We start from the raw sequence: 114,563 nt of genomic DNA, 5'->3' as shown, positions 1-114,563 counted from the left end.
CAGTTGGTGACGACGATCCGCGTGTTGCCGTAACCGACTTCCTTGACCATCGAATAGAAGGTCGCGGCGTTGGACGGATGCAGGCGCACGCAGCCATGCGAGGCCGGGCGCCCGAGATTTCTTACCGACCCGGTGCCGTGAATGGCGTATCCGCCATGGAAGAACACCGAATAGGGCATCGGCGAGTTGTCATACTTGCGCGAATACCACATCCGGGCGGTCCATTGCGGCCGGTAGCTGCCGCGCGGCGTGAAATAGCCCTTGCGCGCGGTCGACACGCTCCAGCGATAGACCACCTGGCCGTATTTGCTGACGGTCATAGTCTGTGACGAGACGTCGATATTGGCCACCAGCGCGGCCGCCCGGCTTGCGATGGACATGCCGAACAACGCGGTTGCCAGCACGGTTGCCGTAAGAACGAACTTTTTCATGCGATCAAACCCCTTTGATTGCCCCTGCCATTCGCACGGTTCTTCCATCTTTTTGCCGGCAGATGCGTTAAGTACCACACACTCCTTGACGAATCCGCCAATGCAATGCGGTGGATTTGAACGATTTTCGCGGTATAGTTGCTGCCGCACCACGCACCCTCTGAAGTTTAGGCGAGGCGTTGGTCCATGCTTCGGTCGTTGTGTGGCAATGAGCGACTGGTCGCTTGCAAAAGTGCTGCGTTCCTTCTTCAATCCGCCGGATGAATGAACGACTTCTCAAGGCGGTCGAGGATCGGGCCGACGACCTCGTTGCGCTGACCGCCGACCTGATCCGCTTTCCGACCGTAAACCCGCCGGGCGAAGCCTACCGGCCATGCGCCGAGTTTCTCGGCGCGCGCCTGAAGAAACTCGGCTTCGAGACCGAGTTTATTCGTGCCGAAGGCGCGCCAGGCGACAGCGACCGCTACCCGCGCGTCAACGTCATTGCCCGTTTCGAGGGCAGCTCGCCCGGCCCCTGCGTGCATTTCAACTCGCACATCGACGTGGTCGAGGCCGGCGACGGCTGGACCGTCAATCCCTTCGCCGGCGTGGTGAAGGACGGCAAGGTCTATGGGCGCGGTGCCTGCGACATGAAGGGGGGCCTGGCTGCCTCCGTCATCGCCGTCGAAGCCTTCGTGGAAGTCTATCCCGATTTCCCCGGCGCCATCGAGATATCAGGCACAGCGGACGAGGAATCGGGCGGTTTCGGCGGCGTCGCCCATCTGGCGAGGCTCGGCTATTTCTCGAAGCCGAAAGTCGACCACGTCATCATCCCCGAGCCGCTGAACAAGGATCGCATCTGCCTTGGCCATCGGGGCGTCTGGTGGGCCGAGATCGAGACCAAGGGCGAGATCGCGCATGGCTCGATGCCGTTCCTCGGCGACAATGCAGTACGCCACATGGGCGCCGTCCTGCGGGCCTTCGAGGAGGAATTGTTCCCGGCGCTCGACCGCAAGATGACGCGCATGCCGGTGGTTCCGGAAGGCGCCAGGCGCTCGACCATGAACATCAATTCCATTCATGGCGGCCAGACCGAGGATTTCCGGCCGGGGCTTCCCTCGCCCAACGTGCCCGATTGGTGCCGGCTCACCATCGACCGGCGTTTTCTGCTCGAAGAAGACATCGCCGCCGTCAAAGGCGAAGTCACCGGCATCCTCGAACGGCTGAAACGCGAGCGCGAGAAATTCGACTACGAGATCCGCGATCTGATGGAGGTGCTGCCGCTGATGACGGAGCGCGACGCGCCGGTGGTGAAGGCCGTCGCGAAGGGCATCATGGAGGTCTTCGACCGCGAACCGGATTATGTGATCTCGCCCGGCACCTACGACCAGAAGCATGTCGCGCGCATCGGCCACCTCTATGACTGCATCGCTTATGGCCCGGGCATTCTCGACCTCGCCCACCGGCCGGACGAATGGGTCGGCATCGCCGACATGTTGGAATCGGCCAAGGTGATGGCTATCGGCCTCAATGTGCTCTTGCGCGGTACAACCGGCTGATCCGCAAAAACATTCCGCCTGGCGCCGCCCGGCAGCACGAAACGCAATTTACTCGCAGGCCAAATCACGCTTCTATCCGCCAGCTTGAGCGCATTTTGAGCAAATGGGAGTTCAGCGATGAAATTGTGGAAGACCATCCTGGCCGCGGCTGTGCTGTCGCTTGCCGCCGCCACGTCGGGCTTTGCCGCACGCACCGACCTCACGCTCGGCATCGTGCTCGAGCCGCCGCATCTCGATCCGACCGCCGGCGCGGCCGCGGCCATCGGCGAAGTCACCTATGCCAATGTCTTTGAAGGGCTGACGCGCATTGGCGACAACGGCCAGGTTCAGCCCGGTCTCGCCGAGAGCTGGGCTGTCTCCGACGACGGCAAGGTCTACACGTTCAAGCTGCATTCGGGCGTGAAGTTCCACGATGGCTCGGCCTTCAGCGCCGACGACGTGAAATTCTCGCTGGACCGGGCGCGCGCCAAGGATTCGCTTAACCCGCAAAAGCCGCTCTTTGCGCATATCACCGATGTCACGGCGGTCGATCCGGCGACGGTGAAGGTCACGCTCGACGGTCAGCAGGGCGATTTCCTCTATGACATGGGCCAGGTTGCGGCGGTGATCGTGGCGAAGGGGTCGGCCGACGGCAACAAGGACAAGCCGATCGGTACCGGTCCGTTCAAGTTGGATCATTGGGCCAAGGGTTCCGAGATCACGCTGGTCAAGAATCCGGACTACTGGGGTACGCCCGCTGCGCTCGACAAGGCGACATTCCGTATCGTGCCGGACGCGGCCGCGGCTGTCCCCGCATTGCTCTCGGGCGACATCCAGGCTTTCGCCAACATGCCCGCACAAGACGCGCTCGAGCAACTCCAGTCCGATCCGCGCTTCAGCGTCGTGATCGGCTCGACCGAGGGCGAGACGATCCTGTCGATCAACAACAAGAAGCCGCCCTTCGACAAGCTTGCGGTGCGGCAGGCGCTAGCCTCCGCGATCGATCGCAGCGCCATCATCGCCGCGGCCTCGAACGGTCTTGGAAAGCCGATCGGCTCTCATTTTTCGCCAGGCGACGCGGGCTATGTCGATCTCACTGGCGTCTATCCGCACGACATCGCTAAGGCCAAGGAATATCTGAAGGAAGCGGGGCTGGAGAACGGCTTTTCGGCCACGATCAAGCTGCCGCCCGTCCCCTACGCACGCGACGGCGGCCAGGTGATTCAGTCCCAACTGAAGGAGATCGGGGTCAATCTGCAGATCATTCCGGTCGAATGGGCCGAGTGGCTGAGCCAGGTCTTCACCAATAAGGACTACGACCTCACGATTGTTTCCCATGTCGAGCCAAACGACATCGATATCTATTCGCGGCCCGGCTACTATTTCCAGTATGACAATCCGAAGTTCAACGATCTCATCAAAGAGCTCGGCACCACGGTCGACAAGGACAAGAGGTTGGAGCTGCTGGGCGAGGCGCAGAAGATTCTCGCGCACGACGTGCCCGCCGTCTACCTGTTCGAGCTGCCCAAGATTGGCGTCTGGGATGCCAAGCTGCAGGGCATGTGGACGAACTGGCCGATCGAGGCTGACGATCTGACCAAGGTGAAGTGGACGGATTGAGGCCGGCGCGATCGCCCGATCGCCTCCCATGACCGCCTATCTCCTGAAACGCATCATCATCGCCGCACTCACCCTGGTGCTGGCCTCGATCGTGGTGTTCGCGGTCATGGAGGTCCTGCCCGGCGACCCGGCGCGCCTGATGCTGGGCCTCAATGCCAGCGCCGATCAGGTCGAGGTGCTGCGCAACCAGATGGGGCTGAACGCGCCGCTGGTGCTGCGCTATCTCCACTGGGCGGCAGGCTTGCTCAGCCTCGATTTCGGCCGCTCCTACACCTATTCGGTGCCCGTCATCGACCTGGTGCGCGAACGCGTCGTCGTCTCCCTGCCGCTGGCGCTGATCGCGCTGGCGCTCTCGACCATCATCGCCATTCCGGTCGGCGTGTTCTCGGCCAGCCGTCAGGGCCGCGCGGGCGACACGCTCGTCATGGGCGCGGCCCAGATCGGGGTCGCGGTGCCGAATTTCTGGTTCGCGCTGATGCTGATCTACCTGTTTGCCGTCTGGCTCCGGCTGGTGCCGGCCGGCGGCTTTCCGGGCTGGGGGGCCGGTATCTGGCCGGCGCTGAAATCCCTGATTCTGCCGGCCATCGCTCTTGCGCTGCCGCAGGCGGCGATCCTGGCGCGCGTCGCCCGCTCCGCGCTGATCGAGGTGCTCAACGAGGACTATATCCGCACCGCGCGCGCCAAGGGCCTGCCCTACCGCGCCGTGCTCTGGCGCCACGCGCTGCGCAACGCCATGATCCCGGTGCTCACCATCCTCGGCCTGCAATTCGCCTTCCTGCTTGCCGGCACCATCATCATCGAGAATGTCTTCTACTTGCCAGGCCTCGGCCGGTTGATCTTCCAGGCGATCACCCAGCGCGACTTGATCGTGGTCGAGAGCATCGTCATGCTGCTGGTCGCCGCCGTGATCGTCATCAACCTCATTGTCGATTTCTCCTACGCCCTCGTCGACCCGCGGCTAAGAGCAATTCCAGGAAAAGTGCGTAGCGGTTTTCCGTCCGGAATTGCGCCAAAACAAATACTGAGAGCGGTTCAGCGGTTCCGCGAAACGCGGAACCGCTCGAGAGGCCGGCAATGACCCTGCGCGTCGACCTGCCCGAAGAAACGCTTGCCGGCGTGCTGGCCAAGGCCTTCGGCAACCGCTCCTTCCTGATCGGCTTGATCATCACGCTGCTGGTTGTGGCCGTCGCGCTCCTCTCCTTTGTCTGGACGCCTTACGACGTCACCAGGCTGGTGATCGCCGACAAGACGCAGGCGCCCTCCTGGGCGCACTGGTTCGGCACCGACCATTTCGGCCGCGACATCCTGTCGATGATCATGGTCGGCGCCCGCAACTCGATCGCCGTGGCGCTGGTCGCGGTCGGCATCGGCATGGGCATCGGCGTGCCGCTCGGCGCCGTCGCCGCGGCGCGCGGCGGATTGATCGACGAGGCGCTGATGCGCCTCAACGACCTAGTCTTTGCCTTTCCGGCGCTGCTTTCGGCAATCATGATCACCGCGATCTTCGGCCCGGGCGCCGTCAACGCCATCATCGCCATCGGCATCTTCAATATCCCTGTCTTCGCGCGTGTCGCCCGCGCGGGCGCGCTGGCCATCTGGCCCCGCGAATTCATCCTTGCCGCGCGCGCCGCCGGCAAGGGCATGACACAGATCACCGTCGAGCACATCCTGCCCAACATCGCGACGCTGCTGCTGGTCCAGGGCACGATCCAGTTCGCGCTGGGCATCCTCGCCGAAGCCGGGCTTTCCTATGTCGGCCTCGGCGCCCAGCCGCCGATGCCGAGCTGGGGCCGCATGCTGTTCGACGCGCAGACGCGCATGGTGACCGCGCCCTGGATGGCGATCTTCCCCGGCATGGCGATCGTGATCACCGTGCTTGGGCTGAACCTGCTCGGCGACGGCATTGCCGACATCCTCGATCCGAAATCGCGGCGGCGTAGATGAACCTGCTCGAGATAAAAAACCTGTCGCTTTCGATCGGCGATACGCCGATCCTGAAAGGCGTCGAGCTGACAATCGCACCGGGCGAGGTCGTGGGCCTCGTCGGCGAATCCGGCTCCGGCAAGTCGATGACGGCGCTGACAATCATGCGGCTGCTGCCGCATCTGGCCCGCGCCGAGGGCCGCGTCGCCTTCGACGGCATCGACATCCTCGGCGCGAGCGAGGACCAGATGTGCGCCTTGCGCGGCGACGATATCGGCATGGTCTTCCAGGAGCCGATGACGGCGCTCAACCCGGTCAAGACGATCGGCGAACAGGTCGCCGAAGGCATCCGCTGGCACACCAAAGCGAGCCGCGCCGAGGCCGAGGAGCGCGCGCGAAAAATCCTCGACCGCGTCGGCCTGCCCGAGGCCAAATTCCCGCTGTCGCGCTACCCGCACGAACTGTCCGGCGGCCAGCGCCAGCGCGTCGTCATCGCGATCGCCTGCGCGCTGAAACCGAAGCTGCTGATCGCCGACGAGCCGACGACGGCGCTCGACGTGGTGCTGCAGGCGCAGATTCTTGATCTTTTGCGCGACCTGGTCAGCGAGAACCGCATGGGGTTGCTGCTCATCTCGCACGACCTCGCCGTGGTGACCGAGATGGCCGATCGCCTGATCATCCTGCGCAACGGCGAAGTGATGGAAGCCGGCGACACCGCCCGGACCTTGTCGGAGCAACAGCATCCCTACACGCGCGAGCTGGCGCTGGCCTCCACGCACGTGCCGGCGCGCCCGAAACCGCACCTTGCCGGATCGGCAAAACCCTTGCTCGAAGTCCAGGGCGTCGGCCGGAACTATCCGGGGCGGCGCAAATCGCTATTCCGGCCGGCACAACCGATCCGCGCCGTCGACGATGTCTCGCTCACCATCGAGCCCGCGCAATCGGTGGCGCTCGTCGGCCGCTCGGGCTGCGGCAAGTCTACGCTTGCCCGCATGATCCTCGCCTTGGACAAGCCAACGGCGGGCACGATCCGCTTTCGCGGCGAGCCCATCACCGGCAAGCCGGAGTCGACACTAAAGCCGGCCCGGCGCGACATGCAGGTGGTGTTCCAGGATCCTTACGGCTCCTTCGACCCGCGCCAGAAGGTCGAGAAGCTGATGGCCGAGCCGCTGCATCTTCTGGAAAAGCAGCCGGCAAAGGCCGAGCGCCGCGAGATGGTCGCGCATGCGCTGCATGAAGTCGGCCTTAGCCAGCGCGACATGGACAAATACCCGCATGAATTCTCCGGCGGCCAGCGCCAGCGCCTGTCGATCGCCCGCGCCATCATCACCCGTCCGAAGCTGGTAGTGGCCGACGAGCCGGTATCGGCGCTGGACGTCTCGATCCGCGCCCAGATCCTCGACCTTTTCGCCGAGCTCAACCAGAAGCTCGGCATCGCCTATCTCTTCATCACCCATGACCTGACGGTCGCCCGCGCCATGGCGGACGAGGTGCTGGTCATGCATGAAGGCAAGATCGTCGAACGCGGCCGGGCGGCCGAGGTGCTCGACCATCCGCGCTCAGAGGCGGCGCAGGCGCTGGTCGCGGCGGCACCCGACCTTCACCGCGCTATCGCGCGCAAAATGCAGGAACAGGGGTGAGCCAACTTCCTTGCTTGAGGCAATTCCCGACGAAGGCTATGGCGAAGTCGCCGAGCCTAAACGCGCCACCCTTTTCCTGGAATTGCTTCAGCGCTCCGGCTTCACCAAATCGACGGGGCTGATGTCGAGCAGGTCGAGCGTGCGGCGCAGAAGCTTCACCTCGCTCTCCGCCAGCTTGGAATCGGCCTTGGCGATCTCAGCCATGTGGCGCGCAAGCAGCTTCCGGCGCTCGACATCGAGGTCGCGGAACAGCGCGATCGCCTGCGAGCCGTTGGTCTCGTAGCCATAATCGTTGAGATATTCGATGACACTGTCGATGCTGGCCTCCGGAATGCCGAAGGCTTCCTTGCAGATATGCCGGAAGACGACCATCTCGCTCTCCGAGACCGAGCCGTCGGCCAGGATCATGCGGAACAGCATCAGCAATTCCGCCGACAGCACAGGGTCGTCCGCCACCTTGCGCACACCCGGGTCACCGTCGAAGATCGAACGTATCTGGTCGAGCAGCGCCATCGCCACCAAGCTCCCTTTGCGAGTCTGATCTGATTGTTAGCGTGGAATCGCTCTTGCGCAAACGGGGCGAGCATGATGGAAGCTGCGGCTCCCTCCCTCGCCTCACTCCCTGCCCGATGATCGACCTTACCCTGCAGTCCGTCTTCATACTCACTGCCGCCGCTTTTGCGGCGGGTTTTGTCGACTCGATCGCCGGCGGCGGCGGGCTGATCACCATCCCGGCGCTGCTGCTCGCCGGTTATTCGCCGGTGGCAGCACTTGGCACGAACAAATTGCAGGGCATGTTCGGGTCCGGCTCGGCTACCATCCACTACGCCGCCAAGGGTCAGGTCGACCTGCGTCGCCAGCTGCCATCCGCCGCGCTGGCGCTTGCCGGCGGCGCGGTCGGGGCGCTTTTGGCGACCGTCGTGCCGGGCGATTTCCTGCGTGCCCTGCTGCCGCTGCTGCTGATCGCCATCGCGCTCTATTTCGCGCTGAAGCCGAACATGGGCGACGTCGACCGCGCCGAGCGGCTGTCGCCCTTCCTGTTCGGAATGAGCGTCCCGCCGCTGATCGGCTTCTATGACGGGCTCTTCGGTCCCGGCGCCGGCTCCTTCTACATGCTCGCCTTCGTCACCCTCGCCGGCTACGGCGTGCTGAAGGCGACGGCGCACACCAAGCTGCTCAACTTCGCCTCCAACATCGGCGGCTTCGTCGTCTTCGCCGCCGTCGGCGTCATCGACTGGAAGATCGGCCTGATGATGGGCGTGGCGCAGTTCATCGGCGCCCGCGTCGGCGCAAGCCTGGCCATCCGCATCGGCGCGAAGCTGATCAAGCCGCTGCTGGTGGTCGTGTGCATGGCGCTCGCGATCAAGCTATTGGCCGACCCCGCCAACCCGCTGCGCCAACTGTTTGGTGTGTGAGGGCTCCTGCTGGTAGAGTTCTGGTGTTGCGAATCATGTTGGAGGGACCAGACATGAATCTCAGTGCGCCCACCCAGATCGTGTTCATTATTTCGTTGGTTATTGCCGCCATCGGCCTTCTCGCCGCGCTTGGCGTTCTCGCATTCATTCCGCTTGCGTCCGTTTGGATCATGCTTATCGCCTACATCGTGCTCGCCGCCGGCTGTTTGATGCGCGGCACCTGAGCACAGCATTCTCAGGCAACTCGGAGCGCCCGGCCCTGCCGGGCGCTTTTGATTTTCGAGGGGGTGTTCTGCTAGGCTCGGATCATGTCCGACGAGCCAGAGCGCCATCGCCAGGATAACCGCTCTCCCGCCCTCCATTTCGAGATGGTGCGGCGCAAGCCTGCCACCTCGCTCGCGGGCATAGTCACGGATATCTGCGGCTATCGCGAGACCCGCCTCGGCCATGTCCGCATCGTCGAATATGCTTCGCTGACCGTGCCGCTGGTGATCAGCTTCGCCGAAGCCTTTGCCATTGGGCTCGGCCACAGCCCGGGCGACAATGACCGCTACGCCAGCTTCGCCGCCGGCCTCTATGCCGGGCCGGTCATGATCGAATCTTTTGGCGGCGCCTGCTGCGTTCAGGTCAATTTCACCCCGCTTGGCGCCAGGCAGTTCTTCGGCCTGCCGATGAGCGAGTTGCGCGATCGCATGGTCGGGTTGGACGATGCGCTGGGCTTTGACGGCATCGCATTGCGCGAACGGCTCGGCGAGGCATCGGATTGGAACGCGCGCTTCGACATTGCCGAGGGATTCATTACCAGCCGCCTTGTCGAGGCGAATGCGCTTTCACCGGAAATCGCCTGGGCCTACAGGGCGGTCATTGCGTCAGGCGGCCGCACCCGCATTTCGACGCTCGCCGGCGAGATCGGCTGGAGCCGCAAGCATCTGGCGGCGAGATTCACCGACGCGATCGGCATCGGCCCGAAGACATTGTCGCGCATCGTGCGCTTCAACCGGGCGCTCTCGCTGTCCAGGCGGCAGGACGATGACTGGGCCGGCATCGCCGCCGATTGCGGCTACGCCGACCAGGCGCATCTGGTGCGCGAGTTCCGTCAGTTGGCTGGCGAAACGCCGACCGGTCTCGCGGCGTCGATGTAGGCCTGACCCAGGTAACATTTCTTCAAGACGCCGAGACCGCCTTTGCGCAGACTGGCATTCATCAACCGACCAGGGAGATTGTCATGCCGACAGCAAACGAAGCACCCCGTCTCTACCCGGCTCTGCGCTACAGGAACGCCGCCAAAATGATCGACTGGCTATACGAGGCCTTCGGCTTCGAGGCGCGCGCCCGCTATGGCGAGGGCGACATCGTCCACCATGCCGAGCTCACTTTCGGGTCCTCGATGATCATGCTGGGTACGGCACGCGACGACGATTACGGCAAGATGGTCGGCGCGCCCGGCGGTGGCGGCGGCAAGTCGATCTACATCGCCGTCGATGACGCCGACGCCGCCTATGCGCGTGCCAAGAAGGCCGGCGCGAAAATCATCCAGGAAGTGGTCGACCGCGACTATGGCAGCCGCGAGTTCATCTGCCTCGACCCGGAAGGCAATGTCTGGTCCTTCGGCACCTATTGGCCGAAGGTGGAGGAGAAGGCGTGAACCTCAGCGCGCGATGGCAAAAATCGCGTCGCAGTCGAGATGCCTCTCCAGCTCGGCCGCGACCTCGTCCAGCGCCTTCTCGACATCCGCGCGATAGTCGATACCGCCTCCCCTGACGCCAAGGCTCTCCAGGTATGCGGCGCGAAAAGCGTCGGCGGAAAACAGTCCGTGCAGATAGGTGCCGATCACCTTGCCGTCCGCGGAGACCGCGCCGTCCTCGACGCCGTTGAGGATCGTCGAGGGCCGCGCCGTGTCCGGGCCGGTGGTGCGGCCGAGATGGATCTCATAGCCTTCGAGCGGCAGGCCGAACTGCACCGAATGCGCGCTTGAATTGCGTACAGTCTTCTCAGGTTCCATCACCGTTTCGATGTCGAGCAGGCCAAGGCCTTCGGCTTCTGTCACGCTCCCTTCGAGGCCATCGGGATCGCGCACCATGCGGCCGAGCATCTGGTAGCCGCCGCAGATGCCGACGACATGGCCGCCGCGCTTGCGATGGGCGAGGAGATCGCGATTCCAGCCGTTCTCGCGAAATTTCAGGAGATCGCCGATCGTCGATTTGGAGCCGGGGATAACCACCAGCCCGGCATCTTCCGGCAGCTTCTTGCCCGGCGGCACGAACACCACCTCGACCTGCGGCTCGGCTTTCAGCGGATCGAGATCGTCGAAATTGGCGATGCGCGCCAGCATCGGCACCGCCACCTTCAGCGCCCGCTTCTCGCCGGAAGCGAGGCGTTCGAGCACCACGGAATCCTCGGACGGCAGCCGCCCGGCCGCCTTCAGCCACGGCACGACGCCGAAGCAGCGCCAGCCGGTGAATTTTTCGATCGCGCTGATCCCGTCGTCGAACAACGAGACATCGCCGCGGAACTTGTTGATGAGATAGCCGGCGATCATGCGCCGGTCTTCCTCCTGCAGGATCAGGTGCGTGCCGGCCACGGACGCAATCACGCCGCCGCGGTCGATGTCGCCGACCAGGATCACCGGCACATTGGCGCGCGTGGCAAAGCCCATATTGGCGATGTCGCGGCTTCTGAGATTGATCTCGGCCGGCGAGCCCGCGCCCTCGACGATGACCAGGTCCGCGCCCGCGCCAACCTGCGCCCAGGAATCCAGCACAGCGTCCATCAGTCCGGCTTTCATCGCCTGGTAGTCGCGCGCCCGCGCCTCGCCATAGACCTTGCCCTGCACCACCACTTGCGAGCCGATATCGCTCTGCGGCTTGAGCAGCACCGGGTTCATATGGACGGTCGGCCTCACCCCGCAGGCCAGCGCCTGCAGCCATTGCCCGCGGCCGATCTCGCCTTCGCCGGCGTTGTCGCCCGGGATGTCGGCAACGGCGGCATTGTTCGACATGTTCTGCGGCTTGAACGGCCGCACCTTCAGCCCGCGATTCTTCGCAACGCGGCAAAGCCCCGCCACCAGCACGGTCTTGCCGACATCCGAGCCGGTGCCCTGCAGCATGATCGCTTTCGCCATCAGCCCCTGCCCCTCAAGTCGACCATCGGGCCGATCGTCGACTTCTGCGCCAGCGGCCCGCCGCGCCAGAGATAGAGCGCCATCAGCGGTTCCTTGCCCGTGCGCATGGCATGGCTGACATTGGAAGCGTGGTGAATGACCTCGCCGGCGTCGCGCGTATGAAAGTTCTCCTCGCCCATCCGCCACTCCGTGCCGCCGGTCAGCGGGATATAGATCTCCTCGGCGAGGTGATGATGGTCGGGATAGACGATGTCTGGCCCGAGGATCAGCAGGCCAGCCGCGACCGCTTCGTTGACGAAATACCCGCGGGTGCCGAACACTTCCAGCCAGCCGTAATTGTCGACAAAACTCTGCCCGAAATCGGCAGCGCTGTAGGTCTGCCCCCAGCGCAACTCGTCCCGATGGTCGGCAACAAATCGCGTCAATGGCCCGGCGTCGGCCGGAGCCAACTCGGCGATGCGATCGAGATGGCTAAGGCAGCCAAGCGCACGCGGCTCGAGAGAACGCGCAGGCATGTCCCAGCCGATGCGCGCGACTTCATCCGTCACCAGATCGTTGTCGGCGCCGGCGAGATAGGCGCGGAATCGCTCCAGCAACTCATCGAAAAGTGTCGGCACGCAAGAGCTCCGTTTGTCATTCCATGCACAGCCGGTTCTCAACGGCCCGGGTTGCGCGGCGGCATCATTGGTCTAGATTGAACGGCGCGCAAAGCCAAAAACGACAGGCCAGAAGGCCTGAACGACAGGGAGCACGCCATGGACGCGGCAGTCGATGCGGGCACTGGCCAATTCGAACTCAACGAGGAACAGCGCGCCATCCAGGAGATGGCCCGAGCCTTCGCGGCGGACCGCGTCGCGCCCAATGCACTCGACTGGGACAAGGCAAAGCACTTCCCCGCCGATGTGATCCGCGAGACCGGGCCGCTCGGCCTCGGCGGCATCTATGTGCGCGACGATGTCGGCGGCTCGGCGCTGGGGCGGCTGGATGCCGTGCTGATCTTCGAGGCGCTTGCCCACGCCGATCCGGCCTTCTCATCCTTCATTTCCATCCACAACATGGCGGCCTCGATGATCGACCGCTTCGGCTCAGACGAGCAGCGCCGGCGCTTCCTGCCGAGACTGACCTCTATGGAGTGGCTGGCGAGCTATTGCCTGACCGAGCCCGGCTCAGGCTCGGATGCGGCTGCACTGAAGACGCGTGCGGTGAAAAGCGGCGGCGATTATGTCTTGAACGGCGCCAAGCAGTTCATCTCCGGCGCCGGCGACAGCGACCTCTATGTTGTGATGGCGCGCACCGGTGGCGATGGCCCGAAAGGCATTTCGACCTTCGTCGTGCCCAAGGATGCGGCCGGCCTTTCGTTCGGCGCCAACGAGCACAAGATGGGCTGGCACATGCAGTCGACCCGCCAGGTCATCTTCGAGGATTGCAAGGTGCCGGCCGACAACCTGCTCGCCGCGGAAGGCGCCGGCTTCGGCATCGCCATGGCCGGGCTCGACGGCGGCCGGCTCAACATCGCCGCCTGTTCGCTTGGCGGCGCGCAGTCGGCGCTCGACAAGGCGCTAGCCTATACCGCCGAGCGCAAGGCCTTCGGCTCCAAGATCAACCAATTCCAGGCGCTGCAGTTCAGGTTGGCCGACATGGAAACGGAACTGCAGGCGGCCCGCATCTTTCTCTACGCCGCCGCTTCCAAGCTCGACCGCAAGGCGCCGGATGCCGGCAAATGGTCCGCGATGGCCAAGCGCTTCGTCACCGATATCGGCTTCGACATCGCCAACCAGGCGCTGCAATTGCACGGCGGCTACGGCTATCTGCACGATTACGGCATCGAGAAGCTGGTCCGCGACCTGCGCGTCCACCAGATCCTCGAAGGCACCAACGAGATCATGCGCGTCATCATCGCGCGCTCTTTGATTGGGCGCTGACGCAAAATCGGGAGAAAACGATGGCAACCATCGCCTTCATCGGCCTCGGTAATATGGGCAATCCCATGGCCGCCAACCTCGTAAAGGCGGGTCATACGGTGCTGGGCTTCGACCTCGTGCCCGAGAACCTAGCCACTGCCAAGGAACACGGCGTCACCGTCATGGCGAACGCCGTCGCGGCGGTGAAGGACGCTGACGTCGTCATCACCATGCTGCCGGCCGGCAAGCATGTGTTGTCGGTTTATGAGGACATCGCGCCCAAGGCAAAGGAAGGTGCGCTGTTCATCGATTCCTCGACCATCGATGTCGAATCGGCTCGCAAGGCGCATGCCATTGCCGCGAAGCATGGTCACCCGTCGATCGACGCACCCGTCTCCGGCGGCACGGGCGGCGCCGCTGCCGGCACACTCACATTCATGGCCGGTGGCTCGGATCAGGCGTTTGCCGCTGCCGAGCCGATCCTGAAGCCGATGGCCGGGCGCGTCGTTCATTGCGGCGGCGACGGCGCCGGACAGGCGGCCAAGATCTGCAACAACATGATTCTCGGCATCTCGATGATCGGCGTCGCCGAAGCGTTCGTGCTGGCCGAAAAGCTCGGCCTGTCGCACCAGGCGCTGTATGACGTCGCCTCCACTTCCTCAGGCCAGTGCTGGTCGCTGACCACCTATTGCCCGGTGCCCGGCCCTGTTCCGGCCTCGCCGGCCAACCGCGACTACAAGCCGGGCTTTGCCGCCGCGCTGATGCTGAAGGACCTGAAATTGTCGCAGGAAGCCGCGCAGAACGCAGGCGCCGCGACTCCGCTCGGCGCCGAAGCCACGCAGCTCTATGCCTTGTTCAATGCGCAAGGCCACGCCGGCGCCGATTTTTCCGGCATTATTAATTTCCTGCGCGGAAATCCGGCATAAGTCTCTGCTTTTGAAGAGTTATTTCCAAGATTTGCCGGTGCGAAGCCGGCAAATTTAGATTTGCTTAAGGTCTTGCTAACGCACCGGTAACGATGTGCCTTTAAAACGGACTGCGAGGCGGACATCGCGTCTGCCCGGCGCTCCGGATCAGGTCTCGCGTACCGGAGCCCGTAAATTTCGCAAGTATTCTCGTAGCGAAATGCCATGTGTATCTGGCAAAGCCGCGTTCCCGCAGGGACGCGGTTTTTGCGTTTCGGAGACGCCTCTGCGAGCCTTTCAGGAATGGACCGGGCGCTTAGAGCAATTCCAGGAAAAGTGTGAGCGGTTTTCCGCCTGGAATTGCGTCAAAACAAGGAGATAGGGCATTTCGCCGTTTCCGTGAAACGGTGAAATGCTCTAGCCAGGAGCGCCCGGAGAATATCCGCTTAGCGCTTGCGCAAATCGGCATCCGCGAGATCGAGCGCCCTGGCGATGCGCTCGCAGGCCATGTCGATCGTGTCGCGCGTCCAGATCAGCGGCGGCGAGAGAATCATCGTGTCGCCGGTGGCCCGCAGCATCATGCCCTGCGCGATCGCGTGGTCTCGCACGACGACCGCCGCACTTCCCGATGGCAAATAGCGTTCCTTGGTCGCCTTGTCCTTGACGATCTCGATCGCGCCCATCAGCCCGATCGAGCGCACCTCGCCGACCAGTCTGTGTCCAGCGATCCGCTCCTGCAGCGCCTGCGCGAAATAGGGACCGGTATCGTTCTTGACGCGCTCGACCAGGCCTTCCTTCTCGATGATGTCGAGGTTCTTGAGCGCGACCGCGCAAGCCACCGGGTGACCGGAATAGGTATAGCCGTGGTAGAACTCGCCGCCTTTCTCGACCAGCGTCTTGGCGATGCGGTCGCCGACCAGCAGCGCCGACAGCGGCTGGTAGCCCGAGGTCAGCGCCTTGGCGGTGGTGATGGTGTCGGGCTCGATTCCGAACGTCTGCGCCGCGAACCATTCGCCGGTGCGACCATAGCCGGTGATCACCTCGTCCAGCATCAAAAGCACGTCGTATTTGCGGCAGATGCGCTCCACTTCCGGCCAGTAGCTCATCGGCGGAATCTTCACACCGCCCGCGCCCATCACCGGCTCGCCGATGAAGGCGGCGACCTTGTCGGCGCCGGCTTCGAGGATCGCGTCCTCGACCGCTTTCGCCGCGCGGATGCCGAAATCATGGTCGCTTTCGCCGGGCAACGCGAGCTCATAGGCATAGGGCATCATCACATGGACGATGTTGGGCACGGCACCGCCGAGCTGCTTGTGCATCGGCTCCATGCCGCCCAGCGACGTGCCGGCGACGGTCGAGCCGTGATAGGCCGACTTGCGCGAGATGACGCGGTTCTTCTCGGGCTTGCCTTCAAGCGACCAATAGTGGCGCACGAGCCTGAGCGCCGTGTCGTTGGCCTCCGACCCGGACGAACCGTAGAAGACCTGGCTGACATGCGTCGGCGCCAGCTCCGCCAGCTTCTTCGACAACAGCACCGGCGTCGGCGTCGAGCATTTGAAGAAGGAGTTGTAGTAAGGCAGCTCCTTCATCTGCGCGTAGGCAGCCTCGGCCAGCTCATCGCGGCCATAGCCGACATTGACGCACCACAGGCCCGCCATGCCGTCGAGGATTTCGGTGCCGTCGGCATCGTAGATGAACGGGCCGTTGGCATGGGTAATGATGCGCGAGCCCGTCTCGCGCAGTTCCTTATGGTCGGTGAAGGGGTGCAGGTGATGCGCGGCATCGATCTGCTGAAGCTGCTTCAGCGAATAATTCTGATAGGTCATGGATTTGATCTTTCCTCTTGAATCAATCCGGCAGCGGCCGGGGCGGATTCGTCAGAGGAAGCGGGGCGGCGAATAGCCGATGCGGGCGCACAGCCGCAACAGCTCGGCGCGCAGCGTGCGCGGTGACGGCGTCACCGCGACCCCGAAGGCGCCTGATGTGCTGAAGCGGATCATGGCAGCAGCTTATGCCGCCTGAGGCCTAGAATTCAAGCCATGCCTATGAGGCAGGCTTACCCAGCGCCCGTTGCAGGAAAACATAGCGCATCGCCGTCTGTGCTGCCTGCGGCCGGCGATCGCCGCGCCCGCCATGGCCGCCTTCGGTCTCCTCGAAGAACAGCGTCCTGCCGTAACCTGCCTCCTGCAGCCGCGCCGCCATCTTGCGCGCATGTCCGGGATGGACGCGATCATCGGCGGTCGACGTCATCAGGAGCACCGGCGGATAGGCAGCGCCCGCCTTGATATGCTGGTAAGGCGAATAGGCGCCGAGCCAGGCCGCCTCCTCCGGCTTCGACGGATCGCCATATTCGGCGGTCCACGAGGCGCCGGGGGGCAGTTCGGTGTAGCGCAGCATGTCGAGCAGCGGCACGTCGATGATGACCGCGCCGAACAATTCCGGCCGCTGCGTCAGCGACGTGCCAGTGAGCAGGCCGCCATTGGAACCGCCCTGGATGCCAAGCTGCGCCGCCGTGGTGATGCCGCGCCGGCCCACGTCCTCGGCCACCGCCGCGAAATCGTCGAAAGCGTTCTGGCGCTTGCCCTTGAGCGCCGCCTGATGCCAGGCCGGACCGAACTCGCCGCCGCCGCGGATGTTGGCCTGGACATAGGCATTGCCCTTGTCCAACCAGAGCCTGCCGCGAATGCCGGCATAGCCGGGCAGCAGCGGCACTTCGAAGCCGCCATAGCCGTAGAGCAGTGTCGGCACCGGCCCTTTCTGGTCGCGCCGCCGCACCACGAAATACGGGATCATCGTGCCGTCCTTCGAGCGCGCCTCGAACTGCTCCGAGATATAAGGCGAGGCGTCGAAGCGGGCCGGCTGCGATTTCACGGTTTGGAGCGTCTCGCCATCGTCGTCCGACCAGATGATCGAGCTCGGCGTCAGGAAATCGGTGAAGGAGAAGGAGACGCTCGAGCCGAAATGCTCGACATGGCTGATGCCGACATTGCCATTGTCGGGCAGCGCTATCCGCTTCAGCGACCAGCCGTCGGCGGCGCGGTCGCAGGCGATGACCTTGCCGCGCACATTGTCCATGAGGTTGATGAACAGCCGGTCCTGCGTCCTGGCGAGGCCGGCGATCGAAACACGGTGCGCCGGCTCGAGCACGGTCTGGAACGGCCCGAAGGCACCGCTCTCGATCCAGCCATCGAAATCGACCGAATAGAGCCCGTCGGGCAGGCAGCGCGTGCCGTCCGGCGCCGTCCAGGGGCTGCGCACGCCGAAGATCAGTTGGCCCTTGAAGACCACGGTGTCGGTGGCGTCGTCGGGCAGCGGGATGCGCCGGTTCTCGCCCGAAGCCAGCCGCAGGAAACTCTGCGAAGTGAAGAAGTCGAGCGTCTTGCCGAGCAGCACGTGCCGCTTGTCGCCGTCATATTCGACGCCGCCGCCGACCGCGAGATGTTGTTTCTCGCCTTCGAGGATCGGCGTGGCGTCCTCGAGCTTGGCGCCGCGCCGCCACGGCTTGATCACGCGCGGGTAGCCGGACTGCGTCTTGTCGTCTTCCTCGAAAGCGGCGGAGACGATCACGGTATCTCCGTCCAGCCAGGAAAAGCCCGACTTGGAAGCGGGCGCCCGAAACCCGTCCTCGACGAAGGATTTCGTCACGATGTCGAATTCGCGCATCTCGCTGGCATCGCCGCCATCGGGCGACATGTAGAGCAGGCAGCGGTTGAAATCGGGATAGAGCCGGCTCGCCCCGCCGAACACCCACTTCACGCCTTCCTTCGCGGAAAGCTGATCGAAGTCGATGATCGTCTCCCAGTCGGGCTTGTCGGTCTTGTAGGACGCGACCGTCGTGCGCCGCCAGAGACCCAGCGCATTGGTCTTGTCCTGCCAGAAATTATAGACGTAGCCGGCAAGCGCGGTCCCGACCGGCATGTTGTCCTCGGCGGTCATCAGGTCGAGCGCGGTCTCGAACGCGGCCTGATAGGAAGGATCGCCCTGAAGTTCGGCGACCGTCAGCGCATTCTGGCGATGAACCCAGTCCAGCGCTTCCTTGCCGTTGCGGTCCTCAAGCCAGAGGTGGGGATCGTCGGCGGTCAATTCGAGCTGGGTTTTGGTCATCGTGCTGGTCATGCAGGTCTCCATCCGGCGGCCCCGCCTACATCGCGTTCGCTGCCTTGATATTCAAGAGCCATTCGGGGCCGATTACAAAACCCGCCTGCGCGCGATCGTCGCCGCCGCCAGCGCCGCGGAGATGGCGCCAAGCGTGACCGGCAGGCCGGCGGCGCCAATGACATCCATGACGCCGCCAGTGAGCGGCGGCACGACGATGCCGCCAAAACCCCACATCAGCGAGAAGGCGGCATTGCCGGCAACCAGCGCCGACCCGGTGAAGCGCTCGCCGAGCTCGATGATCGACATCGTGTAGATGCCGTAGGAAACGGCGCCCCAGATAAAGACGCAAGCCCAGATCAGCGGCGTCTCGATCAGCGCCGGCAAAGCCACGCATCCAAGGACGGTCACCGCCACGCAGCCGAACCGCACCAGGCGCGCCGTCAACCTTTCGGCGAGCAGGCCGAGCGGCACCTGCATGGCGATGTTGCCGGCGATCATCACGGAAAGCAGCGCCGACATGCGCGCCTCGGGAATGCCGTGATGCGTCCCATAGACCGGCAGCAGCGCCAGTATCGCCTGCTCGAACCCGGCCGCGACGATCACGGCCGACATAAGCAGCCAGGCCATTGGTATGAAGCCCAGCACCGAAACCTTGTTCTCGGCCTCGTCGACGTTCGGCAGCCTTTTCACCACCACGGCCAGGCAGCCGCCGCAGAAGAGGAAGGCAAGAATGCCGACAAGGAAAGGCGGCCAGCCTTCGGTGCCGACGCCGAGTAGGCAAAGCGGCCCGGCCGCGAAGCCCGCCGAGATGATGGTTGAATAGATGCCCATCACGCGACCGCGCCGCGCCGGCGGCGCCAGAGCGATCACCCAGATTTCGCTCAGGACATAGAGCGGGTTGGTCACTACGCCGATCAGAAAGCGCAGTGGGAACCATAGATAGACATTTTGCGTCCAGCCGATCAGCGCCAGCACCAGCGCCGAAAGCGCCGCGCAGGTCAGCGCGGTCCGCCCTGCCCCGAACTGGCGCGCCAATCCCGGGATCAGCGGCGAGGACAGGATGAAGCCGACCGGCGTCATCGCCGCCGACAGTCCGATCATCGCCGGCGAAACGCCCTGGCGCTGCAGGATAAAGCTGAGCAGCGGATAGGAAAGCCCTTGCGCTATGGCGAAGACAGATACGGTCGCGATCACGCCGGTGATCGCCGCCCACTGCACCGTCTCGTCGCTTTCCGAGCCCGCCAGCGCCATCATTGCCGCTCCGATCTTCGGAGCCTTAGCCGCTACCGGCGACAGCCGTAAGGGCCAACGGCGGCTAAAGCGCATGCTCCAGCCAGTCCCTGTCAGGAGCGCTGGCGCTGCCAGGATCAGCACAAGGTAGCGGCACCCAGCAACGTATCGAGCCCGACGATGACGGCAGGCAGCCGAGCGGCCGATCGCCTGCGGCCGCCTCCCCTTCCGTCATGTCGCTTCCCTCGCCCTAGTGGTCGCCGCCTCCTCACCGGCTGCATTGCTGCCAGTCCATTATGCCGGCCAAATTCGCATCCTCACGAGGCTTCTCATGACTGCCGCCCTTCATCCCGCCGAGCCGGCACTGGCAACCGATCGCGCCCGCCGTGGCGGCCGCGCGGGAAAGCGCGCCGGCGGCTCGGCCGCCTTCGAGCAGCCCGCCTTCCGGCAATTGAAGAACCCGCTGACGCCGACCAGGCTGGTGTCCGACGACGAGCTGGAATCGATCCACCTCGCCTCGCTGCGCGTGCTGAGGGAAATCGGCGTCGACGTTCTGCACGATGAAGCCCGCCGCATCATGAAGGCGCACGGCGCCGACGTGCGCGAAGGCTCGGAGCGCGTGCGCTTCGACAGCGACATGATCCTCGAGCTTGTCTCGCACTGTCCGTCGGAATTCACGCTGCATGCCCGCAACCCGGCGCATAATCTGCGCTTCGGCGGCAACAACGTCATCCTGTCGATGATGGCTTCGGCGCCGAACTGCTCCGACCTCGACCGCGGCCGCAGGCCCGGCAACCAGGCCGATTACCGCAACTTCCTGCGCCTGGCGCAGATGCACAACATCCTGCACTGCACCGGCGGCTATCCGGTCGAGCCGATCGACATCCATCCGTCGGTGCGGCACCTGGAATGCATTCGCGATCTCGCCATGCTGACCGACAAGGTCTTCCACATCTATTCACTCGGCAAGGAGCGCAATGTCGACGGCATCGAGATCACCCGCATCGCGCGCGGCATCAGCCGCGAGCAGCTGATGCAGGAACCGTCGGTCTTCACCATCATCAACACCAATTCGCCGCTCAAGCTCGACGTGCCGATGATGGAAGGCATCATCCAGATGTCGAGCATGGGCCAGGCCGTGATCGTCACGCCCTTCACGCTGTCCGGCGCCATGGCGCCCGTCACCGTCGCCGGCGCGCTGGTGCAGCAGAACGCCGAGGCGCTCTCCGGCATTGCCTTCGCGCAGATGGTGAAGAAGGGCGCGCCGGTCGGCTATGGCGGCTTCACTTCCAATGTCGACATGAAGTCCGGCGCGCCGGCCTTCGGCACGCCCGAATATATGAAGGCGCAGCTCGTCGGCGGCCAGCTTGCCCGCCGCTATCAAATTCCCTACCGCACCTCCAACACCTGCGCCGCCAATACGGTCGACGCGCAGGCCGCCTATGAAAGCGTATTCTCGCTGTGGGGCGCGATCCAGGGCGGCGGCAATCTGATGATGCATGGCGCCGGGTGGCTGGAAGGCGGCCTGCGCTGCTCCTATGAAAAGACCATCCTCGACATCGACCTTTTGCAAATGGTGGCCGAATTCCTCACCCCGCTCGACCTCTCCGAGGATGCGCTCGGCTTCGACGCCATGCGGTCGGTCGGTCCTGGCGGTCATTTCTTCGGCACCCAGCACACGCAGGAGCGCTACAAGACCGCCTTCTATTCGCCGATCGTCTCCGACTGGCGCAATTTCGAGACATGGGCCGAAGCGGGTTCGCCGACAGCGATGGAGCGGACCAACAAGGTCTGGAAGGAGCGCCTTGCTTCTTACGAGGAGCCTTACATGGATCCGGCCATTCGCGAGGAGCTCAACGACTTCGTCGAGAAACGCCGCGCCGAAGGCGGCGCGCCGACGGATTTCTGATTTTCTGTGTTGCTGATGAGCAGTCGACCCCCACTCCGTCGAGCTTCGCTCGACACCTCTCCCCCGATCGACGGGGGAGAGGAAAGGCGCGCGGCGATTCCAGCTGGCTCCTTTCCTCTCCCTCCGGAGGGGGGAGAGGTGGCGCCGCGAAGCGGCGACGGAGTGGGGGAAGGCGCTGCTCAAACGCGAAGCCGTCGCAAACAAGGCACGACCAAGCGCGCAAGAAATCTCCGGCAAGCCGGCAATCAAGCGGAAGCCTTGCTTTGGCTTGAACTGAAGTCACGCAAGCTCGGCGGCTATCGCTTTACGCGTCAGTTTTCCATCGGACCGTTCTTCGCCGACTTCGCTTGCCGCGAGCGTCGGCTCGTCGTCGAGGTCGATGGATCCCAACACGCCGACAGCTCATATGACCGCCGCCGCGACCACTTCATGCAGGCTCAGGGCTACTCGATCCTGCGCTTCTGGAACCATGACGTCCTGAAAGATCGTGCTTCCGTCTGTGAAACCATCCTCGCCGCGCTCGACGGCAGGCTGACCGAAAACATCGCGGCATCGGATCTCCGCTTTGTTTTCACACCTCGATCCCCCGGTTCAGTATTTTCAAACACGGATCTATCTGCATGAAATCCCACGTAAAAGCGGTTGTCATCGGCGGCGGCGTCGTCGGCTGTTCGGTGCTTTATCATCTCGCCAAGGCCGGCTGGACCGACATCATGCTGATCGAGCGCTCGGAGCTGACCTCCGGCTCGTCCTGGCATGCGGCGGGCGGCTTCCACACGCTGAACGGCGACCCGAACGTCGCCAAGCTGCAGGCCTACACGGTCCAGCTCTACAAGGAGATCGAGGAACTCTCCGGCCAGTCCTGCTCGCTGCATCTGACCGGCGGCGTCATGATGGCCGATACGCCCGAGCGCATGGACTTTCTGCGGCTGGCTCACGCCAAGGGCCGCTATCTCGGCATGGATACCGAGCTGATCACGCCCTCGGAAGCCAAGGCGATGTTCCCGCTGATGGATGAGACGAACTTCGTCGGCGCCATGTGGGATCCGGTCGAAGGTCATCTCGACCCTTCGGGCACCACCATCGCCTATTCCAAGGCGGCCAAGAAGCTCGGCGCCGAGATCGTGCTGCGCAACCGCGTCGTCGACCTCACTCAGCAGCCGGACGGCACCTGGAACGTCGTCACCGAGCAGGGCACGGTCCATGCCGAGCACGTCGTCAATTGCGGCGGCCTGTGGGCGCGCGAGATCGGCCGCATGGTCGGCGTCGAGCTGCCCGTGCTGGCCATGGAGCATATGTACCTTTTGACCGAGCCGATGCCGGACGTCGAGGAATTCAACAAGTCGACCGGCCGCGAGATGATCGGCGTGCTCGACTTCAAGGGCGAGATCTACACCCGCCAGGAGCGCAACGGCGTCCTGCTCGGCACCTACGAGAAGGCCTGCAAGCCGTGGTCGCCGGTCAACACGCCATGGGATTTCGGCCATGAGCTGCTGCAGCCAGACATCGACCGCATCGCGCCGTCGCTGGAGATCGGCTTCAAGCATTTCCCCGGCATCGAGAAGGCCGGCATCAAGCAGATCATCAACGGTCCCTTCACCTTCGCGCTCGACGGCAATCCGCTGGTCGGCCCGGTGCAGGGCCTGACCAATTTCTGGTGCGCCTGCGCCGTTATGGCCGGGTTCAGCCAGGGCGGCGGCGTCGGCCTCGCGCTCTCCAACTGGATGGTGCATGGCGATCCGGGCTTCGACGTCTGGGGCATGGATGTCGCTCGCTTCGGCGAATGGGCGAGCCTGCGCTACACCAACGCCAAGGTGCGGGAAAACTATTCGCGCCGCTTCTCCATCCGCTTCCCGAACGAAGAACTGCCCGCCGCCCGTCCGGCGCAGACGACGCCACTCTACGACACCATGCTCGCCAACAACGCCGTCATGGGGGATTCGTGGGGCCTGGAAACGCCGCTCTGGTTCGCGCCGAAGGGCACGGAGCCGAAGGACATCGTCTCCTTCCACCGCTCTAACGATTTTGGCCCGATCGGCGAGGAAGTGCGCGCCACGCGCGACAGGGTCGGCGTCACCGAGATCGCCAACTTCGCCAAATACGAGGTGTCCGGTCCGGGCGCGGAAGATTTCCTCAACCGGCTGATGACCAACCGCATGCCGAAGGTCGGCCGTATCGTGCTGACCCCGATGGTCAACGAATTCGGCAAGCTGATCGGCGACTTCACCATCGCCAAGGCCGGCCCAAGAAATGGAGAAGACCGCTTCATGATCTGGGGCTCGTCCGCAGCGCAGAAATATCACATGCGCTGGTTCGAGAAGCACCTGCCGAAGGACGGCTCGGTGCGCATCCACCGCTTCGACCAGACGCTGGTCGGTCTCTCCATCGCCGGGCCGAAATCGCGCGACCTGCTGCAGAAGCTCGTCGATGTCGACGTCTCGACAAAGGTCTTCCGCTTCATGGACTTCCGCGAGATGGCCGTTGGCGGCGCGCCCTGCATGGTCAACCGCATCACCTACACCGGCGACCTCGGCTACGAGATCTGGATGGCGCCCGCCTACCAGCGCCTCGTCTACAAGGCGATCAAGGAAGCCGGCGCGGAATTCGGCATCGTCGATTTCGGCATGCGTGCGCTGCTCTCCATGCGCCTGGAAAAGAATTTTCCGACCTGGTTCCGCGAGTTGCGTCCGATCTACGGACCGTTCGAAGGCTCGATGGACCGCTTCATCAAGCTGGAGAAGAACGACTTCATCGGCCGCGAGGCGTCCGCCCGGGAGCATGCCGAAGGGCCGAAGCTGCGCCGGGTCTCCTTCATCGTCGACGCTGCCGATGCCGACGTGATGGGCGACGAGCCGATCTGGGCCAAGGTCGGCAAGGATTACGGCACGGTCGAGAAGCCGCATGGCTATGGCGCGCCGCGCTTCGACACGTCAGGCAAGGAAGTGCGCGGCTCGAAGGCCGCCGAAGGCGCTTCGGCCGTGCGCGGCATCGTCGATGGCGAATGGCGCGTCGTTGGTTGGGTGACCTCGGGCGGCTATGCGCATTACGTGCAGAAGTCGATGGCGCAGGGCTATGTGCCGGCCGCTCTTGCCGAGGACGAAAGCGCCGGCCTGTTCGAGATCGAGATTCTCGGCCACCGCCGCCCGGCCCGCATCAATGTCGAGCCGCCTTTCGACCCGAGCGGCGAGAAGATGCGGACCTGAAGCCCCATTGTTGGATTGCGTCGGTAGCTATGGCATGGTCCGAGCCCACTACCGGCGCATCAGCATGAGAAGACCATCCCCTTGCGGCAACTAGAGAAATGGACCGATTGGCTCTGCGATGAACGGGTCGGTCCATTCAGCGCGGCGGTTGCGTCGGTCCTCCTCTACTGCCTGACCCAGATCGTCATGATGGCCCTGCTGTCCCATGTTGCGGGCACGGGCGTCGGTGTCGACGATGCAGAGCAATTGACGGAAATGCGGTTCCTGGCCGCCGGCTACGGCAGCTCGCAGCCGCCTCTATACACCTGGCTGGCGACGCTTGCGGCCTCGCTGGTCGGAACCAGCGTCCTTGCCCTCAAGATCGTCAAATACGGCCTGCTGGCAGCGGGGCTGGTCGCCTATTTCACCGCCATACGCCGCCTCGGCTACTCGAACCGCGCCGCGGCGGCCGGCATGTTCGGATTGCTGCTGTTTCCTCAGATCTTCTGGGAGATGCAGCACGCCCTCACCCACTCGGTCGCCATATTCTGTTTCACCTCGGTGCTGCTTCTGGCGCTGGTCGAGGTGGAGAAGCGGCGATCGGCCGTTGCCTATGCGTTTTTCGGCCTGGCGACGGCGGCCGCGATGCTGTCGAAATACAACATCGTCATCTTCCTTGCCGCCCTGTTCCTGGCATCTCTCTCGGTTCGCGAAACGCGTGAGGCGATCTTCGACCGCCGTTTCGCAATCAGCGTGGCGGTGGCGGTCCTTGCCTGCCTGCCGACGCTTTATTGGAGCCTGACACATCTGGAAGACCTGCTCGCGCACCAAGGGGGCCTAGGCGTCGCCGAAGGCGGCAGCGTTGCGAAAACGGCGCTTCTCGGCATCCGCAGATTGGTCAACGCGATCGTCAATTTCGCTGGACTGCCGGTCGTGATTTTTGCCGTCGCCTACGTCCTGGCGACAAGAAAACGGACGGATCCGCCTCAGCCGGTACGGTGGCCGGAAAAGCTGTTGTGGCGGGCGATCGTACTTGGTTTTGTGGTCATGGTCACAGTCGTGTTGGCGGCCGGCATCACCCAGTTTCGCGACCGTTGGATGCTACCGATCTTCATCCTCTTGCCCGCGGCGCTCGCCATGCGCTTCGACGCCATGGGCCAAAAGGGCCGAAAGACGCAAGCCACCATTGTCTTCGTCGGCGCTCTCCTTGCCATATTGGTGCTGCCGCTGAGCTGGTACATGCATCTGCATGGCGGCGACAGCCGCGGCAGCATCGTGCGCATGGATTACCGCTCGCTTTACGACCAGATCAACGCCGACGGGCCAGTCAAGACCGTGGTCTCGAGCTGGTTCTGGGTCGGCAATCTGCGCCTGGTCGATGCCGATCTCATCGCGCTCGATGATGAGACGCCGGACTTCGCCAGGTCGATCCGCGAGCCGGCGGTGCTCGTGCTTACCGATGACAGGGAATCGTCCTCGGAGGTTTTCGAAGAGTTGGCGAAGGTCGGCTACGTGATGGACACCATCCACCGCACGATTGAAGTGCCGCAGGCACTCGGCTTTCCGCCCCGCAAGGTCACGATTACCAGACTGCACAAGAAGCCCGCGCAGTAAGCTTCAGGTGGGACGAATGGACAAGCTAGGCTTCGGCCGCCATCGCAAGATCATGCCCTTCGAGCCAAGCTCGGTCGAAGCGCTGCGCGAGGCCTCGCGTGAAAAGGCGGCCTCGCTCAACCAGCATCTGCTGGGCTATGGCGCGACCGCCGAAGCCGAGTGGGCGACGGCGGGCGTCGCCGCGCCGGACTTGGCCGAAATGCGCAGATACCGGCTGGACCGCATCCGCGCCGAGCTGAAACGCCGCGACTATGCCGGCGCCCTGCTCTACGACCCGGTCAACATCCGCTACGCGACGGACTCGACCAACATGCAGCTCTGGGTCGCGCACAATTCGACACGCCACTGTTTCGTCGCCGCGGAAGGGCCGGTGGTGCTGTTCGACTATTTCTCCTGCGAGCACCTGTCCGACCATTCGGGCGTCGTCGACGAGGTGCGTCCCGCCGTGTCGTGGATATATCTCTACAGCGGCGAGCTCACCGAGCAGAAAGTCCGGCGCTGGGGTGCCGGTATCGCCGAGCTCGTTGCCGAGCATGGCGGCGGCAACCGCCGCATTGCCGTCGACCGCATCAACCCGGAAGGCGTTGAGGAACTCGCCCGCCGCGGCATCGCGATAGGCAATGGCGAGGCGGTGATGGAGAGTGCACGCCTCATCAAATCGCCGGACGAGATCCTCGCCATGCGCCGCGCCATCGTCGCCTGCGAGGCAGCGATTGGCGAGATGGAGACAGCACTGAAGCCCGGCATCTCCGAAAACGAGCTCTGGGCGGAACTGCATGGCGGCAACATCGCGCGCGGCGGCGAATGGATCGAAACGCGGCTTTTGTCATCGGGACCGCGCACCAATCCCTGGTTCCAGGAATGCTCCTCGCGCGTCATCGAGGATGGCGACCTCGTCGCCTTCGACACGGACCTGATCGGTCCCTACGGGTTCTGCGCCGATCTTTCGCGCACATGGCTTTGCGGCGACCGGCAGCCGTCGAACGAGCAGCGCGACCTCTTCCGCATCGCCGCCGATCAGATCGCTCATAACACCGATCTGATGCGGCCGGGCATCTCCTTTCGCGATCTCGTCGAGCGCTCGGCGGTGCCGCCGGACGACTGCTATCCGACGCGCTACGGCGTGCTCTATCACGGGGTCGGCCTGGCGGACGAATATCCGACGCTGCCGCATGCCGGCGACTGGACCGACGACACGCCGGACGGCGTGCTCGAACCCGGCATGGTGCTTTGCGTCGAAAGCTATATCGGCAGGCTTGGCGGGCGCGAAGGCGTTAAGATCGAGGAGCAGATCCTGATCACCGAGACCGGCAATGAGAAGCTTTCAGCCTATCCGCTGGACGAGCGGCTGCTCTGATCCGCCTTCGATAGCCGCGACGGCGTCGCGCATCGCGGCAACGATTTTTTCCGGCGTCGTTCGGGCGGTGATATAGGGCAAGCCCTTGCGCCGCGCCGTCCAGCCGACCACCTTCACGCCTCTCGCCGCCGGCTCGAAACGTTGCGCCAGCGCCCAGCTTTCGCAGTCGATGGCCGCGACCTCGGCCCTGCCTTCCGCGACGGCCACGATCGACGACCGGTGGCCGCCGCTTTCGCCGCGCGAGGCGAAGATGTCCAGGCTTTCGCCCATCGCTTCCAGGTCGCGCTGCAGGCCGATCAGCCCGGACATCGAATCCGGATTGTTGAAGGTGAAGCGCTTGCCGCGGAGAAGGTCGATCGGGATGAGGGCCTTGCCGTCCGCGGGCGAGGCAATCCCCGGTCCGCCATCCGCCGTCATCACCAGCGCGCTGGAATAGAGCTCTCCCTGCCCGCCCTCGAACACATCGTAGCTCGGCTGCGCAATCACCTGCACGTGCCGCGCAAGACCGAGTTCCATCGGCCCCCAGCAGGTTTGCCCGAAGAGCAACGCCGGGCTCAGCCAAAGCTGGTGAAAGTCCAATTCTTCCGGGGGCAGCGTCGCCGGGTCGGGTGCGATCGGCTTGCCGGCGTCATCGACTATGCCGCCGGGAACTCCTGGCAGCTCGCGATTGCTGCGCACGACCGCCTCCGGCGCATCGATGCCCCTTTGCCGGAAAGCGTCACGGAGCCGCGCCCATTGCGCGTCGACCGCGCCACGCGCTTCGGACCAATCATACATAGGCAGGGCCGCAACGAACTTGCTCATGTCGAATAGCTTTCAAAGGCAAGCGGCCTTCGGCGCCTGCGTTCCGCCGCGCAAAAAACGTCGCGGAAAGTCGAAATTACTCCTTCGGCGGCTCGGCGGGAACCGGCGCCGTGCCAAGTCCGCTGACATTGCGCGCCCTGACGCGCGGCTTGAAGGCGCGGCCCGGTTCCGGCGTGCGCCGCAGCACCGGATGAACGATCGGCTCCTTGGCCCTGAAGGCATGGGCTTTCAGCATCGCAAAATAGTTCGGATAGGCATAACCGTTGTTCATCCGCAGCCATTCCTCGCGGCGCTCGCGAAAGAGCTTCGGCAGCCGGTACCAGGCAATGGTCGGGCTCTTGTGATGAACGAAATGCAGATTGTTGTTCAGGAACAGGAAGGAGAGCGGCGAGCGCTCGACGATCACCGTTCGCCCCTCCGGATGCTCCGACCACTGGTGCTCGGCATAGGTGCGGATCGAGATCAGCGACTGGCCGAGCCACACCGGCACCAGGATATAGAGCCACAGCGGGATGCCGAAGCCGAACGTGACGATCGGCGCCACAATCGCGAGGCCGACGGCATGCAGCAGCCAAGCCTTGCGGATCGCCTCGTCGCCGGCGGCGATCTGCTTGGCGTCGTCGATGAAGAAACCGACCGACGACAGCCACGGACCGAGGACGAGGCGGCCAACCATGGTGTTGTTGATCTTGAGCAGAAGCTTCATTGTCGGCGGCAGGCCCTCATGCATCCAGAGCGCCTGATAGTAGCTCTCCGGATCGTCGAGCGGATCGGTCAGGCGCTCGTCTGCATGATGGCGAAGGTGGATGGTCCTGAAGCGGCGGAACGGCCAGACCATGCCGATGGGCAGGAAGACGAAGGCTTCGTTGATCCTGGCGTTGCGGGTCGGATGACCGTGCAGCACTTCGTGCATGATCGAGGATTGCAGAGCCAGGATAAAGGGCAGGACGGCAAGCGCCAGAAGCGGATGGGATGGCCAGACAAGGAAACCGGTGGCGAGCCATGCGCCGTAGCAGAAGAGTGTGAGGAAGACTGTCGGCCATTCGACAGCCGGTGTGCTGCGACGTCTCTTTTTCGTGCCGGTATTCACGTTTGCCATGCTCTCGACCACCGCCCCCCAGTCGCCGGAACCAACTCGATTCCTGACAACATTGTGTCAGGAGCTTTCCGTGACATCAATGCGACAATGCGCACAAACCGTTGCGAATGCGCATTTTTGGCGGCATGTGTTACACATTGTAAACAGACATGGGGATTCATTTCCGCCTGAGCCACGTTCAGAACGACTCCGGCGCAAATTTTTCCTCTCCGGCACGGAAGCACAGTGATGGACAAGCGCGATCTGTCGACGACCTTTCGGGAGCGCCTGAAATTGCTCTTGACACGGTCCGACCTGAACCAGTCGGCCTTCGCGACGGCGGTCGGCATCGACCGTTCGGCGCTGTCGCAGCTCCTCTCCGGCGCCTCGACCCGCCTGCCGCGCGCCGAGACCCTCCTCAACATCGCCGCCGAGTTCAAGGTATCGCTCGACTGGCTGCTGGGCCTGAGCCAGGACGAAGGGGTCACCGGCGAAATCAGAGAAAGCCTGGAGATCGAAGAGGCGCCCGACGGCTTCGACCGCACGCTTTTGGCCAAATGGCATGCCGAGGCGGCCGGCACCAAGATCCGCTATGTGCCCGCGGGCATTCCCGACCTTCTGCGGACCGAGGCACTGGTGGAATATGAGGCCGGCATTGCCAACAAGAGCCGTGAGGCGCAGGCAGGCGAAACGCAATATCGCATCGACTACAACCGTCGGCCGGAGACCGACATGGAAGTCTGCATGCCGCGCCACACGCTGGAGATCTTCGCGCGCGGCCTCGGTGTCTGGGATCGTTTCCCCGAGGCCGAACGGCGCAAGCAATTGCTGCACATGGCGGCGCTGCTTGACGACCTTTATCCGACCTTTCGCCTGTTCCTCTATGACGGCCGCATTCGCTATTCGATCCCCTATACGATCTTCGGCCCCTATCGCGCCGCGATCTATGTCGGCGACATGTATATCGTGCTGAGCGCCACTCAGCCGATCCGCACGCTCACCAGCCATTTCGACAACCTGATCCGGGCCGCCGACATCAACGCGCACGAGGCCGCGAGCTTTGCGCAAAAGCTGGCCGCAATGTCCTTCCCGTCAGGCTCTGCCTGATCGCGCGCATCGATATCATCTTGGCTGCCCCTGATCGTTCCAGCGAAACCCGTGGCCTTTCGCGGCCGCAAATTCGTTGACTGGACATAAAGACTTCTTTATATCGTTATTTGAATTTGAACGCGAAAGCCATTCCAGGCAGGAAATTCAGGGCCATGACCGCGACCAACCCTATTGACGCACTGCTTGCCGAAAAAGGCGTGCTTTTGGCCGATGGCGCCACCGGCACCAATCTGTTCGCGATGGGTCTTGAGGCCGGCGAAGCGCCTGAGCTGCTCAATGAGACGGCGCCCGAGACCATCGCCAGCCTGCATCAGAACTTTGTCGACGCCGGCGCCGATATCATTCTCACCAATTCCTTCGGCGGCACTCGCCACAGGCTGAAGCTGCATCATGCGCAGGATCGCGTCCACGAGCTGAACAAGCGCGCCGCCGAGATTGCCCGCTCTGTCGCCGACACGGCCGGCCGGACGGTGATCGTCGCCGGCTCCGTCGGCCCGACCGGCGAATTGCTGGTGCCGCTCGGCGCCATGACCTATGACGAGGCGGTCGAGGCCTTCGCCGAACAGATCGAGGGCTTGAAGGCCGGCGGCGCCGAAGTCGCCTGGATCGAGACCATGTCGGCGCCGGACGAGATCCGCGCCGCGGCTGAGGCCGCCATCCGGGTCGGCCTGCCCTATACCTACACCGGTTCCTTCGACACGGCCGGCCGCACCATGATGGGCCTGCTGCCGAAGGATATCCACGCCGTCGCCGATGGCCTGTCGCAGGCGCCTCTCGGCGTCGGCGCCAATTGCGGCGTCGGCGCTTCCGATATCCTGGCGTCGCTGCTCGACATGACCGAGGCGAAGCCGGACGCGACCGTGATCGTCAAGGGCAATTGCGGCATTCCGGAGTTCCGCGGCGCAGAGATCCATTATTCCGGCACGCCGGAGCTGATGTCCGATTATGTGCGGCTGGCGGTCGATGCCGGCGCCAAGATTGTCGGCGGCTGCTGCGGCACTTCGTTCGCGCACCTTGCTGCCATGCGCAAGGCGCTGGACGCGCACACCAAGTCGACCCGCCCGACCGTCGAGACGATCGTCGAGCGCATCGGCCCGATGCGCAACAAGGCGGCGACGGCAAACACCGCCGAGACCAGCGAAGCCCGCCGCGAGCGCCGGCGCAGCCGCGCCTGATACGTTTTCTACTTGCTGTTTTCAGCGTAGCGCGACAGCGCGGTATTGAGATCGGTGCCGGCACTGCCCTGGTTGTCGGCGCCCATCGTCATCAGGGCGCCCGATGCGCCGGGGTCGCTGATCTGCTCAAGCATCGAGCGAAAACGGTCGTTGTTGAGGGCCGAAAGCGCTGTGTTGCGCGCCGCGTCGACATCGTTCCTGATTCGCGCGGCTTCCGCTGAAGCAGCGGACGGTCCGCGCACCGGGGCATTGGCCGCCGTCGAGTTCACGTTCCCCATTGTCGTGATATGCACTGCTGATCCCTCAAACCCTTGTCAGCACCGACTAACAGAAGCTCGTTGCGGCGAGGTTCCGGAAAACCCGTGCAATTTAACGATCGAAAAAAGGCCGGCAGGATCTGTCCCGCCGGCCTTTCCTTCAGTCCGCAATGGCCTACTTGTTGCCGTCCAGCGATGAGGCCAGCCGCACCAGCGACAGGAACTCCGCCCGATAGCCGAATGGATCGGCGCCGCGCGCGGCATTGGCGATCTCTGCGATGCGGTCATAGCTGAAATTCGCGGTCTGATCCTCGTCGCGCAGCTTCTGCCCGAAGGCCGCGACGGCAACCGAAAAACGTTGGTCGGCGCCGGCCGCATCGAAGGACGAGACCTCATTGGCGGCGGTCACCGGTGTGGTGATGAGCTTCGAGACGTTCTCGTCCGGCAGCTTGTAGCGGATCTTGACGAAGGCATATTCGCCGGCATTGGCGACGCCGCCATTGTCGACCTTGGCCTGGTCGTAGCGCAGCGGATCGACCTGCTCGCCACCGCTGCCTTTAGGCGTGATCTCATAGACCGCGGTCACCGAATGGCCTGAGCCGATATCGCCGGTATCGACGCGGTCATTGTTGAAATCCTCGCGCTTCAGCGCGCGGGTCTCATAACCGACGAGACGGTATTCGGAGACCGTGGCTGGGTTGAACTCGACCTGAATCTTGACGTCTTTGGCGATGGTGAACAGCGTCGAGGAGGCATCCTCGACCAGCACCTTCTCGGCTTCGGCCAGCGTGTCGATATAGGCCGCCGTGCCATTGCCGTTCTGCGCGATGGTCTGCATCATCTGGTCGTTCAGATTGCCGCGGCCGAAGCCGAACACCGAGAGGAACACGCCCGTCTTGCGCTCCTTCTCGATCAGCCGCTTGAGGTCGTCGTCATCGGTCTGGCCGACATTGAAGTCGCCGTCGGTGGCAAGCATCACACGGTTGACGCCATCCTTGACGAAGGATTGCTGCGCAAGCTTGTAGGCCTCGCGGATGCCTTCTTCGCCGGCCGTCGAGCCGCCGGGCGCCAGATTGTTGATTGCCGCAAGGATCTTCTGCTTTTCTGCCCCCTTGGTCGGCATCAGCACCGTGCCGGCATTGCCGGCATAGGTGACGACCGAGACGGTGTCGTCTGGCTTCAGCTTGCTCACCAGCAAGCGGAAGGCGGATTTCAGCAGCGGCAGCTTGTCGGGCTCGTCCATCGAGCCCGAGACGTCGATCAGGAAGACCAGATTGGCCTTCGGCTGCTCAGCCGGCTTAACGTCGAAACCCTTGATCGCGACATGCATGAGCTTGGTATGCTCGTTCCACGGCGTCGGCATGACGGTGACGGTCGAGTTGAACGGCGTCTTGGTCGAATCCGGTCCCTTCCAGTCATAGGGGAAGTAGTTGATCATCTCCTCGACGCGGACCGTGTCTGGTTCGGGCAGACTGCCTTCCTTCAGCGAGCGCCGCACGAAAGAATAGGAGGCGGTATCGACGTCGATCGAGAAAGTCGAGACCGGATCCTGGGCTGTTTCATGCACCGGATTGGTTTTGAAATTCTCGACGCGATCGCGGTTTTCCTCCTGCGGCTGCAGTTGGTCGACCGGCATGGGCGCGGGCTGCACCATCAGCTTGGAATCGGCGACGGCGGGCGGAGACGCCGGAACGGCGGCCGCGCCGCCTGCCGGCGCCTTGTCGGCCCGCTCAGCCTCATCGACGCTAGGCGGTGTCATCGACATGATCACTCTGTTTGACGACCCGTCCTTGCCGCCGGCCGCGAGCTGGCCGCTCTCCGCCGGCGCAGGCTGCAGGGCGCGCTTGCTCTCCGGCGCAGCCTCCTGCTTGAGCAGGCCGTCGACCTCTGTCGCCGGCTTCGGCGCCGCCACTTGTGAATTGGCCCGAGTCTCGGCGTCGGCGTCTGTCTTCTTCTCCTTGGCCGGCGCCGCTGCCAGCGGCTCGTTAATCGCGGGCTGTTCCAGCGCAGGCTTCTGCGCCGCCGGCTTGTCGGCCAAGGTCTCGGTGACCGTGCCGTTGCCGCCGACGACGGGCGGGTGGTCCTTCAGCATCTCGAAAGCGGCATAGCCGGCGATAGGCAGCGCGACCAGCGCGGTGATGGCCGGCGTGGCGATGAGTTTCCGTTGCATGATGTCTCTCCAGAGCATTCTTGCTCGCTCCGTGAGACGAAGGCCTGCGAACGTTCCTTGGCGAACAGGCGAGATTTTTTCGTCGAGGTCGAAAGCCTGCATCGCGGCGGCGAACGCGCGCGCCTTCGCCTCGCCGTCCGGCGCCGGTACCGCGATATCGCGCAGCCTTTCGAGTTCGTTGTCGTCGACCATGGTCACACTTCCCCGGCTGAGCGCATCAGCAGCTTCAGCCGTTTCTTCGCTTCATGGATGTGCCAGGACACCGTCGTCTCCGAGATCGCCATGATCTCGCCCGCCGCCGCGTGGTTGAGACCTTCGCCATAGACCAGCAGCACCGCGTCGCGTTGCTTGTCGGGCAGCATCCGCACCGCCGCCCACAGCGCCTCGGCCGGATCGTCGATCTCCGCCGACGCGTCGCCCGCGATCAGCGCATAGGCGCCGTAGGCATCGGTCTTGGCGGTGTCGCGGGCGCGCTTGCGCATCATGTCGCGCGAAGCGTTCAGCGTCATGGCATAGAGCCATGTCGTGAAGGCGCCGCTGCCCTGATAATCGCGGATCGCGCGGCCGAGCCGCACGCAGACGTCCTGGGCGATGTCCTCGGCGTCGGCTTTGCGGCCGCACCAGCGAAAGGCGGCGCGATAGACGAAGCCGTAATGCCTTTCGAGCAATCTGCCGAAAGCACCCCTGTCTCCGCCCCTCGCCCGCCCGATCAGTTCGGCATCGGAGGCTTCGCCGTCGTCCAGCATCATCGCCATCATTTGCCTGTTGGACGAAGGCTAATGGCCAATCCTTGGGGCGATGGAAAGATTTTTTTGCGGAGGCGCATTTCCTTCTGCCCGTTCACGGGGAGAAGGTGCCCGAAGGCGGATGAGGGGCAGCGCGAACATTCGAAGGCTCGCGCTGCACTGCGCCCCCTTCGCGATCTGCGAGAGAAGGCTAGCCCAGCGTCTCTTGGAAAAATGTCGTCAGCCGCTTCCAATGCCTCTCAGCACCCGCCTCGTCATAGACGCTGTGGTCCTTGACGCACCAGCCGTGGTCGACGCCGACATAGTTTTCGATGACGTAGTCAACCTCTGCCACCCTGAGCGCCTCTGCCAGCCGCCCCGACTGCTCCGGCGGGAAGCTGCGGTCGACGCCGGCGACGCCGACATAGACGCGCGCCTTGATCGAGGACGCCTTGCGGTGCGGGCTGTCGGCCGCGTCGCTGGCGAGATTGCCGCCATGGAAGCTTGCCGCGGCAACGATCCGGTCCGGATAGCTCGCCGCCGCGTTTAGCGCCCGCGCGCCGCCCATGCAGTAGCCGACGACGCCAATCGGTCCGGCGATCCCCTCGGCGGCCAGAGCATCGAGGAAGGCGCTGCCGTCGCGGATGGTCATGCCCTGCGTCGTGCCGCCGCTCAGTATCAACAGCAGGGCCTTGGTCTTTTCCTCGGCAAAGGCGGTTTTGGGATCGAACGAACCATAGGGCGCATAGCGGTAGAAGAGATCGGGCACCAGCACGGCATAGCCATGCTCCGCGAGGCGCTCGGCCATCTGGTCGAGCGCCGGGCGCGGACCGAAAATATCCATATAGAGTATGACGCCAGCCTTGGCCGGCGTGGCTGGACGAAACAGCCGTGCCTTCGCCGTGCCGTCCAGGGTCTTGATCTCGATGTCCTGCTTCGTCATTGCGCGCTCCGCCGGTTGCCAGGCGATAGATATCCGCACCGCCCGGCAGGGCAAGCCGCAACCTCTCGATCGCGGTCAAGTTTCCGTGCGGTTCGGAAGAATGCCTACAGTCCGGCGAACGCCGCCATATGAAAAGCCTGGACATCGGCCGGATAGCGATACTTAGCGCCATAAGGACAGGCGTTGCGGTCGAGGCAGCCGCCGGCGCGGCAGGGTGCACCATCCGTGCCACGCACATGCACCAGGCACGCCCCGTGCGCAAAGCCATCCACCGAATATGCGCCGACCGGACAGCATTTCAGGCAGGGTTTTTCGACGCATGCGTCGCAAAGGTGAATCGGCTGATGAGCTTCTGGAAGAGAAATCTCGTCCTCGAACAGCAATGCGGCGCGATAGGCATGCCAAAGTCCATAGGTCGGATGCATGAGGATGCCGAGCGGCGACGGCTTCAGCCCTTCGGCCCGCATCGCCCACTGCTGGAACGGCAGATAGGGCCGATCGGATGGCGACACCGCGCGGGCGCCGAATTCTTTCGCCACCGCGCCGATCACCTCGCGCGACCAACTGTCGAGTGGGTTGGCGATGTCCCTCGCCTGTCGTTCCCGCCAGCGCTGGAAATGCGGCCAGGGCGCCGCGCCCGCCTGTCCGACAAGCAGCACGGATTTGGCCGGCGCGCCGGAAGGCCCGGCTGGCGCCACCTCATCGTCACCGAAGCTGAAACCGCCGCGGAGAATCAGGCCGTTGGCCGCGAGTGCGGCCGCAATCTCCTCGACCGTGCCGCGGAAAAAAGTCATCCCTTCCGGTCCGGGTCGGAGAACGCGCTCCGCCAGACTTCCTTGTGGATGATGTCGGCCACTTTAGCCCGGCCTGACTCGGGCTCCTTTCACGTGAAGGCGTCGGCCATCGAGCCCTTCTTCCTGGCGATGAAGTCCTTCAGCGCCTCGTCGATGGCCGGATCGAGATGCGGCGCCTCGTAGCTTTCCAGCCAGCGGCGTGCGAGCTCGTTGGCGCGCTGCTGGGCGGTCTTCTCGCCTTCGGCCAGCCACTGCTCGTAGGAATTGTTGTCGGCGATGCTGGAACGGTAGAAGGCCGTCTGGAAATTCGCCTGCGTGTGGTCGCAGCCGAGATAGTGGCTGCCCGGACCGACCTGGCGGATGGCGTCCATCGCCTGGCCGTTTTCCGACAGGTCGACACCTTCGGCAAACTTCTGCTGCATGCCGAGCTGGTCGATATCCATCATGAATTTTTCGTAGCAGGACGCGAGACCGCCCTCGAGCCAGCCAGCCGAATGCAGGACGAAATTGGTGCCGGCAAGGATCGTCGAGTTGAGCGTGTTGGCGCTCTCATAGGCTGCCTGCGCGTCCGGGACCTTCGAGGCGCAGAGCGAGCCGCCGGTGCGGAACGGCAGGCCGAGCCGGCGCGCGAGCTGCGCGGCGCCGTAGGAAACCAGCGACGGCTCCGGCGTGCCGAAGGTCGGCGCGCCGGACTGCATCGAGATCGACGAGGCGAAGGTGCCGAACAGCACCGGCGCGCCAGGCCTGATCAGCTGGGTGAACGAAGCGCCGGCGAGCACTTCGGCCAGCACCTGCGTCAGCGTGCCGGCGACGGTTACCGGGCTCATCGCGCCGGCCAGGATGAACGGCGTGACGATGCAGGCCTGGTTATGGCGCGAATAGACTTTCAGCGCGCCTAGCATGGTCTCGTCGAACACCATCGGCGAGTTGGCGTTGATCAGGCTGGTCAGCACCGTGTTGTTCTCGACGAAGTCGTCGCCGAACACGAGCTTGGCCATCGCCACCGTGTCCTCGGCCCGTTCCGGAGCCGTCACCGAGCCCATGAACGGTTTATCCGAATACCGGATATGCGAGTAGATCATGTCGAGGTGGCGCTTGTTGACCGGCACGTCCACCGGCTCGCACACCGTGCCGCCCGAATGGTGGATCGAGGGCGCCATATAGGCGAGCTTCACGAAATTCTGGAAATCCTCGATCGTCGCGTAGCGGCGGTTGCCGTCGAGGTCGCGCACGAAGGGCGGGCCGTAGACTGGCGCGAACACGGTCGCGTTGCCGCCGATCTGCACCGAGCGCTCCGGGTTGCGCGCATGCTGGGTGTAGATCGAAGGCGCGGTCTTCAACAGCGAGCGGCAAAGACCTTTCGGAAAATGCACGCGCTCGCCCTTGACGTCGGCGCCCGCTTCCTTCCAAAGCGCCAGCGCCTCGGCGTCGTCGCGGAAAATGATGCCGATTTCTTCCAGCACCGTGTCGGTATTCTTCTCGATCAGCGCCAGGCCTTCCTCGTTGAGGACCTCGTAGACGTTGATCTTGCGCTTGATATAGGTGAGCTGTGTGCCCGGACCGCCGCCCGAGCGCGCCGCGCGCCGGGCCGCCGCGCCGCCGCTGGCACCGCGCCCACGCCGTGCGTTTGACGCTTCCTGGTCGACTGCCGCGTTCTCGCTCATGATCGTGCTTCCTATAAAACCTAGTCTGGATTGGCTCGCGGCCCGCAACCGCCGCTTCTCGCCGGATCGTAACCATGCACCCTATTGGAAACGGCCCGCCAGCGCCAACGCCTGTCGCAAAATCGACAAGAAAAGCGCCAACTTTCCAGTCGCTTTCCTTTTGCGGGAAGTCGCAAATCAGCTATGGCTAGCTTGCCCTCGCGGGTTAGGTATTGGCGCATTGATTTTTAGGCTGCCGCAGTCATTCCGAGCAGCAAGGAGCCCGAGAAAATGTCCGACGACGAGATCATCCTTTCCGAGCTTTCCGACGACGAGCTCGTGCAGCAGATGCACGACGACCTGTATGACGGCCTGAAGGAAGAGATCGAGGAAGGCACCAATATCCTTCTCGAGCGCGGCTGGGCGCCTTACAAGGTGCTGACCGAGGCGTTGGTCGAAGGCATGCGCATCGTCGGCGAGGATTTTCGCGACGGCATCCTGTTCGTGCCGGAAGTGCTGCTCTCCGCCAACGCGATGAAGGCCGGCATGGCCATCTTGCGCCCGTTGCTCGCCGCCACCGGCGCGCCCAAGCAAGGCAAGATGGTGATCGGCACCGTCAAGGGCGACATCCACGACATCGGCAAGAACCTCGTCGGCATGATGATGGAAGGTGCCGGCTTCGACGTCATCGACCTCGGCATCAACAACGCCGTCGAGAAATACCTGGACGCCATCGAGCAGCACCAGCCCGACATTATCGGCATGTCGGCGCTGCTCACCACCACCATGCCCTATATGAAGGTCGTGATCGACACGATGAAGGAAAAGGGCATCCGCGACGACTATGTCGTGCTGGTCGGCGGCGCGCCGCTCAACGAGGAATTCGGCAAGGCCGTCGGCGCCGACGCCTATTGCCGCGATGCTGCGGTGGCGGTCGAGACCGCCAAGGACTTCATGAAGCGCAAGCACAACGTTCGCGCTTCCGCCTGACCCAAGGCATCAGGATGGATCGACAAGAAAAGCCGCGCCTTGCAGCGCGGCTTTTTTGTACCCAGATGATAGGCGAGGCTGCCGATCAGTTGACGGTGTCTTTGACCGCCCTTGCCGTCGATTTGACGTCCTTACCGACGCCCCGGATGGTGTTGGCGCAGGCCGTGAGTGCAAGCGCGCATGCCAGGATGGCGATCGGCGCGATGCGTAGCAGTTTCATGGACGGTGTCTCCCTCGACAGATATTAAGCCCCGCAGCGAAAGCCGGCCCGACTTGGTCAAGACGCAAAAAACGGAACCGAATCAAACAGACAGGCTGCTCGTCATCGCCTGCGGGATGATTGCGCGCGAAGTTTTGGCCGTCAAGCAACAGCTAAAGCTCGACCATCTCGATCTGACCTGCCTGCCGGCCGAGTTCCATTTCTATCCGGACCGCATCGCGCCGGCGATGGACAAGGCGATCGAGAAAGCCAAGGCGGAAGGCTACCGGCACATTTTCGTCGGCTATGCAGATTGCGGCACCGGCGGCCTGCTCGATCGCGTCATCGAGAAGCACGGCGTCGAGCGAATGGCCGGGCCGCACTGCTTTGCCTTCTACCAGGGCATGGACGCCTACGCGAAGGTCGCCGACGACGACATGATGTCGTTCTACATGACTGATTTCCTCTGCCGCCAGTTCGAGGCCTTCTTCATCAAGCCGCTCGGCCTCGACCGGCATCCCGAGCTGATAAAGGATTATTTCGGCAATTACGAGAAGCTGATCTATCTCGCCCAGACCGACGATCCGGAGCTCGACAAGGTCGCCGAGAAAGCCGCCGTCATGCTCGGCCTCGCCTATGAGCGCCGCTCGACCGGCTATGGCGACCTGACCGGCGAGCTGGCGCGGACGGCACAGGGCGCTGCCCGAGACGCCTAGCCGTCACGCCTGTTCCAGCGCTGCAAGCATATCGGCGAAGCTGGTCCTGCAGACGAAGCCCAGCCGCTCCCTCGCCCGCGACGGATCGTAGACGCGGTCGATCGAGGAAAACATCGTCCAGCCCTTCCTCGCATAGAGCCTCGAATAATCCGGGAAATAGCGCGCGACGACCGTCGGCGCGTCGGCGATCAGCTCGGCGCAATCCTGCGGCCGGAACGGCGTCGGCGCCGAGATGATGAAGATGTCGAAGCCAAGGCTCGGCGCCTTCTCCAGGGCCGCCACATGGGCTTCCGCCGCATCCTCCACCGTCAGTCGCCGGAACAGCAACTCGTTGGCCTTGGTGTTGGCATCGGACTGCTCGATGGCATGCGCCATGTCGTCCGCCTCGGGAAAGAAGCGTGCCGTGCGCAGCACCACCACCGGCAGTCCATGCTCGATATGGTAGAGGCGACAGAGATGCTCGGCCGAGAGTTTCGTCACGCCATAGATGTTGCGCGGCTCAGGCGACATCTCTTCCGTCAGCCAGGCGGCCTTGCGCGCGCCGCCCTGGAACCCTGCGCGGATTGCCTGCGAGATCATAAGTGACGTCGTCGAGGTGAAGACGAAGCGTTGCACGCCGCAGGCCACGGCAGCATCGAGCAGATTGAGCGTGCCTTGCACATTCGTGGCGATAAAGGCCGTGTTCTCATGATGCTCGATATTCGGCTTGTGCAGCGCCCCACTGTGAATAATGGCCTCAATGCTGTTCTCGCGGACGGTCTTCAGGACAAGATCGCGATCCGCGATCGAGCCGACGACCTGCGTGCGCGCCGAGGCAACCGGATCGAGACCGACCACCTCATGGTCGAGCGCTTCGAGCCTTGGCTGAAGCGCGCTGCCCAACCAGCCGGACGATCCCGTGAGCAAGATTCGCATCGATCAACCGCCATTTTCTAGAGCATGATGCCGAAAAGTGTGGAGCGGTTTTCGGACGACATCATGCTCTATCTCTTTGATTTGGAGCCGGATTCAGATTTCAGGTCGACCCGACCTGAAATCATCCGGCTCTGGCTCACGCTGTAAAGCACGGATGACAGGTGAGCGCGAACCGGTAAGTTGTGCGCCAGCGATAGAAAGAACTTTGTTCCAGCTATTGATTTGAGGAAACACGTTCATGATGGCTCGCCTGTTCCTTGCCGCCCTCGGTGTCGTAGCCCTCACTTTGCCGTCCCTTGCCGACGGCGAGGTGCAGAAGCTGATAACGGCTGCCGACAAGGCGCGATTGGACAAATATGGCGATACGCGCAAGGCGGCTCTCGAAGAGGCAAGAGCCGGCGATCCGTCCGAGGTCAAGCAGTTGGACGAACTGCTCGCCAGACCTCTCGTCGCCTTCTCCGACAAGGATCTCACCGGCAACTGGAAGTGCCGCACCATCAAGGCGGGCGGCCTGAGCCCGCTCATCATCTATGGCTGGTTCAAGTGCAAGGTGACCGACGACGGCTCCGGTTGGCGCCTCGCCAAGATCAGCGGCTCGCAGCGCACAACCGGCCGCTTCTTCGACGACGGCGAGAAACGCTCCATCTATCTCGGCTCGTTCTCGGTCATTGATGACAAGGCCAAGCCCTATGGCAGCGGTCCCGAAAGCGACCAGGTCGGCTACGCCTTCCGCAACAGCGCCACCGAGTGGCGGATCGAATTCCCGGCGCCCTATTACGAATCGAAACTCGACATCATGGAATTCAAGCGCTGAGCCCGTCCTCTGCTGCCTCGTTGAAACGGCGCCGTCACACCAAGGATTAACCTGCTCCGCATAGCATGCGCGCGATTTCAAGCGGGTGGGTGCCGTGGCAGCGTCGGACTCGAATACGCGACCGGTCGTGGTCGTCACCGAAGGTGGCCCGCATATCTGGGCCATCGTCAATGCGATTGCCGACCGCGTCGGTCCCGTCAGCGTCATCCTCGAATCCGCCGATTCCAAAAAGCGCCTGCTCATCCGCCGTGCGCGACGTCAGGGCTGGATCTCGGCCATAGGCCAGCTCGGCACGATGGTGCTGACCAGGCTCGGCAAGCGGTTCCTCGCCGGTCATGCCGAGAGGCTGATCGCCGAGGAGAAGCTCGACACTGAACCGCGGCAAGGTCAGGTGATCATCCATGTGCCATCCGCCAACGGGCCCGAATGCCTCGAGACGGTCGCCAGGATCAATCCGGGCGTGGTGCTGCTTGCCGGCTGCAGGCTGTTGTCGAAGGAAACGCTGGCAAGAATGCCTTGCCCGGTGCTCAACTACCATGCCGGCATCGCGCCGAAATATCGCGGCATGAATGGCGGCTACTGGGCGCTGGCCTTCGGCGATCAAGGGAATTTCGGCACCACCGTTCACCTGGTCGATGCCGGCGTCGACACCGGCGGCGTGCTGAAGCAGGCGCGCGGCAGGCCCAGGACCGGCGATACGATCGCCAGCTACGCGCTGCGGCAGGCAGCCTTTTCGCGCGATATCTGCGTCGAGGCGGTCGGCAATGCGCTGGCCGGCAGACTGGAAACGATCGATACGGGCCTGCCATCGAAGCAATGGTATCACCCGACGATCTGGTTCTATCTCTGGACCGGCCTGACCAAGCGCGTCTGGTGATCAGTCGCAACGGATTTCAGCATTCGCTTTGCGCCGTCGCCAGCGTCGCTTTTGAAGGCGCGCGCGTCGTCCCATAACAAGCGGCTCAACCACGCATGCGGCAATGCTCCATGACTTCGAGGAGTTGAGAATTCATGGCCGATCTGATCGTCGTCTACTGGCGCGACATCCCAGCCCAGGTCATCGTCAAGAAGGGCCGGCAGAACGCCAAGCGCGAATTGCCGCTGCGCTTCACTGAGGCGATAGACATGTGCGCCATGCGCACCGGCGCCGGCGGCACCGACGACTATCTGGCGGAATGGCGCAAGGCCGACCCGGTTCCGGTCGGCGACGACATCGAGGCCGAGGTTGAGAAAGCCTATCAGGAACTCGACGCAAAATATGACCGAGAGCGGCTGGTCGCTCTGGTCAAGGCTGGCGGGAAAGAAAATGTCTGAGCAACAGCCGGCGGTCACCCAGGCCACCTTGGTCAAGAAGGCCGCGCCGAAATCCGATTACAAGCCTGCCGACGTGTCGCCGCAGCGCCGCGTTCAGCGCACTTTTGCCGTGCGGCTTTGGTCGGTCCGGCACTCGCGCTTGCTCGAATGGTTCTACAGCCGGTTCGCCGACGTCTTCCTGCTCTTGCACCCTCTTTGGAAAGGCATCGGCTACGGCCGCGTCGAAGCCCCGGTGAAATTCGTCGAGAAGCGGGTCAAGGGCTTCATGTTCGACTGCCGCATGTGCGGCCAATGCGTGCTCTCCTCCACCGGCATGTCGTGCCCGATGAACTGCCCCAAGCAACTGCGCAACGGTCCTTGCGGCGGCGTGCGCGCCAACGGCAATTGCGAAGTCGAGCCGGACATGCCCTGCGTCTGGGTCAAGGCCTGGGAAGGCTCGCGCAACATGGTCCACGGCGACAAGATCCTCACCGTGCAGAAGCCGGTCGATCAGTCGCTGCGCGAAACCTCGGCCTGGCTCCGCGTGACCGCGCAGGCCGCCGCCGCGCGCGAAGCGGCCAAGAATCCCGGAGCTTCGGCATGACCATCCGCCAGATCGACGAGAACCCGGCCGGCATCCACCTGCCGCTCGAGCCCCTGCCCGGCCACACGTCGCGCGGCCGGCTGGAGCGCGTGCTGCGCCGCGGCGAGTTTGCTGTAACGACCGAGCTCAATCCGCCCGACAGCGCCGATCCGGAAGACGTCTACAACCGCGCCAAGATCTTCGACGGCTGGGTCGACGCCATCAATGCGGTCGACGCCTCGGGCGCCAACTGCCACATGTCCTCGGTCGGCATCTGCGCGCTGCTCACTCGCATGGGCTATGCGCCGATCATGCAGATCGCCTGCCGCGACAAGAACCGCATCGCCATCCAGGGCGACGTGCTGGGCGGCGCCGCCATGGGCGTCGCCAATATGCTGTGCCTCACCGGCGACGGCGTGCAGGCCGGCGACCAGCCGGGCGCCAAGCCGGTATTCGACCTCGATTCCATGTCGCTGCTCGAAACCATCCGCATCATGCGCGACAATGGCAAGTTCCTGTCAGGCCGCAAGCTGACGACGCCGCCGCAGGTCTTCCTGGGTGCTGCCGTCAACCCCTTCGCGCCGCCCTACGACTTCCGCCCGATCCATCTCGGCAAGAAGATCGCCGCCGGCGCGCAGTTCGCGCAGACGCAGTATTGCTTCGACGTGCCGATGTTCAGAACCTTCATGCAGAAGGCGCGCGACCTCGGCCACACCGAAAAGCTCTTCCTACTCTGCGGCGTCGGCCCGCTCGCCTCCGCCAAGACCGCGAAATGGATCCGCTCCAACGTGCCGGGCATCCACATCCCCGACGCGGTTATCAAGCGGCTGGAAGGCGCGCAGGATCAGAAGAAGGAAGGCAAGCAGCTCTGCATCGACATCATCAACGAGGTGAAGGAAATCCCGGGCGTCGCCGGCATCCATGTGATGGCCTATCGCCAGGAAGAATATGTCGCCGAGATCGTCGATGAATCCGGCGTGCTGAAAGGCCGCCAGCCTTGGAAGCGGGAGATCCGCCGCGACGACCAGCTGGTCGCCGACCGGCTCGACCACCTGCTGCATGACGAGATAACCGAAACCCAGGTGGACATGGTGAAGACCGCGCATTGATGTATGTCGCCCCAAAGTGGAAACCGGTTTGGGCAACGACACACATGAACCTAGAGCCTAAGAGCGCGGACGGCACGCATTCACTTGAACCAAATCAGATAACGATATAAAGAAGTCTTTATATCCCGACGGAGAGATCGCATGACCCGCACCATCGTCGCCTCGGCGACCCGAGAAATCGTCATTGGCTTCGATCAGCCCTTCTGCGTGATCGGCGAACGCATCAACCCGACCGGCCGCAAGAAGCTCGCCGCCGAGATGGTGGCCGGCAACTTCGAGACCGTCATCAAGGATGCGCTGGAGCAGGCCGCCTGTGGCGCCACCATGCTCGACGTCAATGCCGGCGTCACCGCCGTAGACCCCAATGCGACCGAGCCGGCGCTTCTGGTGCAGACGCTGGAGATCGTGCAGGGTCTGGTCGACCTGCCGCTGTCGATCGATAGCTCGGTCAGCGCCGCGATCGAAGCCGCGCTGAAGGTCGCCAAGGGCCGCCCTCTGGTCAACTCCGTCACCGGCGAGGAAGAAAAGCTCGAGGCAATCCTGCCGCTGGTCAAGAAATACAACGTTCCGGTCGTCGCCATCTCCAACGACGAGACCGGCATCTCGATGGACCCGGACGTCCGCTTCGCCGTCGCCAAGAAGATCGTCGAGCGCTGCGCCGATTTCGGCATCCCGGCGCATGACGTCGTCGTCGACCCGCTGGTGATGCCGATCGGCGCGCTGGGCGATGCCGGCCGCCAGGTATTCGCGCTGCTGCGCCGGTTGCGCGAAGAGCTCAAGGTCAACACCACTTGCGGCCTCTCCAACATCTCCTTCGGGCTGCCGCACCGCCACGGCATCAACGCCGCTTTCATCCCGATGGTGATCGGCGCCGGCATGACCTCGGCAATCATGAACCCGGTCCGTCCGCAGGAAATGGAAGCCGTGCGCGGCGCCAATGTGCTGAACGGCACCGACGAGAACTGCACCAACTGGATCCGCACCTACAAGGATTATAAGCCGGCCGAAGGCGGCCAAGCGGTTGCGGCTCCGACGGCCGTCAATGCGCCGGGCGAAGGTAACGGCAATGGCGGCCGGCGCCGCGGCGGCCGCGAAGCCCGCATGGCCAGAGGATAAGCGCGCAATCGTGAGCCGCACCGCAAACAAGGCTGGTCCGATCGCATCGTGGATGCGGGCGGACAGCTCTGCTTTGCGTTCAGGCCACGCCCAATATGGCGTCGAACAACGCCATTCCCGCCCACGATCCGAAAATGCCTGTCACGCCGCCGACGATGAAATCATCGTCATAGGCGGGCCAGAACGCGTGCAGCAGCAGCGCACCGACGATCGCGCCGAGGATCCCGGTGGCGAGATATTGCGGATTGCGCAGCCACGAGCCCTTGATCACGCGCACCATGGTGAACGCGGTGAAGATGGCGGAGAGCAACAGATCCGACATGGTTGGCCTCTGGACCAACGGACTCTCCGCCCAATAGTAAAACGATCCGTTAAACGGCATCGGCGATTGCCATCGAGACACGTGCCAGCATGAATCCTCCCCCCAACATCACCGATCCGCTCGTGCTGTTCATGCCGTCCGGCAAGCGCGGCCGCTTTCCGGTTGGCACGCCGGTGCTCGATGCCGCGCGCCAGCTCGGCGTCTATGTCGAAAGCGTTTGCGGCGGCCGCGCCACCTGCGGCCGCTGCCAGATTGAAGTGCAGGAAGGCAATTTCGCCAAGCACAAGATCGTCTCGTCCAATGACCACATCTCGCCCAAGGGCGCCAAGGAAGAGCGCTACGAACGCGTGCGCGGCCTGCCCGAGCGGCGCCGCCTCTCCTGCTCGACGCAGATCCTCGGCGACCTCGTCATCGACGTGCCGCAGGACACGGTCATCAACGCCCAGACCATCCGCAAGGACGCAGATACCAGGGTGATCGCCCGCGATACGGCGATCCGCATGTGCTATGTCGAGATCGAAGAGCCCGATATGCACAAGCCGCTCGGCGATCTCGACCGGTTGAAGATCGCCCTGATGAAGGACTGGGGTTTAAAGAACCTCGAATTCGACTTCTATCTCATGCCGCAGGTGCAGGGCATTCTGCGCAAGGGCAACTGGACCGCCACCGCCGCCATCCACAAGGACGCCGACAGCGACATCGCGCGCGTCATCGCGCTGTGGCCCGGCCTGAAGAACGAGGCATACGGCCTTGCCTGCGACATCGGCTCGACCACCATTGCCATGCATCTGGTGTCGCTGCTGTCGGGTCGCGTTGCTGCGTCCTCCGGCACGTCCAATCCGCAGATCCGCTTCGGCGAGGATCTGATGAGCCGCGTCTCCTACGTGATGATGAACCCGGACGGCCGCGAAGGCATGACGGTCGCCGTGCGCGAGGCGATCTCCGGCCTCGTCGACAAGGTCTGTGCCGAAGGCAATGTCCAGCGCAACGACATCCTGGATTCCGTCTTTGTCGGCAATCCGATCATGCATCATCTGTTCCTCGGCATCGATCCGACCGAGTTGGGCGGCGCGCCTTTCGCGCTTGCCGTCTCAGGCGCCGTACGCATCAAGGCCTCCGACATCGGTCTGAAGCTCAACCAGGGCGCGCGCCTTTATATGCTGCCCTGCATTGCCGGCCATGTCGGCGCCGACGCGGCCGCCGTCACCCTGTCGGAAGGCCCGCATCGCCAGGACGAGATGATGCTGATCGTCGATGTCGGCACCAACGCCGAGATCGTGCTCGGCAACTCCACGCGCGTCGTGGCGGCCTCCTCCCCGACCGGCCCGGCCTTCGAAGGCGCGGAGATCTCCGGCGGTCAGCGCGCGGCGCCTGGCGCCATCGAGCGCGTTCGCATCGACCCCGAAACGCTGGAACCGAAATATCGGGTCATCGGCTCGGAACTGTGGTCCGATCAGCCTGGCTTCACCGAAAGCGTGCAGGCCACCGGCGTCACCGGCATCTGCGGCTCCGGCATCATCGAAGTGGTGGCGGAGATGTATCTCGCCGGCATCATCTCGGAAGACGGCGTCGTCGACGGATCGCTCGGCCTGCGCTCGCCGCGCATCGTGCCCAACGGCCGCACCTTCTCCTACGTGCTGAAGGAGGGCGAGCCCAAGATCACCATCACCCAGAACGACGTGCGCGCCATCCAGCTTGCCAAGGCGGCACTCTATGCCGGCACCAAGCTTCTGATGGAAAAGCAGCACACCGACCATGTCGACCGCATTCATTTCGCCGGTGCCTTCGGTTCCTTCATCGATCCGAAATACGCCATGGTGCTCGGCCTGATCCCGGATTGCGACTTGGACAAGGTCCAGGCCGTCGGCAACGCCGCCGGCGCCGGCGCGCGCATGGCGCTGCTCAATCGCGGTTACCGGCGCGAGATCGAGGAGACGGTGAGCAGGATCGAGAAGATCGAGACGGCGCTTGAGCCGAAATTCCAGGAGCACTTCGTCTACGCCATGGCGCTGCCGAACAAGGTCGACCCCTTCCCCAAGCTGGCGGCCGCGGTGAAGCTGCCGCCGCGCAAAACGATGAGCGAGGACGGCACCGCCGGTGACGCTACCCCACGCCGGCGTTCCCGCGAGGAGCGCGCTGCACGGCGCGGTCGGGACTAACGTCTCAGTTCATTCCGCTGCCCCTGCGGCCGCGGCATTGGCTGCCTTGACGGCGCCCTTGGGACGTTGCGGATGCAGCAGCCCGATCAATGGCTTTTCGACGATCAGATAAAGCATCGCCGAAAGCGCCAGTGTGGCGACCAGGATCGTCGCCGGCTGCATCGCTGCCGGCAGGCCGGTCCTCAGGACGACGCCAGTCGTCAGGACGCCGACCACGACATGCCACAAATAAATCGAATAGGACGCATCGCCGAGAAATGTGGGCAAGGCAGCCGGCTTGAACGGCCGCGACCGTTCGGCAAAAACCGCACCCGCCACGATCAATGCGGCCGGGAGTCCCCAGCGCAAGGCCCGCGGCAAATCGGCATCGAATAGCGAGCAGGCCGCAAGCAGAAGAAATCCCGCGCCAGCCATCGCCAGCCCCACCCCGAGCGGCAGCCTGGCGCCCTGCAACCACAAACGCCCAACGACGACGCCGGCCGCGAATTCGAGCACGACAGGATCGCTGAAGGCGCGTGCGTATCCGGCAGGAACCACGAAATGCAGCGCGACGATGGCAACAAGGGCGCCCACGAGGACGCCGAACCGCCAGCGTTGCCCGAGAAACAGAACCAGCGCGAAAACGAGATAGAACATCATTTCATAGCAGAGCGTCCAACCTTGTATAACGATTGGATGCAGCGCGTTCTCCTGCAGAACCGGCAGGAAGAACAGCGAACCAACGAAATTCGGGACGCTGAAGAAATGGCCGTAGAAGAACTGCGGCTTGATCAGGATGCCGGCCGCGGTCAGCAGCGTGACGATCCAGTAGAGAGGCACGATGCGGGTGATCCGGCGCCCCATGAAGCGCCAAGGATCAGCCGGCCTGCCGGCCATCGTCACCCACATGATGAAGCCGCTGATGACGAAGAAGACGTCGACGCCGGATGCTCCGACGTTGAACGGACCGCCGAACTGCTCGCTGACATGAAAGCCTACCACCGCGCAGGCGGCGAGGCCGCGCAGATATTGGACACTATGGATGCTCGTCACGATGCCTTGATCCGATCGCATCATGCTGCGATGCACACGCCCCACGCCGCATTGCACAATAACAATGCAGCCGTTCGCCTCTGTCAACCGCCGATGGCAGCTATTCGGATCGAACGGGCGCGCCGGTCTGCTCAATTCATTTGTATGCAAATGTTTCCGAATCCACGCGATCTCGAAACGGAAACGCTGTTTTCGCGAAATCGACCCGATACATGCGTGACGCATTTAGCGGCCATCGCACGGCGGCTGAAGATTATGCATGTCGCCCAAAAGCGCTTCGCGGCTTTGGGACAAAGACATGCAGCTTCGGCTGCCACGCTCTTCAAGGGAGATGAAAATGTCGATGTTCGGAAATCTCAGCCGCTTCGGTGTCACCATCAGGCAGGCTCATGCCAGGAACAAGGCGATCCGCGCGCTCAACGATCTGCCGGCGCATGTCCAGAAGGATATCGGCTGGCCGGCCTCGCCGCCGAGCGACCCGCAGGCAGCCCTTCATGCGCCGCTTCTGGGCACGCCGCGCTGATGACCTTCGCCGACAAATGCAAGCTGCTCGGCAAGCGCCGGGGCCGCGACGCGGCCTCGGTTGCCGGCGACAACAAACTGCGCTCGGCGCTGCTGTCGAAGTGGCGCTAGAGCAATTCCAGAACAGTGCGCAGCGGTTAGGCTCGACAATTCGCCGTAGCCTTCCGCCCGAAATCGCGCAAACAAAGAACCGGCACCATCCGATCACGCCGATGTGCCAGCGTGATCCTTGACATTTTTAACTGAGGTACAATCTTCGCAGAGCGGGGGGAATTCTCTTAGTCGGCTCTGCCGAAGCGCGTGTATCTGCATGCCCAGTTTGAAAAGCCATCTCGTTTCGTTCGTTCTCAGGCACAGCCGCAAGAAGGCGTTTTCCAGTCCCGAGAACCTGCAGCGCTGGATCGCCTACGCCCGCAAAACCGAGGACTATCATCCGCCGGCCTTGCTCAGGGCACGGTTGGGCATCACCGAGACCGAGATCGACGGCTTTCCCGTCTATGAGCTCGCGCCGAAGGCGGGCGAGCGTCGGCGCATCCTCTACATGCATGGCGGCGCCTATGTCTTTCAGATCACCTCCTACCATTGGGGGCTGATCGCCGAGATGGCCGAGCGTCTCGGTTTCGGCATCACCGTGCCGATCTATCCCATCGCGCCGGAGCACAATTTCCATGACATGTTCGGCATGGTCGGCAACGTCTACCGGCGCATGCTCGAAGAGACTGAGGCGCAAGACATCGTCTTCATGGGCGATTCCGCCGGCGGCAACATGGCCGTTGTGCTGACCATGATGGCCGCCGAGGAGGGGCTGCCGGCACCGTCGCGCCATGTGCTGATCTCGCCCGGTCTCGACGTTTCGCTTGCAAATCCCGAAGTCTTCGAGGCCGAGCGGCAGGATCCGTGGCTGGGTATTGCGGGTGGGCTGGAAGCGGTGCGGCTCTACAGCGCCGGTTTCGACCGCACCGACTGGCACATCAGCCCGCTCTACGGCAACCTGTCCGTGCTGCCCAAGACGCTGCTGCTGACCGGTTCACGCGACATGCTGACGCCAGATAATCTCATCTTCGCCGAACGCGCGCGTGCTGCCGGTGTCGAGGTCGACCTGGTCTACGAGGAAGGCATGTTCCACGTCTGGCCGCTGATCGAGATGCCCGAGGCGCGCCGCGCTCGCGACAGCATCGTCGACTTTCTCAGCGTTCCGGCGCCAGCCCGAGCCCGCGCTCGACGCAGAACGAAAGCAGCTTTCGGAGCCCGCTCCGCGCCCGCGGCCGAATAGCTCAGAACTTGCCGGTTTCCCGGAACACTTCGAACGTCGCCCGGATATGGTCGGCCACGGCCTTCACCGGCGCGCTCGCATCAGGCGCCACCACCATGGCAAGATTGTAGGTGCCGATCTCGGGCATGCCGTCCTTGGCGCCCAGCGAGACCATGTCGTCGCCGAGGAAAGACTTCGGCAGCGGCGCCACCGCGAGGTCGGCCATGATCGCGGCGCGCTGGCCGGCCGTGTGTGCGCTCATATAGGCGATGCGGTAGTTGCGGCCTTCGCGCCCGAGCGCTTCTAGCGCTCCCGCCCGCCAGGCGCAGCCTTCTTCCCACAGCGACACCGGCAGCGGCTCGCGCAGATGCGCGCAGCCGCCCTTGGCGCCCGCCCACACGATCGGCTCGGTCAAAAGCACCTCAGCGCCGATCGCGCTGGTCTTGTAGGAATTGGTGAGCAGCGTGATGTCGAGCGCGCGGTCGTCCATGCGGCGGCGCAGATTGATGCTCTGGTCGATGGTGACGTCGACGGCGATCGAGGGATGCGACTGGGCAAAACGCTTCAGCACATGCGGCAGCACGCGCTCGCCATAGTCGTCCGGGGAACCGAGCCGCACCACGCCGACAATGTCGGGAATGATGAACTTCGACACCACCTCGCGGTTGATCGACAACAGCCGGCGCGCATAGCCGAGCAGCATCTCGCCATCCGTGGTCAGCGTCACCGAACGCGCGTCGCGCGCGAAGACGGAACGGCCGAGGATGTCCTCGAGCTTCTTGATCTGCATGGAGACGGCCGATGGCGTGCGGAACACCGCATTGGCGGCGGTGGTGAAGCTGCCGGTCTCGGCAATCGCCACGAAGGTGCGCAGCACATCGAGGTCAAGCAGCGGCAAAGGATGATTGAGCGGGGCGTTCATGGCAGCTTGCCTTCAATTTTTCTGATGCAATCCATCATTCCATTTCGTTTGATTGAACATCACTCCAAGCGCATAGTCAACTCGATCGATACAGGATGCTGCCAAAAGCAGCCATGAAACGACCCTGACACAGTCCTGCAATCGACGTGAAATGAAGCTGAAACAGACCTGGTTTAACGCAATGACGGGCGCCCCTCCCTGCCCGCATAGAGGAGAAAGAAATGTCTATCCTGTCTTCCATCGGTCGGCTTGCGACCGAATTCAGCGCGGCCCGCGCCCGCTACCAGACCGAACGCGCCATCCATGCGCTGCCGATCGAACTGCAGAAGGATATCGGCTGGCCGGAAGCCGCCGACGCCAAGACCGGCATGCGCCTCGGCGTCGGAAGCTGGGCCGGAGCGAAGTAATCAAGTGCGTATAGAGTTCTGAAGGCCTGCCGGATCAGCTCGGCAGGCCTTTCGTTTGTTTAGACCTTTTATTTGCATTCAAATGACTTTTCCAGCCATGCGGCCGCTGCATGACGCATATGAACAAGTCGCATAGCGGGTTAATTTTCGAATTAAGCCGCTGTAAATTATCGGAAATTTTGAGCACACCGCCTAAAAAAGTCGCAAATGATGTCGCTTTTCATAACAAGCGCTTCGCTTTTGCGATTTAGTTTTTGCTGAAGCGAGCCTATATCCACGCCAGCAAACGAGCTGCCCCACTCCATCAAGCGAAGGCGACCCGTCTGAGCAACCGAATGGAGATGATGATGAAGCTTTTTGCCCGCCTGTTCACCCGCCGCGAAATGAACCTGACGACCGCTCTCGAGCGTCAGCGTCTCGCCAAGACCATGCCCGGCCAGACCGGCGCCATGAATGCTGCCCGTCTCGGCTTCGTCGCCTGAGGCAATCGGCATCCGAAGCTGAATTCAACGCCGCCCGGTTGAACCGAGGCGGCGTTTTCATGTGCGTTGACGTTGCATTGCCCGGGCGATGGAGCTTTATGCCCAGCTGAATTGCCCATTTGCGACCCATGTCGCAAATTTAATCTTCACTTAGCCGCCTACCCGATTGACAGGAATGATTTTTCCTGTTGTCGCTATGCTGTTCGCGACATCCTGTTCGCGTCATGGCTGCGTGAGGTTTCCCGTGAATGCCGTAAAGCATCCGATCAAGAGATCGTTTGTATTCTTCCTCATTCCCGATTTCACCATGATCGCCTTTGCGACGGCGCTCGATCCGCTGCGCTCGGCCAACCGGATGCTCGGCTACGAAGCCTATCGTTGGCGGCTGGCCAGCATCGACGGCAAACCGGTGCGCGCTTCGAACGGCGTCGAATGCGCCGTCAACACCTCGCTCGAGGAAGAGCGCAAGAAGATGGCTGGGCCGGATCGGCCGAACATGGCGATCGTTTGCAGCGGCATCAATGTCGAGCGCTACCACAACAAGTCGGCCTTCGCCTGGCTGCGCGAAGAATATAATCGCGGCGTCGCCGTCGGCGGCCTATGCACCGGCGCGCATATCCTGGCCGCGGCCGGCCTCTTGTCCAACAAGCGTTGCGCCATCCATTGGGAGAACCTGCCGGGCTTTTCCGAGGCATTCCCGAAGGCCAATGTCTTTGCCGACCTCTTCGAGGTCGACCAGAACGTCTACACCTGCGCCGGCGGCACCGCCGCGCTCGACATGATGCTGAAGCTGATCGGCGACGATTTCGACGAAAGCCTCGTCAACCGCGTCTGCGAGCAGGTATTGACTGACCGCGTGCGCAGCCCGACCGATCGCCAGCGCCTGCCGCTGCGCGCCCGCCTCGGCGTTCAGAACTCGAAGGTGCTCACCATCATCGAGCTGATGGAAGCCAACCTAGCCGAGCCGCTGTCGCTGATCGAGATCGCCGACCATGTCGATCTTTCCCGCCGGCAGATCGAGCGCCTGTTCCGCACCGAGATGGGCCGCTCGCCCGCTCGCTACTATCTGGAGATCCGACTCGACCGCGCCAGGCACCTGCTCATCCAGTCGTCGCTGCCGGTGGTCGAAGTGGCGGTGGCCTGCGGCTTCGTCTCCGCCTCGCATTTCTCCAAATGCTACCGCGAGCTCTACGCCCGCTCGCCGCAGCAGGAGCGCGTCGACCGCAAGCAGTTGCTGGCAGCTTAAGGAGGCAGAGGCGAAGTCGTCTAGGCGGACTGCGTCTGCGCGGTCCGCATCGCCTCGATGCGGATGTCTTCGGTGAGTTGCGCCTTCAGCGCGGAAAATTCCGGGCTGGTCTTCAGCGTGTAGAGGCGCGGATGCGGCAGGTCGACCGGCACGTCCGATTTGATGCGGCCGGGCCGGGCGCTCATCACGATAACCCGCGACGCCATGAAGATCGCCTCCTCGATGTCGTGGGTGACAAACAGCACCGTCTTCTTGCGTCGCTCCCAGATACCGAGCAGCAATTCCTGCATCAGCCCGCGCGTCTGGTTGTCCAGCGCGCCGAACGGCTCGTCGAGCAGCAGGATCGCGGGATCGTTGGCCAAGGCGCGCGCGATCGCCGTGCGCTGCTGCATGCCGCCCGACAGCTGCTTCGGCCAATGGTTCTCGAAACCCTTCAGACCGACGAGATCGATATAGGAAGCGACGACTTCGTTGCGCTCGCGCTCGGGCCTGCCTTGCTCGCGCAGGCCGAAACCGATGTTCTCGGCAACCGTCAGCCAGGGAAACAACGTGTAGGACTGGAACACCATGCCGCGGTCCGGTCCCGGCCTGGTGACCGCCTTGCCGTCGAGCAGCACGCGGCCGGTGCTCGGCGCTTCCAGCCCGGCGACGATCCTCAGCAGCGTCGACTTCCCGCAGCCGGACGGCCCCAGGATGGTGATGAAATCATTCGCCGAAACGGACAGCTCAACTGGCTGCAGCGCTCGCACCGGCTCCCCGCCCCTGACCCCGGCAAAGGTCCGCGAAACGCCCTCGATCAGAAGCTTGCTCACGCCAGGCTCCATGGGTAGAGCCAGCGGTTGAGCGCTTTGAAGGCGAAATCGGACAACAGCCCGATCAGCCCGATGACGATGATGCCGAAGATGATCTGCCCCGTCGCCAGCCGCGACTGGCTGTTGATGATCATGTAGCCGATGCCCGACGAGGAGCCGATCAGCTCGGCGACGATGACATAAGTCCAGGCCCAGCCGAGCACCAGCCGCAGCGTCTCGGCGATCTCCGGCGCGTTGGCCGGCATGATGACGCGCTTGACGATGCCATTGTCGGTCGCTCCCAGCGTGTAGGCGGCTTCGACAAGGTCCCGCCTCGTGCCGCCGACCTTGACCGCGACGATCAGGATGATCTGGAACACCGAGCCGACGAAGATCACCAGGAGCTTCTCGAGCTCCCCGATGCCGGCCCACAGGATGAGCAGCGGGATGAAGGCCGACGCCGGCAGGTAGCGCGCAAAGGACACGAACGGTTCGAGGAAGGCTTCGACCGGCTTCCAGGCGCCCATGGCGATGCCGATCGGCACGGCCACGATCGACGCCAGCACGAAGCCGCCGAAGACGCGCCAGATAGTGATCAGGATATCGAGCCAGAACCGGTCTTCGACGAGCAACCGCCAGCCATCCTTCAGCATCGACAGCGGATCGGCAAGAAAGATCCGGTTCACATGGCTGCCGAGCGTGATCCACGCCCAGAACGCCACGAACAGCACGAAGAAGGCGACGCCGAGCACGGTTCGCGTGCCCGGCGCAACGGGATGCAAGGGGCGCAGCATCAGGAAAAGTCCTTGAGAGGAGGAATCGGCGGCGTCACGCCGCCGATCGGGCGATACGCGATCAGTCGGCGATCGCGCTGGTGTCTGCAAGCGTCGACACATCCGGCGCTTCCTTGATCAGCCCCATTTGCAGCAGCAGCTCTGCCGCGGTCTTGGAAAAGTCCTGAAAATCCTTGGTGAAGAACTGCTTGTTCTCGGCCTTGTCAGCCCACTTCAGGTACTTGGCCGACTCCTCGAACTCCTTGGCTGACTGCTTCACGTCGGCGCCCATGATCTCGTAGGATTTCTGCGGATCCTTCTTGATCATGTCGAGCGCGTCGAAATAGCTGTCGGCGAGCGCCTTGGCGGCATCGGGATTGGCCTTGAGGAAGTCCGGCGTGCAGCCGACCGTATCCATCACCATCGGATAATCGAGCGTGGTCGCCAGGATGTGGCCCTGGTCGGCCTTGTCGCGCACGGCTGAGATGAAGGGCTCATAGGTGACGGCGGCATCGTTCTGGCCGGCGAGGAAGGCTTGCGCCGCCGCGTCCGGCTCCAGGTTGACGACGGTCACGTCCTTGGTCGACATGCCGTTCTTGTTGAGCACCCAGGCGAGCAGGAAATAGGGCGAGGTTCCGGGCGCGGACGAGGCGACATTCTTGCCCTTGAGATCGGCGACGCTCTTGATGTCGTTGCGCACGACGATGCCGTCGGCGCCATAGGATTTGTCGAGCTGGAAGATCTGCTTGGTGGTGACGCCGCTGGCGTTCCACACCATCCAGGTCTCGACCGTGGTCGCCGCGCATTGCAGGTCGCCGCTGGCGATGGCCAGCGGACGGCTCGCCTGCGGCACTTTCTTGAGTGTGACGTTGAGCCCGTGCTTTTCGAAAAGCCCCGCCTGCTTGGCCAAGGTCAGGGGCGCGAAGCCGGTCCAGCCGCTGATGCCGATGGTGAGCGACGTCGCAGCCATCGCCGGCGCGCTGAGCACGGCGGCCGCCGTCAGCGCCGCCGCGAAAATGGTGGTTCTTACCATTGTGGTTCCCCTTTTTGCGGTGAGCGCGAATTGTCTCACAGACCCCAAAAGGCTTGTCAATGAAGCGGAAGCCGCACTCGACGATGATCCAATCCGACGCCCGCCGGCGGACCTTGAGGGGCTTCTCGATTGCTCACGGCGTGCCCCAGCCGCGGTTGCGCCACATCTTCTCGCCCGCCAGGCAATCCGCGGCCGGCCCGTCGTCGGCGAGCACGACCGGCGGATGCGCCGCCTCTTGCGCCGCCCATTGCAGCGAAGCGGGACCGGCAAGCTCGAGCACCAGCTTGCGGCGGATCGCTTCGGGAAACTGCGTCCAGTCATTGACCGGGATCATGAAGGCGCCCGGTCCGCCGATGACGCAGTCGCTGTAATAGCGGTCGAGATTCTCAACGTCGAAGGCGCCGCTGAAACCGCCGCGCGTCATCAGCGGCAGCCCGTTGATGGTGATGCCTTGCCTGACCACCTCGTCGCGCGTGAGGTCGACCGGCGCGCCCTGATTGTTGGGCCCGTCGCCGGAGATGTCGATGATGCGCTTGGTTCCCTGGAATCCGCTCTCGGCGAACAGATCGCTGCCGAAGCTCAGCGCGCCGGAGATCGAGGTCCGCCGGGCGCTGTCCGGCGGACGGGCATCGAGTTGCGCCACCACCTTCTCGGCATCGGCGCGGTTGGCGATCACCGTCCACGGCACGATGACGCGCTGCCAGGTCGTGCCTGCCCACTCGACATAGGTTACCGCGATCTTGCCGTAGGCGCCGTCGGCGATGGCCTTCAGCACATTGTCATGCGTCAGCGCCGCGGCATAACCATGACGCTGGATCTCAAGCTCGGCCGGCGACATCGAGAGCGAAACATCGACCGCCAGCACCAGTTCGACATCGACAGGCTCGGCAGGAGAAGCTGCCGGTGTCAGCCAGAGCGCCAGCGCCAGCGCGGCACTGCCTGAAAAAATATGCCTTGCACGGGCATAAGCAGACATGGAGCAAGGTTAGGCGAAAATCGCCGCGCGCAAAAGCCGGGAATCCGGGCATCGGATTCCGCCGCCGCGGAACCGTTCAAAAATACCGCGCGAGATTCGCACGGATGCGTTCCAGCACGCTGTCACCGGAAAGGTCGGGCACGAATTCCGCGCCCGTGATCGCCTCGTAGGCCTGGATATAGACCGCCGAGGCCTGGTTGACGATCTCGTCGGGAATTTTGGGAATCGGATCCGTGTAGGGATCGCAGCGCGCCGACACCCACGAGCGGACGAAATCCTTGTCGAAACTCTGCGGCCGCCCGCCGCTTTCGAATGCCTCGTCGTAGCTCGCCGCGATCCAGTAGCGGCTGCTGTCGGGCGTGTGGATCTCGTCCGCCAGCACGATGGCGCCGTCCGGCGCGGTGCCGAATTCATATTTGGTGTCGGCCAGGATCAGGCCGCGTCCGGCGGCGCGCTGCTGGCCGCGCGCGAACAGCTGCTGCGCATAACGCGATACCGTGTCCCACTGCGCCTGCGTGAGCAGCCGCTGTTCGATGATCTCGGCTTCCGACAGCGGCTCGTCATGGCCGCCGCTGGCGGCCTTGCTGGTCGGGGTGATGATTGCTTGCGGCAGCTTTTCATTGTCGCGCAGCCCATCGGGAAAGGTGTGACCGTAGAAGCTCCGTTCGCCCTTCCTGTATTTGGTCAGGATCGAGGTGCTGGTGGTCCCCGCCAGATAGCCGCGCACCACGATCTCGACCGGCAGCATGTCGAGCCGCCTGCCAACCACGACATTGGGATCGGGATATTCCAGCACGTGATTGGGACAGATGTCGGCTGTTTCCTCGAACCAGTAGCGCGCCGTCTGGGTGAGGACCTGCCCCTTGAATGGGATCGAGGCCAGGATCGTATCGAACGCGCTCAGACGATCGGTTGCGATGATGATGCGGCGCCCGTCCGGCAGATCGTAATTCTCACGCACCTTGCCATTGTAGCGGTTGGGCAGTTCGGGAATGAAGGCGTCGGACAGGATGCGCATGGGGCGTGTTGCTTTCGCGGGCTGCTGATGGGCCACATAAGCCGCTGGCCCCCGGCACATCAAGCCAAGCTTGAAGGCCTTCCGAGGAAGGCCAAGCTTTTCCGACCAGTTGCCGCTATTGCGCCGGTTGTCAGCTCCGCGGCTTGAGGTTCTCCGGGTCGTAGAGCGGCTTGTAGCCGACACCGGCCACCTCGACCGGATAGGTCTCGCCGAAATATTCCACGTTGAGCTTGCGGCCTTCCTGACAATAGTCCCAGGGCAGATAGGCGAGCGCGATGTTCTTGCCGATGGTCGGGCCGTAGGCGACCGAAGTGGTGAAGGAGCGGCGGCCGAGCTCGTCGACCAGCGTCTCGCCGGTGGCGGGATCGAGGACCGGCATGGTGCCGACTGGATATCGCGCGACGCCCTTGGCGTCCTTGTTGTCGGTCATTACCAGCGTGCACAGCATCGCCGGCTGATGCTCGCGGGCGCGATACTCCAGATGCTTGGCCTTGCCGCAGAAGTCGTTGTCCTTGACCTTCGGGCGGGCGAGGTCGGCCTCAAGCAGATTGTACTCCGTGAGCAGATCGGCGTTCTGCAGCCTGAGGCTCTTTTCCATGCGGCGCGTGTTGGCATAGGTCTCGACGCCGAAAGGCATGACGCCGGTGGAGCGCAGCGCGTCCCAGACGGCGAGCCCATCCTCGTAGCGCATATGCAATTCCCAGCCCTGCTCGCCGACATAGGAGATGCGGAAGGCGGTGACGTCCTTGCCGCCGATGCGGATCGGCTTGATTGCCGCGAACGGGAAATTCTCCGGCGTCAGCCCGTTCGGATCCTCGACCACTTTCTGCAGGGTCGTGCGCGCATTCGGTCCCCAGATGCCGATGGTGACGTATTTCTCCGTCACGTCGGTGACGGTGACGTCGAAGCCTTTGTCCTGCGCGGTGCGCTGCATGTAGCGGAAGTCGCGCGGGCCGGCGTCGGCGCCGTCGATCAGCCGGCACCGATCGGCCATGCGGATGACGGTAAAGTCGGCGCGCACCATGCCTTCCTCGTCGAGGAAGTGGGTGTAGATGCCCTTGCCGATATTGTTGTCGCCGCCGATCTTGGCCGCGCACAGCCATTCCAGCAGCGCGACATGGTCGGGTCCCTCGATGTCATACATCGAGAAATGCGACAGGTTGACGATGCCGCAATCCTCGCTCATCGCCAGGTGCTCGGCGTTCGAGACGCGCCAGAAGTGGCGGTTGTCCCACTCGTTCTCGCGCACCGGCACGCGGTTGCCATACTTCTCCAGCAGATGCTCGTTGGCCGCGTAGCCATGCGCGCGCTCCCAGCCGCCCAACTCCATGAAATAGCCGCCGAGTTCCTTCTCGCGCTCGTAGAACGGCGAGCGGCGGATGTAGCGGCCCTTGGAAAAGGGCTCGCGCGGATGCACCGCCGGATTGTAGACCTTCATCGCCGTTTCCGTGCAGCGATCCCAGATGAACTGTTCCTTGGTCTGGTGCGGGTAGAAGCGCGAATAGTCTATCGCGTGATGGTCGATCGAAGTACGGCCGTCGGTCATCCAGTCGGCGATCAGCTTGCCCATGCCCGGGCCGTCCTTGACCCAGATGGCGACGGCATACCACAGCCCCCTCACCTTCTGGCTTTCGCCCATCGACGGGCCGCCATCGGTGGTCACCTGCAGCAGGCCGTTGAAGGAATGGCCTTCATTGTAGCCGAGCTCGCCGAGGATCGGCGTCAGCTCCATGGCGCGCTCCAGCGGCGCTATGATCTGCTCCATGTCGAGGTCGCGCTGCGACGGCGAGAGCCGCGCCTGGTCTTTTTCGAGAAGATCGCGCGGATGGCACAGACGCGGATTGGTCTCCTCGTAATAACCCCATTCGATCTGGCCGCCCTCGGCGGTCTTCGGGTCGCCGGTGTCGCGCATATAGGCAGAGTTGCCCTGGTCGCGCAGCAGCGGCCAGCCGATCTCCTTGCCGGTGCCGGCGAACTCGTTGTAGGGGCCGAAGAATGTCAGCGGATGGTCGATCGGCATGACCGGCAGGTCCTCGCCGACCAGCGCCGCGGTGAGCCGGCCCCAGATGCCGGTGCAAACCACGACATAATCGGCCTCGATCGTGCCGCGCTCGGTCACCACGCCCTTGATGCGGCCGTTCTCGACGACCAGCTCCTTGGCCGAGGTGTTCGCGAAGGCCTGCAGCTTGCCTGTGGCAACCCCTTGGTCGACCAGCTTGCCGGCCACCGTCTGCGAGCGCGGGATGACGAGGCCGGCATCCGGATCCCACAGGCCGCCTTGCACCAGATGCTCCTCGATCAGCGGGAATTTCTTCTTGATCTCGGCCGGCTCGATCAGCCGCGCCCGGGTGCCGAAGGATTTTGCCGAGGCGATCTTGCGCTTGATCTCGTCCATGCGGGCGTCGTCGCCGACACGCGCCACTTCGAGGCCCCCGACGCGGGCGTAGTGGCCCATCTTCTCGTAGAAATCGATCGAGTAGAGCGTCGTCCAGCAGGACAGGAAGTCGTGGCTGGTCGTGTAGCAGAAGTCCGAGGCGTGCGCCGTCGAGCCGATATCGGTCGGGATGCCCGACTTGTCGATGCCGACGATGTCGTCCCAGCCGCGCTCGATCAGGTGATGCGCGACCGAAGCGCCGACGATACCGCCCAGGCCGACGATGACGACCTTCGCCTTTTTCGGAAACTCTGCCATAGCCCGCGACTCCGGAATGATGGACGGGCGCGTTTGCGCGCCCTTCGAATGGCGCACAATATGCAGAGGACGCGGATTGAGCTACCGCCTGTTTGCGACACGCCGCAGGTACGGCGCGACCCGGCACGCTGAGATGAATTTGGCTAGGCGAAGGCCCAGATGTCCTCGGCCTGGAAGCCGACCTGGTAGCCGGCAGTCTTCAGCTTGACCACGACCTGGCCGATCTCGGCGGCTGGCAGCGTGCCGACTTCGATCTTGATCATGCCGGGGCGGTAGCGCTCAAGGTCGAGCTGCTCGAACACCATCCAGTCGGCCTACCGGTTTTTCGCCGTCATCATTAAGCGTCGGCTGCCGGAAACGATAAAAGGCCGGACATCGGTCCGGCCTTTGCCAATCTGGCCCCGCCAATCTTGCGGGGACGGTTACTTGATGCGGGCCGCGCCGCCCGAGATTTCGACCGTTTCCGAGCCGGTCAGGGCTTCGAGGTCCCCATTGGGCAGGGTGACGAAGCAGCCGCTCGAGCAGAACTCCACCGTCTCGCCGGCGGCAAGCGTCAGCTCGCTCTTGGCGCCGCCTTCGGTCACGACCAGGGTCCGCGTCTGAGCGTCCCTGTTGATCGCGCTGGCGGCGAAAGCCGAACCGCCCAGGGCCAGCAAAGCGATGGCGGCAACGACAGACTTCCACATTGCAATTCCGGTGTTCGCACACCGCCTCTGTTCAAATTTGCAAGGCATTCTCGCCCTTTGCATCGAAGCTTATATGAGATGTTACCTGAACCGCAACTGAATGCCGCATTCATGCCACAATCGGTTTCGCTGTCGGATAAGCCGTCGTCCAGGTGTATTGAAATTCAGGTCAGGCCGAGCCGAAAATGGCGGGTTCCGAGAACCGGAGCAGAGCGTACTTGAAGTACGTGAGCACCGGAAGCGCAGGAAACTGCCATTTGCAGGCCGGCCTCACCTGAATATCAACGCACCTCAGCCGGGGTCCGGCTTGCGGCCCTTGCGCTTCATCTTGGCCAGCCGTTCCCGCTCGGCCGCGGCTTCCGCCTCCAGCCTTTCGCGCTCGGCGAATTCGGCTTCGATCTTGTCGTCGTCGATCGGCCAGGCTTCGTGCTTCTTGCTCTCGACCACGGCGCGCGGCGTCGAGGGTATCTCGATCTGCTCCTGCTCGAAGATATCGAAGATGGCGAAGCGGATATCGTTCTGGACGACGCTGCCATTCATGATGTCGGCGACGAACACGCGGATCTCGAATTCGAGCGCGGCCGCCCCGAAATTGGCGAAGAGAACGAATGGTTCGGGATTCTTCAGCACCATCGGATGGGCGCGCGCAATATCCATCAGGACGGCATGGACGCGTTTGACGTCGCTGCCATAGGCAACGCCGACCTTGATGTCGATGCGCCCGAGCTTGTTGCGATGCGTCCAGTTGCCGACCGCATTGTTGATGAGGTTCGAGTTGGGCAGGATCACCGCCTGCCGCTGGAAGGTCTCTATCTCGGTGGCACGCACGCTGATCTTCCGCACCGTGCCGCTGACGTCGCCCGCCACGATCCAGTCGCCGACCTTGAACGGCCGCTCGGCAAGCAGGATCAGGCCCGAAACGAAATTCGAGACGACGTTCTGCAGGCCGAAGCCGATACCCAGCGAAAGCGCGCCGGCAACCAGCGCCAGATTGGAAAGATCGATACCTGCCGCCGAGATGCCGACCAGGCCCGCGACCGCCACGCCGGCATAGCCGACGCCGAGCCGGATCGAGTTGCGCACGCCGGCATCGACCTTGCCGCGCGCCATCACCGATCCGTCCAGCCAGCCCTGGAACCAGCGCGTCAGGAAATAGCCTATGACGAATACGACGATGCCGCTGAGGATGCCGAGAAAGGAGATGGTCACCGAACCGATCGTGACGCCGGTCGCCAGCTTGTAGGCCCAGGCCTCGATATCGCCGGGCTGAAAGCCCCACATCAACAGGATCAGCGGCAGGAACACCACCACGATCATCAGGTTGATGGCGATGCTGACGACCAGCCCGAGCTGGTCGAGGGCGGTATCCTCGTAGCTGGAGTTTTCCGAAAGCCATCGCCCGACCGAAGTGTCGGCGAAGCCGCCCTCCTCTCCGATCGCGCGTGCCGACAGGAAGCCGATATAGGCCGTCACCAGCACCGTGCCGGTCACCACGACCTGGAACGAGACGAAAAGCGCCAGGCCGATATAGCCAAGCAGCGCCGCCGCGATGGTGAACAGCCCGAGCCCGATGGCGATGAAACGAAGCCAGGCCGGCCAGGGGCGCCATGAGCCGTCGGCCGCCCTGAACGGCCGCAGCAACCCCATCAGCACAAGGATGACGCCGACGATGATGCTGGCGACAACGCCCCTCGCGATCGTCAGCGAAAGTGGCGAACCCATCTTCTCGTTGACGACCGACAGGAAGTAATTGAACCCGAGTACCAGCGCCATGGCGGTCGTCAGTCCGACGAGCCAGCGCGCGGAACCGGTCGCGACCGGGATCAGGCGCCAATTGGGCAGGCGCGGCTCTAGCGCAGCGTTGGTCAGCCGGTTCACGCAGAACACCATGGCGATCACCGTCAGCAAGGCATTGAGGAACGTGCCGATATCGCCGCGCAGCACATTGTAATAGTTGAAGAAGAACACGGCCGAGGCGAAGAAGACGCCGAGCGCCAGGGTCGGCAGCAGCGTCGACCAGAACGCCACCGACAGCCGGCTGAGATAGGAAGGATCCTCCACGGTCGGGTCGGCCTCGAATATCCGGCCGAACAGGCGCCGGCCGCCGATCAAAAGCACCGCCGCCAGCGCCAGCGCCATAAGCGTCGCCGCGAGGATCGCCTGGAACTTGAACCGGACCGCGAAGCTCGCCCACGACGACACCGCCTTGTAAAGGCCCGTGAACTGGTCATGCGCGTCGGAAAAGGCCTGCGGGCTCAGTGCGTCCGTCAAGTCGTAGTGCTTGGTGATGACGCTGCGGAAAAGCTCGCTGCGCATGACGGCGATCTTGTCGACCAAGCCGTTGACGCGAATCGACAGGTTTTGCGCGCTGGCGACGACTGCGTTGATCTGAGCTTTTTCCGTGGCGAGCGCGCCGCGCTCGTTGCTCACGATCACCGGCTCCGGGGGTTGCCCCTGCGCTGGCGGCTGGCCGAGAACCTCCGCGCGATTGTTGATGTCGGTGAGGCGCTGCCGGAATGCCAGGGCGCTGTTCAGCGCCGCGCGCGAAATATCCTCGAGCTGCAACCGGATGTCGACGAGCCCCGCATCGTCCTGGTCGGGGTCGCTCAGTTTCTTTTCCAGGCCGTCGGTCCTGGCCGTCAGGTCCTGGATGGCCTTCGTCTGGTCGGCGATGAGTTGCGACGAGCCATGGCCGATCGCCTGCGCCGACGCGTCCAGCGCCGGCTGCGCGAAGACAGCGACGATGACGACCAGAAGCAGGCGCAGCAGGCGGAAGAACATGATTTTGTTGGCGACTCGCGGCCGAAAAATTCTCGAAATTTCCGCCCTTGATAAAGACCGGCATATCGGGCGGCAAGCCGTCCCGATCGTGCCGGCGATAGTCGGCCTGTCGAAAAGCGATGGCGCAATCTTGGCTTTGCGCTTCCCGCCTGCTCTATAGTCTGCCGCCTCGCATCATAAGGACGATAGGAAGAATGGCGGAATATTCAGCCTTCTCGCTGCTCAAGAACGCGCTGACCGGCAACAAGGATTGGAAGCCCGCCTGGCGCAAGCCGGACCCCAAGGCTTCCTATGACGTGATCGTCATCGGCGGCGGCGGCCATGGTCTTTCGACCGCCTATTATCTCGCCAAGGAACACGGCATCACCAACGTCGCGGTGCTGGAAAAGGGCTGGCTCGGCTCCGGCAATGTCGGCCGCAACACCACGGCGGTGCGCTCCAACTATCTCCTGCCGCAGAACACCCGCTTCTACGAACATTCGATGAAGCTGTGGGAGAATCTCTCGCACGACCTCAACTACAACGTTATGTTCTCGCAGCGCGGCTGCCTGAACCTCGCGCACACGCCAGCCCAGCTCGATGACTATGCCAGGCGCGGCAATGCCATGCGCCATCTCGGCGTCGACGCCGAACTGATGAGCGTCGACCGTATCAAGCGGCTTGTCCCGGCGCTGGATGTCTCCGGGTCAGCGCGCTTTCCCGTCCTTGGCGGGCTGATGCAGCCGCGCGCCGGCACGGCCCGGCACGACGCGGTCGCCTGGGGCTATGCGCGCGGCGCCGACCGGCGCGGCGTCGATATTATCGAGAATTGCGAGGTCACCGGCTTCCTGCGCGACGGCGACCGCATCACTGGCGTTTCGACGACGCGCGGCGAAATCCGCGCCAAGAAGGTCGCGCTTGCGGTTGCCGGCAGCACCGGCCGCGTCATGCAGCTTGCCGGCATCTCGCACATGCCGATCGAAAGCCATGTGCTGCAGGCCTTCGTCTCGGAATCGCTGAAGCCTGTCGTCGACACCGTTCTCACCTTCGGCATGGGCCATTTCTACATCTCGCAGTCCGACAAGGGCGGCCTGGTCTATGGCGGCGACCTCGACGGCTACAACAGCTACGCCCAGCGCGGCAGCCTGCCGATCGTCGACGAGGTGATGAGCGAGATGGTGGCGCTGTTTCCCGGCCTGGCGCGCGTGCGCATGCTGCGCTCCTGGGGCGGGCTGTGCGACATGACGATGGACGGCTCGCCGATCATCACCACTGGTCCGCTGCCGGGCATGTATCTCAATTGCGGCTGGTGCTATGGCGGCTTCAAGGCGACGCCAGCCTCCGGCTGGTGCTTTGCCTACACCATTGCCAAGGACGAGCCGCACGAGTTCAACGCGCCCTTCACGCTCGACCGTTTCCACCGCGGCCTGGTCATCGACGACAAAGGCCAGGGCGCGACGCCCAGATTGCACTAGGGTTTGGATTGAAAAATGCTGATCACCTGTCCCTATTGCGGCCCACGCGACGTTATCGAATTCACCTACCAGGGCGACGGCAACCGCGAGCGGCCGCAGCCCGCCTCGCAAGACCTCGACGCCTGGAACGCCTATGTCTACGACCGGCTGAATCCGGCCGGCGATCACAACGAGATTTGGCAGCATTCCGGCGGTTGCCGCGCGCATCTCAGGGTCGTGCGCAACACGCTCACGCATGAGATACTGAGCACCGCCTTCGCTCGCGGCCACAGGGCGGAGGGCCGCTCGTGAGCCCCCGCCGCACAGAGACCGGCGGCCGGATCGACCGGCTGCGCACCATCCGCTTCACCTTCGACGGCGCGCCTTACACCGGTCATGCCGGCGACACGCTGGCCTCGGCGCTGCTCGCCAATGGCGTGACGCTGTTCGGCCGCTCGTTCAAATATCACCGCCCGCGCGGCCTGCTCGCCGCCGGCGTCGAGGAGCCGAACGCGCTGGTGACGGTGCTGCGCGGTGAGGTGCGCGAGCCCAACATCGCCGCCACCATGGTTGAAATCGATGACGGGCTCGTCGCCGTCAGCCAGAACCGTACCCCCTCGCTCGCCTGGGATATCGGCGCTCTCAACCAGCTCGGCGGCAAGCTCCTGTCGGCCGGCTTCTACTACAAGACCTTCATGGGGCCGGTGATCGGCCCGCTGAAGGGCACGCGCTTCTGGATGTTCTGCGAGCATTTCATCCGTCGCGCCGCCGGCCTTGGCAAGGCTGGCACCGCTCCCGATCCGTCTCGCTACGAGCGCATGAACGCCTTTTGCGACGTGCTGGTCGTCGGCTCCGGTCCGGCCGGCCTGATGGCGGCGAAAGCCGCCACCGACCAGGGTGCCCGCGTCATCCTCGCCGATCTCGAAGCCCATTTTGGCGGCTCCGCCAACTGGTCGGACGAAACCATCGACGGCATGCCTGCCGCCGAATGGGCCCAGCGCACGGTCGCGCAGCTCGGAGGCAACGACAATGTGCGGCTTTTGCCGCGCACGACGGTGTGGGGCTATTACGACGGCAACACGCTGGCCGCCCTCGAACGGGTGACCGATCATAAGGAAACGCCAGCCAAGGGCGAGCCGCGCCAGCGCTACTGGGCGATCCGCGCCGGCACGGTGGTGCTCGCCACCGGTTCCTTCGAGCGGCCGCTGGTGTTTCCGGGCAACGACCGTCCCGGCGTCATGCTGGCACATGCGGCGGAACGTTACGTCAATGAATATGGCGTGCTGCCGGGACAGCGCATCGCGCTCTTCACCAACAACGACAGCGCCTACCGCTCGGCCGTTGCGTTAAAGAAGGCCGGCGCGACCATTGTTGCCATCGTCGATGTCCGCGCCGACGTCTCGAACGACATGCGCCGGCTCGCCGGCGAGGCCGAGGCCGAGCTGCTGGACGGCCACGCCGTGGTTGCGACCGAGGGCGGCAAGGCCCTTGCCGGTCTCAAGGTGCAGCGCTTCGACGCCATAAGCGGTGCGCTCAGCGGCGATGCCCGCAGCATCCATGCCGACAGCCTTTTGATGTCGGGCGGCTGGTCGCCGACCATTCATCTCGCCAGCCAAGCGGGCGCCAAGGCTGAATGGGACCCGGCCAGGCAGGCGTTCCTGCCGCCCAAGCCGACGCAGCGCTGGATCGGCGCAGGCGCCTTCACCGGCAGCTTCTCCACCGCCGAAGCCATCGCCGAGGGCCGCGCGGCCGGCGTTTCGGCCGCCGGCGGAACGGCGGCGCCCGCAGCCCTGCCGATCGTCGAAGCCGCCCCAGGCGATCCAGATCCGGCGCCGGTCTTCGAGATCAAGGCCAAGGGCAAGAGCTTCGTCGACTTCCAGCACGATGTCACCGCCGAGGACGTGCGGCTGGCGCATCGCGAAGGCTTCGTATCGGTCGAGCACCTGAAGCGCTACACCACGCTCGGCATGGCGACAGACCAGGGCAAGAACTCCAATGTGCCTGGCCTGGCGATCATGGCCGAGGCGCTCGGCAAGCCGATCCCCGAAGTCGGCACGACGCGCTTTCGCCCGCCTTACACGGCGGTCTCGATCGGCTCCCTTGCAGCCGAGCGTTTCGGCGACCTCAAGCCCGAGCGGCTGACGCCGATGCACGACTGGCACATCGCCAATGGCGCAACCATGTATTCGGCCGGCCTATGGTACCGGCCGATGATATACGGCCTTCCCGGCGAGACGGTCGAGCAGGCCTATGTCCGCGAGGCCAGGGCGACGCGTGAAAGCGCCGGCATCGTCGATGTTTCGACGCTGGGCAAGATCGCCGTGCAGGGGCCGGACGCGGCCGAGTTCCTCGACCGCGTCTACACCAACATGTTCTCCACTTTGGCCGTCGGCAAGGCCCGCTACGGCTTGATGCTGCGCGAGGACGGGCTTGCCTTCGACGATGGCACCACCTGGCGGCTCGGCGAGCAGGAATTCCTGATGACCACCACCACCGCCAATGCCGGCAAGGTGATGCAGCATCTGGAATACTTCCTCGACGTCATCTGGCCGGAGCTGAAGGTCACCGTCACCTCCGTCACGGACGAATGGGCGGGCGCGGCGATCGGCGGGCCGAACGCGCGGCCAATCCTTGCTTCCTGCGTCACCGGCACCGCCGTTGACAACGCTACTCTGCCCTTCATGGGCATCGTCCACGGCCGGATCGCCGGCGTGCCGGTGATGATCTGCCGGCTGTCTTTCTCCGGCGAAATGGCATTCGAGGTCTATTCCGGCGCCGGCTACGGCACCCGCGTCTGGGAGGCCCTGATCGAGGCCGGCAAGCCGTTTGGCCTTGTGACCTACGGGCTCGAGGCGCTGGGCACGATGCGCATCGAGAAGGGCCACGTCACCGGCGCCGAGATCGACGGCCGCACCACAGCGCGCGACCTCCATCTCGACTGGATGCTGTCGAAGAAGAAGCCCTTCATCGGCTCGGCCATGATGGACCGCGAAGGCCTGATCGCGCCCGACCGGCTCGAGCTGGTCGGCCTGATCGCCCTCGACAACCGGCCGCTCAACGGCGGCGGCCATATCGTCGAGGAACTGGACGAGGACAATCCGCACGACTCGCTCGGCCACATCACCGCCTGCTGCTATTCGCCGGCGCTGGGCAAATATGTCGCCCTGGCCTTAGTCAAGGGCGGCAAGGCGCGTCAGGGGACCCGCGCCTTCGTCTCCGACCCGCTGCGCAACCGGTTCGGGCCGGTCGAGATCGTCTCCAACCATTTCTACGATCCGGACGGGAGCCGCATGCATGGCTGAGCAACATTTGCCCGAACGCCAATCGCCGCTTGAGCCGGAGTATCATCCGGGTTCGCACGGCAATTTCGAACATGGCGTCGATGTCATCCTGTCCGAGACGCGGCAAGGCTCGATCCTGCAGCTCGCCGCATGGCCGGGCGAAGAGAAGCGGCTGATTGAAGTTATCGGTAGGGTCACGGGCCTTGCCCTGCCCGACGGCGCCGGCGGCGGCGTGAGCAACGGCGCGCGTGCCGCCTTCGGCTTCGCGCCGGGAAAATTCACCGTGGTGGACGAGGCCGAAGGCCTGGCCGCGGCCTTCGCCGGCGCCATCACGCCGGCCACCGGCACGCTGACGGACCTCTCGCATGGCCGTACCGCGATCCGCATCGCCGGTCCGAAGGCTGAATGGGTGATGGCGAAGTTCTTCGCTATCGATTTCGCCTTGCCGGCCTTTCCACTCGGCGCCGGACGTTCGACCAACCATCACGACATCTTCGCCCAGATCCAGCGCAGCGGCCCAGACCAGTTCGACATCTACGTCTTCCGCTCCTTCGCGCGCTCCTTCTGGAAGGCCTTGTGCCACGCCTCGGAGGAAGTCGGTTACGAAGTGCAATAGCCCGCTCGGGCGTTGCTGGCTTAGCATTGGTCCAGGCGGCATCTGGCATTATCGACGGCTACAACTGCTGCTTGAGCGCTGGGCCAGCAGCGCGATAGGTAAGGAATCACGGGCGTTTGCCAGGGCAAACGTCCGCACCGGCAACCAGTTCGACCATACCCTTCCATGACTGTTGAGACTTCGGCGACGGCCACGACCCGCTTTGCTCCGGCGGAGGGTCCGTCGATGCTGTTGCCGGCAACCGTCGCTTGCGGCGTGTTCATGACCAGTCTTGACCAGAACGTCGTGGTCACAGCGCTGCCCGGCATCGGCGAGAGCCTCGACCGGCCGCCAAGCCAGCTTGGCCTTTTGATCACCGTCTATGTCGCCAGCCTCATCGTCACCATGCCGCTCGGCGGCTGGCTGGCCGACCGTTTTGGGCTGCGCAACGTCTATTGCTTGGCGCTGCTCGTCTTCGCCGGCGCCTCGGCCTTATGCGGCCTTTCGGAAAACATCTGGATGCTGGTCGGCTCGCGCGCCCTGCAAGGCTGCGGCGGCGCGCTGATGGGCACGCTTGGTCAGGTCGTGATCCTGTCGAGCTTCCCGCGCGACCGCACGCTGAAGATCAACATGTACATTTCGCTCGCCGGCCAATCCGGGCCGCTGGTCGGGCCGCTCGTCGGTGGCGCGCTCACCACTTACGTCTCCTGGCGCTGGATCTTCTACATCAACATCCCGATCGCGCTGACCGCGGCGCTGCTGGCCGCCTCTCTGTTTCCGACGACGACCAAGCCGGTGCGCACGCCGTTCGATCTGCCTGGCTTCCTGCTCGTCGGCTGCGGCATGACGCTTCTGGTCTTCGGCATGGATTCGGTCGCCGCGAAAGATGTGGCCGCCAGCGGTATGGCGCTGGAACTCGGCTTGGCGATCGTTATCCTGACGGTTGCCGCCTTCTACTGCCTGCGCGCGCGCAACCCGCTGCTAGACCTCAATCTCTTGCGCATCCGCACCTTCCGCATCTCCTTCCTCACCGGCGGCGGCCTCGACACGATCGGCCTGAGCTCGGTGGTCTTCCTCTTGCCGCTGATGTTCCAGCTCGGCTTCGGCATGAGCGCCGTGCAGGCGGGATCGCTGACCTTCGTGGCCGCGATCGGGTCGTTGATCATGCGCTTCTTTATGCCGCGCCTTTTGAACCGTTTCGGCTTCAAGCGCGTGCTGGTCACCAATACGCCGATCGTCGCTTTGCTGGTCGCGGGCTTCGCCTTGATGCAGGAGAGCCTGCCGGCATGGATCGTGCTTGCCTATATTTTCGCCTTCGGCGTCTTCCGCTCGGTGCAATGGGCCTCGACCGGCAATCTCTCCTATTCGGACATCGCGCCGGAGCAGCTCGCGCGCTTCAGCGCGCTCTATTACATCCTGTGGCAGCTGGCGGTGGCGATCAGCGTCGGCCTCGCGGCCGCGCTGCTGTCGCTGCTTGCCGGCGGCGGCAAGGCCGGCATCAACGACTACCGCATCCTGTTCGTCATCGAAGGATTGATCACGCTTTGCGCGCTGTCGGCCTATCTGAGGCTGACGCCGCAGGACGGCGCCCATGTCAGCGGCCATGGCGCGCATATGAGCACCGACTGACGCCTCCGCCGACGCTACTTCGCGAACGTCACCCAGTCCTCGAGGGGCGCGCGGTCGGTGCGAAACTCGTTCTCCGGCTTGGATGTGTCCTCATAGCCCAGCGCCATGCCGCAGACGACGATCTCCTCGTCGGGGATATCGAGCACAGGCCTGATCTGACGGTGATAGGGCGCGAAGGCCGCCTGCGGGCAGGTATGCAGTCCCCTGCCCCGCGCCGCGACCATGATGTTCTGCAGGAACATGCCGTAGTCGATCCAGGAGCCCTGATTCAGCCTCCGGTCGATCGTGAAAATCATGCCGACCGGAGCGTCGAAGAAGATGAAATTGCGGTCGTGCTGGGCGCGCATCCTGTCGACTTCGCGGCGGCCGATGCCCAGCACGCCATAGAGCCCGAAGCCGTTGGCGCGGCGGCGCGTGAGATATGGTTCGAAGAACTGGTCGGGATAGTAGCGGTACTCGTCCCACTCCGCCTTTTCGGCACGGATGCCGGAATTGAGGATGGCGTCGCTGATGCGCTGCTTGACCTCGCCCTTGGTCACATAGACGCGCCAGGGCTGCATGTTAGTGCCCGAAGGCGCGCGCGCGGCGACCGCCAGGATCGCGCGGATCGTATCGTCATCGACCATATCGGGCAGAAACGCGCGCACCGACCGGCGCGACAGGATCGCATCGTCGACGATCGCCGCGTCCATGGCGATTCGGCTATTCTTCTCCAGCATGGGCCGTCCCTTCGCGCATGGCCGGAACTGCAACCGGTTCCATGGCGACCATCCGCAGACACTAAACTGTATTGGTCCCCGACCGGACGTCCCCACTCGCCGTTCGTGATCGTGGCTTTGCCTCAACCTCAAAAATCGCGCAAGTAAATCTTGCGGGTTATGAAAATCTCCTTGATTTTTTCATGACTTTGCGCTTCATGAAATTTACACGGATTTTTTCACGAGATACGTTTGAGCTCGACTACAGCCAGATCGGAGCAGGACAATGGCGACCGGCTGCTGGCCGGCGACATCCGTGCGCTTCGCAAGGCGCGCGGCCTCACGCTGGCCGAGATCGCCCTCAAGCTCGGCCGGTCGGTCGGCTGGGTCAGCCAGGTCGAGCGCGGCCTCTCGGTTCCCTCGCTGGGTGACTTGCGGGCATTCGCCAGCCTCTTCGATGTTCCGATCAGCCTGTTCTTCAGCCATGACGCGCCTGTCGAGCAGGAACGCGGCGTGGTCGTGCGCGCCGGCAGCCGCCGTTCGCTTGGCACAAGCGAATCCGGCCTGGTGGAGGAGCTTCTGTCGCCCGATCTCGGCGGTAGCTTCGAGATGCTGCGCTCGGTGTTCGCGCCGGGCGCGGAGCTGGAAACAGAAACGCGCCGCCCGACGGAAGAAGCGGGCTATGTCGCGTCGGGCACATTCGAGATCGAGATCGACGGCGTCTGGCATCGTCTCGGCGAAGGCGACTCGTTCCGCTTCGAGGGCAAGCCGTTCCGCTGGCGCAATCCCGGCGCCGAGCCGGCAGTGGTCATCTGGGTGGTTTCGCCACCGGTATACTGACAATGCATGTCAACCAAAAGTGCGAAGCGGTTTTGGGATAACGACATGCATCAAAAACAAAAATCGAAGCGCGAAGCGCTGAGACTCTGGAGGAAGAAATGGCCGGTTTGCCGACCACGGCACGCGTGGTGATCATCGGAGGCGGCGTCGTCGGCACCTCCTCGCTCTATCACCTCTGCAAGGCGGGCTGGACCGATTGCGTGCTTCTGGAAAAAAACGAGCTGACCTCAGGCTCGACCTGGCATGCCGCCGGCAACGTGCCGACCTTCTCCTCGTCCTGGTCGCTGATGAACATGCAGCGCTATTCGACCGAGCTTTACCGGGGTCTGGCCGAATCGGTCGACTATCCGATGAACTACCATGTAACCGGCTCGCTCCGGCTCGCCCATACCAAGGAGCGCATGCAGGAGTTCCAGCGCGCCAAGGGCATGGGCCGCTACCAGGGCATGGATATCGACGTCGTCGGACTGGACGAGATCAAGCGCCGCTATCCCTTTATCGAGACGCATGAGTTGAAGGGCGCGCTCTATGACCCGAGCGACGGCGACATCGACCCGGCTCAGTTGACTCAGGCGCTGGCCAAAGGCGCGCGTGACATGGGCGCCAAGATCATCCGCTTCTGCCCGGTCACCGGCGTGCGCCGCGAGAACGGCGAATGGGTGATCGCCACACCGCAAGGCGAGATCCGCTGCGAGATCATCATCAACGCGGCAGGCTACCGCGCCGCCGAAGTCGGCAAGATGTTTGGGCGCGACGTGCCGATGATGGTGATGAGTCATCAGTACATATTGTTCGAGGAAATCCCCGAACTTGCCGCGTGGACGAAGGAACAGGGCCACAAGCTGCCGCTGCTGCGCGACGTCGACACATCTTATTACTTGCGCCAGGAAAAGAGCGGCATGAATCTCGGCCCCTATGAGCGCAATTGCCGTGCGCATTGGGCGACCCACAACGATCCGATGCCGGAGGATTTCTCCTTCCAGCTTTTCCCCGACGATCTCGACCGCCTCGAGCATTACCTCGCCGACGCCGTCGCCCGCGTGCCGATCCTCGGCACCGCCGGCCTCTCCAAGGTGATCAACGGCCCGATTCCTTACGCGCCGGACGGCAATCCGCTGATCGGGCCGATGCCCGGCGTGCCGAACGCCTTCGAGGCCTGCGTGTTCACCTTCGGCATCGCGCAGGGCGGCGGCGCCGGCAAGGTGCTGGCCGAATGGGTCACCGAAGGCCAGACCGAATGGGACATGTGGTCCTGCGATCCGCGCCGTTTCACCAGCTTCGCCTCGGCGCCTGACTATTGCGTCGCCAAGGGCATGGAGATCTACGGCAACGAATACGCCATCCAGTTCCCGCGCCATGCCTGGCCGGAGGGGCGCAACCGCAAGCTGTCGCCGCTGCATGAGCGCATCAAGGCGCTTGGCGGTCAGTTCGACGCCTATAATGGCTGGGAGCGCGCCACTTGGTACGCACAACCCGGCGATGATACTTCCGAAGAGTCTACCCTCACCTTCCGCCGCGACGGCCCGTGGCAGCAGCGCGTGCGCGAGGAATGCCTTGCCGTGCGCGACGCCGCCGGCATCCTCGACTTGCCCGGCTTCTCGCGCTTCAACCTCGAAGGTCGGGGCGCGGCCGATTGGTTGGCGCTGCAGGTCACCGGGCTTGTGCCGAAACCCGGCCGCATCGGCCTCGTCTATTTCGCCGACGACAAGGGCCGCATCGTCACCGAGATGTCGGTGGTGCGCCATGGCGAGGATCAGATGACGCTGATCACCGCCGCGGTGGCGCAGTGGCACGATTTCGAATGGCTGAAGTCGCGCATGCCGGCCGACGCGGCCTTCACGCTGACCGACCGGACGGAGGAATATTCGACGGAGATTCTGACCGGCCCGAACTCGCGAATAATCCTGGCCGAAGTCTGCGACGCCGACCTGACGCTGCCCTGGCTGACGCATCAGGAAACAACCATTGCCGGGCGCTGGGCGAAGCTGGTGCGCGTCTCCTTCGCCGGCGAGCTCGGCTGGGAAATCCACACCAAGGTCGCGGACACGGCGACCGTCTTCGACGCCGTCTGGGCCGCCGGCCGGAAGCACGGGCTGAAACCCTTCGGCATGTATGCGCTGGATTCGCTGCGGCTGGAAAAAGGCTACCGCACCTGGAAGGGCGATCTGTCGACCGACTATTCGATCCTGCAGGGCGGGCTGGAGCGCTTCGTCAAATGGGACAAGCCGGACTTCCGCGGCAAGGCGGCTTTGCTCAATGAGAAGCAGCAGGGCGTGAAGAAGCGCTTCGTCACTTTGGTCGTCGAGAACCCCGGCGACTGCGATGCGCCCTATATGTCGACGCTCTGGCATGACGGCACGATCGTCGGTGAGACGACGTCGGGCGGCTGGGGCCACCGGGTCGGCAAGTCGATTGCGCTTGGCATGCTGCGCACGGATCTCACGGAGCCGGGCACGGCGGTCGAGGTCGAGATTTTTGGCGATCGCTTCATAGCCGTCGTCCAGAAGGACGAGCCGCTGTGGGATCCGAAGAATGAGAGGTTGCGGGCATGACTTCCGTCATCCTCACTGACGGCGGCATGGGACAGGAACTGGTCCGGCGCAGCAAGTCCGAGCCGACGCCACTGTGGTCGGCCAGAGTGCTGATCGACGAGCCGGAACTTGTGCGTGACCTGCATGCGGAATTCATCCGTGCCGGCGCCCGCGTCATCACCATAAACACCTATTCGGCAACGCCGGAGCGCCTGGCGCGCGAGGGTGCCGAAGATCTGTTCAGGCCGTTGCAGAAGCGCGGCGTCGAACTGGCGCGCCAGGCTCGCGACGAGGCGGGCGACGCAGCCATAGCCGGCTGTCTGTCGCCTCTGTTCGGCAGCTACGCACCGGCGCTGACCATCTCATTCGAGGACACGCTCGATATCTATCGCCGTATCGTCGCCGAGCAGGCCGACGGCGTCGATCTGTTCCTGTGCGAGACGATGGCTTCCGCCGAGGAGGCGCGCGCAGCGGTCACCGCGGCCTCGGAAAGCGGCAAGCCCGTATGGGTGTCCTGGACGCTCGCCGATCATGGCACGCCGCGCCTGCGCAGCGGCGAAACCATTGCTGCCGCCGCCAACGCTCTCGACGATGTGCCGGTCGCGGCCCGGCTGCTCAACTGCTGCCGGCCCGAAGCCATCGCCGCCGCATTGCCCGAACTCGTTGCCCTGGGTGGACAGGTAGGTGCCTATGCCAACGGCTTCACTTCGGTCGAGGCATTGGAGCATGGCGGGACGGTGGACGTGCTGCACGCCCGCCATGATCTCCATCCGCAAGCCTATGCGGACCAGGCCATCGGCTGGGTCGATGCCGGCGCCGGCATTGTCGGCGGCTGTTGCGAAGTCGGCCCCGCCCATATCGCCGCCCTGCGCGACAAGCTCACGCAGGCCGGCCACCAGATTTCGGGAGTTTCCTGATGCCAAAACCATCAAAACGCATTACCGGTATCGTGCCTTCCGGCAAGGACGGCTGGGAGGTCCATTTCGCCGCCTGGAATCGCAAGCAGGCCGGCGAAGACATCATTGTGCTCTCGGTCGGCGACCATGATTTCGACACGCCGTCGGAAACCATCGAAGCCTGCGTGACTGCCGTGCGCGGCAGCAACCATCACTACACGCCGCTGCCCGGCCTGCCGCGCCTGCGCAAGGCGATGGCCGCCGCCGCGACCGTTTGCGCCGGCATCCTCACGGAACCCGACGAGGTCATCGCCACGCCTGGCGGCCAGGCAGCGCTTTACGCCGCCGTGCAGGGCGTGCTCGACCCAGGCGACCACGCCATTGTAGTCGCGCCTTACTACGCCACCTACCCCAACACCTTCAGCGCCGCGGGCGCCAGCTTCACGGTGGTCGAGACGCCGGCCGAAGATGGATTTCAACCTCGCGCGGAGATGATCCGCGCCGCGCTTCAACCCAACACCCGCGCCATCCTGATCAACACGCCGAACAATCCGACCGGTGCCGTCTATTCGCGCGAACGGCTCGAGCAGCTGGCCGAAATCTGCAAGGAGAACGATCTCTGGCTGCTGTCGGACGAGGTTTACTGGACGCTCGGCGGCGGCGAGCACATCTCGCCGCGCTCGCTGCCCGGCATGGCCGAGCGCACGCTGGTCATCAACTCCATGTCGAAGAGCCACGGCATGACCGGCTGGCGCATGGGCTGGCTGACCGGGCCGAAAGCGATGATCGCGCTGATGACCGATCTCAATCTGGTCACGACCTACGGCCTGCCGGCCTTCATCTCCATCGCCTGCGCCGAGGCACTCGAAAACCACTATGGCGTGAAGGATATCGCCGAGCGTTACGCCGCGCGGCGCACGATCTTCCTCGATGCCATACGCGGAGCCAATGAAGTCACCGTGCGCGGCTCCGAAGGCGGCATGTACATCATGCTCGATGTCTCCGCGGTCGAGCCTGACGACGAGAAATTCGCCTGGGCGCTGCTCGACAAGGAAAAGGTCGGCGTAATGCCCGGATCGAGCTTCGGGGAAGCCGCCGCCGGCCACATCCGCATCAGCCTCTGCCAGCCCGAACCCGTCCTCAAGGAAGCAGCGCTTCGCGTTCGCCGTTTCGCTTCCAACTATCGCCGCGAGGCCGCATGACCAAGACCATCCCGGCCAAAGCCCGCGCGGTAATTATCGGCGGCGGCGTCTCCGGCTGCTCGGTCGCCTATCATCTGGCCAAGCTCGGCTGGACCGACATCGTGCTCTTGGAGCGCAAGCAGCTCACCTCAGGCACCACCTGGCATGCGGCCGGGCTGATCGGCCAGTTGCGCGGCTCCCAGAACATGACGCGACTGGCGAAATATTCGGCCGATCTCTACGTCAAGCTCGAAGCCGAGACCGATGTCGGCACCGGCATGCGCCAGGTCGGCTCGATCACCGTCGCGCTGACGGAGGAGCGCAAGCACGAGATCTACCGGCAGGCGTCGCTCGCCCGCGCTTTCGATGTCGACGTGCGCGAGATTTCGCCGCGCGAGGTCAAGGAGATGTACCCGCATCTCAACGTCTCGGATGTGGTCGGCGCGGTGCATCTGCCGCTCGACGGCCAGTGCGACCCGGCCAACATTGCAATGGCGCTGGCCAAGGGCGCGCGCCAGCGCGGTGCGACGATCATCGAGAACGTCAAGGTCACCAAGGTCCATACCAAAAACGGCCGCGTCTCCGGCGTCTCCTGGATGCAGGGCGAGGAGCAAGGCACGATCGAGACCGACATCGTGGTCAACTGCGCCGGCATGTGGGCGCGCGAGCTTGGCCGGCAGAACGGCGTCACCATCCCGCTGCATGCCTGCGAGCATTTCTATCTCGTCACCGAGCCGATCCCCGGCCTGTCGCGCCTGCCGGTGCTGCGCGTGCCGGACGAGTGCGCCTACTACAAGGAGGATGCCGGCAAGATGATGCTCGGCGCCTTCGAGCCGGTGGCGAAGCCCTGGGGCATGGACGGCATCCGCGAGGATTTCTGCTTCGACCAGTTGCCCGAGGACATGGACCATTTCGAGCCCATCCTCGAAATGGGCGTTAACCGCATGCCGATGCTGGGCACCGCCGGCATCCACACCTTCTTCAACGGCCCGGAGAGTTTCACGCCGGACGACCGCTACTATCTCGGCGAGACGCCCGAGCTTTCCGGCTACTGGATGGCGACCGGCTATAACTCGATCGGCATCGTCTCCTCCGGCGGCGCCGGCATGGCGCTGGCGCAATGGATCAATGACGGCGAGGCGCCCTTCGACCTGTGGGAGGTCGATATCCGCCGCGCCCAGCCTTTCCAGAAGAACCGCCGCTACCTCAAGGAGCGCGTCTCCGAAACGCTCGGCCTGCTCTATGCCGACCATTTCCCCTATCGCCAGATGGCGACCTCGCGCGGCGTGCGCCGCTCGCCCTTGCACGAGCACCTGAAGGCGCGCGGCGCCGTCTTCGGCGAGGTGGCGGGCTGGGAGCGCGCCAACTGGTTCGCGCGCGAAGGCCAGGAGCGCGAATACCGCTATTCCTGGAAGCGGCAGAACTGGTTCGACAACCAGCGCGAGGAACATCTCGCGGTGCGCAACGGCGTCGGCCTGTTCGACATGACTTCCTTCGGCAAGATCCGCGTCGAGGGTCGCGATGCCTGCGCCTTCCTGCAGCGGCTCTGCGCCAACGACATGGACGTGGCGCCGGGCAAGATCGTCTACACGCAGATGCTCAACCAGCGCGGCGGCATCGAGAGCGACCTCACCGTGACGCGGCTTTCGGATACGGCCTATTTCCTGGTCGTGCCGGGTGCCACGCTGCAGCGCGACTTCGCCTGGCTGAGAAAGCATGTCGCCGACGAGTTCGTCGTCATCACCGACGTCACCGCCGCCGAAGCCGTGATCTGCGTCATGGGTCCGGAGGCGCGAAAACTGATCCAGAAGGTCAGCCCGAACGATTTTTCCAACGAGACCAATCCGTTCGGCACTTTCCAGGAGATCGAGATCGGCATGGGTCTCGCCCGCGCCCACCGCGTCACCTATGTCGGCGAGCTCGGCTGGGAACTCTATGTCTCGACCGAGCAGGCGGCCCATGTGTTCGAGGCGATCACTCAAGCCGGCGCCGATGTCGGCCTGAAACTATGCGGCCTGCACACGCTCGATTCCTGCCGCATTGAAAAGGCCTTCCGGCATTTCGGCCACGACATCACCGACGAGGACAATGTGCTGGAGGCGGGCCTCGGCTTTGCGGTGAAGACGAGCAAATCCGGCTTCATCGGCCGCGACGCTGTGCTCAGGAAGAAGGAAGCCGGCCTGTCACGCCGGCTGGTACAGTTCCGCTTGAAGGACCCGCAGCCGCTGCTCTTCCACAACGAGGCCATCCTGCGCGACGGCAAGATCGTCGGCCCGATCACATCAGGCAATTACGGCCACCATCTCGGCGGCGCGATCGGGCTTGGCTATGTGCCCTGCCAGGACGAGAGCGAGGCGGATGTGCTGGGCTCATCCTATGAGGTGGAGATCGCCGGCGAGCGTTTCACGGCGGAAGCCTCGCTGAAGCCGATGTATGATCCGAAGGCGGAACGGGTGAGGATGTAGCCTTTCCTCTCGCGGCTTCGGGGCAGGATTGCCCGCAGGCGTGACCAAGAGTCGCTATTAGTTGTCCGGCATCGTTGACGGATCGCGAGCACCATGTCGAATACCGACAATCACAATTTCGGCGGCGGAAGGCTCATAGTAGATCAGATAGGATAAGGCCGCACGACAATCCGGCGCATCGGCCTTTCGTCTGTGGCAACGCCGGCCTGGGGATGTTCAAGCAATAGATTGATGACTGCGTGGAGTCTGGCTTGGATCCGCTCCGCCCCTTTGGGTGACTGCAACGCGATATTGCCGAGAACCTCGTCTAACTCGGCTAACGCCGCCGGCGTGTAACGAAGCTTCACAGGCCGTGCTTCGCCCAAACAGCGCGGACTTCCTCGTCGGTTGCAAATTCACCACGCGCAGCCTGCGCTCGGGACATTGCGAGCGAGGCTTTTTCCTCTCGGCTCAGTTGGTGAATAGGTTCGTCCCCCACATCACCCGCGAGGCGCAAGAGGACACGTGCGTACTCGTCCTGCAATTCAGGAGGCAAGGTGCGAACACGTTGGACTGCATGCTCGAAAAGCTTGGTCATGCCCTTATTATGCACTTCATTTCCGCATAAAAAAAGGCGTTCGCCACAATCCCGCAGGATAGCTGAAGGCCCCCTAAAACCGCTCAAGCGTCCTGCGGACTTTGACCAGAAACCCCGCCCTGCTCTTCGGCGTCGAGGCATCCATCAAGTAGTGCGCCAGGAAAAACGTCTTGCAGCGCGTGGCGCATAGCGCCCGCATGCCGCGTAAAATCGTCTTGCGTCCCGGCTGGCCGACGACCACGCTCCACCAGGTCGGCGCGCCGCAGGTGGTGATGACGCCGACCTTGGTGACGTGCCGCATCAGCGACGTGATCCGCCCCTTGCCGGCTGGTAGCTTGAAGGCGATGTCGGTCGCCCACACGCGGTCGAACCAGCCCTTCAGCATCGCCGGCAACCCGTACCACCAGGTCGGATAGATGAAGAGGATCGCCTGCGCCCATTGCAGATGTTCGAAATGCGGCGTCAGCGCAGGATCTTCCGGCGCGCGATCATTGTAGAAGCGCCGCTCCTCGCAACTCATCACAGGGTCGAAATTCTCGGCATAGAGGTCGAGCAGCCGCACGTCCCAGCCCCGTCCTTTCAGCACCTCGATCGCCAGGTCGCGGATCGCCGCGCAATAGCTTTCCGGCACCGGATGGCAATAGACCACCAGCACGCGCATCAGAACGCGTCCATCGTGGCCGCGACCTTCGCCATGAAGACTTTGCGCGTCTCGTCGGTGGATAGGTTCATCGAATAATGCGCGAGATAGGAGACGGGAGCGCCTGGCTTGATGGTCGCCCGCAGCATGCGCTTGACGATCTTGCGCGGCGGGTCGCCCATCAGCATGGCGCGAAAGCGGCTGCCGCCATAGGTGGTGATGACTGCGAGCTTGCGGATGTTGTGCAGCGTCGGCCGCACCTTGCCGTCGACCAGCTTGAACGACACGCCGGGCAGAAAGACGCGGTCGAAAAAACCTTTCAGGATTGCCGGATAGCCATAGTTCCAGACCGGAAACGACAGCACCAGCGCTTCGGCATTCTTCAGCCTTTCGACATAGCCGGCGACCGCGTCGTCCGGCCCGCGCGGGTCGTGATAGCCGAGCCGCTCGGCGCGTGTCAGCCTTGGGTCGAAATCCTCGGCATAGAGGTCGCAGTCGTCGACCGCATGCCCCGCCGCGGCGAGCCGCTCGACGATCGTCTTGTGCAGGCCGGCGTTGAAGCTGGTCTCCACCGGATGAGCGTAAAGCACGAGGATTTTCATCACCCCGCCTTCTGCAATCCCTTGAACAGGAACGTGCGGCCGGAGCGATAATCATAGTCCGGGTTTTCCCAGGCGATCATCTTGCCGGGATTGAGCAGCCCTTGCGGATCGGTCTGGCGCTTGAAGGCAAGCTGGATCTCGTCGGTCTGCTTCATGCCGCCCTCTTCCAGCGTGTAGCGGTGCGGGTTGAAGATCGGGCAGCCATTCTCCTCATGCAGGCGGATGATTTCGTTGAGCCGCGCCTCGGTGGTGAACTTGACCAGCGGCAGGCCGAAGCAGGTGATGTTGCCGTCGAGCCGCACGAATTCCAGATGCGAGAACACCTCGCCCGGGAACATCGCGTCCATCTTCTCGACCAGCGCCAGTTGGTTGGGGAACGGATAGAGCGACTGCAGATAGGTGATCGACGGGTCGACGCGCAGTGCGCGCAGGGTCGTGTGGTTCCAGGCAAGCTCATAGGCCGGCGGCAGGCCCTTCTTGTCCTCGTCCGTCGCGGTCGCCACATTGAAGATGACCTCGCCGCCGGCGCGTCGGGTGAAGGCCAGGAAGGCGTCGAGCCCATGCTTCGCGACCATGACGACGCAGATGCTTTGCCCCTCGCCCAGGAATTTCTGGTGTCGCTTGAAATAGAGCTGCGGCACGGGTGCGGCGATCGGCGTGATCAGCTTGGTCAGGATGCCGTCCTGGCAGGCCAGCGCGTTGCCGTAGCGGGCTGCACCCATGAATTTGTCGAAGCCGACGATAACGTCGATCCAATCATAGGCGGCGGTCAGCGGCATCTCGACCTCGGTGATGATGCCGTTGGTGCCGTAGGCATGGGTCACCTTGTGCAGATCCTCGCCGGTGAGCTCGAGCGCCTTGGGCTCGGCCTCCATGGTGACGACGCGCAGCCGCAGCACATTGCCGAAATCGCGCAAGCCGCCGAAATTGATCGAGCCGACGCCGCCCGAACCGCCAGCGATGAAGCCGCCGATCGAGGCGGTGTTGTAGGTCGAGGGCGAGAGCCTCAGCTCCTGTCCGGAATGCGCCCGCGTCGCCTTGTCGATGTCGGCCAGCACCGCGCCCGGCCCGGTCACCACCCGCCCCGGCGCGATCGTCTTGATCTCGTTCATCTCGGCGAGGTTCAGCACCACGCCGCCCGATAGCGGCATCGCCTGCCCATAATTGCCGGTGCCGCTGCCGCGCGGCGTCACCGGAACGCCGTGCCTGTGGCATGCGGCAAGCGCGCGGATGACTTCATCTTCGTTCTTCGGCGTGACGATCAGGTCGCCTTTGATGTGATCGAGTTGCGCCTTCAGCACCGGGCTGTACCAGTAGAAGTCGCGGCTCTTCTGCTGGACGATGGCCGGATGGTCGTCGAGCTTGATCCCGTCGAGATCGCGCTTCAGCGCTGCGATATCCATCATCACACCATCAGTTCGTCGAGTTCGGCATAGTCGGGCAATTGGCGTTCGATCGCCCTGCCGTCGCGCACCACGATGCGATCCGATTCGGGCCGCGACAGCAATTCGGTCCAGCTGCGCCCCCTGAAGACGATGAAATCGGCTGAGCCGCCGACGGCAAGCGTACCGGCGCCGTCGAGCCGCATCACCTCGGCCGGCGTTGCCGCCACCGCCTTCGGCCAGTCGCCTACCGGATGGTCGAAATGCAGGATGCGCGTCGCCATGCGGTAGACCTCCAGCATATCGAGATCGCCATAGGCGTAGAAGGGATCGCGCGTGTTGTCGGAAGCAACCGCCACCTTGATGCCGCGCGCCTTCATCTCGTGCAGCAGCGTCACGCCGCGCCAGCGCGGGGTGGTGTGATCGCTGCGGCGGTCCTGCAGATAGAGATTGCACATCGGCAGCGACACCACGGCAAGCCGCGCCTTCGCCATCTTGTCCAGCGTGTCGAGCACCTCGAGGTCCGGCTGGCGCGCCAACGAGCAGCAATGGCCGACCAGGATGTTGCCCTCGAAACCGTTCCACAGCGACGCCTCGGCGATCTTCTTCAGCGAGATGGCCGCGACATCGTCGGTCTCGTCGGCATGGAAATCGAGATCGAGCCCATGCTCGATCGCCTGGGCGAACACCTTGTCGAGCAGTTCCTCGAGATCGGGTACCATATAGGTGACGACGCCGAGCACGCCCTTGGCCGCGGCGACGCGCTTCGCCAACCGTTCGAACCAGGCTTTGTCGCGCACGCCTTCGATGCCGAGCAGGCAGGCCGCCTGCAGCTCGATGCGCCCGCGCCATTTTTCCCGCATCGTTTCGAACACCGGCCAGGAGATCTCCTCCTGCGGCGGCACGCTGTCGAGATGCGTGCGCATAGCCTTGGTGCCGTGCGCGTAGGCCGAGCGCAGCGAGAAGTCCATGCGGCGCGCGACATCCTCGGCGCTCCAGCGCGTGGTGCGGTCGGCGCCGGTGGCATTGAGTGCGCCCATGAAAGTGCCGTCCGGATTGGGCTTTCGCGGCCAGATATGGCCCTTGTCGATATGGGTATGGCAGTCGACGAAGCACGGCATCACGATGCGGCCGGCAAGGTCGATCGCGCCGGGGTGCGCCTCTGCCTGGTCGTGCGCGGCAAGATCGGCGATCTTGCCGTTGGTGATGGTAATGTTGGCAAGCGCAAACCCGTCCGAGTCGAAAGCGGCGGCAAGACCCGGCGTGAGCGATCGATGAAGCCGAACGTTAGCCAGGCAATAAGAACCAGAGGTTGGTATCAAGGCCTGGCCCCCGCTGTCTTATGCAGAACTGGTCCACAAATGGGCGCCTCACTATTCTCAATCGCATCGCGCACCTTACCGCTCCTGTTTCAGCGCACTCTCGTGCCAGCGGCGCAGGATGAGATGCGACACCAGCGACAGCACCAGGAAGATAAGGATGCCGGTGAGCGAGATCAGGATCAGCGCCGCGAACAGGCGCGGCGCGTTAAGCCGGTAGCCGGCCTCGATGATGCGGGACGCGAGCCCCGATGACTGCCCCTGCGCGCCGGCGACGAATTCCGCCACCACCGCGCCGATCAGCGACAGGCCGCCGGCGATCTTCAGCCCGCCGAGGAAATAGGGCATCGCCGCCGGCAGCCGCAGATAGCGCAATTGCTGCCAGCGCGTCGCGCCGTTGAGCTTGAACAGGTCCCGCAGGTTCCGATCGACCGAGTTCAGGCCGAGCGTGGTGTTGGAGAGGATCGGAAAGAAGGCGACGATCCAGGCGCAGAGCAGCAGTTTGACGGTCTGGTTGTCCACATAGATGTTGATCAAAGGGAAGATGGCGACGATTGGCGTCACCTGCAGCACGATGGCGAAGGGGAAGAACGACATCTCCACCCATTTCGATTGCGCGAACAGCACCGCCAGTCCGACGCCACCGATCACAGCGAGAGCCAAGCTGAAAAAGGTGATCCTGAGCGTCACCAGCAGTGAGGAGAACAACAGCCCCGCATCGTTGTGCAGCGTCTGCAGCACCACGCCCGGCCGCGGCAGGATATATTGCGGGATCTCGTTCCAGACGCAGATGCGGTCCCACACCACGATCGCCAGCACCATGATCGCCAGCGGCAGCACCCATTTGCCGATGCGCTCCAGCCGCTCCTGGCGGGCGCGGCGCGCCTCTTCCGGATCGAGCGTCAAGACATTGTCTTCAATGGCCGTCATTTTGCGATCCGGCGGTTGAGTTGATTGCGTCGACCAGCACGCCCGAGGCCTGCCGGCAAAGCGCAGCATAGCCCGGCGAGGTGCGGAACGCCTCGTCGCGCGGATAGGGCGCGTTGATGGGGAGTTCGCCATGGACGCGGCCCGGCCGCGCGGCCATGACGACGACGCGGCTGGACAGGAACACGCTTTCGAACACACTGTGGGTGACGAAGACGACGGTGAAGCGCTCGTCCTGCCACAGCTCCAAAAGATCGTTGTTGAGCTTGAAGCGGGTGATCTCGTCGAGCGCGGCGAAAGGCTCGTCCATCAGAAGGATGCGCGGCTTCGTCACCATGGCCCGCGCGATCGAGACGCGCATCTTCATGCCGCCGGAAAGCTCGCGCGGCACGGCGTTCTCGAAGCCGGTGAGATGGACGCGCGACAGCATCTCCATCACCGCCGGTTCCGCCTTGGCGCGCGACACGCCCTTCAGCCTCAGCGGCAGCCAGACATTGTCGAAGACACTGGCCCAAGGCAGCAGCGTCGGCTCCTGGAAGACGAAACCGATGTTCGAGCGGTCGATGGAGCCGCGCCAGTCGAGCTGGCCGGAGGTCGGCGTCGAGAGACCCGCGATCAACCTGAGCGCGGTCGACTTGCCGCAGCCCGAGGGGCCGAGCAGGCTCAGGAAATCGCCTTCGCGGATCGCCAGGTCGACCTTGCTCAGCGCCGTCACGCCGTTGGAAAAAACCTTGCCGACATTGCGCAATGCCAGCAGCATCGGAGCCTCGCCCGATGCCGCCGGCGTCTCAGCCACTTTCTCCTGGATCATCTCAGGCCGGCCGCCTTACTTCTTCAGCTCCAGCCCGACAGCTTTGTTGATGAAGGCCAGCGTATAGGCCTTCTTGATGTCGAGACCCGGCTGCGCGACCTTGGCCTTGACCATCTTGTCGTAGAAACTCTGGATGCGGGCTTCGTTCATCGTGCCGATGCCGAGCTTTTCCGAATCGCCCGAATCGACAATGCCGAACTTCTTCAACTGCTCGATCGAGAAGGCGATCTGCTCGTCCGTCATGTCGGGATTGTCCTTCTTGATCATGTCGTTGGCGGCCTTGTTGTCGCCATAGAGGTACTTGTACCAGCCCTTGGCCGAGCCATCGACGAAGCACTGGACCACCTCCGGCCGCTTGTCGATCGTATCCTGCATCACCTCGATGGTCGTCGCATAGGTGTCCCAGCCATTGTCGGCAAGCAGGAACTGGTTCGGCGTGAAGCCGCCCTGCTTCTGCACCGCGAACGGCTCGGAGGTCACATAGCCTTGCTGAATCGACTTCTTGTTGGCGATGAAGGGCGCCGGATTGAACGTGTAGGGCACGCGCTTGGCGGCGTCGAAGCCTAGATCGGTGACCATCCACTGGAAGAAGGTCTGCGCGCCTTCGTCACCCATGATGTACTGGTCGGCGTTCTTCAGGTCTTCCCACTTGTCCAGCCCCTCTCCCGGATGGGACATGATGACTTGCGGATCCTTCTGGAAATCGGCGGCAACGACGCGCATCGGAATACCCTGCTGCACGGCATCGAAGGCCGACAGCAGGTTGCCGCCCATGTAGAAATCGATCTTGCCGGCAAGCAGCATCGGCCGGCCGCTGACCTGCGGGCCGCCCTGCATGATGGTGACATCAAGGCCGCAGGCGGCATAGGTGCCGTCGGCGATCGCCTGGTAGTAGCCGCCATGCTCCGGCTCGGCCAGCCAGTTGGTGCCGAACGTCACCTTCTCGTTCGCGGCAGCAGTCAGCGTGCCCGCAGCCAGCAGGACGACGGCGCCCGCCAGGATCTTTCCTTGTCCGATCATAAACTCACCCTCTCTTGGCTCCGGCGCGCAACGCGCTGGGCTCGACACCATTGATTCAAGAAGCAAGACACATGCCACCGCCAGGGCCGCCTGCTCGTGCGGCAGTCGTTGCCGAGACCGGACGGGTCATGCCGTACGCGAGGCATCGTGCCTATTTTTTGGACGCCTGTCCATAATCGCTCCTGGCGGCGTCCACGGCATCTTGAATGTTTCATGAATCCGCCACTAGGCTGTCGGCCGACAGGAGAATGCCATGCTCAAATACCTCGCCCCCAAGTCGATCAAGCCGCCTTTCGCCCGCTACAGCCACGGCGTCGAAATACCGGCCGGAAAGCGCCTGGTGCTCTGCTCGGGTCAATTGGGAATCGGCCCCGACGATGCCGTGCCGGAGGACGCCGGCGCGCAGGCCGAGCTCTGCTTCAAGAACATCGCCGCGATTCTGAGCGAGGCCGGGCTGACCTTGAACGACATCGTGCGCATCAACGCCTTCGTCATCGGCCGCGAGCACCTGCAGGCCTATATGGATGTCCGCAACCGGCTCTTTTCCGATCCGGCGCCGGCCTCCACGCTGATGATCGTCTCCGGCTTCGCCCGCCCGGAATTCAAGGTCGAGGTCGAAGTTCTGGCAGCGGGCTAGCTGTTTCAGGGGATAGGCTCTAGACCTTCAGGCCGGACAGCAGACCAATCGGGAGACGAAACGTGACGACAAGACGCGTGTGGTGGGGCGATTACCGGACGACCGAATACGCCTCGATCGACGCCGAAGCGACCATCGCCGTGCTGCCGGTGGCGGCGATCGAGCAGCATGGCCCTCACCTTCCGGTCTCGACCGACACCTCGATCATGATGGGCATGCTGGAGACGGTGATCGCGCGCCTGCCCGACGATCTCGACATCCGCATCCTACCCGTGCAGGCGGTCGGCAAGTCGAACGAGCATCTGCATGCGCCGGGAACGCTCACCTTGCCCGCCACCACCTTGGTCGACGCCTGGACCGAACTCGGCCTGTCGGTCGCCCGCGCCGGAGTAAGAAAGCTGATCGTCGTTAACTCGCATGGCGGTAATGAAGAGATCATGGGCATCATTTCGCGCGAATTGCGCGTGCGCGCCAAAATGCTGTCGGTGAAGACGAGCTGGCAGCGCTTCGGCCGCCCGGCCGGCATGTACACCGAGCTCGAGGACCGTCACGGCATCCATGGCGGCGATGTCGAGACCTCGCTGATGCTGCACTTCCGGCCCGACCTCGTCGACATCAGCAAGGCGGAGAATTTCGTCTCCAATGTCGGCCGCGCCGAAAAGGAATTCGCCCTGCTGCGCCACACCGGCACGCATGCCTTCGCCTGGATCGCCAGCGACCTCAATCCGAACGGCGTGGTCGGCGACGCCTCCATCGCCACGGCCGAGAAGGGCCGGCTGACGGCGGAAATGCAGGCCGACGGTTTTATCAACCTGGTCAGGGATGTGCGCAAGGCGAAGCTTGCCGAGTGGCTGTCGTAGCGGCTGGTCCGCTTTGACTTAGGCGTCGATCCCCAGTTCGAAGGGTATCCCTTCGAACGCGTCGGCGCCGCGCCCGATGGCCTCGATCGCCGCGATCATGCGGCCGTCGCGCTCAAGCAGCGTGTCGGCGACGGCGATCAGCCGCGGATTGGGCGTAGCCGTCGGCGAGAGAAAGCGCAGCGTTCGGGCGAGCTCCATCTCGTCACGCTTGGGCGCCAGCGCCGCGGCGATGATGTAGGCCGACGCCGTCGAGCGGCTGACGCCGGCATAGCAATGCACCACCAGCGGCTTTACCCGGTCCCAGCGATAGGCGAAATCGAGCAAGGCCCGCACATGCTCCTCGCCGGGCATCGTCATGCCTTCCTGCGCGACAGCGATGTCGTGCATGACCAGATGCAGGTGGTTTTCCGCCAGGATCGAGGCCGGGCGGATCACTTCGGTGCCTGCGGCGAGCAGCGACAACAACCGCTGCGCACCGGTCCTTGCCACGGCCTCGTCGACCTTCGACAGCGAACAGACGTGGATCATTGCCCGAACTCCTTTGGCGCATCCTTGCGCCGCGCGGCCCACGTGGCAAGGGCGCCTTCGAGGCGTTGCCATTCCGCTTCATTGCCCGGCAAACCGACACGCAGCACTTGAGGCCGCTCGGCAAAATGGCGGACCAGCACGCCGCTCGAGCCAAGTGCCGAAAAAAGGCCTGCGGCCTCGGGAAACGACAGATAGCGGAACAGGCTGGTGCCGCCGGCGACCGGAACATCGAATCGGCCAAGCAGCGCGTCGAGCCGCCCGGCATCCTGCGCCAGGCGTTGCCGCACATCCGCCTGCCACGCCGCATCCGACAAGGCGCGGATGCCATATTCGAGCGCCGGGCCGGCGACCGCCCAGGGCCCGAGCTGCACATCCAGCCGCTCGGCCGTCAGCGGATCCGCCAGCGCGAAGCCGAGCCGAACACCGGCGAGGCCGAAGAATTTGCCGAAGGAGCGCAGCACGACGATGCCCCCCTCCCCGACATCGCCGGCCAAGCTTTGCTCGATCGGGCCGACATCCATGAAAGCTTCGTCGACGACCAGCAGCCCGCCCTTGGCGCGAAGTCGCGCCGCAAGGTCGAGCAGACGGGCCTTTTCGATCACCCGCCCGTCCGGATTGTTGGGATTGACCAGCACCGCAAGGTCCGCCTCGGCCAGCGCGTCGAAATCGCTGACCTCCGCGACCGCATGGCCGGCGATAGCCGCGGCCCGGGCATGTTCGGCATAGGTTGGGCCGAGCACCAGCGCCTTGCCGGGCCGCAGCAGCGAAGCGACGCGCGGCAGGAGAATCTGCGTGCCGGGCGCCGCCGCCACATGCGCCGCCGACGGCGCGCCATAGGCCTTGGCCGCAATTTCGGCCAATTCGCGCAGTTGTCCTGCCTCCGGCAATCGGGACAGCGCTGTGGCGGGCAGGTCGAAAAGCGGATAGGAGTGCGGATTGATACCTGTCGAGAGGTCCACGAAAGGTTTTGGCGCATGAGGAAAAAGCGCGTTTGCCCGGCCAAGGCTGCCGCCATGATCAACCGCTGCAATCGCTCCGCTTAGAAGTTTCATGTCCGTCCTGATCGCTTTCCTATCACTCGCCATCGAACGCGCCCTCGGCTACCCGGACTGGCTGTTCGGCGCCATCGGCCATCCGGTCACCTGGATCGGCAGGCTGATATCCTTTCTCGATCGCCGGCTCAACCACGCTACGGATTCCGACGAATTGCGTCGCCGACGCGGCGTCCAGGCCCTGCTCGTCATTCTGCTGGTGCCCGGCCTGGTCGGCTTGGTGCTGCATGTCCTGCTCTGGATGATGTTCCCTACGGGCCTCGTCATCGCCGCCATCCTCGGTTCCTCGCTGCTGTCGCAGAAGAGCCTCGCGGAGCATGTCGAGGACGTCGCCGATGCGTTGGAGACCGGCGGCCTGACCCTCGGCCGCATCGCCGTATCGCGCATTGTCGGCCGCGATCCGGAAAAGCTCGACAAGGGCGGTGTCGCGCGTGCCGCGATCGAAAGCCTGGCCGAGAATTTTTCGGACGGCATTGTTGCGCCCGCCTTCTGGACCGGCATCGGCGGACTGGGCGGAGGTGCTGCCTATAAGGCCGCCAACACCGCCGATTCGATGATCGGCCACCGCACGCCGAAATACGAAGCCTTCGGCCGTGCTGCCGCCCGTTTCGACGATCTGGTCAACCTGCCCGCATCGCGGCTGACCGGCCTGCTCATCGTGCTGGCGGCCTTTCTCGTCCCGGGCGCCGATCCGCATGGCGCCTGGCATGTCATGCGCCGCGACGCGAGGAAGCACCGTTCGCCCAATGCCGGCTGGCCGGAGGCGGCGATGGCCGGCGCGCTGGGGCTGTCCCTCGCCGGACCGCGCAGCTATGGCGGCGAAGTCGTCGAGGACGCCTTCATGGGCGAAGGCGGCCGCCGCGAGGCCGAAAGCACCGACATCCGCCAGGCGCTCAAGCTCTATCGCGTAGCCGACTGGCTGCTGCTCGGCCTGTTCGCGGTCGTCTCGGCGATCGTGATCTACCTGACCATTTTGATCAGCGGCTAAAACTCAATTCCCTGCTGCGCCTTCACGCCGGCGGCGAAATGGTGCTTGGTCAGCCCCATCTCGGTGACGAGATCGGCCGCCTCGACAAGCAGCGGCTTGGCGTTGCGGCCGGTGACGATCACATGCAGGTCGCCCCGGCGCGCCTTCAGCGCCGCGACCACCTTTTCCAGATCGAGATAGTCGTAGCGCAGCGCGATGTTGAGCTCGTCGAGCACCACGAGGCTCATCGAGGGATCGGCCATCAGCTCCAACGCCTTGGCCCAGGCAGCTTCGGCGGCGGCGATGTCGCGCTTCAGGTCCTGCGTCTCCCAGGTAAAACCCTCGCCCATCGCATGCCAGACGACACGGTCACCGAAGGCCGCGAAAGCATCCTTCTCGCCGGTATGCCATTTGCCTTTGATGAACTGCACGACGCCGACGCGCTTGCCATAGCCCAGCATTCTCAGCGCCAAGCCGAAGGCGGCCGTGGTCTTGCCCTTGCCCGGCCCGGTGTTGACGATCAGCAGCCCCTTTTCGACGGTCTTGCCGGCCACTTCGGCATCCTGCACCGCCTTGCGCTTGGCCATCTTGGCGCGGTGGCGCTCGGCGTCCTTGTCGTCAATGGTCTTGTCTTCGATTTCGGCCATGTCACTTCACCTTGAGTGGCAATCCCGCCACCATCATGAGAACGCTGTCGGCAGCGGCCGCCACCTGCTGGTTGAGCCGGCCCGCGGCGTCGCGGAACCGGCGCGCCAGCGCGTTGTCGGGCACGATGCCCAATCCGACTTCGTTGGAGACCACGAACCATGGCCCGCGCGGCCGCGACAGAGCATCCTTGAGCCGCCGGCATTCGGCCTCGATGTCATGTTCGGCCAGCATGTGGTTGGTGAGCCATAATGTCAGGCAATCGATCAGCACAGGTTGGTGGGTCGGCAAAGCCTCGATGGCGCCAACCAGATCGAGCGGCGCATCGACGGTGACCCAGCCTTCGCCGCGCCGCGACCGATGCAGCGCGATGCGCTCGCGCATCTCGTCGTCATAAGCCTGCGCCGTGGCAATGTAGGTCCAGGGCGATGGATGGGCGGTTGTCAGCGCCTCGGCATGCGTGCTCTTGCCCGAACGGGCACCGCCCAGGATGAAGGTCAGCTTCCCATCGGAAGCTCTATTGCCGCTCGCGGCTGTCGCGCCGGTCATTCTTGCCTTCCAGGTTGGAATCGTGTTGCGGCCCAGAGGCCGACGGTGCGCGAACCTTAGGCAGAAGCGCAACCACCGGCAAACCCAATTCCGGCACCGCCCGGCGCGATTGCGGCGCGACTTGCGGTGCTACGAGCCGGCAATCCGCGCCGCGACCAGCTGCTGAAGCCGCCACAAATGCGTATCGTGGATGCCGCGCTGCTCGAGATTCTTCACCGTGTTGTAGAGATAGTCGGCGCCCGACCCCCAATGGCCGCAGGAGGTCGCCAGCCTTTCGGCAACCGCTTCCTCGCTTAATGGACCGGCATAGGTGGTGCCCTGGCGGTTGATGACGAAGGCCAGCGCCCGCAGCGGGCCGCCATCGCTCGTCATATCGAGCAGGCGCGGATGATAGCTGGTCGGCTTCAGTGTCACCTCTCGCCGCAGGATCTTGTCGAGTTGCTCGCGCCTGTCGCCGTCGCCGAGCCGAAAGGCGACGCCCTCGCATTGTCCGCCACGGTCCAGCGCCATCATCAGGCCCGGACTTTCCTTGGTGCCGCGCCAGCGCGTCATGTTCATGCAAAAGGATCTGTGCCAGCCGCGCAGCAGGGCCACGCGCTCCTCGACATGCTCGATCTCGGGCTTCCAGATCAGAGAGCCGTAGCCAAACAGCCAGAGCGGTTCGTTGGCCAGGAGTTGAGCCTCCAGCTCACGCGTCATCGCCGCATAGTCGCTGTCATCCAGATGCGCCGCGTCGGGATCCGGTCCCGCATCCTCGACCGCGCGGAAGCAGCGAGCGACCAGTTCCTCGGTAAGCGACATGGTTCTTGGCAGCATGCGCGCGACCTTAAGGTTCCTGCGCGACCGAAACTATGCGGCCGCCTCGCGGTTGACAACTCCTTGGCCCGGGTGTCGGCTGTCGGCAGCCACGGAGAAGCCGATGCAGCCCGATCCGAGCGAACGCGCGTCTTACAACGGCCTGACCAGTCTCCAGCCGACCTTGCCGTCCGCCTCCTACTGGGGCGCCGACGAGTATCGCCGCGATCTGGAGGCGATCTGGTACCGAAGCTGGCTGATGGTCTGCCGCGAGGCCGATATAGCCGAGCCCCTCTCCTTCCGAACGTTCCGCATCGGCAGCCAGGAGATCGTCGTGCTGTGCGACGAGACCGGCGCCTTGCGCGCCTTCCACAACACCTGCCGGCATCGCGGCTCGCAGCTTTGCCAGGAAAGCGCGGGGCGGCTGAAGGCCAGGCTGCTCACCTGCCCCTACCACGCATGGTCCTATTCGCTGCGCGGCGATCTCGTGCGTGTGCCGTCGAAATCGCTGCCCGAGGGCTTCGACAAGGCCGATTATCCGCTCTACCGCGTGGCGCTCTCGGTTTGGCGCGGTTTCGTCTTCGTCAATCTCGCCGAGCATCCCGACGGCTCGGCGGAAAGCGCCTTTGACCGCGCCTCCGGCGATCTTTTCAACTGGCCGCTGGAAAGCCTCGTCACCGGCCACCGGCTCACCAGGGTGATGAACTGCAACTGGAAGGTCTTCTGGGAGAACTTCAACGAATGCCTGCACTGCCCGGGCGTGCATAAGGACTTGTCGCGGCTGGTGCCGATCTACGGCCGCGGCCTGATGGCCAGGCGTGACGATCCCGAATGGTCGCGCCACGCCGACAATGACGCCCCGGAATTCTCCGGCCGGCTGCGCCCCGGCGCCGAAACCTGGTCCAAGGACGGCCATGTCCATGGCCCTGTCTTTTCCGGCCTGACGCCGGCCGAGCGCGCCGCCGGCCAGACCTACGCCACCTCGCTGCCGTCGATGTTCATCGTCGGCCATATCGATTATATGCGCACCGTGCGGCTGGCCCCGCTCGGTCCCGAGCAGACCGAGCTCACCGCCGAATGGCTGTTCGCCGCGGAAGCGTTGGCTGAGACCGATGTCGAAAACATCGTCGCCTTCGGCACCCAGGTGCTCGAAGAAGACGCCGTGATCTGCGAGATCAACCAGAAGGGGCTGCGCTCGATGCGCCACGAGGCCGGCGTGCTGATGCCGGAGGAATACGATCTGCACCGCTTCCACGATTGGGTGCGCGGTCGTCACGCAGCGTTCAAAACGCCTTCGGCAGGTAGCGCCAGGTGACGAAGCCGCAAAAGGCGGCCAGGATGCCGAGCGTGACGAACACCGAGCCCAGCCCGAAGAAGGCGAGCACCACCGAATAGACGAGCGGCGGCGTCAGCTCGGAGAAATCGAGATAGGTGCGGTAGACCGCCGCCATCTGCGCCTTCTCGTAAGCGCGCACCGAGCGCATGAAGGCGGTCGAGCCGAGCGCGTCGAGCGCGATGGTGAAGAGCGCGCCGCAAAGCAGCAGCGCGCCGGTGAGCAACGGCGCCGCCTCGCCGATTGCGCCCGCGGCAAACAACATGGCCGACATGGCGAAATAGGCGAAAGTCATGACCTTGCGCCCGCCAAAGCGCTTGCCGGCCCTGCCCCAGAAGATCGCCGCGAACAGGAGCGCGTTGCCGGCCGAAACCAGCAAGCCGCCGGCGAGCTCGCCCTGGCCGGTGATCACCATGAACAGCGGGCCGTAGACGAAGAACGTCGTCCAGAAGCAGGAGCGGCCGAAGGCGATCAGCCAGGCAAGCCTGAGCCTTGGCTGCTTCACGAAGCGGCCGATATTGGCGAGCGGATTGGCGGGCCGCGACCTGCCGGGCCGGATCGACTGGTTGTCGCTCAACCGGTAGAACCAGAACAGGCAAAGCAGCGCGAACGCAAACACGACGACCGCGCCATGCGCGGCATAGATGCCGAAATGGGTGTAGAGGAAGATGCCGAGCGTCGGCCCGCCTGTCCAGGCGAACATCGACCACGCCATGCGCAGCGATTCTGCCTGCATGAAGTCGGTCTTGCGTATGTGATCCATGATGTAGAGGTTGAGCGTGATCGACAGCGCGCTCGCCCCCATGACGCGGCACAGCATGCCGGCAATCTGGCCGGGCAGCGAGTGGGTGATGAAGAAGGCGGAGCCGAGCGCCAGCAGCACGCAGCCGGCCGTGTAGACCCAGCGCCGCGCGAAGCGGCGAATGAGCACCGGCATGAACAGCGTGACCGAGAGGCCCATCAGGGACACGATCGTGTAGAGGACCGAGACGATCCGCTCATTGTGCAGGATCTCGTACGCCTGGATCGGGATCACGCTGGAGATCGTGGCGCGGGCGAAGGATTCAACCGCATAGAGTGAGGCGAAGGTGCGCGCGTCCGCCGGCCGCAGGGCCGGAAGCCAGATCGGATGGCGCACATGGGTGGACATCGGCCCTCCGAGACGTGAATCACCGCCCGAATCTGGCCGGGCCAGCTGCCGGCCAGTAGCAGGAAACCGACTCCGAGAGGCCGAAAAGCGGAGCCTGCCAAAGGCTTTCCAGCTCTGGCCTAAAGCGAAATTTCATGGCTGCCATGAACAGCATTGATGGCCGCCTGCTTCTGTCGTCCACTTGAACCGTGATAGGTCGTTTGGCAGGACTGAATCGGATCGAGATGATGAGCCTTCAAACGACGAGCGGCCCTGTTCAGGACGCGCCAAAGCACGGCCGCATCCAGGCCATCGACATCCTGCGCGGCATCGCGCTGATCGCGATGGCGAGCTACCACTTCACCTGGGACCTCGAAAACTTCGGCTACACCGCGCCCGCCCTCACCGCCTTCGGCTGGTGGAAATTCTACGCGCGCTGCATTGCCTCGACTTTCCTGTTTCTGGTCGGCGTCAGCCTCTTCCTCGCCCACGGCCGTCAGATCCGTTGGCCAGGCTTCTGGAAGCGCTTTGCCATGGTGGCCATCGCAGCGGCCGCCATCTCGGCAGTCACCCACATCGTCACCCCGGACGGGTTCATCTTCTTCGGCATCCTGCATGAGATCGCGCTGGCGAGCCTGCTCGGCCTCGCCTTTCTAAGGCTGCCCTGGCTGGTGACGGCGATCATCGCCGCGGCGGTCATTGCCGCCCCTTACTATCTGCGGTCGGAGTTCTTCGACCATCCGGCGCTGTGGTGGGTGGGCCTTTCCGCCACCAACCCGCGTTCCAACGACTACGTGCCGCTCTTCCCGTGGTTCGGCGCGGTGCTTGCGGGCATCGCCACGGTGAAGCTCGCTTCCGCATCGGGCTTGCTCGCCCGTCTGGGAAGGTGGCTGCCCGGCCGCTGGTCTAAGCCGCTGACCTTCATCGGCCGGCACAGCCTCGCCTTTTACCTCATCCACCAGCCGCTTCTGTTCGGCTCGGTGTGGCTGTTCTCGCAGGTCATGCCGGCAGTCCCTCAGGATCGGGAAGCCGGCTTCCTGCCGGCTTGCCAGGCGCAGTGCGAACAACAGCGGGACAGCAAGTTCTGTACGAGCTATTGTGGCTGCATGCTGGACACGCTGAAGGGCGAAGGGTCACTCGACAAGCTCTACGCCAACGATCAGTCCAGCGTCTGGAAATCGCATCTGGCCGACATGGCGGAGACCTGCACCGCCGCGACGCAGGACCAGATGGAGGGAGGGCAGCAATGACGGGCATCACAAAGCCCAGACACGGGATCATTCCCTGGCCGCCGGTGATCTATGTCGCGGCGATTGCGGCGAGCATCGTCCTCGGCATGCTCTACCCGCTGCCCTGGATCGGTGACATCCTCGGCGATCTCCTGTTCGGCGTCGGCTGGGTGGCGCTGTTCGGCGTCGCCATGCTCTGGATCACGGCCATCCGCGTGATGATGCGGGCCAAGACGACATTTGACCCCAATGCCGAGCCCGATCACCTGGTGACGTCGGGCCCCTTCGGCATCACCCGCAATCCGATGTATCTCGCCAACACGCTGCTGCTGATCGGCGTCGCCTTCATCACCGGCATCGCCTGGTTCCTGCTCTTCGCCTTCCTGGCCGCCTTCGCCACGCAGAAGCTGGCGATCGAGAAGGAGGAAAAGATCCTGGCGGAGAAGTTCGGCAAGAAATACCGCGATTATGCCAAGCGGGTGCGGCGTTGGATTTGAGGGCTGCTTCCTGAGTGGCCTGCGATTAGCCTAAGCGTTCCGGACGTCGTCATCCTCGGGCTTGACCCGAGGATCCATTCCGTGACCTATGACGTAAGGTGCAACGGTGCAGAATTCTGTAATCGTTGCAATGCCTTAGCGCCACGGCATGGATCCTAGGGTCTGCGCGCGTCGCTACGCTCCTTGCTCCGCCCTAGGATGACGAAATTCAGAGGCTCAGGCCAATCGCCAATATTCGTTCGACTCCCTACGTATTCACGCCCAACTCGGCCAGCCGCTCCACGCAGGACTCTTCGGCCTGGTCCAACTCGGCCAGCGTCTCTTCCAGGTCGCGCCGCTTCTGGCGCAGGTCCTCGCGCTTCTCCTCGATGCGCTTGATCATCAGCTTGAGCTGGCCGACCTCGCCGGGCGGCTCCTTGTACATCTGAATGATCTCGCGGATCTCGTTGATCGAGAAGCCGAGCCTTTTTCCCCGCATGATCTGGCGGATGAGATGCCGGTCCGACGGCCGAAACAGCCGCGTGCGGCCGCGCCTTACCGGCTGCACCAGCCCCTCGTCCTCGTAAAAGCGCAATGTCCGCGTCGAGACGTCGAACTCGCGCGTCAGCTCGGTGATCGTGTAATATTCCCGCATTCCCGCTCCCAAGCCCGGGCATCGCCGCTTGAAGCGTCGCCCTTCCCTCCGATGATACCCATCCAGCGCCGGAATCGGCACGTGACCCCGCGGCAACCCTCGCACGGCACTTACGTAAAAGTCAATTAACGGCGCTTTATTGCTTTAGCGAATGCTGAACCACCAGGTAGCCAAGCCAAGGAAAGCAAAGAAGCCGACGACATCGGTGACGGTGGTGACGAAGACGGCGGAGGCCACGGCCGGGTCGATCTTGAAACGGTCAAGCAGCAGGGGGATGAGTATCCCGGCAAGCGCAGCCGCAAACATGTTGATGATCATAGCCGCCGCGATGATGCCGCCCAGATTGGGATCGCGGAACCAAAAACCGGCAACCATGCCGATGAGCACGGCAAACACCACCCCGTTGACGAAACCGACACCGAGCTCGCGGCGGATGATGCGGGCGGCGTTGTAGATATCGAGGTCCCTGGTCGCCAGCGCGCGCACGGTGACGGTCATGGTCTGCGAGCCGGCATTGCCGCCCATTCCGGCGACGATCGGCATCAGCACCGCCAGCGCCACGATATGCTCGATCGTGCGGTCGAACAGGCCGATGACCGAGGCGGCAAGGAAGGCGGTCACAAGGTTGACCAGCAGCCAGGGCACGCGCGAGCGCGAGGTGGCGAGCACGGTGTCGGATAATTCCTCGTCGCCGACGCCGCCCATGCGCAGAAGGTCCTCTTCCGCCTCTTCCTGGATGACGTCGACCACGTCGTCGATGGTCAGCACGCCGACTAGCCGCCCGTTCTCGTCGACCACGGCGGCGGAGAGGAGGTTGTACTGCTCGAACTCGCGCGCCGCCTCTTCCTGGTCCATCGTAGCCGGGATCGCGTGCAGGGTCTCATGCATGACCTGCTCGACCTTGACCGCGCGCTTGCTGCGCAGGATCTGGTCGAGGTCGATGGCGCCGAGCAGCTTGAAACTCGGGTCGATGACGAAGATCTGGCTGAAGCGCTCGGGAAGGTTCTTGTCCTCGCGCATGTAGTCGATGGTTTGGCCGATCGTCCAGAATGGCGGCACGGCGACAAACTCGGTCTGCATGCGCCGGCCGGCGGTCTCTTCCGGATAATCGAGGGCGCGCCTGAGCCTGATGCGCTCCGTGAAAGGCAGTTGCGACAGGATCTCGTCCTGGTCTTCCTTCTCGAGATCCTCGAGGATGTAGACGGCGTCGTCCGAATCGAGCTCCTGCACCGCCTGCGCGATCTGTGCGTTGGGCAGATTGTCTACAATGTCGAGGCGGATCGCCTCGTCGACCTCGGTCAGCGCGGAGAAGTCGAAATCGGAGCCGAGCAGTTCGACCAAAGCGCGGCGCTGTTCAGGATGAAGCGCCTCCAGCACGTCGCCGAGCTCCGACTGGTGCAGGTCGTCGACTTCGCGCTTGAGGGTGACCGTGTCGCGGTCGGCGATCGCCGCGCCGATCTGGGCAAGGAAGGAGGCGCGCACCGCGCCGTCCTCGCCATAGATGTCGGCGTGGCGCTCCTCGGCGGGCGCGGCGCCGGTCGTCTGTGTGTCCTGGCCTTCCACCAGCGCCTCCCGCAACGAGGAATCCCTAAACGAGGTCTAGTGCATGATCCCGAAAAGGGGAAACCGCTTTTCGGGAAATCCAAACCCTGTGCGGCAGATAGCGCGGCAACAGGATTCGTCTTGGAAAGATGCCGCTCTAGCGCGCGGAATAGCCAAGGAAATGGGACGGTCGCCGTCGCCTCGCCACCTCCCGGAAGCGGCGTGGAGCGCGGCCCGCAGGTGTGGCAATGGCTTCAGCCGGCGCGACAGCGCATGTCGCTGGGGAAAGAGCACCCCTTCCCCATTGAGGCAGAATTGTCATGATGCATGATCCAGCGGGATCAGCGCATCGCCAATCGGTCCGGGGAAAAACGCTGGCCTTGAACATCAAGTCCGCAAAAACGAACGAGGGCAATGCCGAGCGGCGCGTTCGCGTGGTCGTCGCCGAACGCAATCCATTCGTCGTTTCGGCGCTGCGCGAGATGCTGGAATGCGACGGCCGCTTCGATTTGCTCGGTGTCGTGCACAGCGGCGCGCAATTCCTGGAACTGGCCGCCGCCACGCAATTCGATGTCGCCGTCGTCGGCTGGAAGCTGGCCGACATGGACGGCGCCGATGTGCTTACGGAAGTCCAGAGCCGCGAGCTTGGCGTGCGCATCGCGATCTTCTCCAACGACCACGACATCGGCATCCTGAAGCAATGCGTGCGCCTGGGCGCTCAAGGCTACTGCTTCCAGTTCGACGATCCGCCGGTGATCTTCGAGACGATCCTGGCGGTCGCCCACGGGCGTATCTGCATTCCCTATATCGACATCAACAAGGTCAACGACACGCCGTTGTCCAGGCTCACCGTGCGCGAGCGCGAGTTGCTGGCGGTGCTTTCCGACGGCTGGACCAATTTGCAGATCGCGACGCGGACCGGGATTTCCGAGAACACGGTGAAGTATCACCTGAAGAACCTCTACGACAAGCTGGACGTCCGCAACCGCGCCATGGCCGTCGCGCTCTATTCGAGCGAGAAACGCCGCACCTCCAAATCGCCTATCGGGTAGGCCAACCGGGTAGGATCATCCCACCCGCAAGGGCCAACAACTTACCCGGGAAGGTGTTGTTGCAAGGCCTCATCGAAACGAAACTGCCTCCAATATCCCAACGATCGGAGGAGTTTCGCGCATGGCTGGGTTTACCCATCTCTTTATCCCAGGACCCACCAACATTCCGGAACAGGTCCGGCAAGCCATGAACCTGCCGATGGAGGATATGCGCGCCTCCTCCTTCCCCAACCTGACGCTACCGCTGTTCGAGGACATCAAAAAGGTCTTCAAGAACGAGACCGGCCGCGTCTTCATCTACCCCTCCTCGGGCACCGGCGCCTGGGAAGCGGCGATGACCAATGTGCTCAGCCCCGGCGACAGGGTGTTGATGTCGCGCTTCGGCCAATTCTCCCATCTATGGGTCGACATGGCCGAGCGGCTCGGCTTCGATGTCGATGTCATCGATTGCGAATGGGGCACTGGCGTCCCGCTCGAGCTCTATGTCGAGAAGCTTCGGGCCGACAAGGCGCACCGCATCAAGGCTGTCTTCTGCACCCAGAACGAGACCGCGACCGGCGTCACCAGCGACGTCGCCGGCTGCCGCGCCGCGCTCGACGCGGCGAACCATCCTGCCCTTCTCTTCGTCGACGGAGTTTCCTCGATCGGCTCGATCGACTTCCGCCAGGAGGAATGGGGCGTCGACTGCGCTGTCAGCGGTTCGCAGAAAGGCTTCATGCTGCCGGCCGGCCTCGGCTTCCTGTCGGTCAGCAAGAAGGCGCTTGCCGCTTCGCGAGTGGCGACACACCGGCATTGCTACTTTTCCTTCGAGGACATGATCCGCGCCAATGACGCGGGCTATTTCCCCTATACGCCGGCCACCCAGTTGCTGCGCGGCCTGCGCGCTTCGCTCGACCTGATTGCCGAGGAAGGGTTGGAAAACATCTTCGCCCGCCACCATCGCCTGGCCGAGGGCGTGCGCAAGGCCGTCGACGCCTGGGGCCTGAAGCTCTGCGCCAAGACACCGCAATGGCACTCCGACACGGTCAGCGCCATCCTGGTGCCGGAAGGCATCGACAGCGCCAATGTCGTCAAGCGCGCCTACCAGCAATACAACACCTCCCTCGGCGGCGGCTTGAACAAGGTGTTCGGAAAAGTCTTCCGCATCGGTCATCTTGGCTGGCTGAACGAGGTTATGGTCTGCGCCTCGCTGTCGGCCGCCGAAATGGCGCTGCTCGATTGCGGCGTGCGCCTGGCGCCCGGCTCGGGCGTGGCGGCGGCGATCGAGCATTTCCGCCGCACGGCCGACGTGCCGGTCGCCAGAGCGGCGTGAGGGGTACCATGAGCCACACCATCAACCATCTGAAGAAGCTGAGGCTGCAGCGCAGCGAGCTCGCGGTGCCGGGCTCCAGCCCGGAGATGATCGACAAGGCGGCCAACAGCGCCGCCGACTTCGTCTTCCTCGACATCGAGGATGCGGTGGCGCCGCCCGACAAGGAACGCGCCCGCAAGAACATCATCCAGGCGCTGAACGACATCGACTGGCGCGCCAAGGGCAAGACCGTCTCGGTGCGCATCAACGGCCTCGACACGCATTACATGTACCGCGACGTCGTCGACGTCATGGAGCAGGCCGGCGACCGGCTGGACACGATCCTGGTGCCGAAGGTCGGCGTGCCGGCCGACCTCTATATGGTCGAGGCCATGGTCAATCAGATCGAGATGGCCAAGGGTTTCAAGACCCGTGTCGGCCTCGAGGCATTGATCGAGACGGCGCTTGGCATGGCCAATGTCGAGGCGATCGCCGCCACGCCGGGCCGGCTGGAAGCCATGCATTTCGGCGTCGCCGACTATGCCGCAAGCAACAAGGCGCGCACGGTCAACATCGGCGGGCTCAACCCCGATTATCCCGGCGACCAGTGGCATTTCGCTTTGTCGCGCATGACGGTCGCCTGCCGCGCCTACGGCCTGCGCGCCATCGACGGTCCATTCGGCGATTTTTCCGATCCGGAAGGCTACAACGCGGCCGCGAGGCGTGCCGCGGCGCTCGGCATTGAAGGCAAATGGGCGATCCACCCTTCGCAGATCGCCTTGGCCAACGATGTGTTCTCGCCGCCGGAGAAAGAAGTCACGCGGGCCAGGCGTATCCTCGAGGTGCTGAAGGAGGCCGAGGCGCTCGGCAAGGGCGCGGCGGCCCTCGACGGCAAGATGATCGACGCGGCTTCGGAGCGCATGGCGCGCAACGTGCTGGTGGTGAGCGAGGCGATCGAGCGCCGGCCAGGCGCATAGCGCGGCGCGCTAAAAAATTACCGGGAGGACATGATGGACATCCACGAATACCAGGCCAAGGAACTGCTTGCCCGCCACGGCGTGCATGTGCCGCGCGGCGGCCTCGCCTACAGCCCCGAACAGGCGACCTATCGTGCCAGGGAGATCGGCGGCGCCAAATGGGTGCTAAAGGCGCAGGTCCATTCCGGCGCGCGCGGCAAGGCCGGCGGGATAAAACTCTGCTCGAACGACGAGGAGATCTCCAACGCGGCAGAAGCCATGCTCGGGCGCAAGCTGGTGACCCAGCAGACCGGCCCGCGCGGCAAGCTGATCTCGCGCCTTTATCTCGAGGAAGCGGTCGACATCGCGCAGGAGCTCTATCTCGGCTTCGTCCTCGACCGCAAGGAAGAGCGCGTCATGATCGTGGCGTCGGCCGCCGGCGGCATGGAGATCGAGGACATCTCCGAAAAGAAGCCGGACTCCATCATCCGCGCCACCGTCGATCCGGGCGTCGGCATGCAAGGCTTCCAGGCGCGCGAGATCGCCTTCGGACTAGGCCTCGAAAGCAACCTGATCGGCAAGGCGACCGAAACCATCCTCGGCTGCTACCAGGTGTTCCGCGACTACGATGCCTCGATGCTGGAGATCAACCCGCTGGTGGTGACGCGCGACGGCAGCCTGGTCGCGCTCGACGCAAAAATGTCGTTCGACGAGAACGCGCTGTTTCGCCGGCCGGAGATTTCCGAGCTGCGCGACAAGAGCCAGGAAGATCCGCGCGAGACTTTCGCCAGCGACCGCGGCCTCTCCTATGTCGGGCTCGAGGGCAATATCGGCTGCATCATCAACGGCGCCGGCCTGGCCATGGCGACGATGGACATGATCAAGATCGCCGGCGGCGAGCCGGCCAATTTCCTCGATATCGGCGGTGGCGCCTCGCCGGAGCGGGTGGCGAAATCCTTCCGCGCCGTGCTCGGCGATAAGAATGTCGAGACAATCCTGGTCAACATCTTCGCCGGCATCAACCGCTGCGACTGGGTGGCGGAAGGCGTCATCAAGGCGATCCGCGAGGTCGGTGTCGACGTGCCGTTGGTGGTGCGCCTATCCGGCACCAAGGTCGAGGAAGGACGCAAGATCCTGGCCGATTCCGGCGAGAAGGTGATCGTCGCCGACACGCTGGCCGAAGCCGCCGAAAAGGCCGTCGCCGCCTGGCGCGAAGCCGCCAAGAACAAAAAAGCAGCCTGAGGGAGGTCGAGAAATGGCAATCCTGCTCAACCGCAGCACGCGCGTCATCGTGCAAGGTTTCACCGGCAAGATCGGCAGCTTCCACGCCGACGACATGAAGCGCTACGGCACCAAGCTGGTCGGCGGCGTCACCCCCGGTAAGGGCGGCCAGACGCATCTCGGCCTGCCCGTCTTCAACACTGTCAAGGGCGCCGTGCGCGAGACCCGCGCCGAGGCGAGCATCGTCTTCGTGCCGCCGCCCTTCGCCGCCGATTCGATCATGGAAGCCGCCGACGCCGGCATCAAGCTTTGCGTCTGCATCACCGACGGCATCCCCTCGCAGGACATGATGCAGGTCAAGCGCTACATGCGCCGCTACCGCTTCGAGGATCGCATGCGGCTGGTCGGCCCGAACTGCGCCGGCGTCATCACGCCCGGACAGGCGCTGATGGGCATCATGCCGGGCAGCATCTATCTGCCGGGACGCGTCGGCATCGTCGGCCGTTCCGGCACACTGGGCTACGAGGCGGCCTCGCAGATGAAGGCGCTGGGCATCGGCGTGTCGACCAGCGTCGGCATCGGCGGCGATCCGATCAACGGCTCGTCCTTCAAGGACATCCTGCAGCTCTTCGAGCGCGACGACGACACCGACGCCGTGGTGATGATCGGCGAGATCGGCGGCCCGCAGGAAGCCGAAGCCGCGATCTGGGCGCGCGACAACATGAGGAAGCCGCTGATCGCCTACATCGCCGGCCTCTCCGCCCCGAAGGGCCGCCGCATGGGCCATGCCGGCGCGATCATCTCCGCCTTCGGCGAGTCGGCGCAGGAAAAGGTCGAGATCCTCAAGGAAGCCGGCGTCGTCATCGTGCCGACCCCCGCCTCCTTCGGCGAGGTGGTGGCCGATACGCTGGCGCGGACGAAGAAGGCGGCTTGACGGCCGACCAGGCGAGAATCGCGACAGGATGGGAAGCCTGTTCCGGGCCGGCCTCCTCGATGGTCGTCGGCCCGTGCGCTCGGCGCTGCCCTATGAAGAGCAATTCCAGGAAACGTGCGCTGCGGCCGCCTGGGGTTGCCTGAAGACACCTGCTTAGCAGCGCAGCGGCAAATCGGCTGGCGATCGGGAAAGCGGCTTTGGAACAGAGCAAACCCATCAAGTTTCGTGAGGACGAGCGCAGCCTGCTGTTACGCCTGCTGCTTCAGGTCGCAAGCGCGCGTGAGCCCGAGATCGCCGCGGTCCTGAACGGACGCAGGTCACTCGTTTCGCTGGCTCCCGAGCAGCGCATCCCGGCGCTCCAGGCGAGCGGCGTGTGGTTCCAGTTGCTGACCATTGTCGACGAGTTGCTTGCTATGCGGGCGCGGCGCGAGCTCGAGCAAGGCGCGGGCGCCGACGAAGTGCCTGGCTCCTTCGCCAGCGTGATTGCCGAGATGGCGGCGAGCGGCCACTCGGCGGACGATGTCCAGGCGATGCTCGACGAACTTTGCGTCGGCCCGACCATGACCGCGCATCCGACGGAGGCCAAACGCGTCACGGTGCTGGAAATCCACCGCCGCATCTATCGCAAGCTGACCGAGCTCGACCAGCCGCGCTGGGCGCCGCGCGAGCGCGATCTTTTGGTCGCCGATCTGGAAAGCGAGATAGAGCTTCTGTGGATGACCGGCGAGCTGCGGCTGGAGCGACCGACGGTCGAGCGCGAGATCGCCTGGGGACTGCATTTCTTCCGCGAAGTCATCTTCGAGGCAACGCCGCAGCTCTATGGCAAGCTTCAGAGCGCCTGCGAGCGCCACTATCCGGGCGAGCCGATCCGAATTCCTTCCTTCATGCGCTATGCCTCCTGGATCGGTGGCGACCGCGACGGTAATCCGAACGTGACGGCTGCGGTCACGGCCCATGCCATGGCCGAATACCGCAACACCGCCATAGGCTGGTATCTGGCGCAGGTGCAGCGGCTGGTGACGGTGCTCAGCGCCAGTTCGAACGTCATCGACCTGCCGGCCGGCTTCAGGCCGGTGCTGCAGACAGCGCTGGATAAGAGTGGAGAGGCGCAAGAGATAGCCGCCCGCAACCCTGACGAACCGCTGCGCCAGTTCGCTTCGGCCCTGCTGGCCCGGCTGGTCGCCACGCGTGACGGCGGCAAGGCGGCCTACCCCTCGGCGGAGGCGTTTCGCGCCGATCTCAACGCCCTCTCATCAGTCCTCGAAGCGATCGGCGGCCGCGCGGTCGCCAGGCGTTTCGTCCAGCCGCTCGTTTGGCAGGTCGGAAGCTTTGGCTTCCGCACGGTCTCGCTCGACATCCGGCAGAACTCCACAGTCGTCAATCGGGTGCTGGCCGAGCTGTTTGCGCTGATAGACGCCGCCGATCCGATCGCCGCCGGCACGCCGCAATGGTCGGCGCGCATCCGCGCGGCGCTCAGCCAGGGCGAGCGGCTGCAGATCGAGGCAAGCCAAATCTCGCCGGAGGCAGGTGAACTGCTGTCGACATTCGCTGTCATCCGCGAACAAATATCCAGCGCGGATGCCGACGCCATCGGCTCTTTCGTGCTCAGCATGACCCGCTCGGCCGACGATCTGCTCGCGGTCTATCTGCTGGCGCAATATTGCGGGCTCTCCACCGCGCCCGGCGGCGACGGCACGATTAGGCTGCGGATCGTGCCGTTGTTCGAGACCATCGCCGACCTGCAGGCAGCCCCTGCCATCCTGAACGAACTGCTCGGCGTCTCGCTGGTGCGGCGGACGGTGCGCGATTTCGGCGCGCGCCAGGAAATCATGCTTGGCTATTCGGACTCCAACAAGGATGGCGGATTCCTCGCTTCCAATTGGGAACTGGCAAAGGCGCAGAAGCGCCTCGCCGCCATCGGCCGCAAGCACAAGGTCAGGATCGGATTCTTTCACGGCCGCGGCGGCTCCGTCAGCCGGGGCGGCGCGCCGACCGGCCGCGCGATCGCGGCGCAGCCGCAAGGCACCGTCGCCGGAACCATGCGGGTGACCGAGCAGGGCGAGGTCGTGTCGTCGAAATTCGCCAATCGCGGCACTGGCCTTAACCAGCTTGAGGTTCTCGCCGCCGCCGTGCTGGCGCACGGGGTCCGATCGCCCGGCGATGCCGGGCCGAAGGAATCGCCGGAGTTCGACGAAGCGCTGGAAGCGCTGGCCGGCATGTCGCAGGCGTCTTATGCCGGGTTGATGGCCGAGCCGGGCTTCCTCGATTATTTCAACCAGGCGAGCCCGGTCGCCGAACTGGCGCTCTTGAAAATGGGCTCACGGCCGGATCGCCGTTTCGGCGCCAGCGGCATTGCCGACCTGCGCGCCATTCCGTGGGTGTTCGCGTGGAGCCAGAACCGACATCTCTTGACCGGCTGGTACGGCATCGGCAGCGCGCTGAGCGCGTTCGTCACGGTGCGCGGCGAGGCCGGGCGCGAGCTTCTGACCCGCATGTTCGAGCACTCGCGCTTTTTCCGCCTGATCGTCGACGAGGCCGAAAAGACGCTCTGCCAGTCCGACATGGAGATCGCACGGCTCTATGCCGACCTGGTGTCCGACAGCGATGCGGCGGCAAGAATCCACGCCCGCATCGCGGCCGAATACGAGCTGACCCGGCGCCTGATCGGCGACCTTACGGGAGGCGACCTTTCCGCGCGCTTCCCGATGTTCAAAAGGCGTTTCGACAATCTGCGCCGGCAGATGGACGATATTCACCGGCTGCAGGTCGAGCTGCTGCGTGAGGTCCGGACAAGCACGGGCGCAGATCAGAAGCGGGCGACCGACGCGCTGCTCGTCTCGATCAACTGCATCTCGGCCGGTCTGGGGTGGACGGGATAGGCGGGTTTTCTCCGCCTGCTTATATCACCTCCGGTTTTGTTCAGGGGTTAGACTAGTGGCTCACATCGCCGCCTTTCCGTGCCGAATTGCGCGACCTTGATGAAGTGAGCTTCGAGCCAGATTACGAATGCGGTTGGTCAATCTTATGCATCTTGCATCTCAGATATCGTTAAGTGTCGGCGAGTTCCCTCCGGCATAACGCAACAACTGCCGCTTCTTCGCCGCGCCACGGATTTGCTGACGCTGAAATACCCTGTGCAACACAGTTTCGTATTTCCGTAACGCTCTCGATATCAACAAATAGCTGAACAAGGGGTGGATCGTCGCGGCCGACTGCTTGTTCTTCCGCCCTACGCCATTGCGTGAGCACTGAAGAATTCATTCGCAGCTTGGTCTCACCCGCATGGATTGCAAGGCGTTTGCGTTGCATGTCGTCCATGATCGTAGATTTGAGATGGGAACCGTGACTTGAGGACACTCGCATAGAGAGGAACGATGTCGACGATCATCCACCGATGCCAAAAATCGATTGATCGGCGATAATTATTGCGCAACGCTAAAAGGATAGGAAGCAGGTTGGGGGACACGATGCTTACCAATATCCTTTTGGCAGCGGTAGCCGCTTGCCCTGCCCTACTTGTAATAGTCGTATGGCAATTCTTTCAGATGCGAAACGAGCGGAAGAGCGCCTTACAGAATGAGGTTTCTCAGGCAGAGCAAATCCACCGAATGGAGGCAAGGTACAAGCCAATAATGGATATTGAAGCCGAGGTAGCCCGCCTGTCGAAAAACGTGAAGTTTGAGGAGAATAGAATCGCAAACTTGCGTTCCGACTATGCGGACAAGAAATCAATCTACGATCGATTGCTCAAGGAAGTTGCAGTATTCGATCACAGGCTCGCCTTCGCTGAAATGGGCGTCTACGAACCGCACTTCGATTTCACGGACAGCGAGGAATACAAGTCCGCGATCCTATCAGTTCGGGAGCAGCAAAAGGCCATGATCTCGGCTGAAGCCGCAGTAATCTGCACCACCAAATGGTCTGTCGATGGGAGCGCCGCGAAAGGTCAGACGATGACCCGCCGGAACATCCGTCTTACACTAAGGGCGTTCAACAACGAATGCGACGCCGCAATTGCCAACACCCGTTGGAACAACGTGAATGCGATGGAAAAGCGTATTCTGAATGCGCAGGCTCAAATCGACAAACACAACGCATCTAATTCTATCTTTGTCACCGGCGATTTCGTGCAATTAAAGCTGAAGGAGCTCTATCTCTCACATGAGTATCGCGAGAAGCTGAAGGCAGAGAAGGAAGAGCGTACAGAAGCTGCTCGACTCGCGCGGGAGGAGCAGCGCCTCATCCGTGACATGGAGCAGGCTCAGGATGAGGAGGAGCACTATCAGCGCCTGCTCGAAAAGGCCAAAGCTGAAGCTGCAAGCATCGTCGGGCCAAAACTCGACGCTTTCGCAGACCAGATCAAGCTGCTGGAGAAAGACCTTGCTGCCGCTCATGCTAAAGTCGAACGTGCGCAAGCGATGGCAGAAAAGACGCGGTCAGGGTACGTCTATATCATATCGAACATAGGTTCCTTTGGCGGTGATGTCGTTAAGATAGGGCTCACGCGGAGACTCGATCCATTGGACCGCGTCCGGGAGCTAGGCGATGCGAGCGTGCCATTTGTTTTCGATACCCACGCAATCATCTACAGCGACGATGCCCCAGCTTTGGAACGTGCGCTTCACGGAGAGTTTGAGCCAACGCGGGTGAATGCTCAGAATCATCGAAAGGAGTTCTTCAGAGCGACCCTTGATGACGTAGAGGCGGCGGTGAAGCGTCTCGCACCCAACGCACCTTTCTTCAAGGATATTGAGGCTCAGGAGTATCATGAAACGCTTTCAAAGAGGCGTCAGGCTCTTGCGTTCGTCGAACAGGCACAACAATCCGTATTTCCGGACGCGATCTGAACTTACCGGCAGTTCACTGTTGGCCGGCTGCCTGGAACTGCTCGGCAGATCTAAACCGCTAAAAGCGAGAGAATGGTGCGGTCGAGAAGACTCGAACTTCCACGGGTTGCCCCACAGCGACCTCAACGCTGCGCGTCTACCAATTCCGCCACGACCGCACGTGGTAGGAGCCGGAACCGACCGGCCCGGGGCCTGTAGCAAATCGTTTCCGGCGAAACAAGTGCGCCGAGCGGAATATTCGCGAATGCGTATCGCCCACAAGTGCGCAGAGGTTTGGGGAGGACGACGTGCATCAGGCAAAGCGGCTGGCACAAGCCTCCGCGGCTCGGCTTCACACTGGCGGAACTGGACGTTTTGGCCGATTGCCGCCATATGAGAGGAGCATCGAGAAAGTTCCATGACAGAACGCAGCCAGATCGCCACGTCGTTCGTTCCCCTGCCTGGTTCGGCGCCGGTGGAATGGGTGATCGAACCTGGCCTTACGTCCTATCCGGACGCGCTGGCCTTCATGGAGGCGCGCGCCGAGGCGATCCGCAGCGGTGCTGCCGACGAGATGGTCTGGCTGGTCGAGCATCCGCCGCTCTACACCGCCGGAACCAGCGCGCGAATCGATGACCTGATCGATCCCAACCGGTTTCCAGTTTTTGCCGCCGGGCGCGGCGGCGAATACACCTATCACGGTCCTGGCCAGCGCGTGGCCTATGTGATGCTCGACCTGAAGCGCCGGCGCGAGGATGTGCGCGCCTTCGTCGCGGCGCTCGAGCAATGGATCATCGCCACGCTCGCCGCCTTCAACGTGCGCGGCGAGCGGCGCGAGGACCGCGTCGGCGTCTGGGTGGTACGGCCGGACCGGCCCGCCCTGCCGGACGGCACGCCCGCCGAAGACAAGATCGCGGCCATCGGCATCCGGCTGCGGCGCTGGGTGAGCTTTCACGGCATCGCCATCAATGTCGAGCCGGATCTCGGCCATTTCAGCGGCATCGTGCCCTGCGGCGTCTCGGACCATGGCGTGACCAGCCTTGTCGATCTCGGGCTGCCCGTCACCATGGCCGATCTCGACCTCGCGCTGAAAGCTGCGTTCGAGGATGTGTTCGGACCTGCCGCCGTTCCGGTCGCTGAGCCCGCTCGCAAGGCTAGCTAAGCCGCTCCGCCTAGGTGTGTCGAGATTCAGGTCAGGCCGAGTCGAAAATGGCGGGGTCCGAGAACCGGAGCGGAGCGTACTTTTCGTACGTGAGCACCGGAAGCGCAGGAAGCCGCCATTTGCAGACCGGCCTCACCTGAATGTCGACACACCCTACATGAGCTGCGCCGAGGCCCACAGCATGCCGTAGCCATGGATGGTAAAGACGGCGAGCAGCGCGCCGGCCATGGCAAGCCGGTCGAAGGGCCGGATCGGCTTCAGCTCATGGCGCGGTTTCACGCCGCTGCCCACTGTGATCAGGCTCAGCATCGCGAACACCGCGCCGGCGATCAGCAGGAAGCCCGGCGAGAAACCAGCCCGCCAGCCGAGCGACAGAAGCGCCAAGAGCAGCAGGAAGGACGCCAGCGCAAGTGCGGCCGGCCCCGGGCAGATCTGGCGCAGCACTTGGCCGCCGTCGAATTTCCACACCGGCACGAGGTTGGCGATGTTGAACAGCGACGCGCAGCCGGCAAGCGTGGCCAAAAGCATGGCGGCCAGTCGATGTCCTTCGCCATTGGCGAAGCCGCTGGCGGCGATCAGCACCGGCACCAGGAAGGCGGAGAAGCCGGCGCCCATAAGCGCCACGAAGGCGACCTCGAAGCGGCTGTCATAGGGCCTGGCGCCGATGGCGATGCCGCCCAGCAGCGGAATGAAGATCATCCGCGCCCGGCGATGCCCCGTCAGGCGAAAGGCGGCCATATGGCCAAGCTCGTGCAGGGCGACCACCGAGATGAGGATCGCCGCCAGCGCCAGGCCGCCAAGATTGAGCCCGAAGAACGGCCACAGGATCAGGGCCGAAAGCACGGCGAAGCCGACCTGGCTCAGCGGATGCTCGAACCAGCCGCCCCTGCGATAAGTGCCCGTCGCCGCCCAGACGTCGAGCTTGCGCAATTCGCGACGCATGGCGAAGAAACGGAAGATCAGGAACGCGACACCGCGATAGCGATCTGTCTGGCTGAGCGTCACCTGCGTGGCATCACCTTCCTGTACGAGTTCGACGGTCTCGCGATAGTTCGCCCAGAATGATGGATCGAGCGCCGTATCCTCGAGGACCGTCATCGAGAAGCAGCTTCCCTCCACCACATCCTCGAGCCGCGCCTTGCGGTCGATCGGCCGGCCGTCCCGTCCTTCCCAGGAGAGCCGGATCAGCGCCATCCCTTCGCTATCCAGAGGCTCGGCGGCAAGGATTTCGCCCGACCAGCCGGCGTCGCTGCCGAACGGCCACAGCGCCTGCCAAAGGCGATTGCGGTCGGCCTTGATCACGCGCCTGACCGTCACCGTGCGCAGTCCAAGCGGCACGGTCATCAAAAGAAAGATCAGTCCGAGATTGCCGGCCACGAGCGTGACCGTGACGATGACCGACACTTGCCTTGGCTCCCTATCTTGAAGGAGCAGCCTAGCGGCGACGCGGCCAAGAAAGGCTTAACAGCGGGCGGGCTCTGTCCGTCCCGCGGGTGGGCTCTTGCCCGTTCCAGGTGGTCTCCCCATCCCGACATGGGCGGACTCCTGCCTGCCCCAACGACGGGCAGTCATCTGCCCGTCCCGTACGGCGGCGAAACCGCCTGATCACATGGCGCCGATCCAGATCGCCATGGAAACGAGAAAGGTGCTCATGCAAACCAGCGAGACAACATCCTGAACCAGATCAGACATAACTCTCTCCGTTGTTGGAATGTTCGTAATTTGTTCTAATTTTGTTCGAATGTCAACGATCGTCTCGGGCGCGCTGGAGCGAAACCGCGCGATCCCTTTGGGCAGGGTTAAGGAAAGGTTGAGGGCCTTGCTCCGCGGGCACACCGCAGCCGTTTGCGATTAGTCAACACGCCGATGGCTTCGTCATTCTATGGCGGAGCAAGGAGCGAAGCGACGCGGCGCAGACCATAGAAATCCTGTGTGTTGGTTCTGGTGTATGGTTGAAGTGGGAAGGAGACCGAATGAATCCTGGTCGTCCTTTCGGACAGGCCGTGGCATGGCTCGGTCCCTTCCCACCGGTGACCCATCAACCTGAACAGTTGCACGGGGCTGTTCCAAGCAGACCCCGCACCACAGGAAGAGGCGTGGACATGATAATGCAGAACTATGTCGGCTGCGACATCTCAAAACAGTGGCTCGACTTTTTCGATGAGACAAGCGGCCGTCTTCGGCGCATCGACAACCAGGCCGACACGATCGCGGCCTATGTGGCGGGCCTTGATCCCAGCCGCGACTTCGTCGTCATGGAGGCGACAGGCGTCCATGACCGGCTGTTGCGCCATGCGCTGGCCAGGGCCGGCGTGCCGTTCTCGCGGCACAACCCGGCGCACACCCACCACTATGCCAAGTCGACGCGACGGCGCGCCAAGACCGATCCTCTCGATGCTAGGATGCTGAGCGACTACGGCCGCCGCTATCAGCCTGAGGCCGAGCCGGCGCCGCGCGAAGAAGTCGAGCAGCTTCAATCGCTTGCCCGCTACCGCGATCAACTGGT

Annotated in this window: 105 protein-coding genes, 1 tRNA gene and 1 pseudogene (1 of these 107 running past the window's edge); 57 read left to right on the top strand and 50 right to left on the bottom strand. The window is 63.8% G+C overall.

Annotated elements, in window-relative coordinates:
• Positions 1-431, bottom strand: partial view of a L,D-transpeptidase gene (locus LB535_RS07510; RefSeq protein WP_224631749.1) — the 5' portion only. It extends 1 nt beyond the left edge of the window; only the first 431 of its 432 coding nucleotides appear in the window; the start codon lies at positions 429-431; the stop codon is cut by the window's left edge — 2 of its three bases fall inside, at positions 1-2.
• A 260-nt stretch (positions 432-691) separates the two neighbouring features.
• Between LB535_RS07510 and LB535_RS07505 the strand changes: the two genes are divergently transcribed.
• From LB535_RS07505 to LB535_RS07485, 5 genes are all read left to right on the top strand, one after another.
• Positions 692-1,969, top strand: coding sequence for an acetylornithine deacetylase/succinyl-diaminopimelate desuccinylase family protein (locus LB535_RS07505; protein ID WP_224631748.1), 1,278 nt, complete (start codon positions 692-694; stop codon positions 1,967-1,969).
• Between the two features lie 117 nt (positions 1,970-2,086).
• Positions 2,087-3,568: an ABC transporter substrate-binding protein gene (locus LB535_RS07500; protein ID WP_224631747.1), complete on the top strand. Its 1,482-nt coding sequence runs from the start codon at positions 2,087-2,089 to the stop codon at positions 3,566-3,568.
• A gap of 28 nt (positions 3,569-3,596) precedes the next feature.
• Positions 3,597-4,646, top strand: a complete 1,050-nt coding sequence (locus tag LB535_RS07495; RefSeq protein ID WP_224631746.1) for an ABC transporter permease — start codon at positions 3,597-3,599, stop codon at positions 4,644-4,646.
• Positions 4,643-5,512 (top strand): ABC transporter permease, encoded by an 870-nt coding sequence (locus LB535_RS07490; RefSeq protein WP_224631745.1) that lies wholly within the window; start codon positions 4,643-4,645, stop codon positions 5,510-5,512. The genes LB535_RS07495 and LB535_RS07490 overlap by 4 nt, the downstream gene beginning before the upstream one ends.
• Positions 5,509-7,131 carry an ABC transporter ATP-binding protein gene (locus LB535_RS07485; protein ID WP_224631744.1) on the top strand — a complete coding sequence of 541 codons (1,623 nt, stop codon included), beginning with the start codon at positions 5,509-5,511 and terminating at the stop codon, positions 7,129-7,131. The genes LB535_RS07490 and LB535_RS07485 overlap by 4 nt, the downstream gene beginning before the upstream one ends.
• Positions 7,132-7,218: 87 nt before the next feature.
• Here the strand turns inward: LB535_RS07485 and LB535_RS07480 are convergent, their stop codons facing one another.
• Positions 7,219-7,650, bottom strand: a complete 432-nt coding sequence (locus LB535_RS07480) for a TerB family tellurite resistance protein (protein ID WP_140846168.1) — start codon at positions 7,648-7,650, stop codon at positions 7,219-7,221.
• Positions 7,651-7,760: 110 nt separating this feature from the next.
• Here LB535_RS07480 and LB535_RS07475 point away from each other — a divergent pair, with 110 nt between their 5' ends.
• The 4 genes from LB535_RS07475 (at position 7,761) to LB535_RS07460 (ending at position 10,191) form a co-directional block, all read left to right on the top strand.
• Positions 7,761-8,546 carry a TSUP family transporter gene (locus tag LB535_RS07475; RefSeq protein WP_224631743.1) on the top strand — a complete coding sequence of 262 codons (786 nt, stop codon included), beginning with the start codon at positions 7,761-7,763 and terminating at the stop codon, positions 8,544-8,546.
• A gap of 53 nt (positions 8,547-8,599) precedes the next feature.
• A complete protein-coding gene (locus LB535_RS07470; protein WP_224631742.1) occupies positions 8,600-8,770 on the top strand; it encodes a hypothetical protein in 171 nt (56 codons plus the stop codon).
• A gap of 84 nt (positions 8,771-8,854) precedes the next feature.
• Entirely contained in the window at positions 8,855-9,688 is an 834-nt protein-coding gene (locus tag LB535_RS07465) for a helix-turn-helix domain-containing protein (RefSeq protein ID WP_224631741.1), read from the top strand.
• Positions 9,689-9,771: 83 nt separating this feature from the next.
• Positions 9,772-10,191 carry a VOC family protein gene (locus tag LB535_RS07460; protein ID WP_224631740.1) on the top strand — a complete coding sequence of 140 codons (420 nt, stop codon included), beginning with the start codon at positions 9,772-9,774 and terminating at the stop codon, positions 10,189-10,191.
• A gap of 3 nt (positions 10,192-10,194) precedes the next feature.
• Here LB535_RS07460 and LB535_RS07455 read toward each other — a convergent pair whose 3' ends face one another.
• Together LB535_RS07455 and LB535_RS07450 are read right to left on the bottom strand one after the other, a co-directional pair.
• On the bottom strand, positions 10,195-11,667 hold the full coding sequence (locus LB535_RS07455; RefSeq protein WP_224631739.1) for a cobyric acid synthase: 1,473 nt from the start codon (positions 11,665-11,667) through the stop codon (positions 10,195-10,197).
• Complete coding sequence (locus LB535_RS07450; RefSeq protein ID WP_224631738.1) at positions 11,667-12,284, bottom strand: dimethylsulfonioproprionate lyase family protein; 618 nt, start codon at positions 12,282-12,284, stop codon at positions 11,667-11,669. The genes LB535_RS07455 and LB535_RS07450 overlap by 1 nt, the downstream gene beginning before the upstream one ends.
• Before the next feature lie 138 nt (positions 12,285-12,422).
• On the opposite strand from LB535_RS07450, the gene LB535_RS07445 reads away from it, so the two are divergent.
• Together LB535_RS07445 and mmsB are read left to right on the top strand one after the other, a co-directional pair.
• The gene (locus tag LB535_RS07445) at positions 12,423-13,589 is read left to right on the top strand and encodes an isobutyryl-CoA dehydrogenase (protein ID WP_224631737.1); all 1,167 of its coding nucleotides are present in this window, start codon (positions 12,423-12,425) and stop codon (positions 13,587-13,589) included.
• Positions 13,590-13,609: 20 nt separating this feature from the next.
• Complete coding sequence (mmsB, locus tag LB535_RS07440) at positions 13,610-14,494, top strand: 3-hydroxyisobutyrate dehydrogenase (RefSeq protein WP_224600975.1); 885 nt, start codon at positions 13,610-13,612, stop codon at positions 14,492-14,494.
• 425 nt (positions 14,495-14,919) lie between these two features.
• Here the strand turns inward: mmsB and LB535_RS07435 are convergent, their stop codons facing one another.
• The 4 genes from LB535_RS07435 to LB535_RS07420 form a co-directional block, all read right to left on the bottom strand.
• A complete protein-coding gene (locus LB535_RS07435; RefSeq protein WP_224631736.1) occupies positions 14,920-16,299 on the bottom strand; it encodes an aspartate aminotransferase family protein in 1,380 nt (459 codons plus the stop codon).
• Positions 16,300-16,350: 51 nt separating this feature from the next.
• Complete coding sequence (locus LB535_RS07430) at positions 16,351-16,473, bottom strand: hypothetical protein (RefSeq protein WP_040969798.1); 123 nt, start codon at positions 16,471-16,473, stop codon at positions 16,351-16,353.
• Positions 16,474-16,516: 43 nt separating this feature from the next.
• Positions 16,517-18,589 carry a prolyl oligopeptidase family serine peptidase gene (locus tag LB535_RS07425; RefSeq protein WP_224631735.1) on the bottom strand — a complete coding sequence of 691 codons (2,073 nt, stop codon included), beginning with the start codon at positions 18,587-18,589 and terminating at the stop codon, positions 16,517-16,519.
• A 72-nt stretch (positions 18,590-18,661) separates the two neighbouring features.
• A complete protein-coding gene (locus LB535_RS07420; RefSeq protein ID WP_224632077.1) occupies positions 18,662-19,822 on the bottom strand; it encodes an MFS transporter in 1,161 nt (386 codons plus the stop codon).
• Positions 19,823-20,132: 310 nt separating this feature from the next.
• On the opposite strand from LB535_RS07420, the gene LB535_RS07415 reads away from it, so the two are divergent.
• The 5 genes from LB535_RS07415 to LB535_RS07395 all read left to right on the top strand — a co-directional run bounded on the left by LB535_RS07415 (position 20,133) and on the right by LB535_RS07395 (position 27,863).
• The gene (locus LB535_RS07415) at positions 20,133-21,710 is read left to right on the top strand and encodes a trimethylamine methyltransferase family protein (RefSeq protein WP_224631734.1); all 1,578 of its coding nucleotides are present in this window, start codon (positions 20,133-20,135) and stop codon (positions 21,708-21,710) included.
• Positions 21,711-21,872: 162 nt separating this feature from the next.
• A complete protein-coding gene (locus LB535_RS07410) occupies positions 21,873-22,334 on the top strand; it encodes an endonuclease domain-containing protein (RefSeq protein WP_224632076.1) in 462 nt (153 codons plus the stop codon).
• Positions 22,331-24,913 carry an FAD-dependent oxidoreductase gene (locus LB535_RS07405; protein WP_224631733.1) on the top strand — a complete coding sequence of 861 codons (2,583 nt, stop codon included), beginning with the start codon at positions 22,331-22,333 and terminating at the stop codon, positions 24,911-24,913. Before LB535_RS07410 ends, LB535_RS07405 begins: the two co-directional genes overlap by 4 nt.
• A gap of 186 nt (positions 24,914-25,099) precedes the next feature.
• Positions 25,100-26,506, top strand: coding sequence for an ArnT family glycosyltransferase (locus LB535_RS07400; protein ID WP_224631732.1), 1,407 nt, complete (start codon positions 25,100-25,102; stop codon positions 26,504-26,506).
• Between the two features lie 16 nt (positions 26,507-26,522).
• Positions 26,523-27,863 (top strand): M24 family metallopeptidase, encoded by a 1,341-nt coding sequence (locus tag LB535_RS07395; protein WP_224631731.1) that lies wholly within the window; start codon positions 26,523-26,525, stop codon positions 27,861-27,863.
• Here LB535_RS07395 and LB535_RS07390 read toward each other — a convergent pair.
• The gene (locus LB535_RS07390; RefSeq protein WP_224631730.1) at positions 27,831-28,667 is read right to left on the bottom strand and encodes a phosphate/phosphite/phosphonate ABC transporter substrate-binding protein; all 837 of its coding nucleotides are present in this window, start codon (positions 28,665-28,667) and stop codon (positions 27,831-27,833) included. The genes LB535_RS07395 and LB535_RS07390 overlap by 33 nt on opposite strands.
• A 76-nt stretch (positions 28,668-28,743) precedes the next feature.
• Positions 28,744-29,766, bottom strand: coding sequence for a fatty acid desaturase (locus LB535_RS07385; RefSeq protein ID WP_224631729.1), 1,023 nt, complete (start codon positions 29,764-29,766; stop codon positions 28,744-28,746).
• A gap of 228 nt (positions 29,767-29,994) precedes the next feature.
• Here LB535_RS07385 and LB535_RS07380 point away from each other — a divergent pair, with 228 nt between their 5' ends.
• Both LB535_RS07380 and bmt read left to right on the top strand, forming a co-directional pair.
• The gene (locus LB535_RS07380; RefSeq protein ID WP_140541935.1) at positions 29,995-30,852 is read left to right on the top strand and encodes a helix-turn-helix domain-containing protein; all 858 of its coding nucleotides are present in this window, start codon (positions 29,995-29,997) and stop codon (positions 30,850-30,852) included.
• A gap of 155 nt (positions 30,853-31,007) precedes the next feature.
• A complete protein-coding gene (bmt, locus tag LB535_RS07375) occupies positions 31,008-32,030 on the top strand; it encodes a betaine--homocysteine S-methyltransferase (protein ID WP_224631728.1) in 1,023 nt (340 codons plus the stop codon).
• Between the two features lie 8 nt (positions 32,031-32,038).
• Here bmt and LB535_RS07370 read toward each other — a convergent pair whose 3' ends face one another.
• The 6 genes from LB535_RS07370 to LB535_RS07345 all read right to left on the bottom strand — a co-directional run bounded on the left by LB535_RS07370 (position 32,039) and on the right by LB535_RS07345 (position 38,583).
• Positions 32,039-32,323 carry a hypothetical protein gene (locus LB535_RS07370; protein ID WP_224522689.1) on the bottom strand — a complete coding sequence of 95 codons (285 nt, stop codon included), beginning with the start codon at positions 32,321-32,323 and terminating at the stop codon, positions 32,039-32,041.
• A 139-nt stretch (positions 32,324-32,462) separates the two neighbouring features.
• Positions 32,463-34,649 carry a vWA domain-containing protein gene (locus tag LB535_RS07365; protein WP_224631727.1) on the bottom strand — a complete coding sequence of 729 codons (2,187 nt, stop codon included), beginning with the start codon at positions 34,647-34,649 and terminating at the stop codon, positions 32,463-32,465.
• Positions 34,650-34,651: 2 nt separating this feature from the next.
• Positions 34,652-35,212, bottom strand: coding sequence for an RNA polymerase sigma factor (locus LB535_RS07360; protein WP_095765551.1), 561 nt, complete (start codon positions 35,210-35,212; stop codon positions 34,652-34,654).
• A 181-nt stretch (positions 35,213-35,393) separates the two neighbouring features.
• Complete coding sequence (locus LB535_RS07355; RefSeq protein ID WP_224631726.1) at positions 35,394-36,125, bottom strand: dienelactone hydrolase family protein; 732 nt, start codon at positions 36,123-36,125, stop codon at positions 35,394-35,396.
• 104 nt (positions 36,126-36,229) lie between these two features.
• Positions 36,230-36,919 carry a 4Fe-4S dicluster domain-containing protein gene (locus LB535_RS07350; protein ID WP_224631725.1) on the bottom strand — a complete coding sequence of 230 codons (690 nt, stop codon included), beginning with the start codon at positions 36,917-36,919 and terminating at the stop codon, positions 36,230-36,232.
• Positions 36,920-37,008: 89 nt separating this feature from the next.
• Complete coding sequence (locus LB535_RS07345) at positions 37,009-38,583, bottom strand: trimethylamine methyltransferase family protein (RefSeq protein ID WP_224631724.1); 1,575 nt, start codon at positions 38,581-38,583, stop codon at positions 37,009-37,011.
• Positions 38,584-38,853: 270 nt separating this feature from the next.
• Here LB535_RS07345 and LB535_RS07340 point away from each other — a divergent pair, with 270 nt between their 5' ends.
• A complete protein-coding gene (locus tag LB535_RS07340) occupies positions 38,854-39,552 on the top strand; it encodes a corrinoid protein (RefSeq protein ID WP_095764935.1) in 699 nt (232 codons plus the stop codon).
• 85 nt (positions 39,553-39,637) lie between these two features.
• Here LB535_RS07340 and LB535_RS07335 read toward each other — a convergent pair whose 3' ends face one another.
• The gene (locus LB535_RS07335; RefSeq protein WP_041003961.1) at positions 39,638-39,772 is read right to left on the bottom strand and encodes an entericidin A/B family lipoprotein; all 135 of its coding nucleotides are present in this window, start codon (positions 39,770-39,772) and stop codon (positions 39,638-39,640) included.
• Between the two features lie 53 nt (positions 39,773-39,825).
• Between LB535_RS07335 and LB535_RS07330 the strand changes: the two genes are divergently transcribed.
• Positions 39,826-40,467, top strand: coding sequence for a DUF1638 domain-containing protein (locus tag LB535_RS07330; protein ID WP_224631723.1), 642 nt, complete (start codon positions 39,826-39,828; stop codon positions 40,465-40,467).
• Positions 40,468-40,470: 3 nt separating this feature from the next.
• On the opposite strand, the gene LB535_RS07325 is transcribed toward LB535_RS07330, so the two are convergent.
• Positions 40,471-41,382, bottom strand: a complete 912-nt coding sequence (locus LB535_RS07325) for an NAD-dependent epimerase/dehydratase family protein (protein ID WP_224631722.1) — start codon at positions 41,380-41,382, stop codon at positions 40,471-40,473.
• 238 nt (positions 41,383-41,620) lie between these two features.
• Here LB535_RS07325 and LB535_RS07320 point away from each other — a divergent pair, with 238 nt between their 5' ends.
• The 6 genes from LB535_RS07320 (at position 41,621) to LB535_RS07295 (ending at position 46,297) form a co-directional block, all read left to right on the top strand.
• Entirely contained in the window at positions 41,621-42,196 is a 576-nt protein-coding gene (locus LB535_RS07320) for a DUF4893 domain-containing protein (RefSeq protein ID WP_224631721.1), read from the top strand.
• 94 nt (positions 42,197-42,290) lie between these two features.
• Positions 42,291-43,073: a formyl transferase gene (locus tag LB535_RS07315; protein WP_224631720.1), complete on the top strand. Its 783-nt coding sequence runs from the start codon at positions 42,291-42,293 to the stop codon at positions 43,071-43,073.
• Positions 43,074-43,207: 134 nt separating this feature from the next.
• Positions 43,208-43,510, top strand: coding sequence for a virulence factor (locus LB535_RS07310; RefSeq protein ID WP_041003951.1), 303 nt, complete (start codon positions 43,208-43,210; stop codon positions 43,508-43,510).
• On the top strand, positions 43,503-44,093 hold the full coding sequence (locus LB535_RS07305) for a methylenetetrahydrofolate reductase C-terminal domain-containing protein (RefSeq protein WP_224522699.1): 591 nt from the start codon (positions 43,503-43,505) through the stop codon (positions 44,091-44,093). Before LB535_RS07310 ends, LB535_RS07305 begins: the two co-directional genes overlap by 8 nt.
• Positions 44,090-45,181, top strand: coding sequence for a methylenetetrahydrofolate reductase (locus tag LB535_RS07300; protein WP_140725060.1), 1,092 nt, complete (start codon positions 44,090-44,092; stop codon positions 45,179-45,181). Before LB535_RS07305 ends, LB535_RS07300 begins: the two co-directional genes overlap by 4 nt.
• Before the next feature lie 141 nt (positions 45,182-45,322).
• Positions 45,323-46,297 (top strand): methyltetrahydrofolate cobalamin methyltransferase, encoded by a 975-nt coding sequence (locus LB535_RS07295; RefSeq protein WP_095764928.1) that lies wholly within the window; start codon positions 45,323-45,325, stop codon positions 46,295-46,297.
• Positions 46,298-46,376: 79 nt separating this feature from the next.
• Here LB535_RS07295 and LB535_RS07290 read toward each other — a convergent pair whose 3' ends face one another.
• The gene (locus LB535_RS07290; protein WP_224626007.1) at positions 46,377-46,619 is read right to left on the bottom strand and encodes a hypothetical protein; all 243 of its coding nucleotides are present in this window, start codon (positions 46,617-46,619) and stop codon (positions 46,377-46,379) included.
• An 89-nt stretch (positions 46,620-46,708) separates the two neighbouring features.
• Between LB535_RS07290 and LB535_RS07285 the strand changes: the two genes are divergently transcribed.
• The gene (locus LB535_RS07285) at positions 46,709-48,778 is read left to right on the top strand and encodes an ASKHA domain-containing protein (RefSeq protein WP_224631719.1); all 2,070 of its coding nucleotides are present in this window, start codon (positions 46,709-46,711) and stop codon (positions 48,776-48,778) included.
• Between the two features lie 9 nt (positions 48,779-48,787).
• Here the strand turns inward: LB535_RS07285 and LB535_RS07280 are convergent, their stop codons facing one another.
• Complete coding sequence (locus LB535_RS07280; protein ID WP_224631718.1) at positions 48,788-49,810, bottom strand: acyltransferase family protein; 1,023 nt, start codon at positions 49,808-49,810, stop codon at positions 48,788-48,790.
• A 337-nt stretch (positions 49,811-50,147) separates the two neighbouring features.
• On the opposite strand from LB535_RS07280, the gene LB535_RS07275 reads away from it, so the two are divergent.
• Both LB535_RS07275 and LB535_RS07270 read left to right on the top strand, forming a co-directional pair.
• Positions 50,148-50,333, top strand: a complete 186-nt coding sequence (locus tag LB535_RS07275; RefSeq protein ID WP_224631717.1) for a hypothetical protein — start codon at positions 50,148-50,150, stop codon at positions 50,331-50,333.
• 309 nt (positions 50,334-50,642) lie between these two features.
• On the top strand, positions 50,643-51,605 hold the full coding sequence (locus LB535_RS07270; RefSeq protein ID WP_224631716.1) for an alpha/beta hydrolase: 963 nt from the start codon (positions 50,643-50,645) through the stop codon (positions 51,603-51,605).
• A gap of 1 nt (position 51,606) precedes the next feature.
• On the opposite strand, the gene LB535_RS07265 is transcribed toward LB535_RS07270, so the two are convergent.
• Positions 51,607-52,506: a LysR substrate-binding domain-containing protein gene (locus LB535_RS07265; protein WP_095764924.1), complete on the bottom strand. Its 900-nt coding sequence runs from the start codon at positions 52,504-52,506 to the stop codon at positions 51,607-51,609.
• Positions 52,507-52,727: 221 nt separating this feature from the next.
• Between LB535_RS07265 and LB535_RS07260 the strand changes: the two genes are divergently transcribed.
• The 3 genes from LB535_RS07260 (at position 52,728) to LB535_RS07255 (ending at position 54,641) form a co-directional block, all read left to right on the top strand.
• The gene (locus LB535_RS07260; protein WP_140627083.1) at positions 52,728-52,913 is read left to right on the top strand and encodes a hypothetical protein; all 186 of its coding nucleotides are present in this window, start codon (positions 52,728-52,730) and stop codon (positions 52,911-52,913) included.
• Between the two features lie 347 nt (positions 52,914-53,260).
• Complete coding sequence (locus LB535_RS28790; RefSeq protein ID WP_140749884.1) at positions 53,261-53,395, top strand: hypothetical protein; 135 nt, start codon at positions 53,261-53,263, stop codon at positions 53,393-53,395.
• A 307-nt stretch (positions 53,396-53,702) separates the two neighbouring features.
• Complete coding sequence (locus LB535_RS07255) at positions 53,703-54,641, top strand: GlxA family transcriptional regulator (RefSeq protein ID WP_263482302.1); 939 nt, start codon at positions 53,703-53,705, stop codon at positions 54,639-54,641.
• Between the two features lie 20 nt (positions 54,642-54,661).
• On the opposite strand, the gene LB535_RS07250 is transcribed toward LB535_RS07255, so the two are convergent.
• From LB535_RS07250 to LB535_RS07210, 9 genes and pseudogenes are all read right to left on the bottom strand, one after another.
• On the bottom strand, positions 54,662-55,453 hold the full coding sequence (locus LB535_RS07250) for an ABC transporter ATP-binding protein (protein WP_224631715.1): 792 nt from the start codon (positions 55,451-55,453) through the stop codon (positions 54,662-54,664).
• Positions 55,450-56,226, bottom strand: coding sequence for an ABC transporter permease (locus LB535_RS07245; RefSeq protein ID WP_224631714.1), 777 nt, complete (start codon positions 56,224-56,226; stop codon positions 55,450-55,452). Before LB535_RS07245 ends, LB535_RS07250 begins: the two co-directional genes overlap by 4 nt.
• Before the next feature lie 61 nt (positions 56,227-56,287).
• On the bottom strand, positions 56,288-57,238 hold the full coding sequence (locus LB535_RS07240; RefSeq protein ID WP_224601869.1) for an ABC transporter substrate-binding protein: 951 nt from the start codon (positions 57,236-57,238) through the stop codon (positions 56,288-56,290).
• A gap of 133 nt (positions 57,239-57,371) precedes the next feature.
• Positions 57,372-58,214 carry a DUF1194 domain-containing protein gene (locus tag LB535_RS07235; protein ID WP_224626015.1) on the bottom strand — a complete coding sequence of 281 codons (843 nt, stop codon included), beginning with the start codon at positions 58,212-58,214 and terminating at the stop codon, positions 57,372-57,374.
• A gap of 76 nt (positions 58,215-58,290) precedes the next feature.
• On the bottom strand, positions 58,291-59,232 hold the full coding sequence (locus tag LB535_RS07230) for a phosphoribosylaminoimidazolesuccinocarboxamide synthase (RefSeq protein ID WP_224631713.1): 942 nt from the start codon (positions 59,230-59,232) through the stop codon (positions 58,291-58,293).
• 130 nt (positions 59,233-59,362) lie between these two features.
• The gene (locus tag LB535_RS07225) at positions 59,363-61,924 is read right to left on the bottom strand and encodes an FAD-dependent oxidoreductase (RefSeq protein WP_224631712.1); all 2,562 of its coding nucleotides are present in this window, start codon (positions 61,922-61,924) and stop codon (positions 59,363-59,365) included.
• Positions 61,925-62,067: 143 nt separating this feature from the next.
• A pseudogene (locus LB535_RS07220) lies at positions 62,068-62,238 on the bottom strand (FkbM family methyltransferase); the annotation flags it as partial.
• A gap of 108 nt (positions 62,239-62,346) precedes the next feature.
• Complete coding sequence (locus tag LB535_RS07215; protein ID WP_095764911.1) at positions 62,347-62,610, bottom strand: hypothetical protein; 264 nt, start codon at positions 62,608-62,610, stop codon at positions 62,347-62,349.
• 291 nt (positions 62,611-62,901) lie between these two features.
• Entirely contained in the window at positions 62,902-65,391 is a 2,490-nt protein-coding gene (locus LB535_RS07210) for a mechanosensitive ion channel family protein (RefSeq protein ID WP_224631710.1), read from the bottom strand.
• 194 nt (positions 65,392-65,585) lie between these two features.
• On the opposite strand from LB535_RS07210, the gene LB535_RS07205 reads away from it, so the two are divergent.
• From LB535_RS07205 to LB535_RS07185, 5 genes are all read left to right on the top strand, one after another.
• Positions 65,586-66,845, top strand: a complete 1,260-nt coding sequence (locus LB535_RS07205) for a sarcosine oxidase subunit beta (RefSeq protein ID WP_224631709.1) — start codon at positions 65,586-65,588, stop codon at positions 66,843-66,845.
• 15 nt (positions 66,846-66,860) lie between these two features.
• Positions 66,861-67,136, top strand: coding sequence for a sarcosine oxidase subunit delta (locus LB535_RS07200; RefSeq protein ID WP_224600939.1), 276 nt, complete (start codon positions 66,861-66,863; stop codon positions 67,134-67,136).
• On the top strand, positions 67,133-70,126 hold the full coding sequence (locus LB535_RS07195; protein ID WP_224631708.1) for a sarcosine oxidase subunit alpha: 2,994 nt from the start codon (positions 67,133-67,135) through the stop codon (positions 70,124-70,126). Before LB535_RS07200 ends, LB535_RS07195 begins: the two co-directional genes overlap by 4 nt.
• A gap of 7 nt (positions 70,127-70,133) precedes the next feature.
• The gene (gene soxG, locus LB535_RS07190) at positions 70,134-70,721 is read left to right on the top strand and encodes a sarcosine oxidase subunit gamma family protein (RefSeq protein WP_224632075.1); all 588 of its coding nucleotides are present in this window, start codon (positions 70,134-70,136) and stop codon (positions 70,719-70,721) included.
• Between the two features lie 225 nt (positions 70,722-70,946).
• Positions 70,947-72,329, top strand: a complete 1,383-nt coding sequence (locus tag LB535_RS07185) for an MFS transporter (protein WP_224631707.1) — start codon at positions 70,947-70,949, stop codon at positions 72,327-72,329.
• A gap of 14 nt (positions 72,330-72,343) precedes the next feature.
• Here LB535_RS07185 and LB535_RS07180 read toward each other — a convergent pair whose 3' ends face one another.
• The gene (locus LB535_RS07180) at positions 72,344-73,048 is read right to left on the bottom strand and encodes a nitroreductase (protein WP_095764905.1); all 705 of its coding nucleotides are present in this window, start codon (positions 73,046-73,048) and stop codon (positions 72,344-72,346) included.
• Positions 73,049-73,279: 231 nt separating this feature from the next.
• On the opposite strand from LB535_RS07180, the gene LB535_RS07175 reads away from it, so the two are divergent.
• The 5 genes from LB535_RS07175 (at position 73,280) to LB535_RS07155 (ending at position 80,940) form a co-directional block, all read left to right on the top strand.
• On the top strand, positions 73,280-73,867 hold the full coding sequence (locus LB535_RS07175) for a helix-turn-helix domain-containing protein (RefSeq protein WP_224600936.1): 588 nt from the start codon (positions 73,280-73,282) through the stop codon (positions 73,865-73,867).
• A 98-nt stretch (positions 73,868-73,965) separates the two neighbouring features.
• A complete protein-coding gene (locus LB535_RS07170) occupies positions 73,966-76,419 on the top strand; it encodes an FAD-dependent oxidoreductase (RefSeq protein WP_224631706.1) in 2,454 nt (817 codons plus the stop codon).
• Positions 76,416-77,315, top strand: a complete 900-nt coding sequence (locus tag LB535_RS07165; RefSeq protein WP_224631705.1) for a homocysteine S-methyltransferase family protein — start codon at positions 76,416-76,418, stop codon at positions 77,313-77,315. The genes LB535_RS07170 and LB535_RS07165 overlap by 4 nt, the downstream gene beginning before the upstream one ends.
• Positions 77,315-78,496 carry a pyridoxal phosphate-dependent aminotransferase gene (locus tag LB535_RS07160; protein WP_224631704.1) on the top strand — a complete coding sequence of 394 codons (1,182 nt, stop codon included), beginning with the start codon at positions 77,315-77,317 and terminating at the stop codon, positions 78,494-78,496. Before LB535_RS07165 ends, LB535_RS07160 begins: the two co-directional genes overlap by 1 nt.
• A complete protein-coding gene (locus LB535_RS07155; RefSeq protein WP_224631703.1) occupies positions 78,493-80,940 on the top strand; it encodes an FAD-dependent oxidoreductase in 2,448 nt (815 codons plus the stop codon). The genes LB535_RS07160 and LB535_RS07155 overlap by 4 nt, the downstream gene beginning before the upstream one ends.
• A 143-nt stretch (positions 80,941-81,083) precedes the next feature.
• On the opposite strand, the gene LB535_RS07150 is transcribed toward LB535_RS07155, so the two are convergent.
• From LB535_RS07150 to LB535_RS07110, 9 genes are all read right to left on the bottom strand, one after another.
• Positions 81,084-81,287, bottom strand: coding sequence for a type II toxin-antitoxin system RelE/ParE family toxin (locus LB535_RS07150; RefSeq protein ID WP_224522730.1), 204 nt, complete (start codon positions 81,285-81,287; stop codon positions 81,084-81,086).
• Positions 81,284-81,517 carry a hypothetical protein gene (locus LB535_RS07145; protein WP_224522731.1) on the bottom strand — a complete coding sequence of 78 codons (234 nt, stop codon included), beginning with the start codon at positions 81,515-81,517 and terminating at the stop codon, positions 81,284-81,286. The genes LB535_RS07150 and LB535_RS07145 overlap by 4 nt, the downstream gene beginning before the upstream one ends.
• Before the next feature lie 73 nt (positions 81,518-81,590).
• On the bottom strand, positions 81,591-82,178 hold the full coding sequence (locus LB535_RS07140; RefSeq protein WP_224522732.1) for an NAD(P)H-dependent oxidoreductase: 588 nt from the start codon (positions 82,176-82,178) through the stop codon (positions 81,591-81,593).
• Entirely contained in the window at positions 82,178-82,759 is a 582-nt protein-coding gene (locus tag LB535_RS07135) for an NAD(P)H-dependent oxidoreductase (protein WP_224631702.1), read from the bottom strand. Before LB535_RS07135 ends, LB535_RS07140 begins: the two co-directional genes overlap by 1 nt.
• Positions 82,759-84,162 (bottom strand): FAD-binding oxidoreductase, encoded by a 1,404-nt coding sequence (locus LB535_RS07130; protein ID WP_224632074.1) that lies wholly within the window; start codon positions 84,160-84,162, stop codon positions 82,759-82,761. Before LB535_RS07130 ends, LB535_RS07135 begins: the two co-directional genes overlap by 1 nt.
• Before the next feature lie 2 nt (positions 84,163-84,164).
• On the bottom strand, positions 84,165-85,463 hold the full coding sequence (locus LB535_RS07125) for a cytosine deaminase (RefSeq protein ID WP_224601910.1): 1,299 nt from the start codon (positions 85,461-85,463) through the stop codon (positions 84,165-84,167).
• Positions 85,464-85,538: 75 nt separating this feature from the next.
• Entirely contained in the window at positions 85,539-86,390 is an 852-nt protein-coding gene (locus LB535_RS07120; RefSeq protein WP_224631701.1) for an ABC transporter permease, read from the bottom strand.
• Positions 86,377-87,198: an ABC transporter ATP-binding protein gene (locus tag LB535_RS07115; protein ID WP_224600927.1), complete on the bottom strand. Its 822-nt coding sequence runs from the start codon at positions 87,196-87,198 to the stop codon at positions 86,377-86,379. Before LB535_RS07115 ends, LB535_RS07120 begins: the two co-directional genes overlap by 14 nt.
• Before the next feature lie 15 nt (positions 87,199-87,213).
• Positions 87,214-88,218 (bottom strand): ABC transporter substrate-binding protein, encoded by a 1,005-nt coding sequence (locus LB535_RS07110; RefSeq protein ID WP_224631700.1) that lies wholly within the window; start codon positions 88,216-88,218, stop codon positions 87,214-87,216.
• Positions 88,219-88,471: 253 nt separating this feature from the next.
• Here LB535_RS07110 and LB535_RS07105 point away from each other — a divergent pair, with 253 nt between their 5' ends.
• A complete protein-coding gene (locus LB535_RS07105; RefSeq protein WP_140541985.1) occupies positions 88,472-88,855 on the top strand; it encodes a RidA family protein in 384 nt (127 codons plus the stop codon).
• Between the two features lie 62 nt (positions 88,856-88,917).
• Positions 88,918-89,715 carry a creatininase family protein gene (locus LB535_RS07100; RefSeq protein ID WP_224631699.1) on the top strand — a complete coding sequence of 266 codons (798 nt, stop codon included), beginning with the start codon at positions 88,918-88,920 and terminating at the stop codon, positions 89,713-89,715.
• An 18-nt stretch (positions 89,716-89,733) separates the two neighbouring features.
• On the opposite strand, the gene LB535_RS07095 is transcribed toward LB535_RS07100, so the two are convergent.
• Positions 89,734-90,243, bottom strand: a complete 510-nt coding sequence (locus tag LB535_RS07095) for a tyrosine phosphatase family protein (RefSeq protein ID WP_224631698.1) — start codon at positions 90,241-90,243, stop codon at positions 89,734-89,736.
• A complete protein-coding gene (gene cobD / locus LB535_RS07090) occupies positions 90,240-91,295 on the bottom strand; it encodes a threonine-phosphate decarboxylase CobD (protein WP_224631697.1) in 1,056 nt (351 codons plus the stop codon). Before cobD ends, LB535_RS07095 begins: the two co-directional genes overlap by 4 nt.
• On the opposite strand from cobD, the gene cbiB reads away from it, so the two are divergent.
• On the top strand, positions 91,294-92,283 hold the full coding sequence (gene cbiB, locus LB535_RS07085) for an adenosylcobinamide-phosphate synthase CbiB (protein ID WP_140839981.1): 990 nt from the start codon (positions 91,294-91,296) through the stop codon (positions 92,281-92,283). The two genes, cobD and cbiB, sit on opposite strands and share 2 nt — an antisense overlap.
• On the opposite strand, the gene cobO is transcribed toward cbiB, so the two are convergent.
• The 3 genes from cobO to LB535_RS07070 form a co-directional block, all read right to left on the bottom strand.
• Positions 92,280-92,909 (bottom strand): cob(I)yrinic acid a,c-diamide adenosyltransferase, encoded by a 630-nt coding sequence (cobO, locus tag LB535_RS07080; protein ID WP_095764889.1) that lies wholly within the window; start codon positions 92,907-92,909, stop codon positions 92,280-92,282. The genes cbiB and cobO overlap by 4 nt on opposite strands.
• A gap of 1 nt (position 92,910) precedes the next feature.
• Entirely contained in the window at positions 92,911-93,456 is a 546-nt protein-coding gene (cobU, locus tag LB535_RS07075) for a bifunctional adenosylcobinamide kinase/adenosylcobinamide-phosphate guanylyltransferase (RefSeq protein WP_140839979.1), read from the bottom strand.
• A gap of 129 nt (positions 93,457-93,585) precedes the next feature.
• Positions 93,586-94,272, bottom strand: a complete 687-nt coding sequence (locus tag LB535_RS07070; protein WP_224631696.1) for a gamma-glutamylcyclotransferase — start codon at positions 94,270-94,272, stop codon at positions 93,586-93,588.
• 103 nt (positions 94,273-94,375) lie between these two features.
• On the opposite strand from LB535_RS07070, the gene LB535_RS07065 reads away from it, so the two are divergent.
• A complete protein-coding gene (locus tag LB535_RS07065) occupies positions 94,376-95,566 on the top strand; it encodes an aromatic ring-hydroxylating oxygenase subunit alpha (protein WP_224631695.1) in 1,191 nt (396 codons plus the stop codon).
• Here LB535_RS07065 and LB535_RS07060 read toward each other — a convergent pair.
• Entirely contained in the window at positions 95,535-96,734 is a 1,200-nt protein-coding gene (locus LB535_RS07060; protein ID WP_224631694.1) for an MFS transporter, read from the bottom strand. The two genes, LB535_RS07065 and LB535_RS07060, sit on opposite strands and share 32 nt — an antisense overlap.
• A gap of 227 nt (positions 96,735-96,961) precedes the next feature.
• Here LB535_RS07060 and LB535_RS07055 point away from each other — a divergent pair, with 227 nt between their 5' ends.
• Positions 96,962-97,963, top strand: coding sequence for a heparan-alpha-glucosaminide N-acetyltransferase (locus LB535_RS07055; protein ID WP_224631693.1), 1,002 nt, complete (start codon positions 96,962-96,964; stop codon positions 97,961-97,963).
• Positions 97,960-98,439: a methyltransferase family protein gene (locus LB535_RS07050; RefSeq protein WP_224631692.1), complete on the top strand. Its 480-nt coding sequence runs from the start codon at positions 97,960-97,962 to the stop codon at positions 98,437-98,439. Before LB535_RS07055 ends, LB535_RS07050 begins: the two co-directional genes overlap by 4 nt.
• 247 nt (positions 98,440-98,686) lie before the next feature.
• Here LB535_RS07050 and LB535_RS07045 read toward each other — a convergent pair whose 3' ends face one another.
• A complete protein-coding gene (locus tag LB535_RS07045; protein WP_027168973.1) occupies positions 98,687-99,073 on the bottom strand; it encodes a MerR family transcriptional regulator in 387 nt (128 codons plus the stop codon).
• A gap of 144 nt (positions 99,074-99,217) precedes the next feature.
• The gene (mgtE, locus tag LB535_RS07040) at positions 99,218-100,636 is read right to left on the bottom strand and encodes a magnesium transporter (protein WP_224631691.1); all 1,419 of its coding nucleotides are present in this window, start codon (positions 100,634-100,636) and stop codon (positions 99,218-99,220) included.
• 359 nt (positions 100,637-100,995) lie between these two features.
• Here mgtE and LB535_RS07035 point away from each other — a divergent pair, with 359 nt between their 5' ends.
• The 7 genes from LB535_RS07035 to LB535_RS07005 all read left to right on the top strand — a co-directional run bounded on the left by LB535_RS07035 (position 100,996) and on the right by LB535_RS07005 (position 110,916).
• Entirely contained in the window at positions 100,996-101,667 is a 672-nt protein-coding gene (locus LB535_RS07035) for a response regulator transcription factor (protein WP_224545470.1), read from the top strand.
• Between the two features lie 121 nt (positions 101,668-101,788).
• A complete protein-coding gene (locus LB535_RS07030; RefSeq protein ID WP_224545469.1) occupies positions 101,789-102,979 on the top strand; it encodes an aminotransferase class V-fold PLP-dependent enzyme in 1,191 nt (396 codons plus the stop codon).
• Between the two features lie 8 nt (positions 102,980-102,987).
• Entirely contained in the window at positions 102,988-103,935 is a 948-nt protein-coding gene (locus LB535_RS07025) for an HpcH/HpaI aldolase/citrate lyase family protein (RefSeq protein ID WP_224631690.1), read from the top strand.
• A gap of 33 nt (positions 103,936-103,968) precedes the next feature.
• Positions 103,969-105,156, top strand: coding sequence for a malate--CoA ligase subunit beta (locus LB535_RS07020; protein WP_140839957.1), 1,188 nt, complete (start codon positions 103,969-103,971; stop codon positions 105,154-105,156).
• Positions 105,157-105,169: 13 nt separating this feature from the next.
• Positions 105,170-106,069: a succinate--CoA ligase subunit alpha gene (gene sucD, locus LB535_RS07015; protein ID WP_095764879.1), complete on the top strand. Its 900-nt coding sequence runs from the start codon at positions 105,170-105,172 to the stop codon at positions 106,067-106,069.
• Positions 106,070-106,266: 197 nt separating this feature from the next.
• The gene (locus LB535_RS07010) at positions 106,267-108,948 is read left to right on the top strand and encodes a phosphoenolpyruvate carboxylase (protein ID WP_224631689.1); all 2,682 of its coding nucleotides are present in this window, start codon (positions 106,267-106,269) and stop codon (positions 108,946-108,948) included.
• Between the two features lie 753 nt (positions 108,949-109,701).
• Complete coding sequence (locus LB535_RS07005; protein ID WP_224631688.1) at positions 109,702-110,916, top strand: DUF4041 domain-containing protein; 1,215 nt, start codon at positions 109,702-109,704, stop codon at positions 110,914-110,916.
• Between the two features lie 73 nt (positions 110,917-110,989).
• On the opposite strand, the gene LB535_RS07000 is transcribed toward LB535_RS07005, so the two are convergent.
• Positions 110,990-111,074: transfer RNA gene (locus tag LB535_RS07000), tRNA-Leu, on the bottom strand.
• A 239-nt stretch (positions 111,075-111,313) separates the two neighbouring features.
• Between LB535_RS07000 and lipB the strand changes: the two genes are divergently transcribed.
• The gene (lipB, locus tag LB535_RS06995) at positions 111,314-112,057 is read left to right on the top strand and encodes a lipoyl(octanoyl) transferase LipB (protein ID WP_224631687.1); all 744 of its coding nucleotides are present in this window, start codon (positions 111,314-111,316) and stop codon (positions 112,055-112,057) included.
• A gap of 153 nt (positions 112,058-112,210) precedes the next feature.
• Here the strand turns inward: lipB and LB535_RS06990 are convergent, their stop codons facing one another.
• Positions 112,211-113,461 carry a site-2 protease family protein gene (locus tag LB535_RS06990; RefSeq protein WP_224631686.1) on the bottom strand — a complete coding sequence of 417 codons (1,251 nt, stop codon included), beginning with the start codon at positions 113,459-113,461 and terminating at the stop codon, positions 112,211-112,213.
• 698 nt (positions 113,462-114,159) lie between these two features.
• Between LB535_RS06990 and LB535_RS06985 the strand changes: the two genes are divergently transcribed.
• On the top strand, positions 114,160-114,563 hold a 404-nt coding region (locus LB535_RS06985; protein WP_224632073.1), incomplete at its 3' end, for an IS110 family transposase.

The organism is Mesorhizobium sp. CA10 (assembly GCF_020165285.1).
Taxonomy (GTDB): domain Bacteria; phylum Pseudomonadota; class Alphaproteobacteria; order Rhizobiales; family Rhizobiaceae; genus Mesorhizobium.
This window is presented reverse-complemented; position numbering and strand designations above follow the sequence as displayed.

Coding starts and splice junctions, on each gene's coding strand:
- LB535_RS07505 (WP_224631748.1), top strand. CDS start 692: ATGAATGAACGACTTCTCAAGGCGGTCGAGGATCGGGCCGACGACCTC.
- LB535_RS07500 (WP_224631747.1), top strand. CDS start 2,087: ATGAAATTGTGGAAGACCATCCTGGCCGCGGCTGTGCTGTCGCTTGCC.
- LB535_RS07495 (WP_224631746.1), top strand. CDS start 3,597: ATGACCGCCTATCTCCTGAAACGCATCATCATCGCCGCACTCACCCTG.
- LB535_RS07490 (WP_224631745.1), top strand. CDS start 4,643: ATGACCCTGCGCGTCGACCTGCCCGAAGAAACGCTTGCCGGCGTGCTG.
- LB535_RS07485 (WP_224631744.1), top strand. CDS start 5,509: ATGAACCTGCTCGAGATAAAAAACCTGTCGCTTTCGATCGGCGATACG.
- LB535_RS07475 (WP_224631743.1), top strand. CDS start 7,761: ATGATCGACCTTACCCTGCAGTCCGTCTTCATACTCACTGCCGCCGCT.
- LB535_RS07470 (WP_224631742.1), top strand. CDS start 8,600: ATGAATCTCAGTGCGCCCACCCAGATCGTGTTCATTATTTCGTTGGTT.
- LB535_RS07465 (WP_224631741.1), top strand. CDS start 8,855: ATGTCCGACGAGCCAGAGCGCCATCGCCAGGATAACCGCTCTCCCGCC.
- LB535_RS07460 (WP_224631740.1), top strand. CDS start 9,772: ATGCCGACAGCAAACGAAGCACCCCGTCTCTACCCGGCTCTGCGCTAC.
- LB535_RS07455 (WP_224631739.1), bottom strand. CDS start 11,667: ATGGCGAAAGCGATCATGCTGCAGGGCACCGGCTCGGATGTCGGCAAG.
- LB535_RS07445 (WP_224631737.1), top strand. CDS start 12,423: ATGGACGCGGCAGTCGATGCGGGCACTGGCCAATTCGAACTCAACGAG.
- mmsB (WP_224600975.1), top strand. CDS start 13,610: ATGGCAACCATCGCCTTCATCGGCCTCGGTAATATGGGCAATCCCATG.
- LB535_RS07435 (WP_224631736.1), bottom strand. CDS start 16,299: ATGACCTATCAGAATTATTCGCTGAAGCAGCTTCAGCAGATCGATGCC.
- LB535_RS07430 (WP_040969798.1), bottom strand. CDS start 16,473: ATGATCCGCTTCAGCACATCAGGCGCCTTCGGGGTCGCGGTGACGCCG.
- LB535_RS07425 (WP_224631735.1), bottom strand. CDS start 18,589: ATGACCAGCACGATGACCAAAACCCAGCTCGAATTGACCGCCGACGAT.
- LB535_RS07420 (WP_224632077.1), bottom strand. CDS start 19,822: ATGGCGCTGGCGGGCTCGGAAAGCGACGAGACGGTGCAGTGGGCGGCG.
- LB535_RS07415 (WP_224631734.1), top strand. CDS start 20,133: ATGACTGCCGCCCTTCATCCCGCCGAGCCGGCACTGGCAACCGATCGC.
- LB535_RS07405 (WP_224631733.1), top strand. CDS start 22,331: ATGAAATCCCACGTAAAAGCGGTTGTCATCGGCGGCGGCGTCGTCGGC.
- LB535_RS07400 (WP_224631732.1), top strand. CDS start 25,100: ATGATGGCCCTGCTGTCCCATGTTGCGGGCACGGGCGTCGGTGTCGAC.
- LB535_RS07395 (WP_224631731.1), top strand. CDS start 26,523: ATGGACAAGCTAGGCTTCGGCCGCCATCGCAAGATCATGCCCTTCGAG.
- LB535_RS07390 (WP_224631730.1), bottom strand. CDS start 28,667: ATGAGCAAGTTCGTTGCGGCCCTGCCTATGTATGATTGGTCCGAAGCG.
- LB535_RS07385 (WP_224631729.1), bottom strand. CDS start 29,766: ATGGCAAACGTGAATACCGGCACGAAAAAGAGACGTCGCAGCACACCG.
- LB535_RS07380 (WP_140541935.1), top strand. CDS start 29,995: ATGGACAAGCGCGATCTGTCGACGACCTTTCGGGAGCGCCTGAAATTG.
- bmt (WP_224631728.1), top strand. CDS start 31,008: ATGACCGCGACCAACCCTATTGACGCACTGCTTGCCGAAAAAGGCGTG.
- LB535_RS07365 (WP_224631727.1), bottom strand. CDS start 34,649: ATGGTCGACGACAACGAACTCGAAAGGCTGCGCGATATCGCGGTACCG.
- LB535_RS07360 (WP_095765551.1), bottom strand. CDS start 35,212: ATGGCGATGATGCTGGACGACGGCGAAGCCTCCGATGCCGAACTGATC.
- LB535_RS07355 (WP_224631726.1), bottom strand. CDS start 36,125: ATGACGAAGCAGGACATCGAGATCAAGACCCTGGACGGCACGGCGAAG.
- LB535_RS07350 (WP_224631725.1), bottom strand. CDS start 36,919: ATGACTTTTTTCCGCGGCACGGTCGAGGAGATTGCGGCCGCACTCGCG.
- LB535_RS07345 (WP_224631724.1), bottom strand. CDS start 38,583: ATGAGCGAGAACGCGGCAGTCGACCAGGAAGCGTCAAACGCACGGCGT.
- LB535_RS07340 (WP_095764935.1), top strand. CDS start 38,854: ATGTCCGACGACGAGATCATCCTTTCCGAGCTTTCCGACGACGAGCTC.
- LB535_RS07335 (WP_041003961.1), bottom strand. CDS start 39,772: ATGAAACTGCTACGCATCGCGCCGATCGCCATCCTGGCATGCGCGCTT.
- LB535_RS07325 (WP_224631722.1), bottom strand. CDS start 41,382: ATGCGAATCTTGCTCACGGGATCGTCCGGCTGGTTGGGCAGCGCGCTT.
- LB535_RS07320 (WP_224631721.1), top strand. CDS start 41,621: ATGATGGCTCGCCTGTTCCTTGCCGCCCTCGGTGTCGTAGCCCTCACT.
- LB535_RS07310 (WP_041003951.1), top strand. CDS start 43,208: ATGGCCGATCTGATCGTCGTCTACTGGCGCGACATCCCAGCCCAGGTC.
- LB535_RS07305 (WP_224522699.1), top strand. CDS start 43,503: ATGTCTGAGCAACAGCCGGCGGTCACCCAGGCCACCTTGGTCAAGAAG.
- LB535_RS07300 (WP_140725060.1), top strand. CDS start 44,090: ATGACCATCCGCCAGATCGACGAGAACCCGGCCGGCATCCACCTGCCG.
- LB535_RS07295 (WP_095764928.1), top strand. CDS start 45,323: ATGACCCGCACCATCGTCGCCTCGGCGACCCGAGAAATCGTCATTGGC.
- LB535_RS07290 (WP_224626007.1), bottom strand. CDS start 46,619: ATGTCGGATCTGTTGCTCTCCGCCATCTTCACCGCGTTCACCATGGTG.
- LB535_RS07285 (WP_224631719.1), top strand. CDS start 46,709: ATGAATCCTCCCCCCAACATCACCGATCCGCTCGTGCTGTTCATGCCG.
- LB535_RS07275 (WP_224631717.1), top strand. CDS start 50,148: ATGTCGATGTTCGGAAATCTCAGCCGCTTCGGTGTCACCATCAGGCAG.
- LB535_RS07270 (WP_224631716.1), top strand. CDS start 50,643: ATGCCCAGTTTGAAAAGCCATCTCGTTTCGTTCGTTCTCAGGCACAGC.
- LB535_RS07265 (WP_095764924.1), bottom strand. CDS start 52,506: ATGAACGCCCCGCTCAATCATCCTTTGCCGCTGCTTGACCTCGATGTG.
- LB535_RS07260 (WP_140627083.1), top strand. CDS start 52,728: ATGTCTATCCTGTCTTCCATCGGTCGGCTTGCGACCGAATTCAGCGCG.
- LB535_RS28790 (WP_140749884.1), top strand. CDS start 53,261: ATGAAGCTTTTTGCCCGCCTGTTCACCCGCCGCGAAATGAACCTGACG.
- LB535_RS07255 (WP_263482302.1), top strand. CDS start 53,703: ATGATCGCCTTTGCGACGGCGCTCGATCCGCTGCGCTCGGCCAACCGG.
- LB535_RS07245 (WP_224631714.1), bottom strand. CDS start 56,226: ATGCTGCGCCCCTTGCATCCCGTTGCGCCGGGCACGCGAACCGTGCTC.
- LB535_RS07240 (WP_224601869.1), bottom strand. CDS start 57,238: ATGGTAAGAACCACCATTTTCGCGGCGGCGCTGACGGCGGCCGCCGTG.
- LB535_RS07235 (WP_224626015.1), bottom strand. CDS start 58,214: ATGTCTGCTTATGCCCGTGCAAGGCATATTTTTTCAGGCAGTGCCGCG.
- LB535_RS07230 (WP_224631713.1), bottom strand. CDS start 59,232: ATGCGCATCCTGTCCGACGCCTTCATTCCCGAACTGCCCAACCGCTAC.
- LB535_RS07225 (WP_224631712.1), bottom strand. CDS start 61,924: ATGGCAGAGTTTCCGAAAAAGGCGAAGGTCGTCATCGTCGGCCTGGGC.
- LB535_RS07215 (WP_095764911.1), bottom strand. CDS start 62,610: ATGTGGAAGTCTGTCGTTGCCGCCATCGCTTTGCTGGCCCTGGGCGGT.
- LB535_RS07210 (WP_224631710.1), bottom strand. CDS start 65,391: ATGTTCTTCCGCCTGCTGCGCCTGCTTCTGGTCGTCATCGTCGCTGTC.
- LB535_RS07205 (WP_224631709.1), top strand. CDS start 65,586: ATGGCGGAATATTCAGCCTTCTCGCTGCTCAAGAACGCGCTGACCGGC.
- LB535_RS07200 (WP_224600939.1), top strand. CDS start 66,861: ATGCTGATCACCTGTCCCTATTGCGGCCCACGCGACGTTATCGAATTC.
- LB535_RS07185 (WP_224631707.1), top strand. CDS start 70,947: ATGCTGTTGCCGGCAACCGTCGCTTGCGGCGTGTTCATGACCAGTCTT.
- LB535_RS07180 (WP_095764905.1), bottom strand. CDS start 73,048: ATGCTGGAGAAGAATAGCCGAATCGCCATGGACGCGGCGATCGTCGAC.
- LB535_RS07170 (WP_224631706.1), top strand. CDS start 73,966: ATGGCCGGTTTGCCGACCACGGCACGCGTGGTGATCATCGGAGGCGGC.
- LB535_RS07165 (WP_224631705.1), top strand. CDS start 76,416: ATGACTTCCGTCATCCTCACTGACGGCGGCATGGGACAGGAACTGGTC.
- LB535_RS07160 (WP_224631704.1), top strand. CDS start 77,315: ATGCCAAAACCATCAAAACGCATTACCGGTATCGTGCCTTCCGGCAAG.
- LB535_RS07155 (WP_224631703.1), top strand. CDS start 78,493: ATGACCAAGACCATCCCGGCCAAAGCCCGCGCGGTAATTATCGGCGGC.
- LB535_RS07145 (WP_224522731.1), bottom strand. CDS start 81,517: ATGACCAAGCTTTTCGAGCATGCAGTCCAACGTGTTCGCACCTTGCCT.
- LB535_RS07140 (WP_224522732.1), bottom strand. CDS start 82,178: ATGCGCGTGCTGGTGGTCTATTGCCATCCGGTGCCGGAAAGCTATTGC.
- LB535_RS07135 (WP_224631702.1), bottom strand. CDS start 82,759: ATGAAAATCCTCGTGCTTTACGCTCATCCGGTGGAGACCAGCTTCAAC.
- LB535_RS07130 (WP_224632074.1), bottom strand. CDS start 84,162: ATGGATATCGCAGCGCTGAAGCGCGATCTCGACGGGATCAAGCTCGAC.
- LB535_RS07120 (WP_224631701.1), bottom strand. CDS start 86,390: ATGACGGCCATTGAAGACAATGTCTTGACGCTCGATCCGGAAGAGGCG.
- LB535_RS07115 (WP_224600927.1), bottom strand. CDS start 87,198: ATGATCCAGGAGAAAGTGGCTGAGACGCCGGCGGCATCGGGCGAGGCT.
- LB535_RS07110 (WP_224631700.1), bottom strand. CDS start 88,218: ATGATCGGACAAGGAAAGATCCTGGCGGGCGCCGTCGTCCTGCTGGCT.
- LB535_RS07105 (WP_140541985.1), top strand. CDS start 88,472: ATGCTCAAATACCTCGCCCCCAAGTCGATCAAGCCGCCTTTCGCCCGC.
- LB535_RS07095 (WP_224631698.1), bottom strand. CDS start 90,243: ATGATCCACGTCTGTTCGCTGTCGAAGGTCGACGAGGCCGTGGCAAGG.
- cbiB (WP_140839981.1), top strand. CDS start 91,294: ATGTCCGTCCTGATCGCTTTCCTATCACTCGCCATCGAACGCGCCCTC.
- cobD (WP_224631697.1), bottom strand. CDS start 91,295: ATGAAACTTCTAAGCGGAGCGATTGCAGCGGTTGATCATGGCGGCAGC.
- cobO (WP_095764889.1), bottom strand. CDS start 92,909: ATGGCCGAAATCGAAGACAAGACCATTGACGACAAGGACGCCGAGCGC.
- cobU (WP_140839979.1), bottom strand. CDS start 93,456: ATGACCGGCGCGACAGCCGCGAGCGGCAATAGAGCTTCCGATGGGAAG.
- LB535_RS07070 (WP_224631696.1), bottom strand. CDS start 94,272: ATGCTGCCAAGAACCATGTCGCTTACCGAGGAACTGGTCGCTCGCTGC.
- LB535_RS07065 (WP_224631695.1), top strand. CDS start 94,376: ATGCAGCCCGATCCGAGCGAACGCGCGTCTTACAACGGCCTGACCAGT.
- LB535_RS07060 (WP_224631694.1), bottom strand. CDS start 96,734: ATGTCCACCCATGTGCGCCATCCGATCTGGCTTCCGGCCCTGCGGCCG.
- LB535_RS07055 (WP_224631693.1), top strand. CDS start 96,962: ATGAGCCTTCAAACGACGAGCGGCCCTGTTCAGGACGCGCCAAAGCAC.
- LB535_RS07050 (WP_224631692.1), top strand. CDS start 97,960: ATGACGGGCATCACAAAGCCCAGACACGGGATCATTCCCTGGCCGCCG.
- LB535_RS07045 (WP_027168973.1), bottom strand. CDS start 99,073: ATGCGGGAATATTACACGATCACCGAGCTGACGCGCGAGTTCGACGTC.
- LB535_RS07030 (WP_224545469.1), top strand. CDS start 101,789: ATGGCTGGGTTTACCCATCTCTTTATCCCAGGACCCACCAACATTCCG.
- LB535_RS07025 (WP_224631690.1), top strand. CDS start 102,988: ATGAGCCACACCATCAACCATCTGAAGAAGCTGAGGCTGCAGCGCAGC.
- LB535_RS07020 (WP_140839957.1), top strand. CDS start 103,969: ATGGACATCCACGAATACCAGGCCAAGGAACTGCTTGCCCGCCACGGC.
- sucD (WP_095764879.1), top strand. CDS start 105,170: ATGGCAATCCTGCTCAACCGCAGCACGCGCGTCATCGTGCAAGGTTTC.
- LB535_RS07005 (WP_224631688.1), top strand. CDS start 109,702: ATGGATATTGAAGCCGAGGTAGCCCGCCTGTCGAAAAACGTGAAGTTT.
- lipB (WP_224631687.1), top strand. CDS start 111,314: ATGACAGAACGCAGCCAGATCGCCACGTCGTTCGTTCCCCTGCCTGGT.